We start from the raw sequence: 114,514 nt of genomic DNA on the forward strand, positions 1-114,514 counted from the left end.
CGTTGAACGCGGCCGCGAACACCACGGCCTGCTGGGGCTTCAGCACCCCGGTGGACACGACGGTGGCGATCGAGTTCGCCGCGTCGTGAAAACCGTTCATGAAGTCGAATACGAGTGCGACGAGCACGAGCGTCGCGACCATCCACAATGCGAGTTGGATCGAATGCATGTTCGTGATTCGCTCAGGCGTTTTCCAGCACGATGCCTTCGATGATGTTCGCGACATCCTCGAACTTGTCGGTAATGCGTTCGAGCAGGTCGTAGACGCCCTTCAGCTTGATGAGCGTCTTCACGTCGATGTCGTCGCGAAAGAGTTTCGATATCGCCGATCGCAGCACGCGGTCGGCGCGGGTTTCGAGCGTGTCGATCTCTTCGCATGCCTTGAGGATCTGCGGCGACTGCTTCATGTCGGACAGCCGGTTGACCGCGATCTGCGTCTGCAGCGCCGACTGCACGACGATGTCCGCGAGCTCGTTGGCTTCCCCGGTCACCGATTTCAGGTCGTAGACCACGACGGTGGTCGCGACGTCTTCCATCAGGTCGAGGATGTCGTCCATCGTCGTGATCAGCTTGTGGATCTCGTCGCGGTCGAGCGGCGTGATGAACGTCTTGTGCAGCAGGTCGATCGCTTCGTGCGCGAGCTTGTCGCCGGTTCGCTCGGTGGTCTGGACGTTGGCCATGGCCAGCTCGGCATCGTCGAGATTCTCGAGGAGCATCTGAAGCTCGCATGCCGCCAGGACGATGTGCTGCGCATGCGTATCGAAGAGGTCGAAAAACCGGGTTTCGACGGGGAGGAAGCGTCCAAGCATGGATTCTCCGGGGAAAGGGTGAGCGGGATGCGCCGGGTCAGGCCGTGCACGGGCGGCACAGCGTGCTGTTGCCGAACGCGACGTGCCGGCGCTCGGCGAGCGCGCGCAGGTCGAGCGGCCGCCGGTTGACGATCGAGCTGGCGGGCCCGGCCGACAGGTCGGGATTGACGAAGTACATCAGCGACAGGCGGCGCGCGCGGGTGCGCGGGCGTTCGACGGCATGCTGCATCGCCGGCACTTCGCCGTCGGTGAGCGCCTCGAGGAGCGAGCCGGCCAGCACGATCATTTCGTCGGGCCGCGGCAGCGCGGAAACCGGCGACGCGTCGGGCAGGAGCACCAGGCCGGGTGCGGTCGGCCGGATGAACGACAGCAGGTGGCCGTCTTCGTGCGGATCCTGCAGGTACGCTCGGTCGTGGCTGTCGTGCTGCTGCTCGTACGCGCAGAACTGCAGGTACGAGCTGTGCCGGACCGGCGGCTGCGCCGTGCCGCCGAGGTTGTCGCATACCGCATCGAGCAGGTCCTGCGCGATTGCGTTGATGCAGGCTTCGTAGGCTGCCATCTCGCGATAAAACGCGTGTCTGGTCAGCGCGAAGCCGTGATGCGCGTCGCGCCGTGCGACCCAGTAGCAGAACCGGTCGCATAGATCCGGCCGCTCGGGCGTATGCGAGTATTCGAGCCCGAACGGCAGGAAGCCGTCGGTCTGCTCCGGAAACGAGAAGGCATGCTTTTGCCGGCGATCCAGCTGGTCGTAGGCGGCCGCGAGCCGGTCGAAATGCATGAGCAGCGCGTACGGCATCTTGAAGTAGACGTAGCTGTCGCGGATCAGCCGGCTGGCATGGAGTTTCATACGGTTTTGCATGGTGTTCTCCCGGTACATCGTTCATGGCGTGGCGCCGAAAGGCGGGCGTTGCCGCGTTGCCGGCGCATGGGAAGGCGAGGCGTGGTGTGCGCGATCGGGCCTGTGTCACCGCGGCGCGCGTGACGGCGCCGCGGCGGCTCGATGCCAATGACGGGTGGGATGGCGGCGCGGGTGAGCGCCTTTGCGGCTGTCGTGGACGAGCCGGTGTTGCCGGTTCGGCTGAAGGGAAATGTCGAGTCGTGTCATGCGTGCTCCAGGCGCCGGACGGCACACGGCGGGAGCGTCATGACGTCAACGACGGACGAGCGCTTCCCGCCGAGTCGCGTCGGGCGCGATCGGCTGATAAGAGGCTGGGAATCGGGTGGCCGCCGGCATGGCGTGCGAACGCGCGCCGGCGCAGCTTAATCGGCTACTGTCGTCGTCCATTTCGAACTCCTTTTCATTTCGACGGCACGTGCGCGCCCCCGGGCCGTACACGCGCGGGCATGCGGCCGGACACACGCACGTGACGCGGGTCACGTACGGACGCCGCCCGGGTGTCGAGCGGCCACTGAATTGTCGAGTACGGGAACTTCGGATCGACGGCATGCCGATCCTGAAAGACACCGCATCCTGCTATCCCGGGATGCGGCAGAAGACAAGGCTCTGCGAAGCTTCCTCAGGCGGCAGTCAGGTTGGTGCAGGACCAACTACAACTCGCATCGGTAGGCACAGAAGCCTCCATGAATGAAAACGAGTGCGATGTTAAGAGGGAACCGCGCGGCGCGTCAATCGAAAACTTCGCGGGCGTTTCGTGCGGCGTTCGGGGGCACTTCGTTCCGGCGAGCGTGGGCAGGGTCGATAGCGGGATGTGCCCGGGGCGATCGTATCGGCGAACGCACGCGACCCGATTCGGTCAGTGTGCCGAAGCAAATTCGAGACAGGCGTGCGCAGCCCGATCGACGGGGCGGGTTGCGCGGTTGGCGACGCTCGCGGCGGCGGCGAATGCGATGCGTGCGTGGAACGTTGCCCGACCGCGCCGCAGCGACGGCTCAGCGCTTCGTGCGCGTATCGGACGGGCGTTCGCCGAACATGTGCCGGTAATCCGCGGCGAATTCGCCGAGATGGCCGAAGCCCCAGCGTGCCGCGATCTCGGTGATCGACGCGGTTTCGTCAGGCGCCTGCAGCGCCGCCCGGGCGCGCTGCAGGCGGATTTCCTTCAGGTAGCGCATCGTGCCGGTGTCGCGCCATTGCCTGAACGCGCGCTGCAGCGTGCGCACGCTGCAATGCGCGGCGGCCGCGATGTCGGACAGCGTCAGCGGCTCGCCGGCATGCTCGTCGATGTACGCGACGGCGCGCTTCACACACGCCGGCGCGACGTCGTCGCGGGCCGGCGCCGCGCTCGCAAGCTGCTCGCCGACCAGGCTCATGATCAGCAACTCTTCCACCAGCGGCAGTTGCATCGCCTTCAGCGCGGGCGGCGTGCCGGGGTCCAGCAATTGCCGCAACGTCTGCACCGACGCCAGCCAGCGGTTGCGGTGTGCGTCGGGCAGCGTGCACGACGGCAGCGAGGGCGGCGGCGCGCGTCCCGAGACACGACGCCAGAGATCGGCGATGCGCTGCGCGTCGATGCGCACGCCCATCTGCACGTTGTCCTCGCTGTAGCGGAATTGCGCGCGCTCGTTCGAGGTGACGAGCACGGTCGACCCGCGCCCACCGGCGTGCGCGACCCGGCCGCTGCGAATGTCCGACTCTCCGGCCAGCGTGGTGAGCACCAGGACGAAATTGCCGAAGACTTCCGGCCGGATGGCGATTTCCGTCCCGTAGGCGAACCACGACAGTGCGACATCGTCGCCGTCGAGCTTGAACATGGTGGCGGGCATCGCGCGGTGCCGGGCCGCGCTGAACGCATACGGACGATAGACCTTGCCGATTTCGCGCCGGGCGACTTCCAGATCGTCGGATTCGAACAGCATCGCGCCGCGCGGGATGTCGCCGTCGGACAGCGGCGGAGGGAACACCGGCAGCGACAGGCCGGACCGGGGAAGTCGATCGTTCATGGGGTCCCTTCCTGCGGGAGCGGGGGCGCCGCATCGAATAGTGGCGCGTTTCCGATGCCGGTGGCGTCGAAGCGATAGTCGCCCGCGTCCGCGCCGGGAATCATGGGGCCGTGTGGATGCTGAGCGGATCGCAACGGAACCATGGAGCATTCAATGAGCGGAAATTATACGGCGTACATCGACGGCGGGTTCGTCCGCCCGCGCGGCGGCGCGACCTTCGACGCCGTCAACCCGGCCACCGGCGATCATCTTGCGGAGATCGCGCGATGCGGCGCGGCCGACGTCGCCGCGGCGGTCGAGGCCGCACGGCGCGCGCTGCCGGCCTGGAAGGCGACGTCGTACGAGACCCGGGCCGCGCTGACGGCGCATCCGCACGTGGCGAAGCCGGCTCGACGCTCAAGCCGATCCTGCTCGTCGACGGCCATGCGTGAATTCGCGGGCGCGCGGCCTGCATCAATACACCGGCCGTCTGACCGCGCGCCGCACGGAGACTTCCTGTCTCGACAGACCCCTCTCATCGGAGCATGAGCATGACCTACCTTTATCGCGGCATGGATCGCATCGCACTCGACGCCGCGTACGACAACACCAGGGCCGTGCCGGATTTCCCGGCCGTGCTGGCCGATTGCCAGGCGCGCAGCGCGAAGTTTTACGACACGGCGTCGTGCCGGCGCGATCTCCGCTACGGCGATCGTCCCCGCACGCGCTATGACTGGATCGACTGCGGCCGGCACGACGCGCCGACGTTCGTGTTCATTCACGGCGGCTACTGGCAGAACTGCGCGAAGGAGGATTTCGCGTACGTCGCGCGCGGGCCGCTGGCCGCCGGGTTCAACGTCGCGCTGGCCGAATACACGCTGGCGCCCGATGCATCGATGACGCAGATCGTCGGCGAGATCGGCAGCCTGCTCGACCATCTGGCGAGCGATCGCGACCGGCTCGGGATCGCCGGCAGGCCGCTGGTGTTGAGCGGTCATTCGGCCGGCGGCCACCTGACTTTGCAGCATCGCTCGCACCCGGCAGTCACGGCCGCGTTGCCGATCTCCGCGCTCGTCGACCTGGAGCCGATCAGCCTGTCCTGGCTCGACAAGAAACTGAAGCTGTCGGCGCATGAGATCGACGCCTTCAGCCCGCTGCGGCATGTCGGCAGGGGCGTGCCGACGGTCGTCGCGGTGGGCGGCGCGGAGCTTGCGGAACTCGTGCGTCATTCGGACGATTACGCGGCCGCGTGCCGGGCGGCCGGCGAGACGGTCGAACTGATCCACCTGCCGGGCTGCACGCACTTCTCGGTGCTCGACACGCTGGCGAACCCGGACGGGCGCCTGGTGCAGGCGCTGTCCGGACTCGCGAACCGGTAACGCGTGAGCGGGCGTGCTGGCCGGCGCGTTGTGCTTACGCGTCCTGCGTCACGTGCACGGCGGTGCCGTAGCAGATTACTTCGGTCACGCCCGCGCCGATCTCGGTCGAGTCGTAACGCATCGCGACGATCGCGTTCGCGCCGAGCTTGCGCGCGTCGGCGAGCATCTTGTCGAACGCCTGCTGGCGCGCCTTCTCGCACAGCGACGTATAGAGCGTGATGTTGCCGCCGAAGATCGTCTGCAGCGCCGCGCCGAACGATCCGATGATCGAACGCGAACGCACGACGATCCCTTGCGCGACGCCGAGCGAGCGGACAGTCGTATGGCCGGGCAGGTCGAACGCGGTCGTGACGCGGGCGGGTGACAGGTCGTCGAAGGAGCGGGAGGTATCGGTCATGGCGGGACGCATCCGGCGAAGTGGTCGAACGGCGATTCTATCCGGATGCGTGCGGGCGCCCGGTTCGGCTGCCGGACGTCGTGCGGCCGGTGCGACGCGCGACGCCGGCCGCGCACCCTGCGCGGAGGCGGCGTGTGCGGACCGCACGCACACGCCGCCGGGGGTGACGGAACGGCGTTTCAAGCGAATGCCGTCAGCGTTTCGCGGGTGCGGAACCGTCCCCGCCGAGATCGACCGCATACGCCAGCGCCAGCTTGCCGAACTTCAGCGCGTGATTCGCCTGCCGGTCCGAATTCTCCAGCGTGTCGTTTACGGTATGGATGTACGGGTTGTCGTTCTTGTCCGCCTCGAAAGGGAACGAGGCCGGGTAGCCCTGCGCATTCCACGACGCGTGATCCGAGCATGCATACCCGCACTGCGACGTGCCGACCGCGAGTTCGGGCAGGTAAGTCTTCGCGAGGTTGGTCAGGTACGTGTTCTGCGCCGCGTTCGTGTAGTCGGTGATCAGGTAGATATCCTTCGGGTCGCCCTTGTAGTTCGTCATGTCGAGTTGCAGCACGCCGACCACGTTCGCATTCTGCGCGCGGAACTGTTTCGCGATCGCCTTCGAGCCGAGCAGGCCCGCTTCCTCGGCCGCGTACCCGACGAACTTGATCGTCCGTTTCGGCCGATAGTTGTTCGCGAGCAGCACGCGCAGCGCTTCGGTGAGGCTCGCGATGCCCGATGCGTCGTCGTCCGCGCCCGGCGAGCGCGTGTTCTCCGTCGTGCGGCCGACGGTCGAATCGAGGTGGCCGCCCAGCACGATCGTGCCCGCGGCGGGATCGCTTCCCTTGATCGTCAGGATGACCGATTTCTGCGGAAAGCCCGTGTGCGCGAATTGCTCGACGGCGACGTCGGCGCGCGAGCCCGCCAGTTGCTTCCATTGCAGCGCGAGCCAGTCCGACGCGGCGACGCCGTGCGACGTCGTGTAGTAGCGGTTCGTGAAGCCGGACAACGACGTGATCGTGCCGACGATGTTGCTGGCCTGAAGCTGCTGGATCCACGTGCCGATCTGCGGCGCGTTGGAAACCTTGTACGTGGCAGCCGCGGCCTGCTTCGCGAGCGTCGTCGGCAACGGCTGCAGTGCCTGGCGCGCTTCGTCGAACGAGTCGTGCACGACATAACCGGGCCCGTGGCCGCGCGTGTGGTGGACGGCGTGGGCCAGTTCGCCGAGCCGTGAATCGTCGATTTCGACGACGTGAACGGTGTCGCGGCCCGTGGCGCCGTCGGCCGTCTTGCCGGCGTCGAGGGTCGTACTGTATTGCGCGGTGGCGCTTGCGTCGATGCGTTGCAACTGGCGGAACGCCGCGTCGCCGAGCGTGATCCACACCGGTGTGGCGTGCGCGGCGGCGGTCAGCAGCATGCCGCCCAGCGCGGCGCTCAGGCGGGTGAGTTTCGGAATAGGCATGTTCGATCTCGTGAGGAGGGCGATGTCGAGGAAGAGGGCGTGCCGCGGGTCGTGCGGCGCGCCCCCGCCTGCTGCGGCATTACGACTTCTTCGGCACGGTCACGCCGTACGTGCAGCTCTGGTTGTACGCATTGCCGATCGCGGTGAGCTGCGCGCTGCTGTAGCCGAGCGCGGACGCCGCCGTCAGCACGGCCTGCGCGGCGGCCTTCTGGTTGGTCGAGCTGTTGGTCATCGACAACCCCTTCAGGAATGCCTTGTCCATCGCCTGCGCACCGATCGCATCGCGCGCGACGAGGTTGCACGACGCCCAGTACTGTCCGGCCGTGTGGATCTCCGCGCCGCGCGCCTGCGCGTAGGTGCGCCCGACGTTCCAGTTGGTCACGCGGCCGCCCCAGTACTCGTTGTGGCCGTCCCAGTTGTAGACCCAGTGGTACTGCGCGTCCGACGGGCTCCACTGGTTGAAGTCGCGGCTGTACGCGGCGGCGAGATAGTCGCCGGTGCCTTCGGAGAGCCCTTCCTGTTGCGACAGGCCGCCGTTCGTCACCCAGTCGTGGATGCCGTGGCCGAGCTCGTGGATCACGACGTCCGCATCTTCCGCATCGTCGACGCCGCCCTGGCCGAAGGTCAGCCGGCCGCTGCTCGACGAATACGACGAGTTGTCGTCGCCCGATTCGCCGTGCGGGTCGTACTGCACGCCGCCCTTGTACTGGTACGGCATCGCCTTGATGCCGAGCGTCTGGTTCACGTAACGCAGGAACGTGTCGATGTGGTAGTACGCGTTCACCGCCTCGAAGTACAGGTTGCCGCGCGTGAACTCGAACGTGGGCGTCGTCTGCGCGGGGCACGCCTTGTCGAGCGGCGCGTCGAAATCGATGCACGCCGCGTACGGGCCCGTCAGCGTATAGCTCCCGCCCGACTGCGCGAGATCCTTCAGCGTCACGCGCACGCGCGCGGCGGTGAGCTGCGGCGAATCGGCGTCGTTGTTGTCCTTGTAGCCCGTGCTGCCGTAGCTGCTTTTCGTCGACGACAGCGGGTCCGGCCGGAACACGAAGCCGGTGCCGTCGGTCGCGTAGAACGCCTTGTCCTCGGCACGCAGCACTTCGCCGCTGCCCGCGTCGATCAGCAGTTCCCAGTCGCCCTTCGGGCCGTCCTGCGGGCGGCCGCGCACTTTCCACGCGGTATGCGTGCCGGCCTTGTCGACGAAGGCGACCAGCTGTGCGTCCAGATTCGTGAAGCCGCTCACGCCGAGATAGGCGCGTGCGCGGTCGTACGCCTGCTGCTGGTCGACCGCCTGCGACTTGCGGGACGTCGCGACCGCGCCGTTGATCGTGTTGCTCGCGACGTACAGGATGCGGCCGTCCTTCGCGACCGTCACCGCGATGTCGCTGCCGTACACGGGCAGCCCGGCCGCCTGCTGCTGCAGGCGCACGACCGTGAAGTCGGCGTCGCTGCGCTCCGACGTGACGGCGAGGCTCGCGAGCGCGGCCTGGTCGAGCCCGAGCTGCGCGGCCTGCGACGCAACGAAGTCGCGCGCGGCGGCTGCGGGCGTCGCGGCGGCTTTCTTCGCGCGATACGCGGGGTTGTACAGCGTGACGGCGACGCCGTCCGCGCGGAACTGCCCGGCGGCCGTATCGGCTTTCGCGGCCGGCGGCGCGACGCCGCGCGTCAGGCTTTCGCGCAGGCTCGTGACTTGCGGGTTCGAGACTTTCGTATCGGCCGCGCTGCCGCCGACGATGCCGAAACCGAGCGCGAGACCCAGGGCGATCGGCAATGCTTTGCGTGATGTCTGCATGGGTGATCCTCATCTGAACGGTTGGACACGCCCTCGCGCTCGTGGCGCGCAGGCACGACACGGCCCGCGCGCCGGCTCGATCGAGCCGGCGCGGCGAAGCGGTGTTGGGAACCTCGACTGACTTAGTACACCTGAATGTCAGGTCGAAAAGAAACGGGCGGAGGAAAAGCGGGCAGGGAAGCAGGCGAAGAAGCGAACGGCAGGCAGGTGCAGCGATGGCGAATCGAGCATCGTCATGTCATACCCCTCGGATCGGTTCGGATATCGGTCGGCAGCCTGCGCAGCCCGATCGTCGTCGGCTGCGCGGCACACGCCTCGTTAGGCTGCCTATCTAATTTCGAGATATGTTACAGAATATTTTCAACGGGATTGCAATTTATTTTCGATGGCCGCTTCGGGCCGCCGATCAATCGCCGGCATTGTTCAACGAACAGCGGAAAACGCTGCCGGAACGTGCAATACCGCGCGGCATTGTGATTGAAACGCGGGACGATCAGCGCGTCGCACGCCGGTCGCTGCGCGGGCTCAAGCCGAATCGCGCGCGATACGTGCGAGAAAAATGAGATGGCGATTCGAACCCGCACGCGACGCAGACCGACGTGATGCTCATGTCGGTCTGCTGCAGCAGCTCGCGTGCCCGATCGAGACGCAGGTTCAGGTAGAAATGCGTCGGCGTGTCGTTCAGCGTCGCGCTGAACAGGCGTTCGAGCTGGCGGCGGGTGATCGAGACGTCCTGGGCGAGCGCGTCGGAGCCGAGCGGATTTTCCATGTGCCGCTGCATCGTGCCGATCACCTGGATCAGCTTGCGGTTGTGCACGCCGTAGCGGGCGGCGATCTCGAGCCGCTGGCTGTCCGAGCGCTGGCGGATGCGGCTGACGACGAACTGCTCGGAGATCGCCGCCGCGAGATCGGCGCCGTGCCGGCGGCCGATCAGGTCGAGCATCATGTCGATGGACGCGGTGCCGCCCGCGCACGTGATGCGCCGGTCGTCGATTTCGAACAGCTCCTGTGTCGCGTTCAGGCCCGGATAGCGTTCGCGGAACGCCGCCAGCGCTTCCCAGTGCAGCGTGAGCGGCTGCGACGCGTCGAACAGCCCGGCTTCCGCGAGCACGAAGCTGCCCGTGTCGATCCCGCCGAGCGTCGCACCATGACGGTGCTGGCGCCGCAGCCAGTCGCCGAGCGTGCGCGTGTAGCACACGAGCGGATCGAAGCCCGCGACGACGAAGACCGTATCGACCTTTCCGACCGCCTCGCAGGCGGCCTCGGCGGCGACCGGAATGCCGTTGCTCGCGGCGACGGGCGCGCCGTCGGCGCTGATCACGTGCCAGCGGTAGAGCTCGGTGCGAAAGCGGTTCGCGACGCGCAGCGGCTCGACCGCGGACATGAAGCCGAGCGCGGAGAAGCCGGGCAGCAGCAGGAAATGGAAATCCTCGGGCATCGGGGCGGGGGATGGAGTCCGGTGGTCGTCAGGCATCGCGCGGCCCGGCGAGCGTGCCGGGCATGCGCCGCGTCCGGCGCGCGCCGGGCGGTCAGCGGAACATTATCGCGGGTTTTGCGCGGCCTCAGCGCGTTTTCGCGCCGCGCATCGAGCGGCGCGCGGTGGCCGACGGCAATTCGCCGAATTGCGCCTTGTACGCATTCGCGAAGTGCCCGAGATGGATGAAGCCCCAGCGTGCGGCCGCATCGCTGATCGGCAGGTCGGCCTGCCGCGTGTCGAGCAGCATCCGCCGCACCTGCGACAGGCGCAGTGAGCGCACGTAGTGCAGCGGGCTCATCTGCACGACCGACTGGAAGCTGTTCTGCATCGTGCGCCGGCTCACGCGCAATTGCGCGCACAGGCTCAGCACGTCGACCGGCGCTTCCGGATGGCCGATCACGTAGTCGTGCACGCGGCGCACGATGTCGGCGCGGCACGCATGCGTGAGCCGGTTCGACGGCTCGGGCATCCGGTACGTGAGGAGATCGACGAGCACGTTGCCGATTTCGCCGCGCAACGCGCGTTGCGCGCGCACGTCGCGGTACATGTCGGGTGCGCCGAGCACGCGTTCGAGTTGCGTCGCGATCTGCACGCCCGCACGCATCAGCGCGGCAGTGGGCATGTCGACGACGCCGCGCCGCAACGTGGCTTCGTCGAGCCGGACATCGGCCGCATCCTCGACCTGCTGCAGCAGCGCGCGATCGGCGACGACGCCGATCAGCGACATGTCGTCGGGCGAATGCAGCTCGAACGGCGCACCGCCGCGCGCCATCACCATCGTGCCGCGTTCGATGCGCACGCCGCCGAATGCGAACGCCCCCGAGCCGGTGAGCGGCATGCCGAACACCGTATGGTCGTGCGGCAATCGTCCGCGCTGGATGATGCGGACGTTGGCGGTTTCCTGGAACAGTTGCAGGCCGTCCAGCAACGCGTGCTTGACGGTGCTGCGATACGCGCCGGGGCCGATCTGGTCGTAGCGCTGGTTCCAGCCGCGCAGCGCGTCGGCATGCCGGTCCGCGTCGTCGAACCTCTCGTGAAACACGAACACGGCGCCTCCGGGCGTATCGATCAGGATCGCGCAAGGTTAAACCGGCCGGGCGGTCGGCGCAATAAGGGGCCGCGCTATCCGGCAGGTCTTCGTTCGAGGGTCGGAAACCACCGGCCGGCGCGGCTTTCAGGCGGATTTCCAATATCCCGAATCGGCACGCACGCGGTGCCGGTCCGGGTGCTGGACGGTTTTTTTGTCGCACTACAGTCGCCCCACATTACGTGAATCCCCACTGGAGGCGACATGAGGACAAGGCGACGAACCGCGGCGCTCGCGGCGACGCTGGCGTTCGCGGCGGCATGGGCCGGCGGCGCGAACGCGACGGAAAAGCCCGAGGAACTGGTCGTGCAGAAGATGCCGCCGTGGCATCCGCACGAGGTCTATATCGTCGACATCTCGATGCCGTCGATGACCGACGGACGCATCTACGTGTACGACGCCGACGCGAAGCGGCTGCTCGGCCAGATCGACGGCGGCTTCGGCCCCGGCCTCGCGATTTCGCCCGACCGCAAGACCAGCTTCGTCGCGACGACCTACTTCTCGCGCGGCTCGCACGGCACGCGCACCGACGTCGTCGAGATCACCGACAACACGACGCTCGATCATGCGGGCGAGATCGAGATTCCGCCGAAGCACGCGCAGCACGTGCCGTCGCCGTACAACACCGCGTTCAGCGCGGACGGCCGGCGGCTGTACGTCGCGAACATCACGCCGGCGGCGTCGGTGACGGTGATCGACGCCGTGTCGAAGAAGGTGCTGTCGGAGATCGACACGGCGGCCTGCGTGCTCGCGTATCCGTCGGGCAACGACCGCTTTACCGCGCTGTGCGAAAGCGGCAAGGCGCTGACCGTGACGCTCGACGCGAACGGCAAGGAAACCGGGCGCGCGCTGTCGGACGCGTTCATCGACGTCGACAAGGATCCGGCGTTCGTGAACGCGTCGCGCTACGCGGGCGGCTATCTGTTCACGACTTACGGCGGCAACGTGCGAAGCGCGGATTTCGGCGGCGACAAGCCGGTGTTCGGCAAGCCGTGGCCGCTGCTGACGGACGCCGAGCGCGCCGAGGGCTGGCGCCCCGGCGGCATGCAGCAGACGGCCGTGCAGGCGCGGCAGAACCGCTACTACGTGCTGATGCACCGCGGCGGCGAGGGCTCGCACAAGGAGCCCGGCACGCAGGTGTGGGTGTACGACCTGAAGTCGAGGCAGCGCGTCGCGCGCTGGGATCTCGCGCAGCAGAAGGTCGATCCGCTCGTGTCGATCCAGGTCAGCGAGGACGACAGGCCGTTGTTCTACGGGCTGACGGCGACGTCCGACCTCGTCGTGATGGATGCGGGCACCGGCCGGCTGCAGCACGTCGAGAAGCAGATCGGCAATACGTCGTCGCTGCTCGTCAACCCGTGAGGCCGCGATGATCCTCGATCCCGTCCTTGCCACCGGCGCGCCGGCCGGCGCCGCCGTCGTCGTGCTGCTCGGAGCCTTCGCGAAGATGCGCCGGCCTGCCGCGTTCAGCCAGGCGCTCGCCGGCTATCGGTTGTTGCCCGACGCGCTGACCGCGCCCGTCGCGTTCGCGATTCCGCTCGCGGAACTCGCCGGCGCCGCCGCACTGCTGTTTCCCGACACGCGCACGGCCGGCGCGATCGGCCTGATCGCGTTGCTCCTCGCCTTTGCCGCCGCGATGGCGATCAACCTCCTGCGCGGCCGAACCGACATCGACTGCGGCTGTTCCGGCTTCTCCACTGCGCGGGCGGATGCCCCGCGCGGCATCGGCTGGCTGCATGTCGGACGCGCGCTGCTGCTCGTCGCACTGGTCGCGGCCGCGCTCGTCGAGCCGGGCGGCCGCGCCGTCGTGTGGTTCGACTACCTGACGCTGTGCTTTTCCGTGCTGCTGACCGTCTGCGCGCTGCTCACCGTCGACGTGCTGCTCGCCAACGTGCCGCGCCTTTCCCACCTGAGGAATTCATGATGCAAACCGCTCTCACCGTTTCCACCGCCCTGCTGTGGGTGGCCGTCCTCGCGCTCGGCGCGATCTGCCTCGCGCTCGTGCGCCAGATCGGCATCCTGTACGAACGCATCATGCCGGCCGGCGCGCTGATGATCGACAAGGGGCCGGCGGTCGGCGCGATCGCGCCGACGTTCGAACTGACCGACCTGCGCGGCTCGCACGTGAAGGTCGGCGGCATCGATGCATCGGGCAAGGCGACGCTGCTGTTCTTCCTGTCGCCGACGTGCCCCGTCTGCAAGAAGCTGTTGCCGCTGCTGCCGTCGCTGCAGGCGAGCGAAGCGACGCCGGTGAACATCGTGCTCGCGAGCGACGGCGATGCGGACGAACACACGCGCTTCGCGCGCAAGCACGACCTCGGGCGTTTCCCGTACGTGCTGTCGCAGGAGCTGGGTCTCGCGTACCAGATCGGCAAGCTGCCCTACGCGGTGCTGCTCGACGAAACCGGCACGGTGCGCGCGAAGGGGCTCGTCAATACGCGCGAGCATCTCGAAAGCCTGTTCGAAGCGAAGGAGCGCGGCGTCGCATCGCTGCAGCAGTTCGTGCACGGCGATCACAGCCACGACGCGCACGCGCAGCACGCATGACCGGCCGAACCTCTTTCAACGTCAAGGGAGAACAACGACATGGGCCTGTTTGATTCATGGTTCGAGCGGTCGGCGCGCGGCGTCGCCCAGCACAGTTCGCGGCGCAGTGCGATGGCGAAGCTCGGCAAGGTGCTGGTGGGATCGGCGATGCTGCCGCTGCTGCCCGTCGATCGCACCGCGTATGCGGCCGATGCGGCGTCGGGCACCGCGTCCGGCGCCGGCGCCGCATCGGGCGCGAGCGATGACCGGACGAGCTGCGACTACTGGAAATACTGCGCGATCGACGGCTGGCTGTGCAGCTGTTGCGGCGGCACGTCGAGCAGTTGCCCGCCGGGCACGACGCCTTCGCCGATCACGTGGATCGGCACCTGCCGCAATCCGCACGACGGTTCGGACTACATCGTGTCGTACAACGATTGCTGCGGCAAGACCTCATGCGGCAAGTGCTTCTGCAACCGCAACGAGCGCGAGAAGCCGCTGTACAAGCTGTCGTTGAACAACGACATCAACTGGTGCATGGCCAACGGTAATTCGAACTATCACTGTTCGGTTTCGGTTCTGCTGGGAGCGGCGAAGCAATGAAAGGGAAGCAAGCAGGAAGGATTGCGGTTGCGTGCATTGCGGCCGTGGCAGCCTTTGCATGGTCAGGCGCCGCCGATGCGCAGGAAGCCGTGCACTACCCGGCCGGCAAGAGCCTGTTCGATGCGCAGTGCGCGGTGTGCCACCAGGCGGGCGGCAAAGGGCAGGACGGGCTCGCGCCGCCGCTGACCGAGTATCCGGGCAAGTACGCGGCGGCCGAGCCGGGGCGGGCGCAACTGGTCGCGACGCTGCTGCACGGCATGTTCGGCGAGATCAAGGTGCACGACAAGCGTTACAACTTCAAGATGCCGTCGTTTGCGAGCGCGAGCGATGACGATATCGCGCACGTGCTCAACTATGTCGTGTTCGATCTCAACGCGCAGCACGGCGATGCGAAGCCGTTCACGGCGGCCGAGATCCGCGCGGCGCGCGCGAAGCAGATGGACGGCACGGCCGTGCATGCGCAACGCGATGTCGTGATCAAGGGGCTCGGCCTGTGAACGTTGCCCGCGCGTCTCGCGTTTGCGACGCCGCGCCGCGCACGCGGTGCGCGGCGGTATTGCGGCTCGGCAACCTGACGCGCCGCCTGTCGCCGCTGCTGATGCTGGCCGGGGCGGTCGTCAGCTTGATGACCGCGGCGCCCGCGCATGCCGAAGGCACGGCCGACGCGGCGCTCGCACGGCAGCACTGGGTGCTCAACTGCATGGGTTGCCACACGGCGACGGGCGGCGGCATTCCCGGCAAGGTGCCGCCGCTCGCCAAGTCGCTCGGTTATTTCACGCATCTGCCGGCCGGGCGCGAGTATGTGATGCGCGTGCCCGGCGCGTCGAACTCGGCGCTGTCGGACCAGGAATTGGCCGACGTGCTCAACTGGGTGCTCACGACCATGAACCGCGATGCGCTGCCGCGCGACTTCAAGCCCTATACGGCCGCCGAAGTCGCCGCGCAGCGCCGTCCCGCCTTTGCCGACGTCGCGACCGTGCGCGCCGGGCTGGTCCGCGCGTTGCAGGCGCGCGGGATCGACGGCGTCGCGGATCGCTACTGAGCGACTCATTCAAAAAATCAAGGGAACCTGATCAGGGAGACCTGGAGATCGCGAACGGCAACGCCGATATCGTGATCGTTCGTGTGCGGGCGCCGCGCCGCGATCCGCGCGTGCGCTTCGTCGAACTCGCGGCCGAGCGTTTATGCGCGGCCGTGCCGGCCGATCATCCGCTGGCGGGCGCAAGCGCACGGCGATCTCGCGGCAGCGGCGCGAGCCGTTCGTATCGGCCATGCATCGGGAGCGGGGCGGGCTGGCGCGCGTCGTGATCGACCTCTGCCTGAAGCGGGGATTCGTGCCCGCTACCGCCCGGATCGTGTCGCTGAAGACGTCGATGCTGAATCTCGTCGCGCCGGGCACGGCGTCGCGATCGTGCCGGAACGGATGGCGAGTCTCGGTAGCGACGGGGTCGTCTTCGTGCCGATTTCCGATGAAGACGCACGGTCGGGTTGCGCGCTGGTGTTGCCGGTCGAGCCGACGGTGCGGCGGACGCGTTCGTGCGGGTGGTCGCGGGACGCAGGCAGGCCGACGATTGACGGGCACGCCGCGAGCGATCTTGCCGGACAAGAAAACCGCGCCGCGTTAGCCGTTTGCATAGCCGATCGGCCTGCTTGCTCCCCGCGACCCTCCGCGCCTGTTCCTGGAAAAACGAAACCCCACGCTCCGGAAAACGTGGGGTTCGTCAGCAGTCTGAGCCAACCCGTAACGGGTTGGCTTTTTGCCTGGAGATGACCGGTATCAGAACTGGTTCATCGTGTTGTCCTTGCCTGCCGCCTTCAGCGCTGCGTCGCCGCTGAAGTATTCCTTGTGATCGTCACCGATGTCCGAGCCGGACATGTTCTGGTGCTTCACGCAGGCGATACCCTGGCGGATTTCCTTGCGCTGCACGCCGGCCACGTAGCCCAGCATGCCCTGGTCGCCGAAGTATTCCTTGGCCAGGTTGTCGGTCGACAGCGCGGCGGTGTGGTACGTCGGCAGCGTGATCAGGTGGTGGAAGATACCTGCTTCACGCGATGCGTCGGCCTGGAACGTGCGGATCTTCTCGTCGGCCAGCTTCGCCAGTTCCGTCTCGTCGTACTCCACGCTCATCAGTTGCGCACGGTCGTATGCCGACACGTCCTTGCCCTCGGCCTTCAGCGCGTCGTACGCCTGCTGGCGGAAGTTCAGCGTCCAGTTGAACGACGGGCTGTTGTTGTACACCAGCTTCGCGTTCGGGATGACCTTGCGGATCTCGCTGACCATGCCGCCGATCTGTGCGATGTGCGGCTTTTCGGTTTCGATCCACAGCAGGTCGGCGCCGTTCTGCAGCGACGTGATGCAGTCGAGCACGCAGCGCGCTTCGCCCGTGCCGGCGCGGAACTGGAACAGGTTGCTCGGCAGGCGCTTCGGACGCAGCAGCTTGCCGTCGCGCTTGATGACGACGTCACCGTTGCCCAGCTGGTCGGCCGACAGTTCTTCGCAGTCGAGGAACGCGTTGTACTGGTCGCCCAGGTCGCCCGGCGTGTTGGTCACGGCGATCTGCTTGGTCAGGCCGGCGCCCAGCGAGTCGGTACGGGCCACGATGATGCCGTCGTCCACGCCCAGTTCCAGGAACGCGTAGCGGATCGCGCGGATCTTCGCGAGGAAGTCCTCGTGCGGCACGGTGACCTTGCCGTCCTGGTGGCCGCACTGCTTCTCGTCGGACACCTGGTTTTCGATCTGGATGCAGCATGCGCCTGCTTCGATGAACTGCTTGGCCAGCAGGTAGGTGGCTTCCGCGTTGCCGAAACCGGCGTCGATGTCGGCGATGATCGGCACCACGTGCGTGACGTGGTTGTCGATCTTGTCCTGGATCGCGGCCTTTGCCGTTGCGTCCTTGGCGGCGTCCAGCTCGCGGAACAGGCCGCCCAGCTCACGGGCGTCGGCCTGGCGCAGGAACGTGTACAGCTCGCGAATCAGCGCGCTGACCGAGGTCTTTTCGTGCATCGACTGGTCCGGCAGCGGGCCGAACTCGGAGCGCAGCGCGGCCACCATCCAGCCGGACAGGTACAGGTAGCGGCGTTCGGTGCTGTTGAAGTGCTTCTTGATCGAGATCATCTTCTGCTGGCCGATGAAGCCGTGCCAGCAACCCAGCGACTGCGTGTACTTGGCCGGGTCGGCGTCGTAGGCGGCCATGTCGGCGCGCATGATCTTCGCGGTGTACTTGGCGATGTCCAGGCCCGTCTTGAACTTGTTCTGGGCACGCATGCGGGCGGCGTACTCGGGGCTGATCGCATTCCATGCGCTGCCGTTGTTTTCCTTCAAACCGGCAATTGCCTTGATGTCGTCTTGATACTGGGCCATGTCAATCTCCTGGGAGCAAATCGCGTTTGAGTAACTGGTTGAGCGTGCCCGCTACGTCTGTTGCAGCGAACGGCATGACTGAATAGTAACGCCAGCCGCCGGGAATTTGTCGATGTCTTATATAAGACATAAGACATTATTTTTTCTTGTTTTTCAATGAGATACGTTGCGATTTTTGCGATGTAAAACATGTTTTCAAGCGACGAAAAGGCGGCGGCGCAGGAATTCGGCCGAGATTCCGCAATACGAAATGCCCTTTCGGCTGCTGGAGGCGCGACCACTTTTACACGGGTCCGTGACACGCAGCCGTCAGCGCGACACGCGGGCAGCCGCGCGGGCCTGCCGGTTCGTCCCGGTCGAAGCGGACTGCGCGCGCCGCATGCGGACAAGCCGGCGTCGCCTGAAATGTGCGTGAAAGCCCCGTCCAGAAAGCCTCCTCGAAACCCTAATGGTTTCCACTCATAGTCGCAAACAGGCAAGAACAGGTCGCCGCCGGTCTTCTTGCGGCGAATATGGCTCGTTACTTTTACTCCCACGATGCAGGCCGGCGCACACCCCGCGCACCGGCTGCCGCGCGTCCAACCGGGAGGAACCGAACCATGAAGTCGACGAAGATCGCCGCGCTTGCCGCGGCCGTGCTGGCGAGCGGCGCGTTCACGCACGCGGCGTTTGCCGAAACGGATGCCGCGACCTGCCGCACCGTGCGTTTCGCGGATATCGGCTGGACCGACATCACGTCGACCACGGCGCTCGCGTCGACCGTGTTCGAGGCGCTCGGCTACAAGCCGACCACGACGATCGCGTCGGTGCCGATCTCGTTCGCCGGCCTGAAGAGCAAGCAGCTCGACGTGTCGCTCGGCTACTGGTGGCCCGTGCAGCAGAAGCAGCTCCAGCCGTTCCTCGACAGCAAGTCGATCAGCGTCGTCGAGCCGCCGAACCTGTCGGGCGCGAAGGCGACGCTCGCGGTGCCGAGCTACGAATACCAGGCCGGCCTGAAGAGCTTCGAGGACATCGCGAAACACCGCGCGGAGCTCGACGGCAAGATCTACGGGATCGAGCCGGGCAGCAGCGCGAACGCGACGATCCAGAAGATGATCGACACGAACCAGTACGGGCTCGGCGGCTTCAAGCTCGTCGAATCGAGCGAGGCCGGGATGCTGGTGACGGTCGAGCGCGCGATCCGCGACAAGAAGTGGGTGGTGTTCCTCGGTTGGGAGCCGCACCCGATGAACATCCAGTTCAGCATGAACTACCTGTCCGGCGGCGACGCGGCGTTCGGGCCGAACTACGGCGAGGCGCGCGTGTACACGCTGACGGCGCCCGACTTCATCGCGCGTTGCCCGAACGCCGGCAAGCTCGTCACGAACCTGCGCTTCTCGACGCAGCTCGAGAACCAGCTGATGCAGTCGGTGATGAACAAGACGAAGCCTTCCGACGCCGCGAAGGCCTACCTGAAGAAGAATCCGCAGGTGCTCGAACCGTGGCTCGCGGGCGTCAAGACGTTCGACGGCAAGGACGGGCTGCCGGCCGTGAAGGCGTATCTCGGCCTGTGACGGCCCGCGCCACCCCCGCAATGCGACACAACCCGAATCAAGCGAGGCATCCAGCATGAACCATGAAGTCATCATCACCTGCGCCGTCACCGGCGCGGGCGATACGGTCGGCAAGCATCCGGCGATTCCGGTCACGCCGAAGGAAATCGCGGCCGCCGCGATCGAGGCCGCGAAGGCCGGCGCGACGGTGGCGCACTGCCACGTGCGCGATCCGCAGACGGGGCGCGGCAGCCGCGACCCGAACCTGTACCGCGAAGTGGTCGACCGCATCCGCTCGGCCGACGTCGACGTGATCATCAACCTGACGGCCGGCATGGGCGGCGATCTCGAGATCGGCCCGGGCGAGGACCCGATGCGTTTCGGCAAGGGCACCGACCTGGTCGGCGGCCTCACGCGTCTCGCGCACGTCGAGGAGCTGCTGCCCGAGATCTGCACGCTCGACTGCGGCACGCTGAATTTCGGCGACGGCGACTACATCTACGTGTCGACGCCCGCGCAGTTGCGCGCCGGCGCGAAGCGCATCCAGGAACTCGGCGTGAAGCCGGAGCTGGAGATCTTCGACACGGGCCATCTGTGGTTCGCGAAGCAGTTGCTGAAGGAAGGGCTGCTCGACGATCCGCCGCTGTTCCAGCTGTGTCTCGGCATTCCGTGGGGCGCGCCGGCCGATACGGGCACGATGAAGGCGATGGTCGACAACCTGCCGCCGGGCGCGCACTGGGCCGGCTTCGGGATCGGCCGCATGCAGATGCCGATGGTCGCGCAGGCGATGCTGCTGGGCGGTCACGTGCGCGTCGGCCTGGAAGACAACATCTGGCTCGATCGCGGCGTGCATGCAACGAACGGCACGCTCGTCGAGCGCGCGAGAGAGATCGTCGAGCGGCTGGGCGGCCGCGTGCTGTCGCCCGCCGAAGGCCGTCGCAAGCTCGGCCTGCCGGCGCGCGGCGAACGTCCGCTCGAACGTCGCGCGATCGCCGAGTTCGCGTGAGTAGGCCGGTCGACCGGCCGATACGACCCGGCGGCGCGCACGAGCGCGACCGCCCACCGATTTCCCCTGATTCGAAGGATGCGTGGACATGGCAGTGATTACCGACATCAAGACGTTCGCCGCGATCGGCACCGGCGTGATCGGCAGCGGGTGGATTTCCCGCGCGCTCGCGCACGGTCTCGACGTGGTCGTGTGGGATCCCGCGCCGGGCGCGGAGGCGAGGCTGCGCGCGAACGTCGCGAACGCGTGGCCCGCGCTCGAGCGCGTCGGCCTCGCGCCGGGCGCCGATCCCGCGCGGCTGCGGTTCGTGTCGACGATCGAGGCGTGCGTCGCCGACGCGGATTTCATCCAGGAAAGCGCGCCGGAGCGCGAGGCGCTGAAGCTCGAACTGCACGAACAGATCAGCCGCGCGGCGAAGCCCGACGCGATCATCGCGTCGTCGACTTCGGGGCTGCTGCCGACGGATTTCTACGCGCGGGCGACGCATCCGCAGCGCTGCGTGGTCGGCCATCCGTTCAATCCCGTCTACCTGCTGCCGCTCGTCGAGGTGCTCGGCGGCGAGCATACGTCGCCGGAAGCGGTCGAGGCCGCGATGGCGATCTATCGCAAGCTCGGCATGCGGCCGCTGCACGTGCGCAAGGAAGTGCCGGGCTTCATCGCGGACCGGCTGCTCGAGGCGCTGTGGCGCGAGGCGCTGCACCTGGTCAACGAAGGCGTCGCGACGACCGGCGAGATCGACGACGCGATCCGTTTCGGCGCGGGCATCCGCTGGTCGTTCATGGGGACGTTCCTGACCTACACGCTCGCCGGCGGCGATGCGGGCATGCGACACTTCATGCAGCAGTTCGGCCCCGCGCTCGAATTGCCGTGGACGAAGCTGGTCGCGCCGACGCTCACCGACGCGCTGATCGACAGCGTCGTCGAGGGCACGACCGAACAGCAGGGCGCGCGCAGCATCAAGGAACTCGAACGCTATCGCGACGAGTGCATCACCGAGGTGCTGAAGGCGATCGCCGCGGTGAAGGCGCGGCACGGGATGCGATTCGAGGACTAGACGATGACGGGCGATACCCCGCTGACGATGTACCGCGACGTGGTGCGGCCGGAATGGGTCGACTACAACGGCCACCTGCGCGATGCGTTCTACCTGCTGATCTTCAGCTTCGCGACCGATGCATTGCTGGATCGCATCGGGCTCGACGACGCCGCGCGCCGCGAGCGGGGGCGCTCGGTCTATACGCTCGAGGCGCACGTGAACTACCTGCACGAGATCAAGGAAGGCACGCCCGTGCGCGTCGACGCGCGCGTGCTCGCGCACGACGCGAAACGGCTGCACCTGTATCTCGAACTGTTCGCACACGGGCATGACGACGCGGTAGCGGCGAGCGAGCAGATGCTGCTGCACGTCGATACGCGCGACGGCGCGAAGTCGGCGCCGTTCGACGACGATGTCGCCGCGCACGTGGCCGGGCTGCATGCGTTGCAGCGCGATTGCCCGGCGCCCGCGTACGCGGGCCGCGTGATCGGGCTGCCGCCGCGCCGCTAGCCGGCGTCAACTGTCCACCCTGGAGCGCACGATGCTCGAACCGGAAATCGCGGCATTCGTCGCAGCCGTCGACGCGTGGTACCCGGCCGGCGCGGCGGCGCGTTCGGCCGACGAGCAGCGCCGCCTGTACGACCGCTTCGCGGCGGCCTGGACGCCGGCTGCGCTGCCGGCCGGCATCGTGCAGCAGGACGCGGTGTGGCACGCGCCCGACGGCCGCGCGATCGCGCTGCGGCGCTACGCGGCCGCGCACGGCACGCCGCGCGGCACGGTGCTGTTCTTTCATGGCGGCGGCTTCGTCGTCGGCTCGCTCGACAGTCATGCGCTGATCACCGCGCGGCTGGCGGCCGATACGGGGCTCGACGTGATTGCCGTCGACTACCGGCTTGCGCCCGAACACCGTGCGCCGGCCGCGCTGGAGGATTGCCTGGACGTCGCGCGCGCGGCGCGCGATGCGGTGTTGCCGTTCGGGCCGTGCGCACGGCCGCTGACGCTCGCGGGCGACAGCGCGGGCGGCATGCTCGCGGCGGCCGTGGCCACCGCGCTGCGCGACGCGGGCGAAGACGGTATCGACGGCATCGCGCTCGTCTATCCGATGCTCGGGTTCGAGCCGCAGTCGCCCGCGCGCGAGACGGAAGCGCATGCGCCGATGCTGACGCTCGACGATGTCCATCGTTATCGCGCGCAGTACTGGGGTGCCGACCTGCCGGAAGCGCCGGCGGGCGGCACGCCGCTGCTGCGTGCATCGGTGCCGCTCGCGGCGGCGCGTTTCGACGGCCTGCCGCCCGTGCTCGCGATCGGCGCGGAACACGATCCGCTGCGCGACGACGCGCGCGCATACGTCGAACGGATTCGCGCGGCCGGCGGCGCCGCGCATTACTGGATGGGAGAGGGGCTGGTGCACGGCTGCTGGCGCGCGCTCGGAACGAGCCCGCAGGCGGCGCGGCTGCACCGCACGGTCGGCGGGTTTCTGCTCGCACCACTGGCGTAGCGGGCGTTTCCGGGAGGCAACGATGCAGGCAGCGCAACACCGTATCGAGGACTGGCGGACCTTTGCCGCGGACGCGGCCATCGCGACGGCGACGATCGGCGACGGAGCCGTGAACGTCGAGTGGAGCGACACGCGACGATCGCCGTTTCATTTCGACTGGCTGCGCGACAACTGCGCGTGTCCCGCATGCGTGCACGCGGTCACGCGCGAACAGGTATTCGAGATCGCGGATGCGCGCGAGGACCTGTGCGCGCTCGCCGTGCAGGTCGACGCCGACGGCGCATTGCAGGTCGCTTGGAACGACGGGCATCGCAGTGCGTGGTCGCCGGGGTGGCTGCGCGCGCATGCCTACGACGACGCGTCGCGCGCGGAGCGCGAGTCCGCGCACGGGCGGCACGTCTGGGCCGGCGGCGACGCGACGGCCATCGGCGTGTTTGCCTGGCGCGACGTGATGCACGACGACGGCGCATTGCTCGCATGGCTCGCCGCGTTGCAACGCACGGGGCTCACGCTCGTCGAAGGCGTGCCGGCCGAGCGCGGCCGCGTCGACGGAGTCGCGCGCCGGGTCGGCCTGATCCGCGAGAGCAATTTCGGCGTGCTGTTCGACGTCGAATCGAAGCCGCGCCCGGACAGCAATGCGTATACGTCGCTGAACCTGCCGCCGCATACCGATCTGCCGACGCGCGAACTGCAGCCGGGCGTGCAGTTCCTGCATTGCCTCGCGAACGACGCGACGGGCGGCGACAGCGTGTTCCTCGACGGCTTCGCGCTTGCCGACGCGCTGCGGCGCGAGCATCCGGCCGATTTCGAGCGGCTCGCGTCGACGCCGTTCGAGTTCTGGAACAAGAGTGCGAACAGCGACTACCGCTGTTCGGCGCCGGTCATCGGGCTCGATACGCGCGGCAACGTGACCGAGGTGCGCGTCGCGAATTTCCTGCGCGGGCCGCTCGATGCGCCGGCCGGCTCGGTCGCGGCGGTCTACCGCGCATACCGGCGGTTTCTCGCGCTCGCGCGCGAGCCGCGCTTTCGCGTGCAGCGACGGCTGCGGGCGGGCGACATGTGGGCGTTCGACAACCGGCGCGTCCTGCATGCGCGCACCGAGTTCGATCCGTCGACCGGCCGCCGGCACCTGCAGGGCTGCTACGTCGATCGCGACGAGCTGCTGTCGCGATGGCGCGTGCTGTCGCGCTCGGCGCCTGCCGCGGCCGCGTCGCGCTGAGCGTCACTCAGTCCGTCGCTCAGTCGGCGCTGGGGGGCATTCCTCCGCGGGTGAAAAAGCGCCCGGACGCCAGGCGCCCGGGCGAAGCCACCCGCTGCCGGGCGGCGGAGGTATGGGTTTCATAAAAAAGGACGAGCCCCGCAAGGGGGCTCGTCCGGATACGCTTCGATCGCGCGGCGCCCGTCACGGGCGCATCGGCTTACTGGCCGAAGAAGATCGAGTCGCGTGCTTTCGACGCTGCAGCCGGTGCGCCCGAGTGGACGGCCGGTGCCGGTTGCGCGCCGTAGCCGCTGGTGTCGGCACCATGAACACGCGCTTCGGCGCTCTGGATGTCGTTCGGGTAGTACGGGCTCGACAGGCCCGGCTTGTAGCCGGCTTGTTCGAGCTGCGCCAGTTCGTTCTTCACTTGTGCGCGGGTCACGGTGCTTTGAGCGAATGCGCCGAACGAAGCGGACAGGGCGGCAGCGGCAACGACTGCGGAAACGAGCGATTTCATGATGACCTCCGGTGTTTTATTGGGTTCGCTCTCGACACCATGTCTTGAGCGATTGACGAAATCTTAGTCATCGGAGGGTTCAGGGTAAACGCTGATTTTGACGATAGATTGTTTCCTGCGCCGTAACAGTAGCGGGTCGATCCAGTCTTGCAATCTGCTTTCTTTTCAGCCCTTGTAATAAGTATGAAGAATATTGCGGCAGGCGGGCGCGTTTCAGCGCGCCTCGGCCGTTGCGTCGAACGGCCGGCCTGGCGCACGTCCGGCCGGCGCGCCCGAACTGAGGAAGCGCACGCCCGTCGCGGCCTCCGATGCGTCCCACAGCAGCGCCGCCGCGGCGGCGTCGCGGGCCGCGCGCGGTACGCTCGCGGGCGCCGGCAGCCCGCGCGATTCGAACCAGCCGGACGGCCCGATGTACGCGCCGCCCGCGAGATCGGGCGCGGTCGCCGCATGAATCGCGGGCAGCGCACCCTGGTCGGCCGGCTGCGCGAGATAACGGTTCGCGGCGCGCATCAGCGCCGCGCGGGCGGGCGCGCTGTCCATCGCGGGGCCCGCGAACTGCAGGTTGGTCGCCGCGTAGCCCGGGTGCGCGGCCACGCTGATCCCCGCGAACGCCGCGCGCTCGAAGCGGCGCTGCAGTTCGATCGCGAACACGAGGTTCGCGAGCTTGCTGTCGCAATAGGCGAGATAGCGGTTGTAGCGCCGTTCGGCGCGCAGGTCGTCGACGCGAATCCGGCCGCCGCGGCCGAGGCCGCTCGACATCGTCACGACGCGCGCCCGGCGCGCGGCGCGAAGCGCGGGCAGCAGATGGCCGGTCAGCGCGAAATGGCCGAGGTGGTTGGTGCCGAACTGCATTTCGAAGCCGTCGCGGGTATGGCGCAGCGGCAGGAACATCACGCCGGCGTTGTTGCAGAGGATATCGACGCGGCCGTGGCGCTCGGCGACGTCGGCCGCGAAGCGCGCGATCGACGCGAGATCGGCGAGGTCGAGTGCATCGACTTCGACGCGGGCGTCGGGATGGAGCCGGCGGATCGCGTCGGCCGCCTGCGCGGCGCGGGCGGCGTCGCGGCAGCCCATCACGACCGTCGCGCCTTTCGCGGCCAGCGTTTCCGCGAGCTGCCAGCCGAGCCCGCTGTTGGCGCCGGTCACGACGGCGACCTTGCCGCCCTGCGCCGGGACGTGGCGCGCGCTCCATGCATGCATGTCTGCCTCCATCGGCGCGACCGGCCGGCCGCGGCGCTTCATCGTTACATTGATTGCTGTAACGATAGTGGTCGCAGACGTGGCAGACAAGCGGGGGAACTAGACCGGCGCTTCTAGGGCCGGCGCGTGGGGTGGCGCGACGTGCCGTGTCGCGCGGCGGGCGGGCGTTACCTGCTCCCGGCCAGCGCGAGCACTTCAGCGGCGGAAATCATCGCGGCCGCGTTCGCGGGCGCCGGGCGTTCGGCCGGACGGAAGACTTCGTCGCCGCGCTGGATGACCTGGCGCGACAGTGCGCAGGTGCCGGTACGTTGCGCGAAGCGGCGGCGCCAGCGCTGCTCACCGTAGTGACAGCGGCCGGGTTCGACCCAGCGGACAACGAGCAGCGTATCGGAACGTTCGAGGATTTCGACGTGGACGTCGGCGGGATCGAGCGCAGGCAGGGATTGGGATGCCTTCATTTTGCCGGTTCCTAAAGCTCGTGCGGTTTCGGCCGTGGCAGTGGATGTCACTGCCCGATGGCGAATCCGTAGCGGTTTCCATGAGTGGTCCGCTAAATGTAAGCGTCTGTGACCGGAAAAAACATCCTGTCTGGCTCAAATTACCTTTTTCTGAATTAGAAACAATCCACGCTTATTTTCTTGGAAACCACGGACAAAAGTGCCCCGGACGCGAAGTCCGGGGCGGAAAATCGGCCCGCGCACCGTGTCTGCTCGCCCAGTCACGGCGTCCATCGCCGGGGGACGGAGATGCCCGCGAGATCCTGAGCGGGCGGGAGGCGATGGTCCGGAAGCGCGGTCCGGCACGCCATGATGGCGCGCACATGCCGTTGAGATCCTGACGCGAACATGACTGTTTCGTCAGTTTGGCGCGGCGGGCCTGCCGGTTGCCTGCGAGGAACCGGCGGAAAGCCTCGCCGATACTGGGTTGACGCGATTCCCGATGCGCGCCGGCATCGCCGGCGGACGCCGGTTTTTTCTCCATCCGCCGGATTGGCGCGGCCGGGTAAATACTGAATCGCGATTTCGTGACAAACGCAGGATCCCTTCCTATGATTGGTTGGACCTTTAGTCCTTTGTGCCAATCGGCCTGCTGACGGCCGGCTTTTCCGGGAGAGGTGCTCATGAGATTGCAGGGCAAGCGCGCGCTGGTGACGGCGGCCGGGCAGGGCATCGGCCGCGCGACCGCGCTGCGGTTCGCGAGCGAGGGCGCCGACGTGCTGGCGACCGACATCAACGAAGCCGCGCTCGTGCGGCTCGAGGCCGACGCCCGGCGCGCGGGCGGGCGGCTGGCCACGCGGCGGCTCGACGTCACCGACGCGCAGGACGTCGCGGCGCTCGCCGCGGGCGAACGCGCGTTCGACGTGCTGTTCAACTGCGCGGGCTATGTGCATCACGGCTCGATTCTCGATTGCGACGAAGCCGCCTGGGCGTTCTCGCTGAACCTGAACGTCACGTCGATGTACCGGCTGATCCGTGCGTTGCTGCCTGCGATGCTCGACGCCGGCGGCGCGTCGATCGTGAACATGGCGTCGGCCGCGTCGAGCGTGAAGGGCGTGCCGAACCGCTTCGTGTACGGCACGACCAAGGCGGCGGTGATCGGGCTGACCAAGGCGGTGGCCGCCGATTTCGTCGAGCAGCGCATCCGCTGCAACGCGATCTGCCCGGGCACGATCGAGTCGCCGTCGCTGGAGCAGCGGATCGCGGAGCAGGCGCGCACGCGCCACGTGCCGGCCGACGAGGTGCGCCAGGCGTTCGTCGCGCGCCAGCCGATGGGCCGCATCGGCAGCGCGGACGAAGTGGCCGCGCTCGCGCTGTACCTGGCGTCCGACGAGGCGGCGTTTACGACCGGCGCGATTCACCTGATCGACGGCGGCTGGTCCAACTGAGCGCGTCGAGCCGACCGCCTCTTCCTGCCCCTTTCCATTTGGACAGACAACATGAAACTGCTCAGATTCGGCGACAAACATCATGAAAAACCGGGCCTGCTCGACGCGCAGGGCCAGCTTCGCGACCTGTCCGGCGTGATCGACGACATCGCCGGCGATGCGCTGACGCCGGCGTCGCTCGCGCGGCTGCGCGATATCCCGCCGTCGTCGCTGCCGCGCGTCGACGGCACGCCGCGGCTCGGCGCGTGCGTCGGCCGGGTCGGCAAGTTCATCTGCATCGGCCTGAACTATTCCGACCACGCGGCCGAATCGGGGATGGACGTGCCGAAGGAGCCCGTCGTGTTCGGCAAGTGGACGAGCGCGATCTCCGGGCCGAACGACGACGTCGAGATCCCGCGCGGCTCGGAGAAGACCGACTGGGAAGTCGAGCTCGGCGTCGTGATCGGCCAGGGCGGCCGGTACATCGACGAGGCCGACGCGCTGTCGCACGTCGCCGGCTACTGCGTCGTGAACGACGTGTCGGAGCGCGCGTTCCAGCTCGAACGCGGCGGCACGTGGGACAAGGGCAAGGGCAACGACACGTTCGGCCCGCTCGGCCCGTGGCTCGTGACCGCCGACGAAGTGCCCGATCCGCATGCGCTGCGGCTGTGGCTCGACGTCGACGGCCGCCGCTACCAGAACGGCACGACCGCGACGATGGTGTTTCGCGTGCCCTGCCTGATCAGCTACCTGAGCCGCTTCATGAGCCTGCAGCCGGGCGACGTGATCTCGACCGGCACGCCGCCGGGCGTCGGCCTCGGGCAGAAACCGCCCGTCTACCTGCGCGCCGGGCAGGTGATCACGCTCGGCATCGACGGGCTCGGCGAGCAGCGCCAGCGCACCGTGCAGGCCTGATTTCCCATAACGGACAGTCCATCATGCCCATCATTCGATCGATGCGCGTCCTCGACGTGCGCTTCCCGACCTCGCGCCAGCTCGACGGCTCCGACGCGATGAATCCGGACCCCGATTACTCGGCCGCGTACGTCGTGCTCGAAACCGACCGCGACGGGCTCGAAGGCCACGGGCTCACGTTCACGATCGGGCGCGGCAACGAGATCTGCTGCGCGGCGATCGACGCGATGCGCCACCTCGTCGTCGGCCTCGACCTCGACTGGATCCGCGAGGACATGGGCCGCTTCTGGCGGCGCGTGACGTCGGACAGCCAGTTGCGCTGGATTGGACCCGACAAGGGGGCGATCCACCTGGCGACGGGCGCCATCGTCAACGCGGTGTGGGACCTGTGGGCGAAGGCCGTCGGCCAGCCGCTATGGCGGCTCGTCGCCGACATGAGCCCCGAGGCGCTGGTGCGCGCGATCGATTTCCGCTACCTGACCGACTGCCTGGCGCCGGACGAGGCGCTCGACCTGCTGCGCCGCCAGGCGCCCGGCAAGGCCGCGCGGATCGCGACGCTGGAGCGCGACGGCTACCCGTGCTATACGACATCGGCGGGCTGGCTCGGCTACGGCGACGACAAGCTGCGCCGGCTGTGCCGCGAAGCCGTCGACGCGGGGTTCGACCACGTGAAGCTGAAGGTCGGCGCGAACCTGGAGGACGACATCCGCCGCGTGACGATCGCGCGCGAGGTGATCGGCCCCGGGCGCAAGCTGATGATCGACGCGAACCAGGTGTGGGAGGTCGACGAGGCGATCGACTGGGTGCGCGAGCTGGCGTTCGCGCGGCCGTGGTTCATCGAGGAGCCGACGAGCCCCGACGACGTCGAAGGGCATCGCAAGATCCGCGAGGCGATCGCGCCGGTGCAGGTCGCGACCGGCGAGATGTGCCAGAACCGCGTGTTGTTCAAGCAGTTCATCGCACGCGGCGCGATCGACGTCGTGCAGATCGACGCGTGCCGGCTCGGCGGCGTGAACGAGATTCTCGCGGTGATGCTGATGGCCGCGAAGTACGGGCTGCCGGTCTGCCCGCATGCGGGCGGCGTCGGGCTGTGCGAATACGTGCAGCACCTGTCGATGATCGACTACGTGTGCCTGTCCGGCACGAAGGAGGGGCGCGTGACCGAATACGTCGATCATCTGCACGAGCATTTCGTCGAGCCGTGCGTCGTGCGCGGCGCGGCTTACCTGCCGCCGACGGCGCCCGGCTTCTCGATCGAGATGAAGCCCGAATCGCTGGAGCAATACCGGTTCCGCGGCTGACGCACGGCAACGCACGCGGTACGACGCGCGTCGTGCGCGGCGACAACATGAACGACGGAGACGCGAAGTGGATTTGAACCTGCAGGACAAGGTCGTGATCGTGACCGGCGGCGCATCGGGCATCGGCGCCGCGATTTCGACGCGGCTGGCCGACGAAGGCGCGATTCCGGTGGTGTTCGCGCGCCACGCGCCCGACGATGCGTTCCGGCGCGAACTCGCGCGCCGGCAGCCGCGCGCCGTATTCCTGCCGGTCGAATTGCAGGACGACGCGCAATGCCGCGACGCGGTCGCGCAGACGGTCGCGCAATTCGGCCGCCTCGACGGCCTCGTCAACAACGCGGGCATCAACGACGGCGTGGGCCTCGACGCGGGCCGCGACGCGTTCGTCGCATCGCTCGAGCGCAACCTGATCCACTACTACGTGATGGCGCACTACTGCGTGCCGCACCTGAAGGCCGCGCGCGGCGCGATCGTCAACATCTCGTCGAAGACGGCCGTGACCGGGCAGGGCGACACGAGCGGCTATTGCGCATCGAAAGGCGCGCAGCTCGCGCTGACGCGCGAATGGGCGGTTGCGCTGCGCGACGACGGCGTGCGCGTGAACGCGGTGATTCCGGCCGAAGTGATGACGCCGCTGTACCGGCGCTGGCTCGCCGGCTTCGACGATCCCGATGCGAAGCTCGCCGGCATCGCCGGCAAGGTGCCGCTCGGCAAGCGCTTCACGATGGCCGACGAGATCGCCGACACGGCGGTGTTCCTGCTGTCGGCGCGCGCGTCGCACACGACGGGCCAGTGGCTGTTCGTCGACGGCGGCTATACGCATCTCGACCGTGCGATCGGCTGAATGCGGCGGAACCCCGAACCCATGCAACCCGATCCGAACCTGAACGCCGCGCCGCCGCTGGTGGCCATGCGCGGCATCGGCAAGCGCTTTCCGGGCGTGCAGGCGCTCGACGATTGCCGCTTCGAGCTGCGCGCCGGCGAAGTGCACGCGCTGATGGGCGAGAACGGCGCCGGCAAGTCGACGCTGATGAAGATCCTCGCGGGCGTGTACCCGCGCGACGACGGCGAGATCCGGATCGCGGGCCGCGCGGTGGAGATCGCCGATCCGCGCGCCGCGCAGGCGCTCGGGATCGGCATCATCCATCAGGAACTGAACCTGATGAACCACCTGAGCGTCGCGCAGAACATCTTCATCGGCCGCGAGCCGCGCGGCCGCTTCGGCGTGTTCGTCGACGAGGACCGGTTGAACCGCGACGCGGCCGCGATCTTTCGGCGGATGCGGCTCGATCTCGACCCGCGCACGCCGGTCGGCCGGCTGACGGTCGCGAAGCAGCAGATGGTCGAGATCGCGAAGGCGCTGTCGTTCGACTCGCGCGTGCTGATCATGGACGAGCCGACCGCCGCGCTCAACGACGCGGAGATCGCCGAGCTGTTCCGCATCATCGGCGACCTGCGCGCGCACGGCGTCGGCATCGTCTACATCTCGCACAAGATGGACGAGCTGCGCCGGATCGCCGACCGCGTGACCGTGATGCGCGACGGCAAGTACGTGGCGACCGTGCCGATGGCGGACACGTCGATGGACGCGATCATCGCGATGATGGTCGGCCGCCCGCTGGATACGGATGCGCGCACGCCGCCCGATACGTCCGCGAACGACGTCGCGCTCGAGGTGCGCGGGCTGTCGCGCGGCCGCGCGATCCGCGACGTCGGCTTCACGCTGCGGCGCGGCGAGATCCTCGGCTTCGCGGGGCTGATGGGGGCGGGCCGCACCGAGGTGGCGCGCGCGGTGTTCGGCGCGGACCCGGTCGACGCGGGCGAGATCCGCGTGCACGGCCGGCTCGTGACGATCCGCACGCCGGCCGACGCGGTGAGGCACGGGATCGGCTACCTGTCCGAGGATCGCAAGCACTTCGGGCTCGCGGTCGGCATGGACGTGCAGAACAACATCGCGCTGTCGAGCATGCGCCGCTTCGTGCGCCGCGGCCTCTTTCTCGACGCGCGCGCGCTGCGCGACGCCGCGCAGGGCTACGTCCGGCAGCTCGCGATCCGCACGCCGTCGGTGACGCAGCCGGCGCGCCTCCTGTCGGGCGGCAACCAGCAGAAGATCGTGATCGCGAAATGGCTGCTGCGCGACTGCGACATCCTGTTCTTCGACGAGCCGACGCGCGGCATCGACGTCGGCGCGAAAAGCGAGATCTACAAGCTGCTCGACGCGCTCGCCGCCGCGGGCAAGGCGATCGTGATGATCTCGTCGGAACTGCCCGAGGTGCTGCGCATGAGCCACCGCATCCTCGTGATGTGCGAAGGGCGCGTCACCGGCGAACTGCGCGCGGCCGACGCCACGCAGGAAAAGATCATGCAGCTCGCGACGCAGCGCGAGTCGACCGTATTGTCCTGATCCAGACGTCCATCCGACCATGTCCAACGATACGCATCCCGTCCCGCCCCTTGCACCCGGTGACACGCCGGCCGCGACCGCGAGCCTGAAAGCCCGCTTCTTCAACCCGGCCGCGCGGCAGAAGCTGCTCGCGTTCGCGAGCCTCGTGCTGCTGATCGTGTTCTTCAGCATCGCGTCGCCGAACTTCCTCGAGGTCGACAACCTCGTGTCGATCCTGCAGGCCACCGCGGTAAACGGCGTGCTGGCTGTCGCGTGCACCTACGTGATCATCACGTCGGGCATCGACCTGTCGGTCGGCACGCTGATGACGTTCTGCGCGGTGATGGCGGGCGTCGTGCTGACCAACTGGGGGATGCCGCTGCCGCTGGGCATTCTGGCCGCGCTGCTGTCCGGGGCGCTGTCGGGCTGCGTGTCGGGTTTCGTGATCGCGAAGATGAAGGTGCCGCCGTTCATCGCCACGCTCGGCATGATGATGCTGCTCAAGGGGCTGTCGCTCGTGATCTCGGGCACGCGGCCGATCTACTTCAACGACACGCCGGGCTTCACGTCGATCGCGCAGGATTCGCTGATCGGCAACCTGATCCCCGCGCTGCCGATTCCGAACGCGGTGCTGATCCTGTTCCTCGTCGCGATCGGCGCGTCGATCGTGCTGAACCGCACGATCTTCGGCCGCTACACGTTCGCGCTCGGCAGCAACGAGGAGGCGCTGCGGCTGTCGGGCGTGAACGTCGACGCGTGGAAGATCGCGGTCTACACGTTCAGCGGCGCGGTGTGCGGCATCGCCGGCCTGCTGATCGCGTCGCGGCTGAATTCCGCGCAGCCCGCGCTCGGACAGGGCTACGAGCTCGACGCGATCGCGGCCGTCGTGATCGGCGGCACGTCGCTGTCGGGCGGCGCGGGCAGCATTCTCGGCACCATCATCGGCGCGTTCATCATGAGCGTGCTGACCAACGGCCTGCGCATCATGTCGGTCGCGCAGGAATGGCAGACGGTCGTGACGGGCGTGATCATCATTCTCGCCGTCTACGTCGACATCCTGCGCCGGCGGCGCCGCTGACGCGCGCACCCGCGCGGGCATGCGCTTCACCGCCGGCTCCGGCCGGCGTTCCAGTCGTTCCAGTCGATACGAAGAAAGGAGACGCGAAGTGATCAGGAGCAAGGTGTTGAACGCGATCGTCGGGCTGACGTTCGCCGCGGGCGTCACGGCCGGCGCGCAGGCGCAGGAAACCTACATCCCGCTGATCTCGAAGGGCTTCCAGCATCAGTTCTGGCAGGCCGTGAAATCGGGCGCGATGCAGGCCGCGAAAGACTACAAGGTGAAGGTGACGTTCGAAGGGCCCGAGACCGAGGCGATGGTCGACAAGCAGATCGACATGCTGTCGGCCGCGATCGCGAAGAAGCCGGCCGCGCTCGGCTTCGCGGCGCTCGACAGCAAGGCCGCGCTGCCGCTCCTGAAGAAGGCGCAGGCCGAGAAGATTCCCGTGATCGCGTTCGACTCCGGTGTCGACAGCGACATCCCGGTCACGACGGCCGCGACCAACAACAAGGCCGCCGCGTCGCTCGCCGCCGACAAGCTCGCCGCGCTGATCGGCGACGAGGGCGAGGTGGCGGTGGTCGCGCACGACCAGACGAGCCGCACGGGCATCGATCGTCGCGACGGTTTTCTCGAACGGATGAAGTCGGCGCACCCGAAGGTGCAGGTCGTGACCGTGCAGTACGGCGAAGGCGACCAGCTGAAATCGACCGAGGTGACGAAGTCGATCCTGCAGGCGTATCCGAAGCTCAAGGGCCTGTTCGGCACCAACGAAGGCTCGGCGATCGGCGTGGTCAACGGCGTGCGCGAAATGAAGCGCAAGGTCGTGATCGTCGGGTACGATTCCGGCAAGCAGCAGAAGGACGCGATCCGCAGCGGGCTGATGGCCGGCGCGATCACGCAGAACCCGGTCGGGATCGGCTACAGGACGGTCGAGGCGGCCGTGAAGGCGATCAAGGGCGAGAAGCTGCCGAAGGTCATCGATACCGGCTTCTATTGGTACGACAAGACCAACATCGACGATCCGAAGGTGGCCGCCGCGCTATACGACTGAACGTCGCGGGCGGCAGCGCGTGTCGCGGCCGCCGCCGCGCGACGAACGGAGCACGAGGACGCCATGGGTGCAGTGCGTATCGATTCCCATCAGCATTTCTGGCGCTATCGCGCCGCCGACTATCCGTGGATCGGCGCCGGCATGGGCGTGCTCGCGCGCGACTACCTGCCCGACGCATCGTGGCCGCTGATGCACGCGCAGGCGCTCGGCGCGTCGATCGCGGTGCAGGCCCGCGCCGGGCGCGACGAGACGGCATTCCTGCTCGATCTCGCGCGAGACGACGCGCGCATCGCGGCGGTGGTCGGCTGGGAGGATCTCGCCGCGCCGCAGCTCGCGGAGCGCGTCGCTGAATGGGGCAGCCCGAAGCTGCGCGGCTTTCGTCACCAGATCCAGGACGAAGCCGAGGTCGGCGCATTCGTCGCCGATCCGGGCTTCGGTCGCGGTATCGCGTGGCTGCAGGCGCACGGCTACGTGTACGACGTGCTCGTGTTCGAGCGCCAGTTGCCGGACGTGCATGCGTTCTGCGCGCGGCACGACGCGCACTGGCTCGTGCTCGATCATGCGGGCAAGCCCGCGCTCGCCGATTTCGAGCGCGACGATACCGCGCTCGCGCGCTGGCGCGCGGCGTTGCGCGAGCTGGGCGCGCTGCCGCATGTCGTGTGCAAGCTGTCGGGGCTCGTGACCGAGGTGGACTGGACGCGCGGCCTGCGCGGGAAGGATCTCCGGCACATCGAGCAGTGTCTCGATGCGGCGCTCGACGCGTTCGGCCCGCAGCGGCTGATGTTCGGGTCGGACTGGCCCGTCTGCCTGCTGGCCGCGTCGTACGACGAAGTCGCGTCGATCGTCGAGCGCTGGGCCGAGTCGCGGCTGTCGGCGGCCGAGCGCAACGCGCTGTGGGGCGGCACCGCCGCGCGCTGCTACGCGGTTCCGGCCGTCGCGAAGCGCGGCATATAGAATAGGCGCGAACGGTCGGTGCGATTCGTCAGACCGTCCGCAACGAAACCGATCACCTGCATCAACGTATGTCCATCCAGCCGATTCAGAACCGCCGCCTCTACCAGCAGATCGCCGACAAGCTCGGCGCGATGATCGAGTCCGGCGATTTCCCGCCGGGCAGCTATCTGCCGCCCGAGCGCGAACTGGCCGAGCGGTTCGGCGTGTCGCGCACGTCGGTGCGCGAGGCGCTGATCGCGCTCGAAGTGAGCGGGCTCGTCAGCGTGCGCGTCGGCGACGGCGTGAAGGTGCGCCACCCCGAACCGGCCGCGGCGCCCCGGCCCGCGCCCGAAGCCGCCGCGAAGGCCGCGCCGTTCACGGGCGTCGAGATCGATCCGGAACTCGGCATCGCACTCGATCTCGATACCGAAATCCCGCCGTTCGCGCTGCTGCAGGCGCGCCGGCTGATCGAGCCGGAAGCCGCGTCGCTCGCGGCGAGGCACGGCTCGGACGAGCAGATCGAAGGGATACACGAAGCGTTCCTGCGCAACCAGGACGACAACCGCAGCGGTTCGCTCACGCATCCGGGCGACCGGCTGTTTCACATCCGCATCGCGGAAGCGAGCGACAACGCCGCGTATGCGCTGATGATCAAGCAGTTGCTCGCGCACAAGTACGACCTGATGTTCCAGCGGCTGCAGTCGCTGTACATGCCGAGCGACATGCCGCACCGGTCGGAACTGGAGCACCGCGCGATCCTCGACGCGATCCGCGCGCGCGACCCGGAGGCCGCGCGCCGCGCGATGGCCGACCATCTCGACGAAGTGATCCGCATCTTCGGGCGCGCGCTCGATTGAGTGCGCGCTGACGCATCGGGCAGTCAGAAGCGGTCGGCGCGATACGGTGCGGGATCGGTGAAGGGCGCGTCGCCCGTCATCATCTCGGCCAGCAGGCGGCCGGTGACGGGGCCGAGCGTCAGCCCGTGGTGGTTATGCCCGAACGCGAACCACAGCCCGCGATGCGCGGGCGCGGGGCCGATCACCGGCCGCATGTCGGGCGTGCACGGCCGGAAGCCGAGCCACGGCTGCGGGTCGAGCCGCTCGCCGAAGCCGAACACGGGCCGCGCGATGCGCTCCGCGCGCTCGAGCTGCACGCCGGTGGGCGGTACGCGGCGCCGCGCGATCTCGACCCCGGTCGTCAGCCGCAGCCCGCGCTTCATCGGCGCGATCACGTAACCGTATTCGCGATCGACGATCGGCGCCGACGGCACGCCGCGCGCCGACGGCGCGTAGTGCATGTGATAGCCGCGCTTCTCGCGCAAGGGGATCCTGTAGCCGAACTTGCCGAACACCGTGTCGGACCACGGGCCGAGCGCGACGACCACGGCCGGCGCGGCGGCCGGGCCGTCCTGTGTCCCGACCTGCCAGCCGGGCGACAGCGCGTCGAGGCTTGCGGCGTCGCCGGTCAGCAGCGTGCCGCCGCCCCGCACGAACAGTTGCGCGTACGCTTTGACGAGCGCGGACGGATCGACGACGCTCTTCGGGTCGAGCCAGTGCAGCGCACCGCAGAAGCCGGGGGCGAGGCTCGGTTCGTGCGCGAGCAGCGCGGCCGCATCGAGCGGCGTGATGCCGAGCCCGTGGCGGCGCGCGGTGAGGCCGGCTTCGGCCACGCCGCGTTCGAAGGCGGCCGGCGTGCGGAACGCTTCCAGCCAGCCGTTCGCGCGGACGAGTTCGCCGGCGCCGGCTCGCGCGATCAGCGCGTCGTGCTCGACGATGCAGCGCTCGATCAGCGGCAGCATGTCGCGCGAGGCCGCCGCGTGACGCAGCGGCGCCGATTCCCACCAGAAGCGCGCGAGCCACGGCGCGAATGCGGGCAGCGACGTGCTGTGCCAGTAGAGATCGGTCGAGCGGTTCAGCGCGTAGCGCATCAGCGTGAACGGGCTGCGCGGGAACGGATAGGGTTCGACCGACGAGCGCTCGATCAGCCCCGCGTTGCCGAAGCTCGTGCCTTCGCCGGGCGCGCCGCGATCGACGAGGGCGACCTTGCGCCCGCGATCCTGCAGGTGCAGCGCGACGGAGACGCCGACGATGCCGGCGCCGAGAACGATGACGTCGAAATCCATCGATGGTGGTGAGTGACGGTTAGCCGGGCAAGCGCGACATTGCGGCGGTTGCTTCGCCCGAATGGGACGTTGTTCGAACTGCAAGCATACTCGCGACGGCGCGGGCCGTGTTGGCGGCCGTCGGTCGCGGGCCGCCGGCCGCTCGGGCGTCAGATCTCGATTCCGTGTTCCAGGAGCCGGCTGCGCAGCGCCTCGCGATGATCGCGTGCAACCGTCGCCAGCAGGCGTGCCGCATCCGGCGTGCCGAGGATCGCCCGCTGCGCCGCGCCGGGGCGTGTCCACATCGCGACGGGATTGCGCAGCCACGCCTGCAGGTCGCGCGTCAGTGCGTCGTCCGGATCGTCCGACGGCTCGTTGCGCGCGGCAATCAGCACGATGCACACGAGACTGTCCCACTGATCCCGCGCGCAGATCGAACGTGCGGCATGGCGATCGCCGTACCGATCGAGCACCTGTTCGATCTGCGCGAGCGGGACGAATGCGCCTTGCTCGCACAGGCGCACGGCGGTCTTGCGAATCCTGCGGGCCGGGTCCAGCAGCGCGCGTGCGGCAACCTCGTCCCGGGTGGCCGGCGACAGCCGGGCAAGCAGCATGAGTGCGTGCGCGCGAACCGGGCTGCGGGCATCCGTCGAGAAGCGCTCGATCGTTGCCGTCGCGGCGGGCGCACGCAGTTCGGCGAGCAGCGACAGCGCCGCTCGAACCCGGGTGCCGGGCAATGTGCCCGTATCGAGCAGCGCAATGCAGCGGTCCGCCACCTGTCGGCCGAGTTCGGCGAGCAACCGGGCGGCGGTGGCGCGCACGCTGCCTTGCGAATCGAGCGTCGCTCGCCACAGAAACGGCTCGGTGCCGTCGTCGATGCCTGCGTCGATCATGTGACCGAGCGCGGCGCGACGGACCGGGCCGAACGGGCAGCCGGCCGCGAGATCGATGCAGCGCATGCGATCGCCTGCCGGCACGTCGTCGAGCATGGCCACCGCGCGTCGGGCGACCACGATGTCGCCCGAGGTCAGGCCGTACGTGACCAGTTCGGCCGCCGGCAGGAGCCGATGGGCGAATGCGACGACGCAGGCGGCGCGCCGGAGCCGGAAGTCCGGCGCATGCATCGCGTCGACGATCGTGGCGACGCCGCCCGCCTGCACCAGCCGCTGTTCGAAGGTATGCAGCCAGGGGCCGTGATCGTCGCGCGTGGCCGACGTGAGCCGACGCAACGCGGGAAGCAGCGCGACGAAGCATTCGGGCGGCACGGTCGCGAGCAGGGTGGAGAGTGCGTTCGTCGCGGCGCGCCGGACTTCGGGCACCCAGTCGTTGATGCGTGCGGCAATCGGTTCGAGCAGTGCGCTGTCGCCAAGCTCGACCGCGCGGGCGATCGCCGCTTCGCGTACATAGCCCGAGTAGTGATCGATGAACTGCGCGAGCAGCGCGACGTCGCGGCTCGCGGCGACCGACTGCAACGCGGCGGCGAGCGGCATCGGCTGGCCTTGCTGCAGGTAGACCGTATGCGCGGGCGCGACGGACAGCGGCCGCGCTCCGAAAATCTTGGGGATGAGGTTCATCGGAAGGCGATGCGGAAGAGTGTGCGGTTTCGTCGGAAGAATCGCGGGTGCCGGCCATTCTACGTGAGCGTCCTGCCCGGCAGCGATCGCTTCATCCGGCGCGACCGTCTGCATTCAGGCGAATGCCCGGTCGTGTGCGTCGGGTTGTCGCTATTCGGTTGCTAACGGCGTGCCGGACGTTCTCCCGTCGCGGCCAATCCGCCGATCAATGTCGCGGCGCCGGCGCTGAATCGAAGACGATTGCCGGATTCACGCGCGGCGTTGCGAGCCTGCCGGATTCGGCAGACTGTCTCCCGCTTCCCAGCGGGTGTTTCCCACTGGTGGATCACGCGGATTTTTACCTAAGATGAAGCAATCGTGCGCGTGATACGGTGCCTGCTCGCGCACGGAGGGGGGCGGGAGGCAGCGCCGGAGCGACGCCAGCGGATGTTGCCATCATGGATGCGAAAGTATGCGCGGCGGCTGCCGGTTTTGCGACGGTAACGACGCCAACGGGCGCGGCGGCGATCGCCGCGCGCAAGACGGGCCGGCCCGGCCGTACCGCTTCGCTGCGCCACGCTCTGCTGGCAATCGTTTGCGTTCTGGGTGCGGCGCCGGCCGTGCTCGCGGGGGTACCCGCGGATGCGGACGATCCGGCCGACACCATGCACATCGTCGCCGCCGCAAGCGCTGCCGATCCCGCGGCGGCTCCCGATCATGCCGTTTCGTCACACGATGCCGCCGTGCGTCAGGTCGTGCTCGGCATCGTCAGCTTCACGCGCTGGCCGACCACGCCCGTTCGCCTGCACCTGTGCGTCACGGGCCGGCCCGACTACGCGCGCGGCCTGACCGATACGCTGCAGGCCGGCTCGACGCTGGTCGACGTGCAGCGTGTCCGTTTCGACGATCCTTCGCTCGGCATCGCATGCGACGTCGTGTATCTCGGCACCTTGAACAACGACGAGAGAACGCGCGTGCGAACCGCGCTGGCCGGCCATCCGGTCCTGACGATCGCGGAACACGATCCGTCGTGCACCGCGGGCGGCATGTTCTGCCTCAATATCGACGGCGACCGGGTGTCGTTCGACATCAATCTCGATGCGGTGGCGCGCAGCGGCGTGCGCGTGCATCCGAACGTGCTCAATCTCGCGCGACGGCCGGGGGCACCATGATGCGGCCCTTGCTCCACGTGTCCCCGTCGCGCATGTCGCGCCCCACGCTGCAAAGCGTGTTGCGCCGCGCGCACCTGCGTCTCGCATTCGTCGCCATCGCGATGGCTGCCGTGTCGTTGATCGTCGTCGCCGTGATCGCGTTGCGCGCGTATGCCGGCAACAACCTGAACCTGCTCGCCCGCTCGCTCGGCTATACGGTCGAGGCGGCGCTCGTGTTCGGCGATCGCGTCGCGGCGAACGAGGCGATCGGGCTGATCGCGAGCGAGGAGGACGTCGCGCAGGTCGAGGTGACCGACAGCAAGGGCCAGTCGTTCGCGACGTGGCAACTGCCCGCCGGAAACGGGGTCGCGCGGCTCGAGCGCGTCGTTGCCGACCTCGCGCTGCCCGGGCCCGTGGCGGTGCCGGTCGTGCACGACGGCATCGTTGTCGGGCAGGTCGTCGTGCGCGGCCGCGGGCACCAGTTCTTCGGCTTCCTGCTGGGCGGCGTCGGCGGTATTCTCGGCTGTCTGGCCGTCAGCGTGTTCGGCGCCTATGTGAGCTCGAAGCGCCTGTTGCGCAACATCGTCGCGCCGCTGCGCGCGCTCGCCGGCGTCGCGCACGCGGTGCGGCGCGAGCGGGCGTTCGCGCGGCGCGTGGAGCCGGCGGCGATCGCCGAACTGAACGAGCTCGGCGATGACTTCAACGCGTTGCTCGACGAATTCGAAGACTGGCAGAACACGCTGCGCGACGAAAACGCGTCGCTCGAACACCAGGCGACGCACGATGCGCTCACGGGGCTGCCCAATCGTGTGCAGTTCGAGTCGCGCCTGACGCGCGCGCTCGGCGATGCGAGTGCGACGGGGCAGCGGGTCGCGATCCTGTATCTCGACTGCGACCGCTTCAAGGAGATCAACGATTGTCTCGGTCACGAGGCCGGCGACGCGGTGCTGGTCGGCGTCGCGTCGCGGCTGCGCAAGCAGGTGCGCGAGACCGATCTGGTCGCTCGCCTCGGCGGCGACGAATTTGCGGTGATGCTGGCGGCGGTGCGCGAAGCGGGCAGCGTGTGCCGGGTCGCCGACGAGATATTGTCAGGCATGGCGCCGTCGATCGAGCTGTCCGACGGCCGCATGGTGGCCACCATGATGAGTGCCGGCGTTGCGCTGTATCCCGACCACGCGTCGGACGCGAGCGGTTTGCTGCGCGCGGCGGATGCAGCGATGTACCGGGCCAAGCGCGCCCGGCCAGGCTCCTGGCAGCTGGCCGAAGGCGTCGCGGGACCGGTTTGACCGATTGCTTCGCGCTGCGGGCGAGGCCGCAGCCGTCGATGACAACAAGCGCGCCCGGCGCGGGCGCACTCGAAGGGGATGCGACATGAACCACTCGTTTCCTGTGGGCATCGGGCGTGCGTGCGTCTTGAGCACGCTGCTGCTGTGCATGCTGCTGGGCGGCTGCAAGACGCCGCCGCTTCATCGCGGACTGACGCAGACGCAGGTCACGGTGCTCAAGTCCGCCGGTTTCCAGGAAACCGAACAGGGTTTCGAGTTCGGCTCGACGGGGCCGATCCTGTTCGATTTCGACCGCTACAACCTCAAGCCCGATGTGCGCCGGATCGTCGAGCGGATCGGACGGACGCTCCACTCGGCCGGGATCAACGGGGTGCGGGTCTACGGCTATTCGGACGAAGAGGGCGCGGCCGACTACGACGTCGAGCTGTCGCGGCGGCGGGCGGAGGTGGTGGCGATCGAGCTGGTCGATATCGGACTGGATGCGAAACGGATCTCGGTCGTCGGGAAAGGGAAGCTCGACCCGGTGGGCGACAACCGGACGCCGGTGGGCCGGGCGCAGAACCGGCGGGCGGCGATCGTGGTGTCGCCGCGGTGAGTATCGCGCGGGGCGGCGCGCCGATTGCGGGCGCTCGGCTGCCGGCGGACAACACGGAACCCGGAACGTCGCGATGCAGTTCGTTGTAACGGTTCGCCATCGTTGCGATATCGATATCCGGAGGTCGGTTCGCAAGCAGCGGCCTCCTGCATTCATGGCGCGCGGGACGTAGTGTCGGCCGAAGCGGTCGATGACGAACGGGTACGGCACGCCGGATGCAAAAAGATTTTTTCAGTTATCCGAATAGAATCGTTCCGTCTGTTTATTTGAGCGCGGGCTCGCCATCGGGCGAGCGAAGCGGCGTCCGGAACGTGTATGGCCATCGAACCCCAGGATCTGCTCCCGTATTTCGAACGCGAGATGGCGCTGCTGCGTCGTTCGATGCAGGCATTCGCGGCGCGCTTTCCCCGAATCGCCGCGCGACTGGCGATCGCCGGCGAGCATTCCGACGATCCGCACGTCGAACGCCTGCTGCAGGCGTTCGCATTGATGGCGTCGTTGCACGATATCCGCCTCGACGACGATGTGCCCGCTTTTACGCACAGCCTGCTCGAGACGCTGCACGGCGCATTCCTGCGCCCGTTTCCTTCCTGTGCGATCGCGCAATTTCATGTCGACCTGACCGGCAATCAGACCGGGCCACGCGTCGTTTCCCGTGGCGAGCACCTGATCGCACCGGCTGGTCGTGAAGTATTCCGCATCACGGACGGAGTCACGATCGTGCCGCTTGCCGTTTCGGATGTGGGTTACACGACGTCGGCGACCGCGCCGCGCGATGCGGCGCTGCCGTCCGACGCGACCGGCCTGTTGACGATCACGTTCGAGCTGACCTCGCCGGACGCGACGTTCGCGATCGTGCCGGACAGGTTGCGCCTGCATTTCACCGGCGCGCGCGAAATCGTCGCGGCGCTCATGGACGCCGCCCTGCTTTTTGCCGTGCGCGGTTTCGCCGAGGCCGACGAATCCGGGTGCTGGAAGCGACTTCCCGGCACGCCATTCAAGGCGGTCGGCGTCGAGCCGGCCGATGCGCTGCTCGATATGCCGCGCGACGATGCGCTCGGGCCGTTTCACCTGCTGATGGAGTACTGCGCCGTCCCGGAGCGCTTCGATTTCGTCGAACTGGATATGCGAGCGCTCAAGCGGATCGCGGGCGGCAGCCGTCGCGTCGCGCTGCGCGTGGCGATCGCGGGCGTGCATCCGGATTCTCGTCGGGCGCAGCACCTGGCCGCCGCGATGGCCGAACATGTGCGCTTGTTCTGTACGCCCGCGATCAATCTTTTCCCGAGCGATGCCGAGCCGATCGAGACTTGTCCCGGTGGTTCTTGTTACACGGTGAAGGCGCTGGCACGGAAGGGCGGGTCGCAGACGAACATCTGGTCGGTCGACTCGGTTCGCGAGATGTCCGACGCCGGTGCGTCGATCCTGCCGCCGTTCGAGTCATTGCGGCACGGGACGGGAGCTGATCGAGGGCCATTCTGGACCGTGTTGCGCGACGAGGCCGGGCGGGCCGTGAAGAAGCCTGTCGATCCGGGCGACACAAAGGCGGCCATGACGCCGTCTCCGGACGACACGGCAGGGCGGCGCCGCGACATCGAACTGGCACTGATCGACCGCGACGGCCGGCCTGCCGATCCCGGGCGGCGCAAGCTGGCGATCCGGCTTTCCTGTACCCAGGGCGATCTGTCCGGGATGCAGGGGCGCGAGCTGGTCCTGCCCTCGGGCGGTTCGGCCGGGGCGATCGCGCTGGTGAACCGGCCGACCCTGAGCCGGCCGCCGGCTTTCCGCTACGGCGAGCTGTGGGATGTGCTGTCGCTGCTCGTGCCGCAGGCGATCCGGCTCGACGGCGGCGGCCTGACCCAGATCAGGCGGCTCGCCGCGCGCTGGGCTGCTGGCTCGGTCGATGCCGGGCGGCGCTTCGACGCGCTCGTCTCGCTGTCGACCACCCGCGTCCGGCGTTGGCTGCCCGGCAAGCCGGCGTCGGCGTTCGTGCCGGGGCTCGAAGTGCGGCTGGTGGTCGATGAGCAGCGTTTCGCCGGATTCAGTCTTGGCGTATTCGCGCACGTGATGGACCGGTTTTTCGCACCCTGTGTTCCGGCGACAAGCTTCGTGCAGGTCGTGCTGGTTTCAGCGCATACGGGTGCGCTGCTGCGACGCGGCGAACCGTGCCCCGGCGTCCAGCCGCCGGTCTAGTTTTTCGATTTTGGGGGCGCGAACGGAAACGTTTGCCGGTGGCTTCCGCGTTGTCGGAATTTGTCCTACATTATCGGGGCTTCGGGCCAGCCAGACGGCCCACGGAACCTGAGATCACACGCAAGGAACAAGAATGAGTTTCGCTCCGAACGGCGGTATTCCCACTGGTTTCGGCGGTGGCGGGCTGGGCTCGCTGAGCGCGCTCGGCGGCCTGGCTGGTACGGTTGCGTCGAGTGTGGCCGGTAGCATCGGTCCGCTCGCCGGCCTGGTCGGGCACGTCGACACCGTCCAGCGCGCGATGCAGCTTGCGCAGACCGGCTTTTCGCTGATGGACAAGACGCCCGGCGCGGTCGCCGAGGCGATCAACGGCGCTGCCACCCCCGCGCGCCTGACCCAGCTCAACCGCTACGTGACGCTCGATACGCCGCTCGGCCCGGATGTGCTGCTGGTCAGCGCGGCCGTCGTCGACGAGTACGTGAACCGCTTGCCGGAAATCCACCTCGACCTGCTGTCGCATCGCCACGACCTGCGCCCCGAGGACCTGATCGGCCAGCAGGTCAAGATCCGGCTCGACCAGCAGGCGCGCCTGTCGACGCTCGAACGCGTCGTTGCCTCCGGCACCGGCGACAACGACCGCTACTTCGACGGCTATGTCGCTTCGTTCGACCGGGCCGGCAACCCCGGCAACGTCACGCAGTACCACCTGACGGCCGTGCCGTGGTTCTGGTTCCTGACCCGCTCGACCGACTGCCGGATCTTCCAGAACAAGACCGCGCAGGACATCCTCACCGAGATTTTCCAGGAACACGGCTTTTCCGATTTCGTGTTCGACATCCGGACGAGCGAGAAGCCGCTCGAGTACGTCGTGATGTACCAGGAGAGCTACTACAACTTCTGCGCGCGGCTGATGGAGCAGGAGGGGCTCGTCTGGACGCACCGCTACGAGAAGGACAAGCACATCCTGGTGATCGGCGATACGAATCTGCTGTTCCGTCCGATCGACGGGCTGGCGACGGTGCCGTTCGCCGCGACCGAGGCGAGTGAGGACAGCGGCATCGACCAGTTGCACGAAGGCCGGCGCTTTGGCGTCGGCAAGGTCACGTTCCGCGACTTCAACCACCAGAACCCGTCGTCGCCGCTGATGCTGGTGGAGGCGGGGCCGCAGAACCTCAAGCACGCGCGGCTCGACGCGACCGAGCGCTTCGAGCACCAGTCGCTGTACGACCATGGCGACGACGGCAACCGCTACGCCCGCTTCGCGATGGAGGCCGAGGAGGCGCAGGCCCACCGTTATACCGGCGGCGGTTACGCGTGGCGCATGACCACGGCGGGCGCCGTCACCGTGGCGAATCATCCGGTGCTCGAGAACAACCAGGAATACGTGATCCTGCAAGTGCGTCACGAGGCGGTAAACGATTACACGCAGCACAGCGCGAAGCTGCCCTATCGCAACAGCTTCGCGCTGCTGCCGAAGAAGGTTCCGTATCGCGCGCCGCGCGGCACGCCGAAACCGGTGATTCACGGCACGCAGTCGGCGATGGTCGTCGGGCCGAAGGGCGAGGAAATCTATACCAACGGCAGCGCGGTGAAGGTGCATTTCCCGTGGGACCGGCGCGGCAAGAAGGACGGCTCCGATTCGATGTGGGTGCGCGTGTCGCAACCGTGGGCGGGCGACGGCTGGGGTGCGGCCGCGATTCCGCGGATCAAGCAGGAAGTGCTCGTCGCGTTCAACCAGGGCGACCCGGACAACCCGGTGATCGTCGGCCGCGTGTACAACGGCGAGCAAGGCAACCCGTACCACGGTACGGCCGGCCAGACGATGGGGATCAAGAGCCAGACGCACAAGGGGCAGGGGTCGAACGAGATCCGCATGACCGACACGAACGGCATGCAGGAATTCTTCATGCACGCGCAGAAGGACATGAACACCGTCGTCGAGAACAACGAGACGCACAAGGTGCTCGGGCCGCTGCGTACCGTGCTGGTGGCCACCGGCAGCGAAGAGAAGCAGATTCCGCAGGGCAACCTGACCGAGACGATCGCCGAGAAGCGCAGCACGACCGCGACCACCGTCGAGGTGCTGACGCCGGCCAAGGACGGCGGCGGCGGCACGCAGGTTCACGTCGCCGAGCGCGGCATCCTGCTGAAGGTGCAGGACAGCTCGATCTCGCTCGCGCCGGAAGGCATTCGCCTCGAGCACAAGGGCTCCGTGATCCTGATGACCGACGACGGCGTGATGATCAACGGCCAGCGCATCGATCTCAACAAATAAGCGAACAAGACGAACCATGCACTACGCAATCCACGAAGGCACCTTCGAACTGCCGGACGCGGCGCTCGACCGCACCGTCAACATTCTTGTGATGAACGCCGGCCCCGGCGGCCTCAACCTCGTGATTGCCCGTGGGCGGCTGCGCGACGGCGAGAATCTCGACGCGTTCGTCGCGCGCGAATGGGACGTGGCGTCGCGCGATGCAAAGATGCTTACGGAGAAGGCGCGCCGGCCCGTGACCGTCGCAGGGCGCGCGGGCGTCCAGATCGATTCCACGCACGAGCGGGACGGCCGGCTCTGGCATCAGGTCCAGACCATGTTCCCGTCGGACGACGCCGGCCGCGTGCTGGTGATGACGTTGACCAGCGCGGCGCCGCTGACCGACGAGCAGCAGGCGATCGCCGAGCGGATGCTCGCCAGTTTCCAGCCGCGCGTGGCGCGACCGACCCTGCTCGGGCCGGGTGATGCGTCGTGAGCGCGGAGAACTTCGCGGCCGCTCGCTGCAAAGATCCGATCCAGCACACGTCGCTCCTGGGTGAGCTGGTCGGCACGGTCGGGGCGGTAGTCGGCAGCGCCATCGTCGGCACGTTGGTGGCGGAGGCCATGGAGGGGCTCGTGTTCGCCGGCCTCGCCGTGCTCGAGATCGGCACGGCCGGGCTGGCGACGCCGCTCGTGATCGCGATCGGCGTGGGGGTGGCCGTCGGCTCGGGCGCGCTGATGGAAGCGAGCGGCATGAACGATGCCATCGACGACGGCGCGAAGGCACTGGCCAATTCGATGGTGCCGCCCGTGATCAAAGGCAGGATCGCGAGCGGATCGGGGAACGTCTACGTCAACAACGAGGCGGCGGCGCGGGCGGCGAAGCCGGGCGATCTCGATACCGTTGCGTGTACCGATCATCCCGGGCCGCAGATGATCGCCGACGGGTCGGGGAGCGTTTATATCAACGATCAGCCGGCCGCGCGGGTCGGGGACAAGACGACGTGCGACGGGACGATTGCCGAAGGGTCGGACAACGTCTTCATCGGCGGCGGTACGCAGCGGGTGCGGGACGTGAAGTCGGCTACCCGGCTCGGGTGGCTCGGAGCGGCGCTCGGTATCGCGCTCGCGGTGTGCGGGCGCGGGAAGATGGGCTGGGGGCAGTTCCTGAAGAGCAAGGTGCCGTGTCTCGCGATCAATTTTTTGGCGAGCGCGTTTGGTACCTGGCTCGGGAGTTCGAAGAAGCCGTCGGCGGGGCATCCGGTCAACGTCATTACCGGCAGCAAGGTTCTCGATGGAACGGACGATACCGACTTCGTACTGCCGGGGCCGTTGCCGATCGTGTGGCAGCGTTTCTATAGCAGCCTCGACGATCGCGCCGACAGCCTGTTCGGGACGGGATGGAGCGTGCCGATCAGCGTCGAGCTGCGGGTGGCGCGTGAGCATGGCGCGGTTACGTCGATCACGTATTGGGACGAGCAGGGGCGCGACATCGTGTTCCCGGCAGTGCCGCCCGGCGAGAGCCATTTCAGCGTTCCCGAAGGCATTTATCTGATCTGCACCGCGGGTGGCCACTATGTGGTCGAAACGGTCGATGGTGTGTATCGCGACTTCGGCCGTGCTCGTAGCGATGCGGACAGCGAGGCGCTCAAGCTGTGGCGTCTCGAGGATCGCAACGGCAACTGGATCGAGGTGGAGCAGGAAGCGGCCGATGAGGTTGTGCGGCCTGCGCGGCTGCATGACAGCGCGGGTCGCATGCTGACGCTCGTCTACGATAAATCGCACGCTCGACGCATTGCCGCGATCGAGTTGACCCGCGGTGTGGACGGTGAGCAACCCGATACGCTGGTGCGTTACGCGTACAACGATGCCGGCGAGTTGGTGGCCGTGACCGATCGCAGCGGCCATACCGCGCGACGCTTCGCGTACGAGCGTGGGCTGATGATTCAGCACACGTTGCGCGGCGGCTTGCAGTGTTTCTATGCGTGGGAGGGTGTCGGGCGCGACGCGCGTGTCGTGCGCCACTGGACCGACGACGGCGAAGCGTACACGTTCGATGCGGACCTCGCTGGGCGCACGGTGACGATCACCGACCAGATCGGCCGCGTGACGCAGTGGACGTGGAACGAGGATCAGCAGCCGACGAGTCATACGGATGCCGAAGGCCACGTGTGGCAGTTCGAATGGAACGCGATGCGGCAGTTGGTCAGTACGACCGACCCGGCAGGGAACACGACCCGCTTCGAATATGACGAGCGCGGGCGTCAGACGCAGCGCATCGATGCGCTGGGCCAGGTCGAGCGCACCGAGTGGAACGGGCACTACGATCTGCCTGTCGCGGAAACCGATCCGGCCAATGCGCGCTGGATCTACCGGTATGACGATCGCGGCAACCTGACGATGACGCGCGATCCGGCAGGCTTCGCGACCGAGTATTACCGGGACGAGCGCGGGTTGGTGCACACGATTCGCGACGCGCGTGGCGGTTACAAGTTCCTCGAATGGAACGGGCGCGCGCAACTGACCTCGTACACGGATTGTTCAGGCAAGGTCACGCGGTTTGCATACGATGCGCGGGGTACGCTCGCGCGCGTGACCGACGCGATGGGCCAGTCCACCGTTTATGAAACGGATGCGATGGGGCGGGTCACGGGGATCGGAACGGCTGACGGTGCGCGGCAGATGTTTCGATACGATGCGGCCGGGCGGCTCGTTGAAGTTGTTGATGCGAACCAGCGCAGCACGCGTTATGAACTCAATCCGCGTGGATTGCTGATAGCTCGCACGGATGCGGCTGATCGCGTCGTGCGGTTCGGGTACGACGACGCGTTCCGGTTGGCGAGTTTGACCAACGAGAATCGTGAGACGTATCGATTCCAGTATGACCGCCGCGATCTGGTTGCTGCGCAGATCGGCCTCGATGGCCATAAGCGTACGTACGAATATGACGTGTGCGGCCAAGGCACGAGCGTCCGGGACGGGCAGATCGAGACTCGATACGAGCGCGACGCGATCGGTCGACTGACGGCGAAGCAAGCTGCGCACGAGCGTTGTGAATATCTGTACGACAAGGCGAGCCGAATCGCATCTGCCGAGTTGTACACGCTGGCTGCTCGCGGCCCGTCGCTGAAGAATCGGGTCAGCTTGAAGTACGGCGCGCGTGGTGAGGTCGTCGAGGAATACACGCCGACCGGCTGGCTCGCGCATACCTACGATGAACTCGGCAATCGCGTCAGCACCACGATCTCCGGCGAGCGCACGATCGACTGGCTGCATTACGGGTCGGGACACGTGCACCAGATCCGCGTTGACGGCGCTGCGGTCGCGGACATCGAGCGCGACGATCTGCATCGCGAGGTGCTGCGAACGCAGGGCAAACTGACCAGTCATTTCGGATATGACGCGGTAGGTCGTCGTGCGCGGCACGCTGCGCAGCGTGGTCATGCGGCTGATGATCTGCTTGCTAAGCAGTGGCAATACGATGCAGCAGGCGATGTGATCCAGAAGCGCGATCAGCGTTATGGCACGACGAACTATCGGTATGACCCGACTGGTCGTATTGAACAGGCGGCGGGGCCGGGATTGCCGTCGGAAGTGTTTCGCTGGGATGCGGCGGCTAACTTGGTGTCGAGTGATCACCCGGGTGGCTACGTCGAGCACAACCGACTCAAGATGTTCGAGGACAAGCGCTTCGAGTACGACGTTTATGGTCGGCTGGTTCGCAAGGTGAGTGGGCATGGGCCTGCCAAGGAACTGGTTCTTGAATACGACGATTGGAACCAGTTGAAGACCGTCGTGACGAAGGATCGTCTGGGTATCGGGACGACGCATTTCGAATACGACGCGTTTGGTCGGCGGATTCGTAAGCTCAATGGCAGTTACGCGAGTACGGATTTCCTGTGGGACGGCATGCGGCTCGTGCAGGAGACGTATCACGACCGTCAGGGCGAGGAAGCGCTGACGTACTTGTACGAGTCCAACAGTTACGTTCCGCTCGCACGGATCGATCAGGGCAAGCCGGCGGCTAACGATGCCGATGCAAGGGATGCGGTCTACTATTTTCACAACGATGTGTCGGGGTTGCCGGAGGAACTGACTAGCGCGGACGGCGAGTTGATCTGGCAGGCCCGTTACAAGGTTTGGGGCAATGCGGTGCAGGAGGAGTGGGTTGCGCAGGTGCCGCAGCGGCCGACAGCCACTTGGGGCGAAGTATCGGTGGTTGCGCCGACGCCAACACACGTACCGCGACCACAGAATCTGCGTTTCCAGGGGCAGTATCTGGACCGCGAGACGGGATTGCACTACAACACGTTCCGATTCTACGATCCGGACATCGGGCGCTTTATCAATCCGGATCCAATCGGGTTGATGGGGGGGACGAACCTCTATCAATATGCGCTCAACCCGATCTCCTGGATTGATCCGTGGGGGCTGGCATGTGGTCCGACAGAAGAAGAGCCTACAACGCGGGTTCGGCACTACACAAACCGAAAGGGATCTAATGCTATTCGTGAAAGCGGTGTAATTAAGGCGCACGACAACAATCGCGTCTATGTTGAACCGGCCAACCGAAAGCCACTGAGTCAGCTTGATGCTGAGACAAAATACCAAATCAAGCAAGGCAGAGGGCGAGATTATGTTGAGATTGATGTGCCAAATAGTAAACTTGAGTGGGTAAAAAATCCACGCTACGGCACGGAAGAGCTTACCGTAAAGGGCGACGTCCCACTCTCAAATCCAGAGATAGTGCAGCGGAGATAATTATGTTGAAAAGCAACGAAAAAATTGAAATGTCAGGTGAGGAAGCCTTATCGATTCTTTGCGAGCTTGAATACTTGCTAATTTCTTTGAGAAATATCGGCATGTACTACCACGAACCTGATCGGATCTCTGGTAATGATAGTTTCGGATACTGCGTGGAAACAACGCGATTTATCGACGAGAACAAAGTAACGCAAAAGCTTGCAAAGCTGAGGGAGGTGATATCGGCGAAATTCGACAACTCGTTGGGGGTAGATGATATGGGTGATATTGAAAGGGCAGTGGAAAATATTAAGGTTTGGGAAAGACCTGGGGATTAGTGTAAATGTGATCTGAGTGGAATGAGTCTTTCATGTCGGCGTTGGCATTAATGCGTTGTATTCATATTTGACAAATGCGCACCCAGTAAAACACGTAAATAGAGAGGCGTTTAATATCGATCGGGAAGCGTATTTTCAACGACGTGTTGTCGTCGAGATGGAGCGAAGGAGGGTCAATAAAATTAAACGATTCCTATGTCGATAGGTCTATTTTGTGTGGTTATTTGTCGAGTAACTCTGTCTGCCCGAATGGGCGTCGAGGGGGGCTATGATTCCTGGGTTTTTAGATATGGAAAAATCCATTGATAGTGACTTGAGAAAGGCGCGTCATGAACTGGGGAAGGTTCCATTTAGCTTGGGAGTTTTCAAGAATCATGAGTTGGATGATCTCGCGAGACTTGGGAATAAGCAGGCTGAAATTGGAGATTGCTTTAAATGATTGATGCGCGTGCTAGGCGTCTGAGTGTGGTTCTTCTTGATGTGTATCGATACGTCTCAGAGGAACGGCGATGGTGAATCGCCCGTGGTACTGACTAGTCCTGTTGATGGAAGGAAAATTGGGGCGGTGGCAGCTAAGAGTTGGGGGGATTATTTGGTGAAGTATCTTTCGAGTTAGTGGGGCTCTTGAATTGGGGTGATGAATTCGAGGTCGCGGCAATCTGACGATGACGCGCGATACGGCGGGCTTCGCGACCGAGTATCACCGGGATGAGCGTGGGCTCGTTCATACGATCCGCGATGCGCGGGGAGGGTACAAGTTCCTCGAATGGAACGGCCGCGCGAAGTTGACCTCGTACACGGATTGTTCCGGCAAGGTCACGCGGTTTGCATACGATGCACGGGGTGCGCTGGCGCGCGTGACCGACGCGATGGGTCAGTCCACCGTTTATGAAACGGATGCAATGGGGCGGGTCACGGGGATCGGAACGGCTGACGGTGCGCGGCAGATGTCTCGATACGATGCGGCTGGGCGGCTCGTCGAAGTTGTCGATGCGAACCAGCGCAGCACGCGTTATGAACTCAATCCGCGTGGATTGCTGATAGCGCGCACGGACGCGGCTGATCGTGTTGTGCGCTTCGGCTACGACGATGCGTTCCGGCTCGCGAGCCTGACCAACGAGAGCCGCGAAACCTATCGCTTCCGCTACGATCGCCGCGACCTATTGGTCGAGGAAATTGGGCTCGACGGAAGCACGCGTGCATACGAATACGATGTTCGCGGGCTAGGCGTTGCGGTCCACGAAGGCAACCGCCAGACCACCTTCGAGCGCGACGCGATCGGTCAGCTCGCCGCCAAGCAAGGCACACGCGAGCGCTGTGAATACCGTTACGACAAGGCGGGTCGGATCGCAGCAGGCGAACTGTACGCGCTCACGAGTCGCAATCCGTCGCTGAAGAATCGCGTTACTCTGAAATACAGCGCATCCGTGGGGATGGGCACCGCGGGTGCCGAGCGTCGACTTCTCCAACAACGGGCTGTATCAGGCTGGTGAAGGGCAAAATGCTATCGTGAAGATCAAGATGCAGGGGTATCGATCTCTGGACGATACGCAGGCGTTCAATGCGTCGAAGATCCCTCGGGAAGCGGCGGGGGACTACACGTGGCACCATATGAGCGATTTCGATCCCAAGACCGGGGATGTCACGATGCAGCTGGTCAAGAGAGATAAGGTGCGGCGACAGCTCTATAACAAGGTCGTCAGAATGAGCAAGTTTCCCAATTTTAAGAGCTCGCAATTGCTTGCGCTGCTTCTCAACGTCATGGGGATACGGTACCAAAAGGCGACCTCCGACCGGCCAATCAGCCCACTTCATAAAGCTGTGTTGAGCTGGGTCAAACAAAACTACGTGCGTTTGGCGGAGCAAAGTCCAAGGGTCGCCGGTGACTGCCTTCCCGAAGGAATCACGTATGACCCTGATGGCCCACGATTAGTGATGACTGGAATTGCGATTCTGGATCGTGCACCTTCCCATATTATTCTGGATCTAAACCCTCGGATTCAGCAATAAAATGAACACCGCACATCACTATGCTCGAACGACGTGAAGGGCGCAGTGTAACGCCAGCCTGTTCAGTAAATGAGCCTATTTTATGACTATTACTGATCGGGCCGGAGTGCGAGATATGCGTCTCATACAGATTAGAAGTAGCCATTAGTTTGCCGTGAGCCCGAATGACCGTAGCGGGTCGATTGTGGTCTATAGGAGACGTCCAAAGCGGACGTTCCCTGCATGCAATTTACTTGCATCTGAACGATCACAAAGGTCGAGCAATAGTCACATTCGTATCGAAACGTCCTTATACAACTGAGTCCGATCCAATCGAACTGTTTCAAATCGTCAAGTTCTGTTTAATCGCTCACTGTGACAGATCGACGTTCGCCATCAGCTCTCGCAATGGTCGTGAGCATTGACCTCATTGTCTGCCTATAACTAACGGCTAACGTGTGCTCAAGCAACGAACACTGTCTAATAGGCAATGTCCAGCCGATGATGATCGCGCGCGCGGACGTGTACGTTGTACGTCCTGATCCACACGTCGAACCCCCGTCTCCACCGAGCCACCAACAAAGGAGGAATCCGAACCATCAAAATCACCGCAGTAAACGAGCGCGGGCCGCAAGTGCTACCAACACTCACGACCCGCTAACCACAGCCAACTGAACAGGAGTTGCCCATGGCTAAGCCGAATCATAAAGCACGACCACCAAAGACGGAACGTTTCGTCACGATCCAGGAAATGTGGGGTTCCCCGAAAAGAATGGAACCCAGACCGGAAAAGTTCTACCCGTACATGAAGATTGGTGGGATGTGGCTGGTCAACGATGCGTGTTTTGTCCCGGGCCGCAAGGCGCAGATCGTGATCGAGCCCGGCAGGCTGATCATCACGCAACTGTAAAAGGCAACGCCGCAAGATGCGGCCGCGCTGCGCGAAGTCGCGCAGCGCGCCGGGTAGGGCAACCTAAGCCACCCGCGCCGAGAGCATCACCAGGCGATATTGCAAGAAGACCGCGACGTCCCCGCCCCGCCGGTAGCCGTGCAATGCGTGCCCGCACCGTTGTCATAGAACGTCCGTGTCTCCGGCTGCGGCACCGACGGATCGAACGGATTCGGCGCACCATGCGGACCGCGCGGCGCATCGTACGGCCGCTGCGCCGCATATGATCCGCCACTACCAGCCGGCCGCGAGCCGTTAGCCCGCAGGTATTCATTCCAGTTCTGCTCGCGCTGCTCATACCCAGGCACCGCGCGGCCAAAACTATCGCTCCCACCCGCGCCGAGCGCAACGCGGTTCGCGGGCAATACCAAATCGGGTTCGTGCTCCGGCGAAGGCGGCGGAGCCATAAGCGCATCGCCCGTCACACGCAACGGCCGCGTATCCGGCGTATCGAACGGACTACGCTCCACGGGCGCGGCGTACTGCATGCGGCGGCGATTCATACGTGCCGTATGCCCATCATCGCGAATGGCAGCGCGCCGTTCGGAACGAAAGACATTGGCACCAGCCGACCGATCGGTCAGCGTATCGCGGCCAGCCGCATTGGCGGTAGAAACGGAAAGCGCGCAAGCGATCGCGGCGGCGGAAGAAAATCGAAACGAATGATTCATCAGCGATCCAAATCAGGTGATGTGCAATGAAAAAAACGGCAGATCACTGGCTGGCGGCTGTACGACGAAAGGGCGCGGAAGCGGCCCCGAGACGACTGCGAAGCGTGCTGGTCACGACGTGCAGGAAGGCTGGCTGGATTGCAGAGACGAATTCGTATTATTTCATATAAATAACGACGAGCTTTCCAATGTTCGAATCGGTAGGCAATCAGTAGGAATTGCCACCTCGGCCGAGCGCCCCGTTCTGGTGCCTGCCGGTGCAATCCTCAGGCGATTGATTTTTGACGGTCGGACCCTCTGCAAGCGCCGAACATCCCGCGCGCAACGGAAAACTTCCGAACGCCAATCCCGTCAAGGTACACCGCCCATCCACCCCTTGCGGCGCAACCCGATAGCACCGTCAGCAAACGTTCCACCTCTCGTCCGGTTGCGCCCCGGTCGCTGCCGCGCGTCTCCGTGTTTTCCCTCGGTCGACCGGCATTTTTGACAGACGATTTAAAAACGCTCATATAATTTCGACTGCCTTGCCAACGGCTGTCGGACCATCCCTCCGATCAAGCGGTTTGGCAAGCGGGGCAGGCGAAACGCTTGCGCAATGCAAGACGCATCACGATGTCTTTCCGAACCAGACGTCCCCTTCGGGGACTGCAAGAGCCGGGCCCCGCTACGCAACATTCCGCCGGAGTTCCGTCTTCTATGTGTCTCGGGCGTGTTCCATATCCTCGCCCCGGGTGCTGTTCGATTGCGCAAGTCATGCCGCCTTTGCCCGTATGACTAAACAACATCGAGGAGCTCCCAGATGACGCTGTCCCGTCTTACGTCCATTTCCGTCGCCGCCGTGCTGTTCGCCGCCGGCGCCGCCACCGCGCAAGCGGAAACCGTGAAGATCGCCATCGCTGGTCCGATGAGCGGCTCGGTCGCCCAGTACGGCGACATGGTGAAGGCCGGCGCGCTGACCGCGATCGAGCAGATCAACGCTGCAGGCGGTGCGGGCGGCAACAAGTTCGAAGTGGTGATGATGGACGACGCGTGCGAGCCGAAGCAGGCCGTCGCCGTCGCCAACAAGATCGTCAGCCAGAAGATCCAGTACGTGATCGGCCACGTGTGCTCGGGTTCGACGATCCCGGCCTCCGACATCTACGAGAACGAAGGCATCGTGATGGTCACGCCGTCGGCCACCGCGCCGCAGCTGACGGAAGGCAAGAAGCGTCACTTCATCTTCCGCACGATCGGTCGTGACGACCAGCAAGGCCCGGCAGCCGCTCACTTCATCATCAACAACGTGAAGCCGAAGAAGGTCGCGGTGCTGCACGACAAGCAGTCGTACGGCCAGGGCATCGCGTCGTCGGTGAAGAAGGACCTCGAAGCCGCGAAGATCCCGGTCGTGCTGTTCGAAGGCATCAACGCCGGCGATTCGGACTACTCGGCGATCATCACGAAGCTGAAGTCGCAAGGCGTCGACTTCGTCTACTTCGGCGGCTACCACCCGGAAATGGGCCTGCTGATGCGCCAGGCGCGCGAGCAGGGCGTGAAGGCCACCTTCATGGGGCCTGAAGGCGTGGGCAACAAGGACGTGACGGCGATCGCCGGCCCGGCTTCGGAAGGCATGCTCGTCACGCTGCCGGCCGACTTCTCGGCCGATCCGGCCAACGCGGCGCTCGTGAAGGCGTTCGCGGACAAGAAGCGCGATCCGAACGGCCCGTTCCAGATGCCTGCGTACGCAGCGGTGAAGATCATCGCCGACGCGATCGCCGGCGCGAAGACGACCGATCCGACCAAGGTCGCCGCGTACATGCACAAGACGACGTTCGACACGCCGATCGGCAAGGTCGCGTATGACGCGCAGGGCGACCTGAAGGCGTTCAAGTTCGTCGTGTACACGTGGCACAAGGACGCGACGAAGACCGCCGCCAAGTAATACGGAGTACCCGCCCACGCATCCGCCCCGTCCGAGACCCGGACGGGGCGGGTGTGCATTCGCGCCGCGCATGCCCCCAGTGCGCGGCCGGCGGGCGGCCCGAGACGACACCGTGCGTTGCGCGCGGCCGAACGCCGTGATCCGGCGCGGTACGCCACACAGCGCCAACGGGAGCTTCCCGCACATGACTGACTTCTTTCCGCAATTCGCCCAGCAGCTGGTCAACGGCCTGACGCTGGGTGCGATCTATGCGCTGATCGCCATCGGCTATTCGATGGTCTACGGCATCATCGGCATGATCAACTTCGCCCACGGCGAGATCTACATGATCGGCGCGTACGTGGGCCTCGTGACCCTCACGGCCATCGGCGTCTCCGCCGGCTATCCGCTGCCGCTCGTGCTCGGCGCCGCACTGATCGTGTCGGTGATCGTCACCGGGCTGTACGGCTTCGCGGTCGAGCGCGTCGCGTACCGGCCGCTGCGCGGCGGCCCGCGCCTCGTGCCGCTGATCTCCGCGATCGGCATGTCGATCTTCCTGCAGAACTACGTGCAGATCGGCCAGGGCGCGCGCGACGTGTCCGTGCCGGTGCTGATCTCCGGCGCATTCGACATCCATCTCGGCGGCGACTTCGACGTGACCGTTCCGTATTCGCGGCTGATGATCGTCTGCGTGACGGTCGTGCTGATGATCGCGCTCACGCTGTTCATCTCGCATTCGCGGATGGGCCGGGCGTGCCGCGCGTGCGCTGAGGACATGAAGATGGCGAACCTGCTCGGCATCGACACGAACCGCGTGATCTCGTTCACGTTCGTGCTCGGCGCGATGCTGGCCGCCGTCGGCGGCGTGCTGATCGGGCTGACGATCGGCAAGCTGAACCCGTATATCGGCTTCGTCGCGGGCATCAAGGCGTTTACCGCCGCGGTGCTCGGCGGGATCGGCAGCATCCCGGGCGCGATGCTCGGCGGCGTGCTGCTCGGCCTCGCGGAAACCTTCGCAGCGGGCTACATGCCGGCCGAGTACAAGGACGTCGTCGCGTTCGGCCTGCTCGTGCTGATCCTGCTCTTCCGCCCGACCGGCCTGCTCGGCAAGTCGGACATCGAAAAGGTTTGAGGGAGACGCAGATGAGTACAGTCATTTCCGTTCGCCGCCCGGCCGCCGACGCTTCGGTCGGCCAGGCGCTGAAAAATGCCGTGGCCGCCGCGTTCCTGACGGCGATCCTCACGATTCCGGTGCTCGGGTTGCAACTGAGGCTCGACGGTTATCAGGTGGTGCTCACGCCGCACTGGCGGCCGGTGTGGATCGCGGTCGCGGCCGTGTTCCTGTTCCAGCTGTTCAAGCCGTGGCTCGTGCGCGCGAAATCGGCGGTGAAGCTGCCGGCGATGCCCGCGATGGGCGCGCAGCAGCAGCGCGTGGTCGTCTGGGCGCTGCTCGCGGTCGGGCTCGTGTGGCCGTTCTTCGGCTCGCGCGGCGCGGTGGACGTCGCGACGCTCGCGCTAATCTACGTGATCCTCGGCCTCGGGCTGAACATCGTGGTCGGGTTCGCGGGGCTGCTGGATCTCGGTTATGTCGGGTTCTACGCGGTCGGCGGCTATACGTACGCGATGCTGAACCAGTACTTCGGGCTGTCGTTCTGGGAGTGCCTGCCGCTCGCCGCGATCGCGGCCGCGACGTTCGGCTTCCTGCTCGGCTTCCCGGTGCTGCGGCTGCGCGGCGACTATCTCGCGATCGTCACGCTCGGCTTCGGTGAAATCATCCGCCTGCTTGCGAACAACCTGACGAGCCTCACCGGCGGCCCGGACGGCATCTCGGGCATCCCGAAGCCGACCGTGTTCGGCTACGAGATGGCGCGCAGCGCGAGCGTCGAAGGCGCGAAGACGTTCCACGAACTGATCGGGCTGGAATACAGCGGCGACCACGTGGTGATCTTCCTGTACCTGATCGCGCTCGTGCTGGTCGGCTTCACGCTGTTCGTCACGAGCCGCCTGATCCGCATGCCGATGGGCCGTGCGTGGGAAGCGCTGCGCGACGACGAGATCGCGTGCCGTTCGCTGGGCCTGAACCCGACGCGCATCAAGCTGTCGGCGTTCACGCTCGGCGCGGCGTTCGCGGGCATCGGCGGCGCGTTCTTCGCGGCGCGCCAGGGCCTCGTGAATCCGGAATCGTTCACCTTCATCGAATCGGCGCTGATCCTCGCGATCGTCGTGCTCGGCGGGATGGGTTCGCAGCTCGGCGTGATTCTCGCGGCGATCCTGCTGACCGTGCTGCCGGAAGTCGCGCGCGGCTTCGCCGAGTACCGGATGCTGATCTTCGGTCTGGTGATGGTGTTGATGATGATGTGGCGTCCGCAGGGCCTGCTGCCCGCGAGCCGTCCCCACGTGGAGTTGCCGCAATGAGCGCGAATGCAGAACTGTTGAAGGTCGCCGGGCTGCAGATGCGCTTCGGCGGGTTGCTCGCGGTGGACGGGATCGATTTCGACGTGCGCCGTGATGAAGTGTTCGCGATCATCGGGCCGAACGGTGCGGGCAAGACCACCGTGTTCAACTGCGTCGGCGGTTTCTACAAGCCGACCGGCGGCGACGTCGTGCTCGACGGCCATGCGATTGGCGGGCTGCCGAGCCACAAGATCGCATTGAAGGGCCTCGTGCGGACGTTCCAGAACATCCGCCTGTTCAAGTCGCTGACGGTCGTCGAGAACCTGCTCGTCGCGCAGCACCGCAAGGTGAAGGCGGGACTGCTGCACGGCCTGTTCGCGACGCCCGCGTATCGTCACGCCGAGAAGGAAGCGCTCGAGCGCGCGGCGGTGTGGCTCGACCGGATGGGGCTGACGTCGGTCGCCAACCGGCCGGCGGGCACGCTGTCGTACGGGCACCAGCGGCGCCTGGAGATCGCGCGCTGCATGATCACCGAGCCGCGTCTGCTGATGCTCGACGAGCCGGCGGCCGGCCTCAACCCGCAGGAGAAGGTCGAACTGCAGCACCTGATCGACAAGCTGCGCCGCGAGTTCGGCGTATCGGTGCTGCTGATCGAACACGACATGAGCCTCGTGATGGGCGTATCGGACCGCATCCTCGTGATGGAGCACGGCCGGCCGATCGTGATCGGCACGCCGGAAGCGGTCCGCAACGACCCGCGCGTGATCAAGGCGTATCTGGGGGAAGAGTGATGCTGAAGCTGGAACAGGTCCATACGCACTACGGCGCGGTCGAGGCGCTCGCGGGCGTGTCGATCGAGGTGAACAAGGGCGAGATCGTCACGCTGATCGGCAGCAACGGCGCCGGCAAGACGACATTGATGATGACCGTGTGCGGCACGCCGCGCGCATCGTCGGGCCGCGTGCTGTTCGAGGGCAACGACATCACCGCGATGTCGACGCACCAGATCATGCGGCAGGGGATGGCGATCTCGCCGGAAGGGCGGCGCGTGTTCCCGAGCCTGACGGTGCTCGAGAACCTGAAGATGGGCGGCTTCTTCGCGAGCCGTCACGAGATCGACGACGGCATCGAGCACGTGTTCAAGCTGTTTCCGCGCCTGAAGGAGCGCGCGACGCAGCGGGCCGGCACGATGTCGGGCGGCGAGCAGCAGATGCTGGCGATCGGCCGCGCGCTGATGAGCAAGCCGCGCCTGCTGCTGCTCGACGAGCCGACGCTCGGCCTCGCGCCGCTCGTGATCGCGCAGATCTTCGACATCATCCGCACGATCCGCGAAGAAGGCGTCACGGTGTTCCTCGTCGAGCAGAACGCGAACAAGGCGCTCGGCGTGGCCGATCGCGGCTACGTGCTCGAAACGGGGCGCGTGGTGCTGGCCGATACGGGCGCGAACCTGCTCGCGAACGACCGGATCAAGCAGGCTTACCTCGGCGGCTGATGCCGGACGCCGCCGGCCCGCGACGGGCCGGCGGCGGCATCGCGATCGCCTTCTCATGCAGGGCCGGTTTCCGGCCCTGTCTTCCCTATCCGATCCTGAAGGTGCTTTTCAGCACGTCGCGCAGATGCAGCGCGGCGCGATTGCTGTCGTCCGTCAGGATGGTGATCAGGTGCGGCGGGAGATCGGGCAGCACGATGCCGGCGACATGGCTGGTCAGGTTGCCGGACACGCGATCGTGCTCGATCAGGCCGACCGCGAGGCCGTTCGCGATGCAGGCCTCGACCGCCGGCGAACTGGCGCTCTCGAGCAGCATCCGGTGCGCGATCTTCGCCTTCTTCAGCGCGTTCAGCGCGGTGTCGCGGTACGGGCAGCCCTGCAACTGCACGGCGATCGGCAGCGGGGCGTCGGGATTGAACTTGAAGGTGCGCGCGGCGACCCACACCGGATGGGTCTTGCTGAGCAGCTCGGCGCGCGGCGGCGCTTTCGGGACCACGGCGATCGTGATGTCGAGCTGGCCGCGCGCGAACAGTTGCTGCAACTCCTCGCTCGAGCGCGCCTCGACCGTCAGTTCGAGCAACGGCCGGTCGGCGGCGAAGCGCGGCAGGAATTCCGCCATGAAGTGCGCCGCGTAGGAATCGGGAATGCCGAGCCGCAACTTGCCGGTCAGCATCTGCGGCGACAGCGATTCGACGAGCCGGTCGTGGCTGAGCAGGAATTCCGTGGTGTCGCTCAGCAGCTTGTGGCCGAACTGCGTGAGTTCGACGGCCTGGTTGTTGCGCGTAAACAGGCGCTGCGCGACCATCTCCTCCAGCTTCTGGATCTGCGCGGTGACCGACGACGGGCTGCGATTCACATGGGCGGCCGCATCCTTGAAGCGGCCGAGCTTCGCGACGGCGTGGAAGGTACGCAGCAGGTCGACGTCCAGGGTGCGCGGCATGATTTTGAATTTCCGAATCAGTGATTCAGGTAATGTCGATTGACGGAATTATTGAGCATCCCATATTCTCGGGTCAACAGGCAGACAACGGCAGGCAGCCGGTCGGGCGTCGCACGTATCCGGGGAACGATTCATGTCGATCAATGATTTCGTTGTAGATGCGCTGGTGCGGGACAGGAAGCTGAAGGCGGATTCGGTATGGACGGTCGAGAATCACGAAAAGTATTCGACACTGGCGCGCACCGACGATGAGGCGCGGCGCAGGGAGGCGGGGCGCGAGGTGTTTTCGCTGATGCGCAACCTGAACGAGCTGGGGGTGCGGAGCCCGGCGCTGTGCGCGGACCGCGACGGCAACGGTTCGTTGCGCGAAGCGATCGGCGCATTGAGCGAGCGGCTCGCCACGCTGTCGCGCGGCCGCCATGTTCACTACATCGAGCTCGGGCCGGAGCCGGTCAAGACGACCGAACTCGTGAAGGCCGTCAGCGGCGGCGGCCCGAACCATCTGCGCTACACGGCCGTCGACATCAACGAGTCGTCGGAAGATGCGATGCGGCACGCGATCATGCCGTTCCTGAAGACGCCCGGCTGTTTCAACTACATCGCCGACGATTACCGCAACGTGCAGTGGGACCATATCGACCTCGGCCAGGACGTGACGTTCATCACGATGCTCGGGTTCCAGGAAGGCAACGAACTGCCGGTGACGATCGGCCGGCTGATCCGCACGCTCGGCGGCAAGTCGACCTACGTCGTGTCGGAAATGCAGCTGCTGGTCGAGGGGCGTGAAGAACCCATCTACGCGTTCTACAAGAACGAGAACATGGTGCGGTTCTCCGAAATCGTCAGCCGGCAGCAGGGCTTCGAGCCGCTCGGCGAACATCACGTGTCGATCGTGCGGCTCGACCTGCTCGGCGATCAGTTCCACGTGGCGGTAACGCTGCAGCCGGTATCGAAAGCCGGAGCCGACGGGCATCTGATCACCAATGTCTGCCTGAAATACACGCCGGAGCAGTTCCGCCACGTCCGCCACAGTCATGCCAATTGCCGCGTGATCGACGAACTGCGCAGCGGGGACGGCAGCGTCGTGTACCAGATCGCGCAGTTCAAGGGCTGAATGCCGATACGACCACAGCGAGGCACGCGATGAACAAGGGAAATGCTTTGCCGGTGTTTGCGCGAGGGTTCGACCGGGTGAGGCTCGCGCTGCAGACGTCGCTGTCCGGCGGCGCGAATGTCGACGGCGCGCTGGACGCGTCGACGGAGCCGATGCGCTGGAGCGGCGCGTGCCTGCGCGACGGCTACGAGGTGCGATACCGGCGCAATCTCGACGATCTCGGCTATCGCGACGTGCCGATGCGCGGCACGCGCTCCGATGCGCTCAACGCGGTGTGCCATCTGCGCGGGCTGTTCTCCGCCGAAGCGGTCGATGCGCTGCGCGAGATCGGCCGGGCGCTGGAGCGCAGCGCGTCGAGCAGCAACTGGATCATCTCGAAGCGCGTGCGCGCGGTGACGGAGCGCTCGCGGTTCATCGACGACATGATGCACGACCGCGCATTCCTGTTGCGGGTGTCGCGTCTGGCCGGTGTGCCGCTGATCCCGTATCCGATGGTCAATGCGCGGTCGCAGTTCAACTATTACTATCCGGCCGGCCCGCGCGACGGCAACGCGCAGTTGGGCATGTGGCACACCGACGGCACGAGCTTCGTGCTGAACGTCGTGCTGTCTGACCGCGACGATTATGAAGGCGGAAACTTTCTGTTCTACGAATCGAGGGCGGAGACGTTCGACCGCCACGATCGCGAGCGCCGGCATGTGAAGACCGCGAACCTGGATCGCGCGGGCGACGCGCTGCTCATCTACGGCAGCAAGCTGTTCCATGGCGTCGAGCCGGTCGAGGCGGGGCGGCGCATGTCGCTCGTGCTGTCGTTTCATTGCCCGTACACGCGCGAGGACGACAACGGGTTCTGGCATCTCGCATCGGACGACGGGATTCCGCGCACGATCGTCAACTGGCTGGCGCTGCGGCGCGCGCTCGGGGACGACGCAGAACTGCAGTACCGCCGGCTCGGGCTCGAACCGATTCGCCCCGAGGATCTCGCCGACCAGCGCCTGTTTCCGGCCACCTTCTGAGAGCCGTCGCCCCATGCCGCTCGTCCTGCTCCAGCTCGTCTTCGTGTTGTCGTGGAGTTCCGGTTTCATCGGCGCCAAGCTCGGCGCGGAGACGGCTGGCGCGTTCAACCTGCTGTTCTGGCGCTTCCTGCTCGTCACGCTGTGCCTGGCGATCGTTCTGAACCGGCGGCTCGGGCGCCTGACGTGGGAGAAACTCCGCTATCACGCGGTGATCGGCTTTCTGTCGCAGTTTCTCTATCTGGCCTGCGTCTATGTCGCGATTCAGCATGGCCTGCCGCCCGGCATCGCCGCGATCGTCGCCGCACTGCAGCCGCTCATCACGGCCGCGATGACGGCGCTGGAAGGCAGCGAGCGCAGCGGGGCGCGCCAGTGGGCGGGCCTCGTCGTCGGCTTCGTCGGCGTGGGCATCGTGATCGGCGGGCAATATGCGCTGCCGGCCGGGTCGGTCGGGCTCGTCATGTACCTGCTGCCGCTGGTGTCCGCGCTGGGGCTGTCGATCGCGACGATCTACCAGCGGCGCCGCGCGCTGACGGCCGCGCGCAGCAATGAGGACGGGCTGTTCCTGCCGCTGTTCGTGCAAGGCTGCGTGAGCCTGGTGCTGTTCGCGGCGTGCGGGATCGTCACGGGCGATCTGCACGTGCCCACTCAGCCGAATGTGTGGCTGTCCGTCGTGTGGTTGACGGTGTTCTCGACCTTCATCGCCTACCTGTCGTTGTGGGCGCTGCTCAAGCGTATGCCCGCGACGCGCGTGGCGACGCTCGTCTATCTCGAACCGCCCGTGACGCTGGCCTGGGCCGCGTGGATGTTCGGCGACAGCATCGCGGTGTCGACCTATCTCGGCATCGTCGTCGTCGCGATCGGCGTGTGGCTGGCCAGCAAGCACGACGAGCGGCCCGCGCGGGCACGGCGTGCGGACATGGAGACGGCCGGGCGCTGAGGCACGGGTTGCGCGCACGATTCCGGTGTAGCGTCGCGGTACTGTCCGGCCCGCGAAGGAAACCGATGAAAGTCAAACGTATCGTCGCCAATATCGACACGCGCTCGGTCGACGAAGCGAAGCGCTTCTACCAGCGGATCTTCGGCCTCGACCTGCTGATGGACCACGGCTGGATCGCGACCTACGGCAACGGCGAGCAGATGAATGTGCAGATCAGCTTCGCGTCGCAGGGCGGGGCGGGCACGCCGACGCCCGATCTGTCGATCGAGGTCGACGACGTCGATGAAGCGCTCGCGCGCGTGCATGCCGCGGGGATTCCCGTCGAATACGGCCCGGCTGACGAGCCTTGGGGTGTGCGGCGGTTTTACGTGCGCGATCCGTTCGGCAAGCTCGTCAACGTGCTCGCGCATCGCTGATCGGGCACGTTGGGCCGGCTGCGACGTTCACGCATGCAGCGCCAGCCCCTTCACCGCCTTGTCGACCGCCTTTTTCGGCCCGCGCAACGCCAGCCCGACGAGGTCGAGATGCTCCGCATCGCCGGCGCGAAAGACTTCGCGGTTGGCCGCGTCGTGCCCGGTCGAAAACATCGCGTGCACGTAGGGCACGATCGTGAGTTCGCGCGACAGCGCTTGCCGGTGCGCGGCCTGCAGGCCGTCGAGGTCGGACGCGAACACCAGCATCGGCTGGCCCAGCATGCGGCCGTAGCGACGCCCCGCCGCATCCTCGTAAGGCTCGCCGAGCGCGTCGGGCGCTTCGGCCGCGACACCCGTCGCGAGAAACGCGACCACGTTGAGTTTCTGCCACGCCGCGAGATCGTCGCGCACGATCAGCGCCACCTTGGTATCGAACATGATTGCTCCTCGTTGAAGCGCACATGATCGGATGCCGCGCGCGATCAGTCTGGAACGTTTGTGCACATTTGCCGGTACGCGGCCGGCGTGATCCGGTATGCGCGGCGGAACCAGCGACCCAGGTGGCTCTGGTCGGCGAAGCCGACGTCCGCGGCCGCCTGCGCGGGCGTGCGGCCTGCCGCCAGCAGCCGGCGCGCGGCGCGCAGCCGCAAGCGCACCAGGTATGCGTGCGGCGACGTGCCGTACGCGCGCTGGAACAGCCGCGTCAGCCGGAAGCGGTCGATCCCGGTGAGCTCGACGAGTGCGTCGAGGCCGATGTCGTCGCTCATGCGCGCATGCAGCAGATCGCGTGCGCGGGCAATCGCGGGCGCGACGGCCTTGCCGTCCGTCGCGAGCGGGGCGCGCAACTCGCCGCCGAGCCGCATCAGCAGGCGGTCGAGCGCCTGGTCGCGCGCGAGCTTGCCCTCGCTGCCGTGGAGCGCGACGAACGCCTGCCGGATCGTGTCGACGAGGCCGCGATCGTCGACCAGCGTATGGCCGAACGATGCCTCGATGCCGCCGAGGCCCGGCAGATCGAGCCGGCGCGCCGCGCGTTCGACCCATGCCTGCGGCAGGTACAGCATCCCGTAGGTGAAACCGCCTGCTTCGGGGGCATGCCCGTCGTGCAGCGCGCCCGGCTCGATCAGGATCGCGCGCCCCGGCACACTCGTATGCACCGACCGGTGGCACTGGAATTGCTGCACGCCCTGTTCGGTGAAGCCGACCAGCATGTCGTCGTGATCGTGCGCATCGTACGCATGGCCCTTGAAATGTGCGTGCAGGCTTTCGATGCAGGTGTCCGGATCGCGCCGCGCGACGAGCCAGTGGTCGGGGGCGCCGGCAGGTTGAATCGCTGTCGTCGTCATGGCTTGCCTCGCCTCGCTGGTCGTCGTTGCCCACCCGCCAGTGTACGCAGGTCGCGGGCTGCGCGCGGGCGGGCCGGTCGGCCACGCGGCTGCATCCTGCCGATCGTTCGTCCCACCCCGTGATAAGATCGCGCGCTTTCCGCGCCGGCGCCGTCTGCCCGACGGCCGCGGGCGGCCAACGAACCAGCGAGGATGGCATGGCCCAGATCGTCGTCGAAGGCCTGGCAAAGACCTACCGCGTCGCGGAGCGGCAGCCCGGCATGCTCGGCCTGCTGCGCCGCCGCTGGCGCGAGGTCGAAGCGCTCAAGGACGTCAGCTTCAGCCTGCGGCAAGGCGAACTGCTCGGGTTCATCGGCCCCAACGGGGCCGGCAAGTCGACCACCATCAAGATCCTGTCCGGCATCCTGCGCCCGACGTCCGGCAAGGTGATCATCGACGGCCGCGTGCCGTTCGACGACCGCATCGCGCACGTCGCGCGCATCGGCGCGGTGTTCGGGCAACGCAGCCAGCTGTGGTGGGACCTGCCCGTCATCGACGGCTTCGACCTGCTGCGCGACATCTATCGCGTCGATCCCGGCGCCTACCGCCGCACGCGCGACGCGCTCGTCGCGATGCTGCGCCTCGACAGCCTGCTCCATCAGCCGGTGCGCCAGTTGTCGCTGGGGCAACGGATGCGCGCCGAAATCGCCGCGGCGCTGCTGCACGAACCGCCGATCCTGTTTCTCGACGAACCGACCATCGGCCTCGATGCGCCGTCGAAGCTCGCGGTGCGCGACTTCGTCAGGACGCTGAACCGCGAGCGCGGCGTGACCGTGCTGCTGACGACGCACGACATGCACGACATCGAGGCGCTCGCGGAGCGCGTGATCGTCATCGGCCACGGCCGGGTGCTGGCCGACCAGCCGTTCGACGCGCTGCGCGCCGGGGTGCTGTCCGACCGCCGCATCCTGGTCGATTTCGCGGACGAAGCGCCGGCGCTCGACATCGCCGGCACGCAGTTGCTGCGGCGCGAGGGGCGCACGGTCGAACTGGCGTTCGATCCGGGCGTGATTAGCGCGCCGGCGCTCGTCGCGCGCATCGCGGCCGAGCATGCGGTCGAGGATATCCGCGTCGAGCAGCCGGCGATCGAGGAGGTCATCGCGCGCTTCTATCGCCTGCACGGCGCGACGGAAGCGTGAGCCGATGAACGTCCTGCGCCCGTACGCCGCGGCCTTCTCGGCACGCTTCAGGGTCCTGCTCCAGTATCGCGCGGCCGCGCTCGCGGGTTTCACGACGCAATGCTGGTGGGGGGCGCTCAAGGTGATGATCTACGCGGCGTTCTACCGTCACGCGACGCACGCGCAGGCGTCGATGACGCTCGAGCAGGTGACGACCTACACGTGGATCTCGCAGGCGCTGTTCGCGCTGCTGCCGTGGGCCGGCGACCCCGACGTCGCGGCGGCGGTGCGGACCGGCGCGGTCAGCTATGACCGGTTGCGCCCGGTCGACACCTACACGTGGTGGTATGTGCGGGCAATGGCGTGGATGAGCGCGCGGGCGCTGCCGCGCGTCGTGCTGATGTTCGTCGCGGCGGCGATCGTGCTGCCGCTCGCCGGCTTCGGCGAATGGGCGTGGCAGCCGCCGGCGGACGCCGCGCGGGCCGCGCTGTTCGTCGTGTCGGTGCTGCTGATGATCGGCCTTGCCGCCGCGTTCGTGATGCTGCTGAACCTGTGCATCGCGGCGACGCTGACCGATCGCGGGATCAACACGCTCGCGCCCGCGTTCGTGATCCTGTTCTCGGGCAACCTGATTCCGCTCGGCCTGTTTCCGGACCGGCTGCAGCCGCTGCTGATCGCCCAGCCGTTTGCCGGCATGCTCGACATTCCGTCGCGGATCTACATCGGCACGCTGAACGGCGCCGCCGCATGGGCCGGGCTCGCGCTGCAGGCGTTCTGGATCGTCGCGCTCGTCGGGCTGGGGCGCTTCGCGATGCGCCGCGTGATGGCGCGGCTTCACCTGCAGGGAGGCTGAACCGATGGATGCCGTGCGCCTGCTGTCGCGCTACTTCGCGACCTCGATCCGAGCGCAGCTCCAGTATCCGGCGTCGAGCCTGATGCTCTGCGCGGGCACCTTCCTGACGACCGTCATCGAGCTGGTCGGCATCTGGGCGCTGTTCGACCGGTTCGGCAACGTGCAGGGCTGGCGTTTCGGCGACATCTGCATGTTCTTCGGGATGGTCAGCGTCAGCTTCGCGATCGCCGATTTCATCAGCCGCGGGTTCGACGTGTTCGGCAGCGATTTCATCCGGACGGGCGACTTCGACCGCCTGCTGCTGCGCCCGCGCACGGCCACGCTGCAACTGATCGGCCATGACTTCCGGCTGCGCGTGATCGGGCGATTGCTGCAGGGGATCGTCGTGCTGGTCGTCGCGACGCGCGCGCTCGAATTCGACTGGAACGCCACGGCGATCGCGCTGGCCGTGTGGACGATCGCCGGCGGCGTCGCATTGTTCTTCGGGCTGATGGTGCTGCAGGCGACGCTCGCGTTCTGGACCGTCGAAAGCCTGGAAGTCGTCAACGTCGTCACGTACGGCGGCGTGCAGGCCGCGCAATTCCCGATCAGCCTCTATGCGGGCTGGCTGCGCCATTTCCTGACCTTCGTCGTGCCGATCGCGTGCATCGCGTATTTCCCGGTGCTGGCGATCCTCGGCAAGCCCGACCCGCTCGGCGCGCCGCGCTGGTTTCTGCCGCTCGCGCCGGCGGTCGCGTTCGTGTTCCTGGGCGCATGCTTCGTCGCGTGGCGGTTCGGCGTACGCAAATATACGTCGACGGGGACCTGAGACGCCGCCGCCGGCTCGTCCCGCGCCGGGCGCCGGGGCGGCCCGCGGCTTGCCGATCGATCGGCGTCCGGATGCCGGTTTTCGTCGCGCGGGTGCGTCGAAGCGGCGAGACGGGCCGGGCGGGGCGCGCAAAGGGGTTGCCGCGCACCGTTACAGCGCGCGTGCAATCGCCTGTTCCAGCAGCGACAGGCCGAGGTCGATCTCCGCCTCGCTGACGGTCAGCGGCGGCGCGATCCGGAACACGCCGCCCATCCCGGGCAACTGCACGATGTTCATGCTGAGCCCGAGGTTCATGCACTCGCGCGTGATTTTCGCGCCGAGCCCGTCCGCCGGCTCTTTGGTGCGACGATCCTTGACGATCTCGACGCCGAGCAGCAGCCCGCGTCCGCGCACGTCGCCGATGCAGTCGAACCGTTCCATCAGGTCGAGCAGGCCGCGCCGGAGCCGGTCGCCCATTGCGTTCGCCCGTGCGACGAGCCCGTCGCGCTGCACGACGTCCAGGACGCGCAGGCCGACGGCCGCGGGCAGCGGGTCGGATACGTGCGTCGTGTAGAACAGGTAGCCGAGCGCGTGCGCGCGTTCCTCGATCTGCGCGGACGTGACGACGGCCGCGAGCGGCAACCCGGCGCCCAGCGTCTTCGACAGCGTCAGGATGTCGGGCGTCACGCCGTCGCGCTCGCACGCGAACATCGTGCCGGTGCGCCCGACGCCGGTCTGCGCCTCGTCGAGGATCAGCAGCATGCCGCGGGCCTCGCACTTGCGCTTGAGCGCCGCCATGTAGCCTTCCGGCAGCTCGATGATCCCGCCCGAACTGAGGATCGGCTCCGCGATGAAGGCCGCGAGGCTGCCGCTCGACTGGCGATCGATCAGGTCGAACGCGTAGTCGAGTTCGGCGAGCGGATCGTACGCGCCGTTGTGCTCGAAGCGGGGCCGGTACGCGAACGGCGCGGGGATCGCGAACGAGCCGACGGCGGCCGGGCCGACGCCCTTGCGGCCGGCGCTGTAGGTGGCCGACGCGGCCGCGCCGGTCATGCCGTGCCAGGATTGCGCGAAGCCGACGATCTCGTACTTGCCGGTGACGAGCTTCGCCATCCGGATCGCGGCTTCGTTCGATTCCGCGCCGGTACTCAGCAGGAGCGCGCGATCGAGCCCGGCGGGCGTGATGTCGGCGAGGCGCGTCGCGAGATCGACGACCGGCCGCGACAGCATCCCGCTGAACAGGTGGTCGAGCTTGCCCGCGTATTCGCCGATGACGGACACGATCTCCGGATGGCTGTGGCCGAGCACCGCGCTCATCTGGCCCGACGTGAAATCGAGGATCGCGCGGCCGTCCGCGTCGTACACGAAGCTGCCTTGCGCGCGCTCGACGATGATCGGCTCGAACGTGCCGCCGTAGCGGACCAGGTGCTGCCTGGCGTGGCGCCAGAAGGTCGGGTCGTCGTTCAGGGACATCGGGCGTCTCCGGGCAGGGGGCAGGGTTCGCTTGCAGTCTAGGCGCGCGTCTGGTTTGATGGAAACGAATAGTTCTTATGCAAGGTAGAAAAGGAGCTGATACCTTGGGACGTTCGCTCGACATCGACCTGCTGCGCTCGTTCGTCGCGATCGCCGAGGCGCGGGCCCTCAGTCGCGCGGCCGCGCGCGTCGGGCGGACCCAGTCCGCGCTCAGCCAGCAGATGAAGCGGCTCGAGGAAGCCGTCGACCAGCCGCTGTTCCAGCGTACCGGCCGCGGCGTGGTGCTGACCCACCCGGGCGAGCGGCTGCTCGTGCACGCGCAGCGCATCCTGCGGCTGCACGACGAGGCGATGGCCGACCTGTGCGGTACGGGATTGTCGGGAACGATCCGGTTCGGGTGCCCGGACGATTACGCGGCGGCCTGGCTGCCGGCGCTGCTGCGGCAGTTTTCGAGCCTGCATCCGCAGGCGATCGTCGAAGTCGTGTGCGGGCCGACGCCACGGCTGCTCGAACAGCTCGAGAAGCGCGCGGTCGATCTGGCGATGATTTCGTTGCCCGACGACGCGGCGCACGACGACGTCATCCGCCGCGAGCAACTGGTCTGGATCGGCGCGCCGGGGCTGACGCCCGCGCATTTCGATCCGTTGCCGCTCGCGCTGTCCGACCGCGACACGCTCGATCACGTCGCGGCCCGCGACGCGCTGGATCGCGCCGGCCGCGATTACCGCATCGCGTATGCGAGCAGCAGTCTCGCCGGGCTGATCGCGCTGGTGCGCTCCGGGCAGGCGTTCGCGGTGATGACGCAGACGGCGGTGCCGGCCGACCTCGCGATCGTCAACGGCGATCCGCGCTTGCCGCCGTTGCCGGCCGTGGGCATTGCGCTGCGGTTCGATCGCAAGCGGCCGTCGCATCTGACGGCGGCGTTCGCCGAGCATATCCGGCTCACGCTGCCGCAGTTGTGATCGGCGTGGCCGTGGCGCTGCTGCGTCACTCGACCGTCGACGAAGCCGACACCCGCGAGCGGCCGTGCGGATCGACCGCCGCATCGCGCAGGCGGATCGCGGCCTGCATGCCCGACAGCTTGAGTTCGGTCTCCTGATATTCGTTGACCGGCTCGGAATCGGCGACGATGCCACAGCCTGCGAACAGCCGGCACGCGCCGCCGTCGACCAGCGCGGAGCGCAGCGCGACGATGAAATCGCCGTTGCCGTGCGTGTCGATCCAGCCGATCGGCGCCGCATACCAGCCGCGATCGAACCCTTCGTGCGCGCGGATGTGATCGAGCGCCGCGTCGCGCGGGTGGCCGGCCACCGCCGGCGTCGGATGCAGCGCCGCGACGACCTGCAGCAGCGTCGCGTCCGCCTTCAGCGTCGCGCGGATCGGCGTGCTCAGGTGCTGCAGCTTCGGCAGCCGGTGCAGCGAAGGTTGCCCGGGCACGTCGAGCGCGTGCGACAGCGGCGCCAGCGCCGCACGGATCGCATCGACGACGAGCGCGTGTTCGAGCCGCTCCTTCGCGGAGGCCATCAGCGCCGCGCCGAGCGCGCGATCGTCGTCGGGTGTGGCGCCGCGCCGGATCGTCCCGGCCAGCGCGTGCGTGCGCACGTCGCCGGCCGCGACGCGGGCGAGGCGCTCCGGCGTGGCGCCGGCGAAGCAGGCGCCGTCGCGGCGAACCGCGAACAGGTGCGCATGCGCGTCGCGCTGCCTGAGCCGGCGCAGCAGCGGCGCGATCGCGACGGGCCGCGCGTATTGTTCGAGCACGTCGCGCGCCAGCACGACCTTGCCGAACGCGCCGCCGTGGATCGCATCCACCGCGCGCCGGACTTCGTGCTGCCATTCGCTTGCCTGCAGCGCCTGCGTGTGCAGCAGATGCGGTGCGTCGTCGTCGCGGGCGGCGGCGAGCGCGCCGAGCGACTCGATGCGGTCGAGGCACGCATGCGCGAGCGCGGCCGGATCGTCGTGCGCGGCGACGACGTGCTGGCAGACGGCCCAGTGCGCATCGCCCTCGCGCACGATCAGCAGCTTCGCGACCGTCATGCTCGCGTCGGGAAACGGCGCCCAGTGCGTGCTGCGCGCGCCGCGCGAATCGAACCGGAAGCCGCCGACCAGGCGCGGCGGCTGCGGGCCGGCCGTCACCGCCTCGCGCGCCAGCGTGCGCCAGCGCGCGTCGATCTGCGCGAAGCGCGAGTCGCCGGCGGCGCTCAGTTCGAGCGCGCAGTCCCAGCCGAACAGCGCGACCGAGGCGTCGCCGGCTTCGTGGAAGAACCACGGCGTCGCGCCGTCGTCCCACGCGGCGATCAGGTCGAAGAAGTCGAGCGGCCGCAGCGGCACCGACACCGATGCGAGCGTCGGCTCGCCGGTGGCGGCGGCGCGGCGGGCCGCGCGTGCGAACGTGTCGTGCAGCAGCGGGAGGCCGGCGTTCATGCGAGCCCCCGTTGGCGGCGCCAGTGCTGGGTCTGCTGCGCGATGTACCACGCGATCAGGTTGGCGAACAGCGTCTCGACGTAGTCGGCGTCGAGGCCGGCCTGTTCGGCCCAGCGGCGCCGGTCGGGCAGCATCGCGGCCACCCGTTCCGGCGCGGCGATGCTCGCCTCGTCCGGCTTGAAGCGCGACGCGGCCTTCACGTACTGCATGCGCCGGCCGAGCGCTTCGATGATGTCGGCGTCCAGCCGATCGATGGCTTCGCGAACGTCGGGAAGGCCCGTGCAGGCGTCCGGTGTCTTCATGTGTACTCCTTTCCGTAACGAAGGGATTGGTCGATCCGTTCGACCAGATGTGCGATCACCGCCGGGTATTGGTGCCGCAGGTAGAAGTGGTCGCCGCTGAACGTCTCGATGCGGATCGGGCGCGCCGCGACGTCCTGCCACGCCCGCGCCTCGTCGTCGTCGAGCTCGGAATCGGCGAGCGGCAGCATCACGCCGAGCGGCGTGTCGAGCCGCGGCGGCCGGTTGCGTCGATAGGTCTCGATCGCGCGGTAGTCGTGGCGGATCATCGGCAGGTAGATCGCGCGCATTTCCGGATCGGCGAGCAGCGCGGCATGCTCGCCGGACAGCCGCGCGACGTCGCCCACGAGCGCGTCGTCGGACTGGAGGTGCAGATCCGACATGCGCTGACGATGCGGCGGCGGCAGCGCGGAGACGGCGACGTAGAGCGGCGCCGCGCCGCGCGCCTCGAGCCGCAGCGCCACCTCGTACGCGAGCGCCGCGCCGAGGCTGTGCCCGAACAGCACGAGCGGCGCGTGCGCATAGCGCGACAGCGCGTCGGCGGCGGGGCCGGCGAGCGCATCGATCGTCGCCAGGCACGACTCGCCGAAGCGTTCCTCGCGGCCCGGGTACTGCAGCGCGAGCAGGTCGATGTCCCACGGCAGCGCGCGGCTCCAGCCGCGAAAGAAGCTCGCGGTGCCGCCGGCGTGCGGGAAGCAGACGAGCTGCGCGCGCGGGCACGGCGACAGGCGCAACTCGCGGATCCAGTTCGAATCGGTCGGGCGCGCGGTCATGCGGCCGCCGCCTGGAACTGGCGGCGCAGCAGGTCGCGCAGCGATTTCTTGCTGGTCTTGCCGATGCCGGTTTCCGGAAAGCGCGGCATGAACTCGATCCGATCGGGAATCTTGAACGCCGCGAGCCCGCAGTCGCGCAGGTAGCGCTTCAGCGTCAACCGCGTCGGCGCGGGCGCACGCGCGACGACGAAGGCGCAGGTGCGCTCGCCGAGCATCGGGTCGGGCATCGCGACCACCGCCGCGTCGTGCACCTGCGGATGCGCGAGCAACAGGTTCTCCACCTCCTCGGCGGAGACCTTCTCGCCGCCGCGATTGATCTGGTCCTTGTCGCGCCCCTCGACGACGAGATCGCCGTCCGCGGTGCGCCGCACGCGATCGCCGCTGCGATAGAAGCCGTCGGCGGTGAACGCCGTCGCGTCATGGTCGGCGAGCCGGTAGTAGCCGCGTATCGTGTACGGGCCGCGCACCTGCAACTCGCCGATCTCGCCGGGCGGGACCGGCGCGCCGGTTTCGTCGACGACGCGCACTTCGTCGCCGTCCGACACGGGGCGGCCCTGCGTGTGCGCGATGCGTTCGGGCGAATCGTCGAGCCGCGTGCAGCAGATGAGCCCTTCGGCCATCCCGAACACCTGCTGCAGCCGGCAGCCGAGCACGGGCGTCACGCGCTCGGCCGCGTGGTCCATGAGCCGCGCGCCGCCGACCTGCAGCACCCGCAGGCTCGACAGGTCGGCCTGCCGTTGCGGCTGTTCGTCGAGCCACAGCAGCGCGAGCGGCGGCACGAGCGCGGTATGCGTGACGCGTTCCTGCGCGATCAGCGCGAAGCTTTGCTCGGGCTCGGGCCGCCCGGTCGTGACCACGCGCCCGCCCGCGAGCAACGCGCCGATCGTGCCGGGGCAGCACAGCGTGAAGTTGTGCGCCATCGGCAGCGCGGCGAGATAGACGGTGCCGGCGTCGACGCCGCTCGCGGCGCTGCAGGCGCGCACGTTGTACAGGTACTCGCGATGGCGGCGCGGAATCAGCTTCGGCGTGCCGGTCGTGCCGCCCGACAGCTGGAAGCAGGCGATGTCGTCGGCGCGGGCCGCGCATTCCTGCATCGGCGGCGCGTCGTACAGGGCGTCGAACGGCGTGAACGCGTGATCGTCGCCGTCCATCACGACGTGCTCGAGCGACGGGCAGTCGGCCTGCAGCGCGGCCGCGAGCGGCCGGCAGTCGAAGTCGCCGAGTTGCGACGCGCACAGATACGCGCGCGCGCCGGCGAAGCGGCAGAACGCGCCGATCTCGTAGTGCCGGTGAGCGGGCAGGGCGAGCACCGGCCGCACGCCGAGCTGGAACAGCGCGAAGCACGTCTCGATGAAACGCACGCCGTTCGGCAGATGCACGACGACCGCGTCGCCGCGCGTCAGGCCGAGGCGCGCGAGGCCGCCCGCGAGACGGCGGATGCGCGCCAGCAGGTCGCGATAGCCGAGCCGGCACGCGCCGTCGACGACGGCGAGCGCATCGGGATCGCGCCGCGCGCTCGCGTCGAGTGCATCGAAGAAAGTCGTGTCCTGCCAATAGCCGGCGTCGCGATAGCGGTGCGCGAAGTCGTCGGGCCAGTCGGGGGCATCGGCCGGGAAGGCCGGCGCCACGGAGGAAAGGGAGGATTGCATGCGCTGACCTTGGGTTCGGGCAAGTTGTCAGAAAATGTAAATGAGAGGTATTATCATTTGTAACAAGTGCCGCGATCGCGTCGTTTCTTTCGATATCGCGGCAATTTCATTCGATCGGGCGCCTGTCGCGCGGCGCCCGCCCGGCCCGGCCGGACAATCGGCCGGTTGTCGCCGGCGCGCGCCGGGCCGCGCGTGCCGCCTAACCAACGGACCTCCGATGAGCTCGACCACCTTCGCTTCGTCACGACGTCACCCGCCGGTGCTCGTGCCCGGCAACCATCCGGGCGTGGTGCACATCGACGCTGGCATGAAACTCATGAGCGGCACGCTGTGCTCGGACAGCCGCGACTGGTACGAGGAGCCGCTCGAAAAAGGGCTGAAGCTCGTCCTCGTGCAGAGCGGGCAGTTGCGCTGCCGCGTACCGGGCCAGCCCGAGCAGTGCATCAAGGGGCCGGGCCTGTGCGTGATCGCCAACGACGGCGAATTCACGACGCACCAGATCTACGATCGCGACGTCCCGTTGCGCTACACGATCGTGCAGCTCGGCCTCGACGCGCTCGACCGCAACCTGAGCCTGCTGCCGGAGAAGATGCTCGCGCCGACGGGCGGCGATCCGCGCATCGTCAGTTGCCCGGCGTCCAAGGCGCTGCAGGCGCTTGCCGTGCAGATCGCGACGTGTCCGTTCGAGGGCGCGGTGCGCGAGTACTACCTGAAGGCGAAGGCGTTCGAGCTGACCGCGCTGAGCGCGCAGTTGCTGGCGACGCAGCGGCAGTTCGCGCCGGCCGACGTGCGCGTCACGTCGTCGGACGTCGAGCGCGTGTACGCGGCGAGCGACATCCTGACGCGCGAGCTGCAGCAGCCGCCGACGCTCGATGCGCTCGCGGGCCGTGTCGGGATGAATTCGCGCAAGCTCACCGCCGGTTTCCGCAAGGTGTTCGGCACGAGCGTGTATGCGTACCTGCAGGAATACCGGCTGCGGACCGCGCACGCGATGCTGTGCGCGGAGGACGCGAACGTGTCGACCGTCGCGTACCGCGTCGGCTACAGCCCCGCGCATTTCTCGATCGCATTCCGCAAGCGCTACGGCATTTCGCCGAGCGACATCCGGGCGTCGTCGAACGCCATCGACGACGCCGAACTGGCGGGGGCGGCGATCTAAAACAACTGACCGGCTGCCTAAAGCAATCGACCGGGCTCATGGGTGTGAATGAGATAGATTCTCATTCACGGGTGGCCGCCGCCGCGCGGATCCGCCATCTAACGACCCATACAAGGCGTGCCCATGAGCCAGACCGCTGTCGATTCCAGGATCGACCATTCCGATCCTTCCCGTTCTTCTCCCATTGCCTTGCGCTCGCGGCTCGTCGCGCTGATCGCCGAGCTGCTCGACGAGCCCGTCGACGAAGTCGCGTTGCTCGACGACGACGAGGACCTGCTGAGCTGCGGCCTCGATTCGATCCGGCTGATGTACCTGCAGACGCGCGTGAACCGGCTCGGTTACGCGCTGACGTTCGATGCGTTCGCACGCTCGCCGACGCTCGGCGCGTGGGCCGCGCTGCTCGCGAACGCGCCGCGCGTCGCGCGCGCGACGCCTGACGCCGGCGCGGCCGACCTCGACGTCGACGTGCATGCGCCGTTCGACCTGTCGGCGGTGCAGCAGGCGTACTGGCTCGGCCGCGGCGACGGCGAAGTGCTCGGCAACGTGAGCTGCCATGCGTTCCTCGAGTTCCGCAGCCGCGCGATCGATCCCGTTCGTCTGGACGCGGCATGCCGGCTCGTGCGCGAGCGTCACCCGATGCTGCGGGCGCGTTTCGCCGGCGGCCGGCAGCAGATCGTCGCGACGCCGGATTCGCCGGTGTTCGAGCACGCGGACTGGCGCGACAGGACGCCCGCCGACGCGGAAAGCGGCTGGGCGTCGCTGCGCGCGTTCCGGTCGCACGAATGTCTCGACGTCGAGCGTGCGCAGGCCTTCATGACGGGGCTCGTGCAGATGCCCGGCGGCGAGGATCGCGTGTGGCTGAGCGTCGACCTGCTCGCGGCCGACGTGGACAGCGTGCGGCTGCTGATGCAGGAGATCGGCGCGGCGTATGCCGAGCCGTCGGCATTGCCCGACGCGCCGTCGACGTGGTTCCCGGCCTGGCTCGCGCGTCGCGCGGCCGATACGCGCGATGCGCGGGCCGCGGCGCGCGACGCCTGGCACGCGCGGCTCGCCGCGCTGCCGGAAGGGCCGGCGCTGCCGCTCGCCCGCGCGCCGGAAACGATCCGCGCGCCGCGCTTCAGCCGCGTCGCGCATACGCTCGGCACGGCCGAACTCGCGCGCCTGCAGGCGCGGGCCGCGCAGCACGGCGTCACGCTGTCGTCGGTGTTCGGCGCGGCATTCGCCGCGGTGCTCGCGCGCTGGAGCGACCGGCAGGCGTTCCTGCTCAACGTGCCTCTGTTCGACCGGCACGGCGATGCGCCCGATCTCGGCCGCGTGATCGCGGATTTCACGACGCTGCTGCTCGTCGAATGCGACGTGCGCGCCGACGCGAGCGCGGCCGACGCGGTGCGCGCCTTTCAGCAGCGGCTGCACGGCGCGATCGCGCAGGCCGCGTATCCGGCGCTCGACGTGCTGCGCGATGCGCGCCGGCAGGGTGCGCCGCGCGCGGCGCCCGTCGTGTTCTCGTGCAATCTCGGCGACGCGCCGTTCGTGCCCGACGCGTTCGCGCGCGTGTTCGGCGATCTGCACGACATGATTTCGCAGACGCCGCAGGTATGGCTCGATCACCAGCTCTATCGCGTGCCGGACGGCGCGCTGCTCGCGTGGGACAGCGTCGACGGCCTCTTTCCCGACGGAATGCTCGATGCGATGTTCGGCGCGTACGTCGCGCTCGTGCAGGCGTTGTGCGATCGCGACTGGCGGCTGCCGATCGCGGTCGAACTGCCGTCCGCGCAACGTCGCGTGCGCGATGCGCTCAACGCGGCGCTCGCACCGGGACGGCCGCGCACGTTGCACGACGATTTCTTCGCATTGGCCGCACGTGAGCCGGCGGCCGTTGCGCTGCGTTGCGGCGAGCGCGCCGTGACGCGCGGCGAACTGGCCGCGCAGGCGCTCGCGATCGCGGGCGGCCTGCGCGCGGCCGGCATCGGCCATGGCGATGCGGTCGAGATCAGCCTGCCGCGCGGGCCCGCGCAGGTGGCCGCGGTGTTCGGCGTACTGGCCGCCGGCGCGTGCTACGTGCCGCTCGACATCGCGCAGCCGGTGGCGCGCAAGGCGCTGATCGAGCGCGCGGCCGGCGTGAAGGCCGCGATCGGCGACGCGGCGCTCGCCGATGCGCCGCTGCCGCAGTTTTCCGTCGCGGCGCTGATGCGCCATGCGCCGCTGGCCGCTCCGGCGGCGGTGCCGCCGCAGGCCTCCGCGTACGTGATCTACACGTCCGGTTCGACGGGCGTGCCGAAGGGCGTCGAGATGACGCACGCGGCGGCGCTCAACACGATCGACGCGATCGGCGCGCTGCTCGGCGTGAACGCGGACGACCGGCTGCTCGCCGTGTCGGCGCTCGACTTCGACCTGTCGGTGTACGACCTGTTCGGTGCGCTGGGCGCCGGCGCCGAACTCGTGCTGCCGACCCAGGACGACGCGCGCGACGCGGCCCGCTGGATCGACCTGATCGCGCAGCATCGCGTGACGCTGTGGAATTCGGCGCCCGCGCTGCTGGAAATGGCGCTGGCGGTGCCGGCCGCGGCCGACGCGTGCCGCAGCGTGCGCGCGGCGCTGCTGTCCGGCGACTGGATCGCGCTCGACCTGCCGGCGCGCCTGCGCGAGCGCTGTGGCGCCGCGTGCGCGTTCCATGCGCTCGGCGGGGCGACCGAGGCCGGCATCTGGTCGAACGTGCAGACGGTGCATGACGTGCCGCCGCACTGGCGTTCGATTCCGTACGGCCGGCCGCTGCCGGGGCAGGCCTATCGCGTCGTCGATGCCGACGGCCGCGACGCGCCCGACTACGTGCCGGGCGAACTGCTGATCGGCGGCGACAGTCTCGCGCGCGGCTACCGGAACGATCCGGAGCTGACCGTGCAGCGTTTCGTGCAGCATGCGTCGGGCCGCTGGTATCGCACGGGCGACCGTGGCCGCTACTGGCCCGACGGCACGCTCGAATTCCTCGGGCGCGAGGATCGTCAGGTGAAGGTGCGCGGGCACCGGATCGAACTCGGCGAAATCGAGGCCGCGCTGGCCGCGCATCCGCAGATCGACGGTGCGTGCGCGAGCGTCGCCGGCGGCGAGGCTGCGCGCATCGTCGCGGCGTTCGTGCCGGCCGATTGCGCGCCGGGCGCGGACCCTTCGTCGCCCGCGCTCGCGGAAGCCGGCCATGCCGACACGGTGCACGCTGAAGCGGCCGTCGCGCGCGCGGTGGCCGACCGGCTGCTCGACGGCGATGCGGGCTTGCCGCCTGCGCTGCGCGGGCCGGGGCGCGCGAAGGGCGACGCCCCGGTCGCCATCGACGGCGCGCTCGACCTGCTCGACTGGTATGCGGCCGATCTCGACGATCTGACCGCTTCGCTGCGCGCGCTCGCCGCCGATCCGGAGGGCGCCGCGCAACGCGTGCCGCTCGACGCGCGGGTGGCGCCGCTCGCGTTCGCGACGCGGTTGCCCGACGGCGCTCGCGCGCTGCGTCAGTTCGGCGATGCGCTGCGGGCGCAGGCCGACGCGCAGGCGACGCCGCCGCGGGTCGCGGTGCTCGACGCCCGTGCCGGGCAGTGGCTCGATGCGGGGCTCGGCGTGCTCGACGATCCGCGTTTCGACGTGACGCTGTTCGACGCGTCGCCGGGCCTGCTGCGCAGTGCGCAGGCGCGCTTCGCGCAGACGACGCCGACGCTGCAGACGATGCAGGACGGCCTGCTGCCCGCACGCCATCTCGGCCGGTTCGATTGCGTGATCAGCTTCGCGGCGGCGCACCTGCGCGACGATCCGCGCGACACGTTCCGGATCGCGGCCGCGTTGCTGGCGCAGCATGGCCGCTTGCTGCTGGCCGACGTGCTGCGCGATTCGCCGCTGCGCGAACTCGTCGCGGGCGTGACGGGCGACGCGTCGGCGCCGCAGCCGTTCGGGCACGCCGCGCTGGCCGCGGCGGCGCACACCTGCGGCTTCGCGGTCGATGCCGGGAGCTGGCGCTCGAGCGCGTTCGCGTGCATCGACGCGCGCCGGGCCGGCGAGCCGGTCGCGCAGGCGGCGCTGGCCGACTGGCTGCGCGACCGGTTGCCCGACGCGATGCGTCCCGATGCGCTGTGGTGCGTGCCGCGCTGGCCGCTCAACGCGAACGGCAAGATCGACCGGCGGGCTGTGGGCGATGCGCTCGCGCGGGCGCTCGGCGACGCGCCGGCCGCGCACGAGGCGTTCGTGCCGGCAAACGAACGGCAGGCAACGCTGCTCGCGTGCTGGGAACACGCGCTCGGCCGTCCGGCGAACGCGCGCGAGGCGACGTTCTTCGCGCTCGGCGGCGACAGCCTGCTCGCGACGCGTCTGCTCGCGCAACTGCGCGAGCGGCTCGGCGTGCGGATCGGCATGGCGGCGTTCTACCGGCAGCCGACGCTCGCGGGGCTCGCCGCGCGGCTCGACGAGTCGGCGCCGTCCGCACCGGCCGACGGCGATACGCCGGTCGCCGCGATCGAGGAGGGCGTGCTGTGAGCTTCGACGACGTACTCGACCTCTGCCGCGAACGCCAGATCGAACTGTGGTGCGACGACGGCGGACAGTTGCGCTATCGCGCGCCGGCCGGCGCGCTCGACGCGGATCTGGCCGCGCGCATCAAGGCCGAACGCGACGCGTTCGTCCGTTTCCTGCAGGCCGGCGCGTGGCGCGGCGATCCGGCGGCCCGGCACGAGCGCTTCGCGCTGACGCCGGTGCAGGCGGCGTATGTGCTCGGCCGTCACGAATCGTTCGAGTTCGGCGGCCATGCGTGCCATCTGTACGTCGAATACGACGAACCCGCGAATCTCGACTGCGTGCGCTTCGAGGCGGCGTGGAACGCGTGCGTCGCGCGGCATCCGATGCTGCGCGCGATCGTCGAGGACAACGCGTGGCAGCGCGTGCTGCCCGACGTGCCGTGGCAGCCGCTCGCGGTGCACGACCTGCGCGACGCCGATGCGAACGCATTCGACGCACACCTGCGGCGCGTGCGCGAGCGTCTCGACCATGCGGTGCATGCGCTCGATCGCTGGCCGGTGCTGCAGCCGGAAGTGAGCCTCGGGCCGGACGGCGCGGTGCTGCACCTGTCGGTCGATTTCACGTTGATCGACTACGCGAGCCTGCAACTGCTGCTCGCCGAATGGCGGCGCCGTTACGATGCGCCGCACTGGCAGCCCGCGCCGCTCGACGCGACGTTCCGCGACTACGTCGTCAATGAAGCCCATGCCGGCACGCGCGCCGATCATGCGCGCGACAAGGCATGGTGGCTCGCGCGCATCGACGATCTGCCCGCACGGCCGGACCTGCCGGTGTTGCCCGCGCTGCGCGCCGACGCGCGGCCGCGCTTCACGCACCGGCATGCGCGGCTCGACCGCGCGCAATGGGCCGCGCTGAGCGCCCAGGCGAGCCGCTTCGGGCTGAGCGCGGCGAGCGTCGCGCTGGCCGCGTTCGCCGAGGTCGTCGGCCGCTGGAGCCAGTCGCCGGCGTTCTGCCTGAACCTGACGGTGCTGAACCGGCCGCCGGTGCATCCGCACATCGATGCGGTGCTCGGCGATTTCACCGCGCTGAGCCTGCTCTCGGTGGACGCGACGCACGGGCGCGATTTCGTCGAGCGTGCGCGCACGCTCGGCGCGCGGATGTTCGACGATCTCGACCATCGCGCGTTTACCGGCGTCGACGTGATGCGCGAACTCGCGCGGCGGCGCGGCAAGGAGGCGGCGCTGATGCCGGTGGTGTTCACGAGCGGCATCGGCAGCGTCGAGCGGCTGCTCGGCGAGCAACCGGCCCGCGCGGCGCCGCCGCGCTACATGATCAGCCAGACGCCGCAGGTCTGGCTCGACTGCCAGGTGACCGACCAGTTCGGCGGGCTGGAAATCGGCTGGGACGTGCGCGACGATCTGTTTCCGGACGGCATGCCCGCGGCGATGTTCGACGCATACGTCGCGTTGCTCGGGCGGCTCGCCGGCGACGCCGAATGGTGGTCGCGCGCGGGCGACATCGTGCTGCCGGCCGCCGCGCCGGCCGCCGACGCGCATCCGGATGCGGACATGCATATCGCGGCCGGCTTCGCCGCGCAGGCGTTGCGTACGCCCGATGCGCCGGTGGTGATCGATGCGCAGGGCGCACGCACCTACCGTGACGTCGCGCAACACGCGGCGGCGCTGCGGACCGCGCTCGAACAGGCCGGCGTCGGCGCGGGCGACACCGTCGCGGTGCTGATGCCGAAGTGCGCGCACCAGCTCGCGGCCGTGCTCGCGATCGTCCAGGCGGGGGCCGCGTACGTGCCGGTCGACAGCCGCCAGCCGGCGCTGCGGCAACAGGCGATCCTGCGCAATGCGCGGGTGCGCGCCGTCGTCAGCGTGCAGGCGCTCGACTTCGTGCACGACGGGTGCGTGCGCATCGATCTCGATGCGTTGCCGATCGATCCGCAATGGCCGCCGCGCGCCGCGCACGACATCGGCGGCGATGCGCTGGCGTACGTGATCTACACGTCGGGCTCCACCGGCGAACCGAAGGGCGTGATGCTGAGCCACGCGGCGGTGTGCAACACGCTCGCCGACATCAGCGCGCGCCACGCGGTCGGCGCCGGCGACGTGGTGCTCGGGCTTGCCGAGCTGAGCTTCGACCTGTCCGTCTACGACTTCTTCGGCGCGACCGCGCGCGGCGCGTGCATCGTGCTGCCCGATCCGGCGCGCGGCAACGATCCGTCGCATTGGGCCGAGCTGATGGCGCGTCATCGCGTGACGCTGTGGAATTCGGTGCCCGCGCAAGGGCAGATGCTGATCGACTACCTCGAAGGCGAGCCGGCGCTCGACGTGCCGGGCCCGCGCCGCGTGCTGTGGTCGGGCGACTGGATTCCGGTGACGCTGCCGGCGCGCTGGTGGCGGCGCTGGCCCGACAGTGCGCTGTTCAGCCTCGGCGGCGCGACCGAAGCGTCGATCTGGTCGATCGAGCATCCGATCCGGCCGGCGGACACGCAGCTCGCCAGCATTCCCTACGGCCGCGCGCTGACGGGCCAGACCATGGAAGTGCTCGACGCACTCGGCCGGCCGTGCCCGCCCGGCGTGCGCGGCGAAATCCATATCGGCGGCGTCGGGCTCGCGACGGGCTACGCGAACGATCCGGTGAGGACGGACGAACGCTTCATCCGTCATCGCGACGGGCGCAGGCTCTACCGCACCGGCGATCTCGGCCGCGTGCGCGCCGACGGTTCGCTCGAATTCCTCGGGCGTCAGGACGATCAGGTGAAGATCCGCGGCTACCGGATCGAGCTGGCCGAGATCGATGCGGCGCTGGCCGCGCATCCGCAGGTCGGCGCGGCCGCGACGATCGTGCTCGGCGAAGGGGCGGAGCGCCGGCTCGCGAGCTTCGTGTCGTTGCACGGCGCGGAGCCGGCTACGCCGCCGGAGCCGGCTCCGGCTCCGAGGGAAGACGCACTGCACGAGATCGCGACGCACGTGCGCGCGGCGTTCGACGCCGCACGCTGGCCCGCGCACGCGGACGTGTCGCGCTCGGTCGCCCGGCTCGAGGCGGCGTGCGTCGCGTCGCTGGCGGCCTGGATCGTGCCGGCCGGCGGGCTGGGCGACGAGGCGCCGACCGATTTCGACACGCTGTGCGAGCGGCTGCGCGTGCCGGCGGCGCGGCGGCATCTGCTGCGTCACTGGCTCGCGATGCTCGACGGGCACGGCGTGCTGGATGCGAGCGTCGAGGGCGGCTGGCGCGTGCGGCCCGACGCCGATCGCGCCGACGCGCACGCGTGCTGGGATGCGTTCGCGCAGGATGCGTCGCCCGATCTGTGGCCGCCCGTACTGGTCGACTACTTCCGAGACAGCGCGGGGTGCATCGACGTGCAGGTGGACGGCAGCGTGTCGCCGGCCGGCCTGATGTTCCCGGAAGGCGCGTCGCATATCGCCGATGCGATGTACAGCGACGGCGAACATGCGCGCGCGCTGCATCGCGGGATGGCGCAGGCTGTGCGTGCGATCGTCGCGCGCGAACCGCGGCGCCCGTGGCGGATGCTCGAGATCGGCGCGGGCACGGCCGCGGCGACGCGAGCGATCGTCGACGCGCTCGCGCCGCTGGTGGAGGCGGGCGCGCGGATCGACTACCTGTTCAGCGACGTGTCGAGCTACTTCCTCGCGGCGGCGCGCGAGCGTTTCGCCGCGTATCCGTGGATGCGCTTCGTGCGGTTCGACATGAACGCGCCGTTCGACGCGCAGGGCATCGCGCCGCATTCGATCGACGTCGCGATCAGCTCCGGCGCGCTGAACAATGCGCGCGACACGGTCGCGCTGATCGCCGGGTTGCGGACGCTGGCGGCGGCCGATGCGTGGTGGGTGATCCAGGAACTGACGGCCGAGCATCCGGAAATCAGCATCAGCCAGGGGCTGATGATGGAAACGCCGGACGACGCGCGCGCCGCCGACGCGCGCCTGTTCGTGCCGCGCGCGCGGTGGCTCGAATGGCTGCAGGCGGACGGCGGCGATCGCGCGCTCGGGTGCGTGGCGCCGGGCACGCCGCTCGACGCGCTCGGCTACGACATCCTGGTCGCGCACGTGAAGCGCGGCGCGCCGCGCATCGCGACCGACGCGCTGCTGGCGTTCGTCGCGGAGCGCGTGCCGGGCTACATGGTGCCGTCGCAATTGCGCGTGCTCGACCGGTTGCCCGTGACCGCGAACGGCAAGATCGACCGCCGTACGCTGGCCGGCATCGCCGAGATTCGCGAGCCGGAGCCGGCGGCCGCTCGGCCGGCCCGGGCGCAGGCCGACGCCGATCCGCTGCTGGCGCGGCTGATCGGCCTGTGGGAAGCGGTGCTCGATACGCGCGACGTCGCGCCGGACCAGGACTTCTTCGCCGCGGGCGGCGATTCGCTGCTGATCGCGCAACTCGTGTCGCGGCTGCGCGGCGAGGAGCCGCTCGCGCACGCGCATCCGTTCGACCGGCTGCTGCGCTGGGTGCTCGCGCAGCCGACGCCGGCCGCGTTCGCGCAATGCCTGCGCGACGCGCACGCGCAGCCGCCGGGCGCCGCATCGCCGGCGCCGGCCGTCGCGCGCGCGCCGCAGGCGTCGGCCGTCGTCCATGCGCCGGCGCCCCGCGTGCGCGCCGACGTGCGGCCGATTTCGCTGGCGCCGGGCGACGGTGTGCCGCGCGTGATCGTGCACGAGGGGCTCGGCACCGTGCATGCCTATCGTCCGGCGATGCCGGCGCTCGCGCGGCTCGGCCCGGTGCTCGGCTTCGCGGTGCGCGACGCGCAGGACTATCTCGACCTGCCGGCGCGCCACCTGAATGCGACGCTCGGCAGGCGTTACGCGGACGCGCTGTGGCGCGCCGGCGTGCGCGAGGTCGACGTGCTCGGCTACTGCTCGGGCGGGCTGGTCGCGCTCGAAATGGCGAAGTCGCTCGTGCAGCTCGGCGTTGACGTGCGCACGCTCGACATCGTGTCGAGTTACCGGATTCCGTACCTGATCGAGGATGAGCGGCTCGTGCTGTTCAACTTCGCGGCGACGCTCGGGCTGCCGCTCGACGCGCTGGGGTTCCCGGAAACGTATGTGCTGGCCGACGCGCTCGCCGATGCGCTGAAGGCCGACCCCGCGCGGCTCGCATCCGGCAGCCTGCAGGCGCAGCTGGAGATCTTCGGCGATCGCTGCGAGCCGCTCGATGCGCTGCGCGGCCGCGTGCTGCGCGCCGCCGCGGGATTGTCGATGCAGGACGCGGTCGCGCATCCGCTGCTCGACGAGCGCGAACGGCTGTACCGGCTCTTCACGCATTCGGTGCAGGCGAGCCATTGGGCCGGCGATGCGCCTTACGCGGGCGCGCTGCGGCTGTTCGTGCCGGAGCGCTGCAACCCGCTGATCCCGCAGCAGCGCGCGGCGCTCACCGACTACTGGACGGCGCAGGCGCTCGGCGGCATCACGTCCGTCGACATCCCCGGCGGTCATTTCGACTGCCTGAACGCCGCGTTCGTCGACACCCGCCTGAAGGAGGCGCAATGAAGGACCATCCGCTGCCGGTCGTCGTGGCCGGCTCCCGCTTCGGCCAGTTCTACGCGGCGGGCCTCGCCGCATCCGGCGCGTATCGTGTCGCCGGCATGCTCGGCCGGGGCAGCGCGCGCACGGCCGCACTCGCCGCGCGTGTCGGCGCGCCCGTGTTCGACAGCCCGGAAGCGCTGCCCGACGACGTGCGCGTGGCATGCGTGGCCGTCGGCGGCGCGGCGCGCGGCGAGCAAGGCGCGGCGCTCGCGTGCCGGCTGCTCGAACGCGGGATCGACGTCGTGATCGAGCATCCGCTGCTGCCCGACGAATGGGACACGGTGCTGCGCACCGCGTCGCGTCACGGCCGCCGCTGCCTGCTCAACAGCTTCTATCCGAACCTGCCGGTCGTCTCCCGCTTCATCGCGGTCGCGCGGCGGCTGCGCGAGACGTGCGCGCCCGTGCATGCGGATGTCGTGTGCTCGGTGCAGGCCAGCTACGCGGCGCTCGACGTGCTCGCGGCCGCGCTGCAGGGCGTGGGCCCGTGGTCGGTCGAGCCGGTCGGGCCGGCGCTGTCGTCGATGCGCGAATGCGCGATGGTGCTCGCGGAAACGCCGGTCTCGCTGCGCGTGCACAACGAGATGGCGGCGGCCGACGACGGCCGGATGAGCGTGCTGTTCGGCATCACGCTGACGACGGAAGCCGGCACCTGGACGCTCGCGTCGCCGCACGGCCCGCTGTGGTGGGCGCCCGCGCTGCGCGAACCGGCGGCGGACGAGGACGGGCTGTTCCCGATCTTCGGCGACACGGCCGGCGACGACCTGCCGAGCATCCAGCTGTGCGACGAGGCGCGCGATACGTGGGGGACGATCCACGCGCACAGCTGGCCGCAGGCGGCCGTGCGTGCGGTCGATCGCCTCGTGTCGGGCGACGGGTTGCAGGCGTGCAACCAGCGCAGCATCGACGTCACGCGCGTCTGGCAGCAACTGACCATGCAGCTCGGCTTTCCGGAACAGCCGCCGGGCGATGCTCGCACGGCGACCCTCGGCATGCTGCTGGAGCGTGCCGCATGAAGGGGCCGCTGCTTTCGATGTTGCGGCCGTTCGCGGCGCCGCTCGCGGCGGCGGTCGTGCTGCAGGCGCTGGCGGGTGTCGCGTCGCTCGTGCCGTGGCTCGCGCTCGGCCGCGTCGCCGACGCATGGCGCGCGACCGCGCAGCTCGACGCGACGGCGCGCGGCTGGCTCGTCGCGGCCGTGGTGGCCGGCGCGGGCTGGCTGGGCGGCCAGACGATCGCGCTGCACCTGACGCACCGCGTCGACGCGGCTCTTTCCGACCGCTTGCGCAAGCGCCTCGCCGATCATCTGCAACGCTTGCCGCTCGGCTGGTTCGCGCGCGCGGGCGGCGATCGCGTCGCGCGCCACGTCGACCAGGACGTGCGCGCGCTGCACCAGCTCGTCGCGCACGCGCCGGCCGACGTCACGCAGCTCATCGTCGTGCCGTGCGCGGCGCTCGCGTGTCTGCTGTACGTGAATCCCGTCCTGCTCGCGTTCGCGCTCGTGCCGCTCGTCGCGGGCGTCGCGCTGTTTCGCTGGATGCGCTCGGCGCGGTTCGCGCCGGCCGTCGCCGCGCGCAACGCGGCGCTCGAGCAATTGATGGGCGATTACGCGCAGCTCGCGCAGAATCCGGCGCTCGTGCGGCAGTATCCGGGCGCGGGCATCGAGGCGGCCGCGCTGGCGTCGACCGGGCGCTTCGGTCAGGCGTTCTTCGCGTGGGTCGGCCGCATCGGCGGGGCGGGGGCGTGCTCGCAGGTGCTGCTCGGCACACCGTTCCTGCTCGCGTGGGTCGTGTTCGGTGCGACGTGGCTCACGGCCGGCCGCCTGCCGGTCGGCGAATTGTGCGTGTTCGCGCTGCTGATCTGGGCGGTCGCGGCGCCGGTGCGCGCGCTCGGCCACGGCGCCGACGCGTTGCGCGAGGCGCGCGCGGCGGCTGCGCGCCTCGATGCGCTGCTCGCGCAGCCGGGCCTGCCCGAGCCCGCCGACGGCGCGGCGAAGGCGCCGCGCGATGCATCGGTCGAGCTGAAGGGCGTGAGCGTCGATATCGACGGCGTGCGGATCCTGCACGACATCGACGCGACGGTCGCGGCCGGCACGACGACCGCGATCGTCGGGCCGTCGGGCGCGGGCAAGAGCACGCTGTTGATGCTGCTCGCGCGCTTCATGGATCCGGATCGCGGCACGGTGGCGCTCGGCGGCGCCGACCTGCGCCTGCTCGCGTCGCACACGCGGCGCGAGCAGGTCGCGATGGTGTTCCAGCAGGCCGCCGCGCTCGACGTGTCGATTGCCGCGAACATCGCGCTTTACCGGCCCGACGCCGAGCGCGGCGAGATTCGCGCGGCCGCGCGCGCGGCCTGCCTCGACGAACGGATCGACGCGTTGCCGGGCGGCTACGACTGCGTGTGCGGACGCGACGTGCGCCTGTCCGGCGGCGAGCTGCAGCGCCTGGCGATCGCGCGGGCGCTGTTGTCCGCGGCGCCGCTGCTGCTGCTCGACGAGCCGGCGTCGGCGCTCGACCCGCAAACCGGGCGCGCGTTGCGCAACGCATTGCGCGGCGACCCGCGCACGCGCGTGATCGTCAGTCACGATCTCGATGCGATCCGGCATGCGGACCAGATTCTCGTGATGGATCGCGGCCGCATCGTCGAGCGCGGCACGCATGCGGCGCTGCTGGCCGCGCACGGGCTGTATGCGCGGCTATGGGCCGAACGCGGCGCGGCCGCCGGGGAGGGAGCACGATGATGCAATCGCTCAAACGTTTGCAATGCCTGCCGCGCGACACGCGCGGCGCGCTGTGGCGCGGGGTCGGCTGGGCGGTGGCCGCCGCGCTGCTCGACGGCGCATGCGGGCTGCTGCTCGTGCCGCTGATCCGCGCGTGGTTTGCCGGCGCGCACGCGGCCGCGCTGCACTGGACGATCGCGCTCGGCGCGCTGACGCTATGCCACGCGCTCGTGCTGTATGTCGCGCAACTCGGCGGCTATCGCGCGGGTGGCGCGCTGGCCGTCGGCCTCGTCGAGCGCCTCGTGCAGCATTTGCCGCGCATTGCGTCGTGGCAGGCCGTGCGCGACCGTCATCCGGCGGGGCTGCTGCGCGGGCCCGTCATGCAGGCGATGAGCATTCCCGCGCACCTGCTCGGGCCGCTGATCGGCGCGGTCGTCACGCCGCTCGCGGTTGTCGCTGGGCTCGCGTGGATCGACTGGCGCATCGCACTCTGCCTCGCGGCCGCGGCCGTGCTGCTGTTCGCGCTGCTCGAACGCGGCGGCGCACGCACGCTCGCATCCGAGCAGGCGCGCGCGGCCGGCGATCGCGAGATGGCCGTGCAGTTGCAGACCTTCGCCGCGCATCAGGGGCTGTTGCGCTTCGCGGGCCAGGAAGGCGACGCGCGCGCGGCGCTGCAGCGCGCGTTCGACGAGCAGCATCGCCGCACGCGCACGCTGATGCGGCGCTCGCTGCCGATCGAGCTCGGCTTCGCGGGGGCGGTGCAGGGCGTGTTCGTCGCGATGCTGGTCGGCGGCGCGTGGGCGGTCGCGGCGGGCCGGCTCGATGCCGCGACGGCCGTGGCGGTGCTGGTGCTGCTCGTGCGCTTCATCGAGCCGCTCGCGCAACTCACGCAGTTGGACCAGGCGCTGCGCGGCGGCTGGCGCGCGCTCGATACGGTGCTCGCCGTGCTGCATGCGCCGCGTTTCGACAGCCCCGAGCGCGGCACGCCGGTACACGATGCGAGCGTCGACGCGGTGCGGGTCGGCTATCGATCGGGCGCCGGCGCGACGCTGCTCGACGGCGTCGACCTGCAGTGTCCGGCGGGCGGCTTCGTCGCGATCGTCGGCCCCACGGGCGCCGGCAAGAGCACGCTGCTGGGGCTGCTCGCGCGGCTCGACGATCCGTGCGCCGGGCGCGTGCTGCTCGGCCGCTCCGACGTGCGGCACCTGAGCGAGGCGACGCTCGCGGCGACCCGCAACCTCGTGTTCCAGGACAACGGGCTGTTTCGCGGCAGCCTCGCCTGGAACGTCCGGATGGGGCGGCCGGACGCGACCGATGCCGAACTGCGCGACGCGCTGGACGCGGTCGGCCTGTTGCGCGACGTGGAGCGGATGCCCGACGGGCTCGAGTCCGACGTGGGGCCGGGCGGCCAGTTGCTGTCGGGCGGGCAGCGCCAGCGTGCGTGCCTCGCCCGCGCGCTGCTGGCGCGGGCGCCGGTGCTGATGTTCGACGAGCCGACCGCGAGCCTCGACGAGTTGAGCGCGCGGCGCGTGCGCGACAGCCTCGTCGCGCTGCGCGGGCAGCGTACGCGTATCGTCGTCACGCACCAGCCGGCGCTCGCGGCGGCCGCCGACACGATCGTCGTGCTCGACGCGGGCCGGGTGCGGGCGACCGGCACGCATGCGCGGCTTGTCGAAACCGATGCGTGGTATGCGACGTTCGCCCGGGCCGGGCGGCCGCCCGAAGGGCCGGCGCCCGCCCCGGCGGGCGCGGACGCCGATGTCCGGGCGGCCGAATCCGAACAATGACGTGAACAATGTATGCCGGCGTGCCCGGAATCGATAGGAAAAGGCCCTCGATCGAAAAATCCCCGGCCGGTTCTATTTGATAATGAGAATGATTATCAAATACGGGGGCGTGAATGCGGTACGAGGTACTGGAACCTGAGAGATCAAAGACGAAGGGCGCGCGAGTCGCCCGTTTCGGGCGGGCGCGCTGGCGTCCGTCGCTGTATCTCGGCCTGCTGATCGCCGCGCATCCGGCGGCGGCGTTCGCCGAGGCGGTGCCGGCGGCCGGCACGGAAGTCCGGAAGGAGGACGCGGTCGCCGTGAAGCCCGCCGCGGGCGAGCTGAAGGCGATTTCGGTGACCGCGGCGCGCGGCGCGACCGACGATCCGTCGGTGGCGACGGTCGGCAAGATGCCGCTTGCGTTGCGGGAGATTCCGCAGTCGGTCAGCGTGACGACGCGCGAACGGATCGACCAGCAGAACCTGTTCTCGCTCGACGAGGTGATGCAGCAGTCGGCGGGCGTGACCGTGCAGCCGTACGTGCTGCTCACCACCGCGTATTTCGTGCGGGGTTTCAAGGTCGATTCGTTCGAGCTCGACGGCGTGCCGGTCGTGATCGGCGACATGGCGAGCGCGCCGCAGGACATGTCGGTGTACGAGCGCGTGGAAATCCTGCGCGGCGCGAACGGCCTGCTGCACGGCTCGGGCAACCCGGCCGCGACGGTCAACCTCGTGCGCAAGCGGCCGCAGTACCAGTTCGCCGCGAACGCGAGCGTGAGCGTCGGCAGCTGGGACCGCTACCGCGCGGAGGCGGATATCGGCGGGCCGCTCAATGCAGCCGGCACGGTGCGCAGCCGGCTCGTGGCCGCGTACGAGGATCGCCATTTCTTCTACGACCATGCGAAGCAGGACACGCGTTCGATCTACGGCATCACGGAAGTCGACGTGACGCGCGACACGCTGCTCACGTTCGGCGCGCAGTACCAGACGACCTCGTCGATACCGGACATGTCCGGCGTGCCGATGGCGCGCGACGGGTCGAGCCTCGGCCTGCCGCGCTCGACGTTCCTCGACACCGCATGGGGCCGTTTCAACTGGGACACGACGCGCGCGTTCGCTTCGGTCGAGCAGAAGCTCGGCGCAGGCTGGAAGGCGAAGGTGAGCGGCGAGTACCAGGGCGTGCAGTCCGACCTGAAGTACGCGGGCTCGTTCGGCGCGATCGACCCGGCGACGGGCGCGGGCGGCGCGCTGACGGGCGGCGCGTACCGGTTCAGCAGCTATAGCCGCAGCATCGATGCGAACGTGCAGGGCCCGGTGCATGCGTTCGGGCTCACGCACGAACTGCTGTTCGGGATGACCTATGCGAACAGCAGCAGCGGGCAGATGTCCGCGCAGCCGCTCGGCAACCTGTCCGGCACGCCGGTGAACGTGTACCGCTGGAACCCGAGCAGCGTGCCCGATCCGGGCTTCGGGCCGTACCAGCAATCGCAGCAGAACGACATCGAGCAGAAAGGCGTCTACGGGCTCGGCCGCATCAAGCTCGCGGAACCCGTCACGCTCGTGCTCGGCGGCCGGATGAGCTGGTGGAACCAGGACAGCCTCGGCGCGCACTACAACACCGGTGGCCAGTTGACGCCGTATGGCGGGCTGATCTGGGATTTCGCGCGCGACTGGTCGTGGTACGCGAGCTATGCGGAAGTGTTCCAGCCGCAGACCAAGTCGATGTGGGGCGGCGGCATCCTGACGCCGGTCAAGGGGCGCACCTACGAGACGGGCGTGAAGGGCGAACTGGCGGGCGGCAAGCTCGACGTGTCGCTCGCGGCGTTCCGCATCGATCTCGACAACAACCCGCAGGTCGACATCGCGCATCCGTGCGCGGGGCCGAACTGCTATTACGTGAACGGCGGCAGCGTGCGCAGCCAGGGCTTCGAGTTCGAGGCGAACGGCCATATCACGCCGTGGTGGAGCGTGTGGGCGAGCTACACGTACGACACGATGCGCTATGCGGACAACCTCGCGAACTCGGGCTCGTTCGCGCCGCTGCTGAATCCGCGCCACCTGTTCCGGTTGTGGACCAACTACGACCTGCCGTGGCAGGAGCGGCGCTGGAGCGTCGGCGGCGGCTTGCAGGTGCAGAGCAGCTACTCGGCGCAGGCAAACGGCGTCACGCTCAACCAGGGCGGCTACGCGCTCGCGAGCGTGCGGCTCGGCTATCGCTACGACAAGCACTGGAGCGCGGCGGTCAACGTCAACAACCTGTTCGACCGCAAGTATTACCTGAGCCTCAGCCAGCCGGGCTGGAACAACCGTTACGGGGAGCCGCGCAACGTGATGCTGACCGTGCGCGGGCAGTTCTGATGGCAGGCGGCTGGGGCACGCGCACGGCGCTCGCGATCGGCGGCGTACTGCCGGGCGCGGTCGCGCTCGCGATCACGCTGGCGCGTCATTACCCGGCCGACGGCCTGAACCGGCTCTATGCGGCCGTGCTGCTGTCGCTGGTCGCGAGCGTCGCCGCGCTGCTGTGGGTGCTCGTCGCGCCCGGGCGGCGGCAGGCCGCGTGGCGCGCGCTCGCGTGGCTCGCGGTGCTCGTGCCGTGCGCGGCGTTGTGGGGAGGGCGCTGACATGGACACTGCATCGCGTTCGCGCTGGCGGGCGCTGCATCGCGGGGCCGGCGCGCTGTTCGGCGTGGTCCTGTTCGTCGTGCTGTTCAGCGGCACCTGGAGCCTCGCGACCGATTCGATGCAGGGCTGGTGGCGGCCGCCGCCGGTTGCCGTCGCGCGGCCGGCGCTGCCGCTCGACGCGCTCGTCGCGCGCGCGGCGGCGCTCGGCGTGTCGCTGCGCGACGTGCGCATCGTGCTGCCGCGGCCGGACGATCCGGCGATCCGTTTCTGCGACGCGCGCCAGACATGCACGCTGGCGCTCGATCCGGCAACCGGCGCGCCGCTGGCCGACGGCGGACGGGCGGCGGTGCTCGTCACGCTGCACAAGACGCTGTTCGCCGGCTTTCCCGGGCGCATCTTCGTGAGCCTGTGGGGCATCGTGCTGCTCGTGCTCATCGTCGCGGGCGTGATCGTGCATCGCCGGCGCTGGCCCGACGCGGCGCGCATCCGGCGCGGCAGCGGCCTGCGCGTCGCGCTGTTCGACCTGCACGCGTGGATCGGCCTGTGGGGGACGCCGTGGCTCGTGCTGTTCGCATTGACCGGCGCGTTGTCGGGGCTCGGCGCGCTCGGCACGGTGGCGCTCGCGGGCGTCGCCTATCCGGGGCAGCCGCAGCGCGCGTTCGCCGAACTGCTCGGCGGGCCGCCGCCCGCCGCGGCCGGCGGCGCGTGGCGCGGTCAGCCCGATCTCGACGCGCTGCTGCGGCGCGACGCGGCGCGCATGCCGGATTTCCGCCGCGAGGCCGTCACGCTGCATCGCTGGGGCGACGCGAACGCGCGCGTCGAGATCGCCGGCACGACCGCCGGCCTGCCGAGTACCGCCGTGTTCGAACGTCACCTGTATCGCGCGGCGGACGGGCAATGGCTCGCGGATGCCACCTCGCGTGGCCGTGGCTTCTGGCTGCGCACGTTCATCGCGGTGCAGCCGCTGCATTTCGCGCAATACGGCTGGGCCGGCGCGGGCGGCGGCGTGCTGCGCGTGCTGCACTTCCTGATGGGGCTGGCAGCGTGCGTGCTGTGCGCGACGGGGCTGCATCTGTGGATCGAGCGGCGGCGTGCACAACGCGATCGGGCGGCGGGCGTGCTGGCCGCCGTCGCGGTCGGCGCATGCGGCGGGCTCGTGCTCGCGGGCGGCGTGCTGCTGCTGGCCGGGCGCGCATTGCCCGACGGCGCGCGCGCCGATCACGCGGTCGCGATGCTGTTCTGGGCCGTGTGGGGCGGCACGCTCGTGCTGTCGGCCGGCTTGGCCGATCGCGCGGCGCTGGTGCGCACGCTGATGCGCGCGTCCGGCCTCGCCTACGCGCTCGCCGGCGCGGTGCATTGCGCGATCGCGCTGCTCGGCGCGCGCGAACCCGTGTACTGGCCGATCGACGCGGCGCTCGTCGCGTTCGGCGCCGTGCTGCTGCGTGCCGCGAGCCGTCCGCGCCGCGATGCGATGCGGCCCGCGCGCATGCCGGCCGGCGCCGAACCTTTTTAATGTCATGCAACTGGAGACTTCGATGCGCGATCTGCTCGAACATCGCCGCCTGGTCATCACGATCACGCTGCTTTACCTGTCACAAGGCATCCCCATCGGCATTGCGATGGACGCGATGCCGACGCTGCTGCGCCACGACGGCGCGCCGCTTCACGCGCTTGCGTTCCTGCCGCTCGTCGGGCTGCCGTGGGTCGTGAAATTCCTGTGGGCGCCTGTCGTCGACAACCGCTGGTCGCCGCGTATCGGCCGGCGCCGCAGCTGGATGCTGCCGATGCAGACGATCGTCGTGCTGTGCCTCGGCAGTCTCGCGCAGATCGGGATGACGGTCGCAACGGCCGGGTGGGCGGTCGGCCTGCTGGCCGTCGCCTCGCTCGCGAGCGCGACGCAGGACATCGCGAACGACGGGATGGCCGCCGAGCATTTCAGCGGCGATACGCTCGCAAAGATCAATGCGATTCAGATCGCCTGCGTGATGATCGGCTTCTTCGGCGGCGGCGCCGGCACGTTGACGCTGATCGGCCTGTTCGGCCAGCCAGCCGCGTTCCTCGCGCTGACCGCCGTGCCGCTCGCGAGCCTGGTGTGCGTGCTGTGGGTGCTGCCGCGCGACGCGGATCGTGGCCGCGCCCGGGCCGAACACCATGCGAGCCTCGTGCGCTTCGCGAAGCGGCCGCGCTCGTGGTCGCTGCTGTCGCTCGCGCTGCTGTCGGCGATGACGGCCGTCTCGGGCTTCGGCCTGTCGAAGCTGTTCCTCAACGACGCAGGCTGGACGCTCGACGCGATCGGCAAGCTCGGGATGGCCGGCGGCGTCGTGACGGTGGTGCTCGGGTGCGGCGGCGGCGCGTGGCTCGTCAGGCGGCTCGGTCTGTGGCGCGCGTTCACGGCCGGCGTGACGTTCGCGGGGGCGGGGGCGGCGCTGTGGTTTGCGCAGGCGAGCGGGTGGCTGCCGGTGTCGCCGTCGTGGGCCTGGCTGTGCACGGTGCTCGGTTCGCTCGCGACGGGGATCACGTCGGTGTCGATCATGACGGCCGGCATGCGTTTCGCGGGCGGCAGCGACCAGGCCGGCACCGACGTGACGGCCGTGCAGAGCACGCGCGATCTCGGCGAGCTGATCGCATCGTCGTCGATCCTGTCGTTGACCGCGAAGGTCGGTTATACGGGCGGGTTTCTCGCCGGTGTCGCGCTGGCGGTGTTCGCCGCGTCGATCGCGCTGCGGTTGCGGCGACGGGAGGCGGCGTATGCGGTGAAGGGCGACGACATGCTGGCGTCGTGACGGACGTGGCGCGTGCGATTCCGGCTGCCCGCGCGGCAGTCGGGCGCGCGCGAATCCGCCGTCCGGTGGCGCCGGGGCGAAGCCTGGATATCGGGGAATCGGAAACGGAGGTGCGCGATGGCGCAGGATGATCGTCGATCGTTGACGGCATGCGTGTGTCGCATGCGATGCAAGGACGCGAAGAGAGCGTCTGGTGCCGACGGCGAGACTCGAACTCGCACAGCTTTCGCCACTACCCCCTCAAGATAGCGTGTCTACCAATTTCACCACGTCGGCACTGCAAGGGGCGCAATTCTAGCGCGGCATCGCGCGTTTGTGAAGGGGGTGTGACACGGCGCGCGATGCACGCGAAGGCGATCCCGGTAGAATTCGGGCGATCGGCCCGACGATCATCGCAACCGCAACGCGCTTTCTTCCCGTGACACACACCCTCGAACAACTGCAGGCCGGACAATTGTCGGGCGCGCGGCAGCTCAAGCTTGCCGGCGGACTGACCGAATTCCCCCGCGAGATCTTCGATCTCGCCGACACGCTCGAAGTGCTCGACCTGACCGGCAACGCGCTGTCCGCGCTGCCGGACGACCTGCCGCGGCTGCACCGCCTGCGCATCCTGTTCGCGTCGGGCAACCGTTTCACCGCATTCCCCGACGTGCTCGGCGCGTGCGGCCAGCTCGACATGATCGGTTTCAAGGCGAACCGGATCCGCACGGTGCCGCGCGGTTCGCTGCCGCGCGCGCTGCGCTGGCTGATTCTCACCGACAACGCGATCGACGCGCTTCCCGCCGATATTGGCGACTGTTCGCGGCTGCAGAAGCTGATGCTCGCCGGCAACCAGCTGCGCGCGCTGCCCTCGGAAATGGCCGCATGCCGTGCGCTGGAACTGGTGCGCCTGTCGGCGAACCGGCTCGACGCATTGCCCGACTGGCTGCTGCGCCTGCCGCGCCTCGCGTGGCTTGCCGCGGCAGGCAACCCGTTCGGCGCCGCGACGGAGGCCGCGGCATCGGCCGGGCCGGAGGTCGCGGACATCGACTGGGCGTCGCTGGCATGCGGGCCGAAGCTGGGCGAGGGCGCGTCGGGCGTGATCTACCGCGCGCAATGGCAGGCGCACGGGCATGCGCCACGGGCGGTCGCGGTCAAGCTGTTCAAGGGCGCGGTGACGAGCGACGGCCTCCCCGATTGCGAAATGGCGGCGTGCCTGCACGCCGGCCGCCATCCGCACGTGATCCCGGTGATCGGCAAGGTGAGCAGGCATCCGGACGGCGCCCACGGACTCGTGATGGAGCTGGTCGATCCCGCGCTGACCAACCTCGCCGGGCCGCCGAGCTTCGCGTCCTGCACGCGCGACGTGTATGCGGCCGACGCGCGCTTCGAGCCGGCGGCGGCGGTGCGGATCGCTCACGGCATCGCGTCGGCCGCGGGCCATCTGCATGCGCGCGGCATCATGCACGGCGACCTGTACGCGCACAACATCCTGCACGATGGCAGCGGCGGCGCGCTGCTCGGGGATTTCGGCGCGGCGTCGCTCTACGATGTGAACGACCGCACGCGCGGCGCCAGGTTCGAGCGGATCGAGGTGCGGGCGTTCGGCCATCTGCTCGGTGAGTTGCTCGCGCGATGCGAACCGCCCGTCCGGGCGGATGGGGCGGCGCTCGATGCGCTGGCGGCGGCCTGCGTGAACGAGGAGGTCGACGCGCGGCCGTCGTTCGGCGAGATCGCGGCCGTGCTGGCCGCGCACAGGCACTGACGGGTTCGCGGCGGCTTATGCCTGCCGCGCGGTCAGCAGCTTGATTCCGAGCCCGACGAACAGCAGCCCGCTGGCGCGCTTGAGCGCCTGCACGGTGCGGCTCATGCCGAAGCCGCGATGGAACCGGCGCACGCCGGCCGAATAGACGCTGTGAACGACCACGACGGTGCACGCGATCGTCGCGTACATCACGACGAACTGCAGCGCGAGCGGGCGGTCGTGCGCGATGAACTGCGGCATGAACGCCGACAGGAAGATCATCGTCTTCGGGTTGCTGCCCGACACGAACAGCGCTTCGCGGAACAGCTTCCCGCGGTCGGGCACGGCGCCGGCCGTCGCGCCGGTGGACGCGGCGGGCTTGCGGCCGCCGCGCAGTTGCCGGACGCCCAGCCACATCAGGTAAGCGGCGCCGACCACCTTCATCGCGACGAACAGCGGCGGCATCGCGGCCAGCACCGCGCCGACGCCGAGCGCGACGAGCAGCACGACCACGCCTTGCGCGACGAGGTTGCCCGCGATCGTCGCGGCCGTGCCGCGCGAACCGTAGCGCACCGTGTTGCGGATCACGAGCAGCACGTTCGGCCCCGGCGACAGCGTCGTGGCGAGATAGGCTGCGGCAAACAGCATCCAGGTCTGAATGGACATGCGGGGTTCGGGGGGCGGTTCCGGCGGTCGGGATGACACGATGGTGCCACGCCAAAAAAGAGCGGCGTGGCCCGGAACCGCGCCGTCGCGGCGCGTCAGCGCGCGTCGCGCACGCAGTACGCGGGGCTCGACGGCGACGTGTCGATCGCGGCAGGCCGCGTCATCCACGCGATCCACCCGGCCCAGATCCCGCAGACGATCAGCACCGCGACATTCAACGGCGTCCGGTAGCGGACGATCAGGTCGGCCAGCGGCAGGCGGTCTTTCATGTGAGTCTCCTTCGACGAGGGGCGGGTGGCGTTACTGGCCGGCGTAGGTCGGCGCCTTGGCGTCGCAGGTCACGGACACCGTCGAGCCGTCCGCGAAATGCAGCCGGAACGGCACCTTCGCGCCGGGCGCGACGGCCTGGCGCGGTTGCTCCAGCATCACGTGATAGCTTTTCGGCTTGAACGTCACCGTGCCGTGCGCGGGCACCTCGACCGCGTCGACGTGAACCATCTTCGCGGTGCTGCCGTTCGTCTGCGTTTCATGCAGCATCGCCATGCCGTACGCGGGCGTGTCGATGCCCGTCAGCGTGACGGGCGCGTCGCCGTCGTTCTTCAGCGTGAAATAGCCGGACGACGGCACCGTCGCCGGCATCGCGCGGATCCAGCAGGCGTCGGCCTGCACGGCCGGCGCGGCGAATGTGGCGGGCGCCTGCAGCGCCAGCAGTGCGAACAGCAGGCAGGTCGGAATCGGGCGTTTCATGGTGGGTTCTCCTGATGAGGGTGCAGCGGGTATCGGTGACGATGCGGCCGGCGCGACCTGCCGCGCGCATCGCGGACACGGTTTCAGCGCGCCGCGCGCGATGCGACGGCGGTTGATCGTCCTTCGAAACGTGGCAGGTCGCGCCCGCAGACGGCGTGCGCGGGCCGCGCGATGCGTAGCGGCATCGCGCGGAACGGCGGGTCAGGACGCGAGCGGAGGCGCGCGCGGTTGCGCGGCCGTCAGCGGCAGCGCGCGGCGCAGGCTGTCGAAGCGCGCGGCTTCGCGATGCGGGAGTGCGTGCGGGTCGGCCGCGAACGTCAGTTCGGGCGCGGGCAGGGCGGGGGAATGGGCCAGCAGGCTGCAATAGCCGCACGCGTGGAGGTGCGCTTGCAGGCTCTTCGACGGCGCATCGGCAGAGTGGCCGGCGGCCGGCGCGGCCGAGCAGTAGCCGGCCAGCAGCGCATCGACGCGCTGCTGCGTCGTCAGCGCCTGCGAGATCGTCGGCGCGAGCGCCGTCAGCAGGATGGCGAGCATCCCGATCAGACTGCCGATCTTCCGGAGGCGACGACTCAGCATGCGATGCGTGGCGGCGTGTGGACGACGATGGAGCGGATTATGCCACGCACGTCGTTGCGCAAGGCGTGCAGGACGTGCGACGTGGCGGCGCGCTATGCGTGCTGCGCCAGGTATTTCGCGATCAGCGTCATCTGGGCGGCCCAGCCCCGATCGTTCATCTCGTGCGCCTGTGCGCGGCGCGCCTCGATCAACCGGTCGAAGCCCGTTTCGGTGACGGTGAGCAGCGTGCCGCCGGCCTGGGCGGCGAGCGCGAACGTGACGAGCGTCATCGGCTCGGACGTGTAATCGATATTCGGATCGATGGCGAACGGATGCCAGCGGAACGAGAACAGCTGCTTCGGCTCGACGCGATCGACGACGATTTCGAACACGGTGCCTGCGTAGGGCTCCTGCGTTTTCGCGACGTCGTCGTCGACGCGTGTCGGCGTGATGCGGCCGAACAACGGCTGGCCGGCCGCGAACGGCCCGTCGAACGTGACGCCGAACCACTGGCCGAATTCGCCGGCGTTGCTGACGGCTTCCCACACGCGGTCGGGCGATGCGGCGAGCAGGGCCTGCTTTTCGATGCGGCCGGTTTGCCGGGGCATGACCATGACGTTCTCCTCGCAGGATCGACCGTTGCCGTTCATGGCGCGCGAGTGCGCGCGCCATGAACGGCCGCTAGTCGAGCATGACCGCGTCGGGCACGTCGAGCACGAGGTCCGACGTCGCGACGGCCACGCACGGCAGCGTATAGCCGTCGGCCTTTTCCTCGCGGCTCAACCCGGGCCATTCGATCGTGTAGCGTACGCTGCCGCTGACGATTCGGCAAAGGCAGCTTCGGCACGTGCCGTTGCGGCACGAGCGCGGCAGCGACACGCGTGCGAAGGCGGCGGCTTCGAGCAGCGTCAGCGAATCGGGCGCATCGAAGGTCGCGCCGAGCGGCTCGATGCGCACGAGGGGAGGGTGTTCCGGATCGGTCATGACGGAGGCGGGCGGCGGTTCGGCGGGACAACGCGCCAAGCATACCCGAACGCGCCGGCGGCCGGCGTCGGCCGGCCGCGAGCGTCAATGCCGGCGCAGGTGCCGATAGACGGTGTTGCGCGCGAGACCCAGCTCGCGCGCGGCCGCCGACACGTTGCCGCGATGGCGCGCGAGCGCGGCGTCGATCACCGCGGCCTGGTGGCTTTGCAGCGTCGTTCCGTCGTGCGTGCCGGCCGACGCGGCGGGCGTTGCGGCGGGCAATGCGGCCGGTGCGCCGCCACGGTCGCCGTCGCAGTCGAGCCAGAAATCGTCGGGCAAATGCGCGAGCGTGATCTCGGCTTCGTCTTCGGCGAGCATGCCGGCCGTGCGCAGCACGTTGGTCATCTGTCGCAGGTTGCCGGGCCAGCGGTGGCGCGTGAACGCGTCGAGCACGTCGGCCGCGATGCGGCGCGGCATCGGTTCGCTGCGGGCGAGCCGCGCGAGGATCCGCTCGACGAGCGCGGGCAGGTCGGTGCGCGCGGCGAGCGCCGGCAGCGTGACCGCGAGCCCGTTGATCCGGTAGAACAGGTCTTCGCGGAACGTGCCTTCCGCGATCATCGCGCGCAGGTCGCGATGGGTCGCGCAGACCACGCGCACGTCGACCGGCACCGCGCGGGCGCTGCCGAGCGGCATCACCGCGCGTTCCTGCAGCACGCGCATCAGCCTGACCTGCTGGGCGAGCGGCATGTCGCCGATTTCGTCGAGAAACAGCGTGCCGCCGTCGGCCTGCACGATCTTGCCGGGGCTGCCGCGCTTGCGTGCGCCGGTGAACGCGCCGTCCTCGTAGCCGAACAGTTCCGCCTCGATCAGCGAATCGGGCAGCGCCGCGCAGTTGACCGCGACGAACGGGCCGTCCGCGCGCGGCGACGCCTGGTGCAGCGCGCGGGCGAGCCATTCCTTGCCGGTGCCGGTCTGGCCGAGGATCAGGAGCGGCAGGTCGCGCCCGCGGATCTTCGCGACGCGTTCGAGCACGGCGGCCATGCGCGCGTCGCCGGTATCGAGCGTCGCGAACGTGATCGCATCGGGGTCGGGCGCGCGCATGCGCGCCGCCGGCGCGGGCGGCGTGACGGCGACGGTCGCCTTCTGCGCTTCCGGGAATTCGCAGCGGGCGAGCACCCGCACGCCGGTCGACAGCGTGAGGCGGAACGTGGCTCCCGGCGAGCGGGCGGCCTGCTGCGCGAGCTGGCCGAAGCGCATCCCGAACAGGGCGTCGCTCGCCTGATGCCGCAGTGCGTCGAACGATGCGCCGAGCTGGAATTGCGCGCTGCGGTTCGCGGCGATCAATCCGCCGTCGGGGCCGAACGCGACGAGCCCGGCGAACAGCGAATCGACGCAATCCTCGTGCGCGTGAAAGCGCAGCCGCAGTGCTTCGCCGCACTGGTTCGCGAACAGGTGGTTCTCGATCAGTTGCGCGGACATGCGCACGAGCGCGAGCGTATGCGGGCTGGAGCCGCGCGGGTCGCCGCTGACATCGAGCGTGCCGAGCGTGCGGCCGAACGGATCGACGATCGGTGCGCACGCGCAGGTGAGGATGTGGTTGGCGCGCAGGAAATGTTCGGAGCCGTGCACGACGACGGCCTGGCCCGCCGCGAGCGCGGTGCCGATCGCGTTGGTGCCGCGCGCGCCTTCGGCCCACGACACGCCGGTGCACAGCGCGACGCGGTTGGCTTTTTCGATGAAGTCGGCGTCGCCGATGCTGTGCAGGATCACGCCGTCGGCGTCGGTCAGCAGCACGAGGCTTTGCGTATCGGCGATTTGCGCGTGGAGATCTTCCATCACCGGGCGCGCGTGCGAGAACAGCGTGTGATTCGTGTCGAGCAGCTCGCGCAGCGCGATGTGCGACAGCGGAGCGAAATCCGGGCGTTCGTGCGCGCGCAGGCCGACCGCGGTCGAACGGGCATGCGCCTGCGCGAGCAGGTCGGTGCGACCCGCGGTGGCGGGCAGCACGAAGGGTTGCGGCATGACTTGTCTCCTGTCGGCCCCAGTTAGCGCTTCAGCGCTTACTGGGGCCCCATGCTTCGCGGTCGGCCCCGGTCAGTGCATTAGCGCTTGCTGGGCCCCACGCTTCACGGTCGGCCCCGGCTGGCACCCTGGCGCTTGCCGGAATCCCATGCGTCTCGATCGGCACAGTTCGTGCCCCGGTGTGTTCGACGCCGCTTTGCCGAAACCGTCTGCGGATTCGATGCGCCGCTTGCGACGTGGCGTCGACGTGCGAAATTCCACCCTCCGGGTACGCATCATCATACAAGCGCCGCGCCCGGCGCGCGACCGCGTACAAAATCCCCTTGCTTTTAAATACCCGCCTGCAATGATGGAAATGGAGCACGCACGCGCCGTGTTCCGCATTGCAACATGCATGCGACGCGACATGCATCCGTTCGGGAGACGCATCATGGTTCGGACGGAACTGAGAGTCGTGCTGGCGGCCATCGCCACCTTCATCATGCTGGGCGGCATCGCCGTGGCGATCCACGGGCTGCTGTTCGATCTGACCGACGCGGTGCGATACGGGGCGGCCGCGATCGCGGTAGGCGCCACGACGGCTGCGATCGCGCTCAACGTCTGGCCGACCGATCCGCACTGACGCCGCTTTCCGAATCGGTGCCGGATGCCGCGCTGATCTGACGAAATGCGCGTCGGAACGCCGCACGCCGGAAATTTTGTCTCCTGCGCGAAACCGTCTAAAGTGGAAATCAACCGGCATGCACGTCCCGCGCCATCACCCCGCGGGCCGGGCCTCCGCCGGCGAGCCCGCGTACGTTTCGTCCGGCCGGCAGCGGACGACGGACGCGGTCATTCGTTTTCCACCGGTCGAGGCGGCTCCCATGCAGATCCATTTCACGAACGAGAAGCCCGAGTATTCGGGGCGCGACCTGATGCTCGGATTCACGGCATTGGTCAATGGCGAGCGCGTTCAATGTCAGATCACCGCCGAGGCGCTGGAAGACCACTTCGGTGCGGCGTCGCCGCGCTTCGAGGACATGGTCGGCGCATTCGACCAGCACCGCGAGCGCATCGAGGCGGCCGCACGGCGCTTGCTGTCCGAGACGCGCGCGCAATGCGTGACGCTGCGCAGCGGCTACGTCCGCTTCTACGAGGCGAACTGGCGCTGACGACGGCACGACGTCCGTCTTCCGGCGCGCCGCCGGGCGCCGCGCCTGCGAAGACCCTGGCTTGCACGCGATGCCGTTCGGCGGGGCCGGGCGGCATTTTCACATGCGCGCCGTGCGGGCGCGCGGCATGACCGACGCCGCCGGCTCGCGAGGAGCGCACGCAACGGACATCGTCCGGAAACGACGACGCCACCCGAAGGTGGCGTCGTTTCATCGTGGGTTGCGCGACGCGCAGCCGTCACTCGCTGCCGAGATAGAAGAAGCGGAACAGGAACACGGCCGCGATGATCCACACGATCGGCTTGACCGTGCGAGCCTGGCCCGTCAGCAGCTTGAGGCCGCCGTACGAGATGAAGCCGAACGCGACGCCGTTCGCGATCGAGTACGTGAACGGCATCAGCAGCGCGGTGAGCGCGGCCGGCACGGCTTCGGTCGCATCGTCCCAGGGCACGTCGACCATCTCGCGCAGCATCAGGCACGACACGTACAGCAGTGCCGGCGCGGTTGCGTAGGCCGGCACGACGCCGGCGAGCGGCGCGATGAACAGGCACGCGAGGAACAGCACCGCGACGGTGACGGCCGTCATGCCGGTGCGGCCGCCGGCCTGCACGCCGGATGCGCTTTCGATGTACGCGGTGGTCGACGACGTGCCGAGCACCGAGCCCGCGACGATCGCCGTGCTGTCGGCGAGCAGCGCCTTGTTCAGGCGGTTCATCTTGCCTTCGACGAGCAGGCCCGCGCGGTTCGCGACGCCCATCAGCGTGCCGGTCGCATCGAACAGCTCGACCAGGAAGAACACGAGGATCACGTTGATGATGCCGGTCGACAGCGCGGCGCCGATGTCGAGCTTGAACAGCGTCGCGTCGATCGACGGCGGCGCGGAGAACACGCCGTGGAACTGGTTGTCGCCGAAGAAGAACGACAGGACGGTGACGCCGATGATGCCGATCAGGATCGCGCCGCGCACGCGCAGGTGGTCGAGCGTGACGATCGTGAAGAAGCCGACGATCGCGAGGATCGTATCGTGCTTGTGCAGGTTGCCGAGCGTGACGAGCGTGGCCGGGTTGCCGACGATCACGCCCGACGTCTTCAGCGAGATGATGCCGAGGAACAGGCCGATCCCCGCGGTGATGGAGATCCGCAGCGATTTCGGAATGCCGTTGACGATCGCCTCGCGCACGCGGAACAGCGTGACGAGCAGGAACAGGCAGCCGGAGATGAACACCGCGCCCAGCGCGGCCTGCCACGTGAAGCCCATGCCCTTGACGACCGTGTACGCGAAATACGCGTTCAGGCCCATGCCGGGCGCGCAGGCGATCGGGTAGTTCGCGTACAGCCCCATGATGATCGACGCCAGCGCCGCGACGAGGCAGGTCGCGACGAACACGGATTCCTTCGGCATGCCGGCGTCGCCGAGGATCGCGGGGTTGACGAAGATGATGTAGGCCATCGTCAGGAACGTGGTGACGCCCGCGAGTATTTCGGTGCGGAAGTCGGTGCCGGCTTCAGCGAAGCCGAAATACCGCTTGATGGATTCCATGAAGGCGTTTCTCCGGTCGGGTTGTCGTGTTGCTTGTTGTGCCGAATTGTTGTAAAGGCAGTGCGCGGCCGGCCTACTGTAACCAGCCACTATTGCCCGGCTATCGGCGGATTGTAATAGCGCGGATAGCTCGGACGATATAGTTGAAGGGTACGATCGCGCAGCCCGGCTGCCTGCGCGCGAACGGTCTGGCAGCCCGGCCGCGCGGCGAAGGCGCGCATTTTACCGGTTCGGGCGAAGCGGGCCGGAGGAAATGGCGGAATCGATGAAAAGGCGCGGCACGCGAACGCAACGTGCCGATGCGTGCGCAACGGCACGCCGGCCGCGGTGCGCGTGACGGATGCGCGATGACATCCGGGTGAAACGGAGCGACCTCAAGCTGAACGGGCACGGTGCGCGCCGTGCGCGTGCGGCGCACCTGTGCATGGCCGCGGCGGGCGCGGCCATTCGTCAGTCCAGACGGTTGCAGGCATCGGGCTATCCTGCTCCGAAGCCGTTCCGTCCGCAACTGTCATGTTGCGATACGGGAGCGACTGTGGTTTCTGTGTAAAAGATTGCAAGACCCCATCGCATAAACCGGCAAGTCTTTCTAGGATAGATACACCGCACATGCACACGCCGGCCGGTCATTGCCGACGCGGGGGAGTCGCAGTCCGTGCAGGCAGGCGGTGAAGTGCGGTCAAGGCCGTTGCGCGTTCGGGCAGGCACGGCCGATTGCGATTGCCCGATGCGGGTTCGTCCGTAATCACGGAGGTCAGCATGTTGAACTGGATCAGCCGTTGGGCGATGCGACACGCCCCCACGCCGGAAAAAACCGCTGCATCGATGCTCGTGACGGCGCGCATGGAACTGTTCGCAGCCGAACAGCGCGTCATCGATGCGAAATTACAGGCGGATTACTGGCGCACACGTGTGTCATTCCTCGAAGAGGTGCAGAAACAGGGCATCGATCCGTGGGTGACCTCGCAGGCCGCGCAGCGCCCCGACCTCGAATCCACTCCCCGAAGCACGGGCCCGCGTCTCGCCGCCAGCACCTGATGCACCTGCTGCATCCGGTCGCTGCGCACGGCGCGCGATCGCTCGCGGCACGCAGGCGCGTGCCGCGTCATTCGATGCGCACCTGCGGCGCGTAACGCCGCGGGTGCGTCCGTTTCCTGTCGCGGCCGTTCCGCGCGAGACGTGCCTGACGGCGCGTCGTTCATCCGCTGTTTCTCCCTGCGCCGAAAAGCAAACGTTGCACTTGCGCGAGCGTGCGTCTGAACCGCTCGCCGCGCGTCACCCACGCCGTCGTGATCGACGCTTCGGCGGCGACGTCGCCCTCCGTGCCGAGCCAGATGCGTTCGCCGCGCGCGATGCGCAGCACGTCGCCTGGCCGCACCCGGTAATCGTCGACGGCGGGCGGGCGCGTGATCCACAGCGCCGCGCCGTGCGCGCGGATCTCCGCGTCGCGCGGGGCGCGCCACGTCATCGTCGTGCGCGGCGCGACCGCGAAACGGATCACGACGGTCGGTAATGCGATCGCGCCGGCGCGGCGCCGGTCGGGACGGTCAAACAGCGGGCTTGCGTGGTCCATCGTCTTCTCCATTCAGTGAGCCGGATGGACGACGGGCACGACAACAAAAAGGCCTCGTCCGTTTCCGGCGAGGCCTCGTGTGACATGCGGTACTGCTCGATCGCTAACGCACAAGCGCCTCCCGTGAACCATTCTTTCGAATGTTCATCGAGCAATGAATCGCGATCGCGACGGGCTTGAACGTAGGCATGCGAACGAGTTTCTCCGGATGGTGCGGCGTTGTCAACGACAATTTTAGAGATAAGCTGAGGGCGTCGTCGCGCTTCACGTGCTTCACGTGGCGGCCGCACACCCGGGCGGCGATGCGTTCGTCATTCGCGACTTCGCCATCGGTCGCGCAGCAGGCCGTGCATCCGGGCGAGGGCGCGCGCCGGCCACCCGCCGCGTTTCATCGGGTACGCGGTCGTGATCGATGCCGCGGCCGGGCGGTCGTCGTCGGTGCCTATCCAGATGCGGTCGCCACGTCGCACGCGCAGCATGTCGCCGGGGCGCAACCGGAAATCGTCGACGCAGCTCAGCCGTGTGATCCACAGCGTCGCACCGTGCACGCGGATCTCCGCGTCGTGCCGCGCGCGCCATGTCAGCGTCGTGCGCGGCGCGACCGTGAAATGCATCTCGATCTTGGGCAACGCGATCGCGTCGGTGCGGCACCGGTCGCGGCACACCATCAGCCGGCTTGCATGGTTCATCGTCATCTCCGTTCGTTGAGCCGGGCGGGACGACGCGCTCCATGAAAAAAAGGCCTCGTCCGTTTCCGGCGAGGCCTTGTGACATGCGTAACTGAATCTCGATGCTAACGCACAAGCGCCCCCCGTGATCGCCGCGTATGGGCGTTCACCGGTTTTGTAGTCGCGATGGCGTTGGGCTTGAGCATGGGCATGCGGAGCAGTGTGTCTTGGCAGCGCCGCAATGTCAACGGCGTTTATGAGATAAGACGGGTTATGCGTCGCGTTGCGCGAGCCCGTTCACGAGCAGTTCGGACAGCAGGCCCGTCATCCCTTCCGGGTGCGTGGCCGCGCGCGCCTTGAGCTGTTCGACGAGCTCGGCGTTGAGCTTGCACGCGAACGGCACGAGGCCCTGTTCCTGGTCGAGCTTGCGTTGTGCGCGACGGTCGAGCTTGGCCGCATCGTCGGCGCTTTTGCCGAAACGCGCGGAGCCCGACTGCTTCATCGCGTGCGTCAGCTTGAGCGCCTTGTTCTTTTCGAGATCGGTTTTCTTCATGGCCATCGCGGCACCTCCGGGAAATGAAGCCGCGATTGTACGCATTTCGGCGGACGACGCCCGCCGGGCCGGCAGAAAATCCGGTCAGGCGCCCTTCGTCGTGCCCCAGTTGCCGCCGTGCGCGGCCGCCTGCGCCGCCGGCGAGCGGGCGAGGTAGGCGAGCGCCTGCTCGGTCGAGCCTTCGTGGTGCGGCGTATAGCCCGGTTTGAAATAGCGCAGCGCCGCGCCGATCACCTTCCAGAACGACGGCAGGTGCCCGCGCCGCGAACCTTGCCACCACGCGAGCACGAAGCCCGGATAGCGGCCGGCGCCGGGGTCGCGCCGGTACATGAACTTCGCGCCCGTCGTGATGTAGTAGAGCAGCAGCACGATCACGAACGTCATGTGCAGGCAGCGCTCCGGATAGGTGCCGCCCATGTGCCGGTAGATGTCGAACGCGACGGTGCGGTGCTCGACTTCCTCGGCGCCGTGCCAGCGCAGCAGGTCGACCATCGTCGGGTCGGCGTTGCCTGCGTCGAGCCCGTGCGCGTTGAGCACCCAGTTGCCGAGATAGCCGAAGAAATGTTCGAGCGACGCGATCACGGCCAGCTGCTGCCGCAGCCAGAAACGCGTATGGCCGATCTTCAGCCCGAGCGGCTGTTCGCCGAGCACGCGCGTGAACAGCCGGTTCAGCTTTTGCGTGAACGGCTTCGTGTCGATTCCGTGCCGGTCGTAGTAGTGCTTGAGCACGCCGCCGTGCGAACGCGAATGCACGGCTTCCTGCCGCAGGAAGCCTTCGGCCTCGTCGCGCAGGCGCGCGTCGGTGATCAGCGGCAGCGCCTTGTTGTACACGCGGCAGAACCACAGCTCGCCTTCCGGGAACAGCAGGTTCAGCGTGTTGATGATGTGGGTGCTGCCCGGGTCGTTCGGCACCCAGGTGACCGGCGTGTCGCTGAAGTCGAACTTCACGTGCCGGGCCTTGATCTTGTGATAGTCGGCGGTATCGGTCATTCGTGTCTCCCTGTGCGGCGGCGTGCGCCGTCAATGCGATGCCATGCTGACGCGGGCGATCATCCGGCCCAGCCACGGCATGAAGCGGCCGACGAAGCGCAGCGCGTGCGCCTCGCCGCCGACCGCGACGACGGGGCGGTTGCGCAGCACGCCGTCGACCATCGCCTGCGCCACGGTTTCGGGTTTCAGTCCGCGCATCTGGTACAGCTTCGTCGCGCGCTTGCGCAGCCGCGCCTCGTCGCGTGCGTCGGCGCCCGCGTACTGCGTCGACGCCATGATTCCGGTTTCCGCGAAGCCGGGGCATACGGCCGTCACGCCGATGCCTTTCTCCGCGAGTTCCGCGCGCATGCATTCGCTGAGCATCAGCACGGCGGCCTTCGTCGTCGCATAGGCGGGCAGGTCGCGCGACGGCCCGAACGCGGCGGCCGACGCGGTGTTGACGATGTGGCCGCCAGTGCCGCGCGCGGCCATCTGCCGCGCAAACAGCCGCGAGCCGTGAATCACGCCCCACAGGTTCACGTGCAGGATGCGTTCCCAGTGCCGCGTGCTCGTGTCGAGGATGCCGCCGGCCATGCCGATGCCCGCGTTGTTGATCACGACGTCCGCGCCGCCGAGTTCGCTGCCGACCCACGCCGCAAGCGCTTCCATCTCGTCGGCGGACCCGACGTCGACGCGTTTCGCGATCGCTTGCGCACCGGTCAGCCCGATCAGCAGCGCGGTGCGTTCGGCGCTCGCGGCATCGATGTCGCACGCGACGACCGTCGCGCCTTCGCGGGCGAACGCGAGCGCCGCGCAGCGGCCGATGCCGCTGCCCGCGCCGGTCACCACCGCGACCTTGCCGCTGAACGGGCCGCTCGTCGGGCGGCGGCGCGCGTTCGCGAGCGCGGGCGGTTCGTTGCCCGATTCGACCGCGTCGATCAGTTCTCCGGCGAGGCCCGCGAAGCGGGCCGGGTCGGAGAGCGGCAGCCAGTGGCCGGCCGCGACTTCGCGGCGGTAGTACTGCGGCACCCAGCGCGACAGGTTCTCGGACAACGCGGGGCTCACGTACTTGTCGCCGAGCGGCACGATCGTCTGCACCGGCGCATGCGCGTGGCGCTCGCGCGGCGCGAACAGGCAGCGGATGAAGTTCGCGCGATAGAGGCGCACGCCGCGCGCACCGTCGTCGGCCTGCGTCGGGCGCGGCGCGGCGGGCGTCTTCTCGAGCCGGCGCAGCAGGCGCGGCCACGCGCGGCCGAGCCACAGCCGCCAGCCGAGCTCGGGGATGAACGGCAGGTGAAACAGGTACACGTACCACGACCGCACGAGCTGGCCGCCGAGCCTCGCGAGCGACGCGGGCGTCGGGCGCAGCAGGCGTTCGCGCAGCCAGAAGCCGACATGGTCGAGGCACGGCCCCGAGCACGACGTGTACGACGCGATGCGGCCGGCGAGGCGCGGATCGGTGACGAATTCCCAGCCCTGGATCGAGCCCCAGTCGTGCGCGACCAGATGGACGGCCCGGCCGGGGCAGAGCGCGTCGATCACCGCGACGAAATCGTCGGTCAGCTTCGCGAGGTGGTAGTCGGCCGTGCGCTTCGGGGCGCCGGACAGGCCCGCGCCGCGCACGTCGTACGCGATCACGTAGTGCTTGCGCGCGAGCAGCGGCGCGACGTGCTGCCAGACGCTGCTGTCGTCGGGGTAGCCGTGCACCAGCACGACCGGCGGGCGGGCCGGGTCGCCCCAGGTCCTGACCGCGAGCGTCAGGTCGCCGGAGGCGACCGCCGTCTCGCTGTGTACCGATTCGAACAGGGCCAGCGGCGCTTCGTCGGAGAGAGGCTGCATCGTGAGTCCGTCGTTCAGGGAGTCGGGAGGAAGAAGGGCGCGCGTCAGGCGGCGGCCGGCACGGTCGCCGCGGCCTGCGTGCGTTCGGCCAGGCGGTGCTGCCAGCGGCGCACGTGCGGCAGGTCGTCGTCGAGCCAGTACGCGTCGTCTTCCGTGATCACGAGCAGCTCCTCGAACTTCGCGCCGACACCGGCGAAGCCCAGGTGCGGCTCGACGGCCCACAGGCCCGGGACGGGCGCATGCTCGGAGCGGCGGTCGATCGACCACAGCGGCGACCAGCCCTGCTGCTTCGCCGCGCGGCCCTGGTCGAGCAGCAGGTTGCGCGTCGCGTTCAGCCCGAAGCGCGCGACGAAGCGCGGCTTCGACAGCGTGTGGATCTTCGCGACGCGATGCGCGAGCACCTTGAACGGATAGGCCTTGTGGCGCGGCTCGACGCCCTGGCGGCGGCACAGCGCGTCGACTTCCTGCGCGACCTCGGCCATCGGGCGGCGCGCCTTCACGAGCCGCACGATCAGGTCGCGATGGTCCATCAGGTCGTCCTGCAGTTGTTCGAGGATCGGGTTGTGGCCGAGGCAGTGCGCGTAGCCGACATCCGCGACGATGCCGTCGAGCACGGGCGCGACGTCGAGGATCACCGGCATGTCGGTTTCGAGCTGGCGATTGCCCGGGAAGAACGCGAGATTGAAGCCGCCCATGTGCCTGAGGCCCGAGAAGCCGGCGAACGCGGTGCGGTCGCCGAACCAGGCGAACGGCTTGTGCAGCCAGTCGCGCACGCCGTTGTCCTGCAGCCATTCGGTCAGCAGGCGCGCGGCTTCCTTCTCGGTGATGCCCGGGTAGAGCATCGCGCCGACGGTTTCGACACAGCGGTAAGCCAGCTGCTGGACCGCGCGGAACTGCGGCAATTCGTCGAGGTGGACTTCCGGCAGCGAATGGCGGTCGGCCATGATGCGTCTCCATGTGTTGGCCCGCGCCTGCGCGTCGGCGCGGCTCGGGTCCGGTTCAAGGCGGGGTGCCGATCCGGAATGCATCCGCGCCGTTGTGTCGCGAATTATTCAGTCAGCATTTAATGTGCCATTGATCAATGTAATTATCATAGCCGGTTCACCGTGGCGCGCCAGCCCCCGAAGGTGAGGATTTCTCCTAATGGAAGGGGGAAATGGAGGGGACGCTCTAGGTTTCCGTCGCTCGGGGAGGGGGTGTGGCGCCGCATGCGCGTGCGGGCCGGCGGGATCGGCCGGAGGACGGCGCGGGCGGCTCCGGCGCCGGGCCGGCAGGTCGCGCCGGATCAACTTCGCGTCGTATCGCGGTGGGACGCTGTCAAATTGCCGAAATAATTTCGTCACATCATTCGCCCCCTGTTCCAGGCCGCCCGGCCGGGCGGTGCCGGTGCATCGCGCGCGGGGCGGCCCCGAAGCCGATTCGACATTTCACGGAGAGAGACCATGCAACGCCGCCAGTTCATGAACACCCTTGCCGCGGCGACCGCCGCGACGTCGCTGATGCTCAACGCCGGCACGGCCGACGCGGCAAGCGCATCCGCGCCGGACGCGCTGGACCCGGGCCGCTGGTCGCCGTTCAACGCCGCGCGTCTGCAGGCGGTGCTCGACGCGCATGGCGTCGCGAGCGCTCGCTACGACGGCAAGCGCCGCCCGTACGCGGTGTTCGACTGGGACAACACGTGCATCATGAACGACTGCGAAGAGGCGTTGCTGATGTACCAGATCAATCATCTGCAGTACCGGCTGACCCCGGACGAATTCGTCGGCGTGATGTGGAAGGACGTGCCGAAGGGCGCGTTCATGAAGGATTACACGACCGTGGACGGCAAGCCGGTGACGATGGAGGATCTCGCCGCCGACGTCGAATCCGACTACCGCTGGATTTACGCGAACTACAAGGGCTTCGGCGGCGACAAGAGTCTCGACGAGATTCGCGAGACCGACCAGTTCAAGGATTTCCGCGCGAAGCTGTACTTCATGTACGACGCGATCTGCGACACGCATCCGCTCGAAATCGGCTACAAGTGGATCCTCTACTTCTACAAGAACATGACGACCGCCGAGTTGCAGGCGATGGCGGAAGCGTCGAACAACTACGGGATCGGCGACGCGCTGCGCAAGGTCCGCTACGAGAGCCCGAAGGCGCTGCCGGGCAAGGCCGGCGTGGTGGCCGACACGCATTTTCACGGCATCCGCATTCACGAGGAAATCCGCGCGGTGATGCATACGCTGCGCGCGAACGGCATCGACGTGTACGTGAGCACGGCGTCGCTCGACGACGTCGTGCGCGTATTCGCCGGCAATCCCAACTACGGCTACGGCGTGCCGCCGGAAAACGTGATCGGCCTGCGTCTCGACATGCAGGACGACAAGTACACGAGCACCTATCCGGCCGGCTGGCATTTCAACTGGGGGCCCGGCAAGACCGTGGGCATCCGCAACGTCCTCGCGTC

General features: G+C 68.3%; 100 protein-coding genes and 1 tRNA gene (1 of these 101 cut by a window edge). 62 read left to right on the top strand and 39 right to left on the bottom strand.

The features are described from left to right. The 4 genes from GQ57_RS41875 to GQ57_RS38230 all read right to left on the bottom strand — a co-directional run. Positions 1-169: inorganic phosphate transporter (locus tag GQ57_RS41875; protein WP_200880664.1), on the bottom strand; the 169-nt coding region annotated here is incomplete at its 3' end. Positions 170-182: 13 nt separating this feature from the next. Beyond that, on the bottom strand, positions 183-809 hold the full coding sequence (locus tag GQ57_RS18790) for a DUF47 domain-containing protein (RefSeq protein WP_031402783.1): 627 nt from the start codon (positions 807-809) through the stop codon (positions 183-185). A gap of 37 nt (positions 810-846) precedes the next feature. After that, entirely contained in the window at positions 847-1,656 is an 810-nt protein-coding gene (locus GQ57_RS18795; RefSeq protein ID WP_052001389.1) for a 2OG-Fe(II) oxygenase family protein, read from the bottom strand. Positions 1,657-2,699: 1,043 nt separating this feature from the next. Then, the gene (locus tag GQ57_RS38230) at positions 2,700-3,707 is read right to left on the bottom strand and encodes an AraC family transcriptional regulator (protein ID WP_031402785.1); all 1,008 of its coding nucleotides are present in this window, start codon (positions 3,705-3,707) and stop codon (positions 2,700-2,702) included. A 153-nt stretch (positions 3,708-3,860) separates the two neighbouring features. Here GQ57_RS38230 and GQ57_RS41880 point away from each other — a divergent pair, with 153 nt between their 5' ends. Beyond that, on the top strand, positions 3,861-4,235 hold the full coding sequence (locus tag GQ57_RS41880) for an aldehyde dehydrogenase family protein (protein WP_235215093.1): 375 nt from the start codon (positions 3,861-3,863) through the stop codon (positions 4,233-4,235). Further along, entirely contained in the window at positions 4,232-5,065 is an 834-nt protein-coding gene (locus GQ57_RS18810; RefSeq protein ID WP_031402787.1) for an alpha/beta hydrolase, read from the top strand. The genes GQ57_RS41880 and GQ57_RS18810 overlap by 4 nt, the downstream gene beginning before the upstream one ends. Before the next feature lie 34 nt (positions 5,066-5,099). On the opposite strand, the gene GQ57_RS18815 is transcribed toward GQ57_RS18810, so the two are convergent. The 5 genes from GQ57_RS18815 to GQ57_RS18835 all read right to left on the bottom strand — a co-directional run bounded on the left by GQ57_RS18815 (position 5,100) and on the right by GQ57_RS18835 (position 11,226). Then, on the bottom strand, positions 5,100-5,462 hold the full coding sequence (locus tag GQ57_RS18815; protein WP_031402788.1) for a YbjQ family protein: 363 nt from the start codon (positions 5,460-5,462) through the stop codon (positions 5,100-5,102). Positions 5,463-5,655: 193 nt separating this feature from the next. Next, on the bottom strand, positions 5,656-6,909 hold the full coding sequence (locus GQ57_RS18820; protein WP_034198697.1) for a M20/M25/M40 family metallo-hydrolase: 1,254 nt from the start codon (positions 6,907-6,909) through the stop codon (positions 5,656-5,658). Between the two features lie 79 nt (positions 6,910-6,988). Beyond that, complete coding sequence (locus GQ57_RS18825; RefSeq protein WP_034198698.1) at positions 6,989-8,701, bottom strand: M36 family metallopeptidase; 1,713 nt, start codon at positions 8,699-8,701, stop codon at positions 6,989-6,991. A 493-nt stretch (positions 8,702-9,194) separates the two neighbouring features. Next, positions 9,195-10,139, bottom strand: coding sequence for a GlxA family transcriptional regulator (locus tag GQ57_RS18830; RefSeq protein ID WP_031402791.1), 945 nt, complete (start codon positions 10,137-10,139; stop codon positions 9,195-9,197). Positions 10,140-10,263: 124 nt separating this feature from the next. Beyond that, positions 10,264-11,226: a helix-turn-helix domain-containing protein gene (locus GQ57_RS18835; protein ID WP_034198699.1), complete on the bottom strand. Its 963-nt coding sequence runs from the start codon at positions 11,224-11,226 to the stop codon at positions 10,264-10,266. A 243-nt stretch (positions 11,227-11,469) separates the two neighbouring features. Between GQ57_RS18835 and GQ57_RS18840 the strand changes: the two genes are divergently transcribed. The 6 genes from GQ57_RS18840 to GQ57_RS18865 all read left to right on the top strand — a co-directional run bounded on the left by GQ57_RS18840 (position 11,470) and on the right by GQ57_RS18865 (position 15,436). Beyond that, positions 11,470-12,627, top strand: coding sequence for an amine dehydrogenase large subunit (locus GQ57_RS18840; RefSeq protein WP_031402793.1), 1,158 nt, complete (start codon positions 11,470-11,472; stop codon positions 12,625-12,627). A 7-nt stretch (positions 12,628-12,634) separates the two neighbouring features. After that, on the top strand, positions 12,635-13,189 hold the full coding sequence (locus GQ57_RS18845; RefSeq protein WP_034198700.1) for a MauE/DoxX family redox-associated membrane protein: 555 nt from the start codon (positions 12,635-12,637) through the stop codon (positions 13,187-13,189). Then, entirely contained in the window at positions 13,186-13,812 is a 627-nt protein-coding gene (mauD, locus tag GQ57_RS18850) for a methylamine dehydrogenase accessory protein MauD (RefSeq protein ID WP_031402795.1), read from the top strand. Before GQ57_RS18845 ends, mauD begins: the two co-directional genes overlap by 4 nt. Positions 13,813-13,851: 39 nt before the next feature. Continuing rightward, the gene (locus tag GQ57_RS18855) at positions 13,852-14,394 is read left to right on the top strand and encodes a methylamine dehydrogenase light chain (protein ID WP_034198701.1); all 543 of its coding nucleotides are present in this window, start codon (positions 13,852-13,854) and stop codon (positions 14,392-14,394) included. After that, positions 14,391-14,891, top strand: a complete 501-nt coding sequence (locus GQ57_RS18860) for a c-type cytochrome (RefSeq protein WP_034198702.1) — start codon at positions 14,391-14,393, stop codon at positions 14,889-14,891. The genes GQ57_RS18855 and GQ57_RS18860 overlap by 4 nt, the downstream gene beginning before the upstream one ends. 101 nt (positions 14,892-14,992) lie before the next feature. Next, positions 14,993-15,436 carry a c-type cytochrome gene (locus GQ57_RS18865; RefSeq protein ID WP_235215096.1) on the top strand — a complete coding sequence of 148 codons (444 nt, stop codon included), beginning with the start codon at positions 14,993-14,995 and terminating at the stop codon, positions 15,434-15,436. A 735-nt stretch (positions 15,437-16,171) separates the two neighbouring features. Here GQ57_RS18865 and GQ57_RS18875 read toward each other — a convergent pair. Next, positions 16,172-17,755, bottom strand: coding sequence for an isocitrate lyase (locus GQ57_RS18875; RefSeq protein ID WP_031402799.1), 1,584 nt, complete (start codon positions 17,753-17,755; stop codon positions 16,172-16,174). A 599-nt stretch (positions 17,756-18,354) separates the two neighbouring features. On the opposite strand from GQ57_RS18875, the gene GQ57_RS18880 reads away from it, so the two are divergent. From GQ57_RS18880 to GQ57_RS18905, 6 genes are all read left to right on the top strand, one after another. Continuing rightward, positions 18,355-19,308, top strand: a complete 954-nt coding sequence (locus tag GQ57_RS18880) for a choline ABC transporter substrate-binding protein (protein ID WP_034198704.1) — start codon at positions 18,355-18,357, stop codon at positions 19,306-19,308. 55 nt (positions 19,309-19,363) lie between these two features. After that, positions 19,364-20,293, top strand: a complete 930-nt coding sequence (locus GQ57_RS18885) for a 3-keto-5-aminohexanoate cleavage protein (protein ID WP_031402801.1) — start codon at positions 19,364-19,366, stop codon at positions 20,291-20,293. A gap of 88 nt (positions 20,294-20,381) precedes the next feature. After that, positions 20,382-21,347, top strand: a complete 966-nt coding sequence (locus GQ57_RS18890) for an L-carnitine dehydrogenase (RefSeq protein ID WP_031402802.1) — start codon at positions 20,382-20,384, stop codon at positions 21,345-21,347. Positions 21,348-21,350: 3 nt separating this feature from the next. Next, positions 21,351-21,839, top strand: a complete 489-nt coding sequence (locus GQ57_RS18895; RefSeq protein WP_031402803.1) for a thioesterase family protein — start codon at positions 21,351-21,353, stop codon at positions 21,837-21,839. A 31-nt stretch (positions 21,840-21,870) separates the two neighbouring features. Further along, positions 21,871-22,827 (top strand): alpha/beta hydrolase, encoded by a 957-nt coding sequence (locus tag GQ57_RS18900; protein WP_034198705.1) that lies wholly within the window; start codon positions 21,871-21,873, stop codon positions 22,825-22,827. A 22-nt stretch (positions 22,828-22,849) separates the two neighbouring features. Beyond that, a complete protein-coding gene (locus tag GQ57_RS18905; RefSeq protein WP_031402805.1) occupies positions 22,850-24,046 on the top strand; it encodes a TauD/TfdA family dioxygenase in 1,197 nt (398 codons plus the stop codon). A gap of 199 nt (positions 24,047-24,245) precedes the next feature. Here GQ57_RS18905 and GQ57_RS18910 read toward each other — a convergent pair whose 3' ends face one another. The 3 genes from GQ57_RS18910 to GQ57_RS18920 all read right to left on the bottom strand — a co-directional run bounded on the left by GQ57_RS18910 (position 24,246) and on the right by GQ57_RS18920 (position 26,200). Then, the gene (locus GQ57_RS18910) at positions 24,246-24,542 is read right to left on the bottom strand and encodes a DUF4148 domain-containing protein (RefSeq protein ID WP_031402806.1); all 297 of its coding nucleotides are present in this window, start codon (positions 24,540-24,542) and stop codon (positions 24,246-24,248) included. Between the two features lie 213 nt (positions 24,543-24,755). Next, on the bottom strand, positions 24,756-25,742 hold the full coding sequence (locus GQ57_RS18915) for an oxidoreductase (protein ID WP_031402807.1): 987 nt from the start codon (positions 25,740-25,742) through the stop codon (positions 24,756-24,758). Positions 25,743-25,909: 167 nt separating this feature from the next. Further along, the gene (locus tag GQ57_RS18920) at positions 25,910-26,200 is read right to left on the bottom strand and encodes a DUF3331 domain-containing protein (RefSeq protein WP_031402808.1); all 291 of its coding nucleotides are present in this window, start codon (positions 26,198-26,200) and stop codon (positions 25,910-25,912) included. A gap of 662 nt (positions 26,201-26,862) precedes the next feature. Here GQ57_RS18920 and GQ57_RS18925 point away from each other — a divergent pair. The 9 genes from GQ57_RS18925 to GQ57_RS18965 all read left to right on the top strand — a co-directional run bounded on the left by GQ57_RS18925 (position 26,863) and on the right by GQ57_RS18965 (position 36,103). Then, positions 26,863-27,627, top strand: coding sequence for an SDR family oxidoreductase (locus GQ57_RS18925; RefSeq protein WP_034198706.1), 765 nt, complete (start codon positions 26,863-26,865; stop codon positions 27,625-27,627). Positions 27,628-27,678: 51 nt separating this feature from the next. Then, the gene (locus tag GQ57_RS18930) at positions 27,679-28,521 is read left to right on the top strand and encodes a fumarylacetoacetate hydrolase family protein (protein ID WP_034198707.1); all 843 of its coding nucleotides are present in this window, start codon (positions 27,679-27,681) and stop codon (positions 28,519-28,521) included. A gap of 23 nt (positions 28,522-28,544) precedes the next feature. After that, complete coding sequence (locus tag GQ57_RS18935) at positions 28,545-29,822, top strand: L-fuconate dehydratase (RefSeq protein ID WP_031402811.1); 1,278 nt, start codon at positions 28,545-28,547, stop codon at positions 29,820-29,822. Between the two features lie 67 nt (positions 29,823-29,889). Further along, entirely contained in the window at positions 29,890-30,666 is a 777-nt protein-coding gene (locus GQ57_RS18940; protein ID WP_031402812.1) for an SDR family oxidoreductase, read from the top strand. 21 nt (positions 30,667-30,687) lie between these two features. Next, entirely contained in the window at positions 30,688-32,226 is a 1,539-nt protein-coding gene (locus GQ57_RS18945) for a sugar ABC transporter ATP-binding protein (protein ID WP_034198708.1), read from the top strand. A 19-nt stretch (positions 32,227-32,245) separates the two neighbouring features. Next, positions 32,246-33,283 carry an ABC transporter permease gene (locus tag GQ57_RS18950; RefSeq protein WP_034198709.1) on the top strand — a complete coding sequence of 346 codons (1,038 nt, stop codon included), beginning with the start codon at positions 32,246-32,248 and terminating at the stop codon, positions 33,281-33,283. Positions 33,284-33,371: 88 nt separating this feature from the next. Next, entirely contained in the window at positions 33,372-34,313 is a 942-nt protein-coding gene (locus GQ57_RS18955) for an ABC transporter substrate-binding protein (RefSeq protein ID WP_034198710.1), read from the top strand. A 63-nt stretch (positions 34,314-34,376) separates the two neighbouring features. Next, positions 34,377-35,267, top strand: coding sequence for an amidohydrolase family protein (locus GQ57_RS18960; RefSeq protein ID WP_031402816.1), 891 nt, complete (start codon positions 34,377-34,379; stop codon positions 35,265-35,267). Positions 35,268-35,335: 68 nt separating this feature from the next. Then, a complete protein-coding gene (locus GQ57_RS18965) occupies positions 35,336-36,103 on the top strand; it encodes a FadR/GntR family transcriptional regulator (protein ID WP_034198711.1) in 768 nt (255 codons plus the stop codon). Between the two features lie 23 nt (positions 36,104-36,126). Here GQ57_RS18965 and GQ57_RS18970 read toward each other — a convergent pair whose 3' ends face one another. Both GQ57_RS18970 and GQ57_RS18975 read right to left on the bottom strand, forming a co-directional pair. Next, positions 36,127-37,368, bottom strand: a complete 1,242-nt coding sequence (locus GQ57_RS18970) for an NAD(P)/FAD-dependent oxidoreductase (protein WP_034198712.1) — start codon at positions 37,366-37,368, stop codon at positions 36,127-36,129. A 149-nt stretch (positions 37,369-37,517) separates the two neighbouring features. Beyond that, positions 37,518-38,921, bottom strand: a complete 1,404-nt coding sequence (locus GQ57_RS18975) for a hypothetical protein (protein ID WP_034198779.1) — start codon at positions 38,919-38,921, stop codon at positions 37,518-37,520. A 437-nt stretch (positions 38,922-39,358) separates the two neighbouring features. Here GQ57_RS18975 and GQ57_RS18980 point away from each other — a divergent pair, with 437 nt between their 5' ends. The 11 genes from GQ57_RS18980 to GQ57_RS19025 all read left to right on the top strand — a co-directional run bounded on the left by GQ57_RS18980 (position 39,359) and on the right by GQ57_RS19025 (position 54,353). Next, positions 39,359-40,072 (top strand): YfiR family protein, encoded by a 714-nt coding sequence (locus tag GQ57_RS18980; protein WP_034198713.1) that lies wholly within the window; start codon positions 39,359-39,361, stop codon positions 40,070-40,072. After that, complete coding sequence (locus GQ57_RS18985) at positions 40,072-41,337, top strand: diguanylate cyclase domain-containing protein (protein ID WP_442856740.1); 1,266 nt, start codon at positions 40,072-40,074, stop codon at positions 41,335-41,337. The genes GQ57_RS18980 and GQ57_RS18985 overlap by 1 nt, the downstream gene beginning before the upstream one ends. Positions 41,338-41,422: 85 nt before the next feature. Continuing rightward, complete coding sequence (locus GQ57_RS18990) at positions 41,423-41,932, top strand: OmpA family protein (protein WP_034198714.1); 510 nt, start codon at positions 41,423-41,425, stop codon at positions 41,930-41,932. Between the two features lie 381 nt (positions 41,933-42,313). Continuing rightward, positions 42,314-44,122 (top strand): type VI secretion system baseplate subunit TssF, encoded by a 1,809-nt coding sequence (gene tssF / locus GQ57_RS18995; protein ID WP_235215098.1) that lies wholly within the window; start codon positions 42,314-42,316, stop codon positions 44,120-44,122. Between the two features lie 133 nt (positions 44,123-44,255). Further along, positions 44,256-46,394, top strand: a complete 2,139-nt coding sequence (locus GQ57_RS19000; protein ID WP_031402824.1) for a type VI secretion system Vgr family protein — start codon at positions 44,256-44,258, stop codon at positions 46,392-46,394. A 16-nt stretch (positions 46,395-46,410) separates the two neighbouring features. Continuing rightward, positions 46,411-46,869, top strand: coding sequence for a DcrB-related protein (locus tag GQ57_RS19005; protein ID WP_034198716.1), 459 nt, complete (start codon positions 46,411-46,413; stop codon positions 46,867-46,869). Beyond that, positions 46,866-51,134: an RHS repeat-associated core domain-containing protein gene (locus tag GQ57_RS19010; RefSeq protein WP_081896706.1), complete on the top strand. Its 4,269-nt coding sequence runs from the start codon at positions 46,866-46,868 to the stop codon at positions 51,132-51,134. Before GQ57_RS19005 ends, GQ57_RS19010 begins: the two co-directional genes overlap by 4 nt. 2 nt (positions 51,135-51,136) lie before the next feature. Further along, entirely contained in the window at positions 51,137-51,454 is a 318-nt protein-coding gene (locus GQ57_RS39680) for a hypothetical protein (RefSeq protein ID WP_081896707.1), read from the top strand. A gap of 665 nt (positions 51,455-52,119) precedes the next feature. Then, positions 52,120-52,947, top strand: a complete 828-nt coding sequence (locus tag GQ57_RS19015) for an RHS repeat protein (protein WP_081896708.1) — start codon at positions 52,120-52,122, stop codon at positions 52,945-52,947. Positions 52,948-52,963: 16 nt separating this feature from the next. Next, positions 52,964-53,464 carry an HNH endonuclease gene (locus tag GQ57_RS19020; protein ID WP_152603299.1) on the top strand — a complete coding sequence of 167 codons (501 nt, stop codon included), beginning with the start codon at positions 52,964-52,966 and terminating at the stop codon, positions 53,462-53,464. A gap of 667 nt (positions 53,465-54,131) precedes the next feature. After that, on the top strand, positions 54,132-54,353 hold the full coding sequence (locus GQ57_RS19025) for a hypothetical protein (protein WP_034198718.1): 222 nt from the start codon (positions 54,132-54,134) through the stop codon (positions 54,351-54,353). 86 nt (positions 54,354-54,439) lie between these two features. Here GQ57_RS19025 and GQ57_RS39685 read toward each other — a convergent pair whose 3' ends face one another. Then, entirely contained in the window at positions 54,440-55,063 is a 624-nt protein-coding gene (locus GQ57_RS39685; protein WP_075122917.1) for a hypothetical protein, read from the bottom strand. A 799-nt stretch (positions 55,064-55,862) separates the two neighbouring features. Here GQ57_RS39685 and GQ57_RS19030 point away from each other — a divergent pair. The 5 genes from GQ57_RS19030 (at position 55,863) to GQ57_RS19050 (ending at position 60,846) form a co-directional block, all read left to right on the top strand. Continuing rightward, complete coding sequence (locus tag GQ57_RS19030; protein ID WP_031398709.1) at positions 55,863-56,981, top strand: branched-chain amino acid ABC transporter substrate-binding protein; 1,119 nt, start codon at positions 55,863-55,865, stop codon at positions 56,979-56,981. 184 nt (positions 56,982-57,165) lie between these two features. Beyond that, positions 57,166-58,092, top strand: coding sequence for a high-affinity branched-chain amino acid ABC transporter permease LivH (gene livH / locus GQ57_RS19035; protein ID WP_031398710.1), 927 nt, complete (start codon positions 57,166-57,168; stop codon positions 58,090-58,092). Positions 58,093-58,103: 11 nt separating this feature from the next. Further along, positions 58,104-59,375 carry a high-affinity branched-chain amino acid ABC transporter permease LivM gene (locus GQ57_RS19040; RefSeq protein ID WP_031398711.1) on the top strand — a complete coding sequence of 424 codons (1,272 nt, stop codon included), beginning with the start codon at positions 58,104-58,106 and terminating at the stop codon, positions 59,373-59,375. Continuing rightward, entirely contained in the window at positions 59,372-60,145 is a 774-nt protein-coding gene (gene livG, locus GQ57_RS19045) for a high-affinity branched-chain amino acid ABC transporter ATP-binding protein LivG (protein WP_031398712.1), read from the top strand. Before GQ57_RS19040 ends, livG begins: the two co-directional genes overlap by 4 nt. After that, the gene (locus GQ57_RS19050) at positions 60,145-60,846 is read left to right on the top strand and encodes an ABC transporter ATP-binding protein (protein WP_031398713.1); all 702 of its coding nucleotides are present in this window, start codon (positions 60,145-60,147) and stop codon (positions 60,844-60,846) included. Before livG ends, GQ57_RS19050 begins: the two co-directional genes overlap by 1 nt. 85 nt (positions 60,847-60,931) lie before the next feature. Here the strand turns inward: GQ57_RS19050 and GQ57_RS19055 are convergent, their stop codons facing one another. Next, positions 60,932-61,783, bottom strand: coding sequence for a LysR family transcriptional regulator (locus GQ57_RS19055; RefSeq protein ID WP_031398714.1), 852 nt, complete (start codon positions 61,781-61,783; stop codon positions 60,932-60,934). 133 nt (positions 61,784-61,916) lie between these two features. Between GQ57_RS19055 and GQ57_RS19060 the strand changes: the two genes are divergently transcribed. The 4 genes from GQ57_RS19060 to GQ57_RS19075 all read left to right on the top strand — a co-directional run bounded on the left by GQ57_RS19060 (position 61,917) and on the right by GQ57_RS19075 (position 65,266). Continuing rightward, entirely contained in the window at positions 61,917-62,897 is a 981-nt protein-coding gene (locus tag GQ57_RS19060) for a hypothetical protein (RefSeq protein ID WP_031398715.1), read from the top strand. A gap of 29 nt (positions 62,898-62,926) precedes the next feature. Next, positions 62,927-63,913: a 2OG-Fe(II) oxygenase gene (locus GQ57_RS19065; RefSeq protein ID WP_031398716.1), complete on the top strand. Its 987-nt coding sequence runs from the start codon at positions 62,927-62,929 to the stop codon at positions 63,911-63,913. A gap of 13 nt (positions 63,914-63,926) precedes the next feature. Next, positions 63,927-64,850 (top strand): DMT family transporter, encoded by a 924-nt coding sequence (locus tag GQ57_RS19070; RefSeq protein ID WP_031398717.1) that lies wholly within the window; start codon positions 63,927-63,929, stop codon positions 64,848-64,850. Positions 64,851-64,915: 65 nt separating this feature from the next. Then, on the top strand, positions 64,916-65,266 hold the full coding sequence (locus tag GQ57_RS19075; RefSeq protein WP_034198719.1) for a VOC family protein: 351 nt from the start codon (positions 64,916-64,918) through the stop codon (positions 65,264-65,266). A 27-nt stretch (positions 65,267-65,293) separates the two neighbouring features. Here the strand turns inward: GQ57_RS19075 and GQ57_RS19080 are convergent, their stop codons facing one another. After that, complete coding sequence (locus tag GQ57_RS19080) at positions 65,294-65,701, bottom strand: DUF2000 family protein (protein ID WP_031398719.1); 408 nt, start codon at positions 65,699-65,701, stop codon at positions 65,294-65,296. Positions 65,702-65,745: 44 nt separating this feature from the next. Next, the gene (locus tag GQ57_RS19085; RefSeq protein ID WP_031398720.1) at positions 65,746-66,606 is read right to left on the bottom strand and encodes an AraC family transcriptional regulator; all 861 of its coding nucleotides are present in this window, start codon (positions 66,604-66,606) and stop codon (positions 65,746-65,748) included. A gap of 197 nt (positions 66,607-66,803) precedes the next feature. Here GQ57_RS19085 and GQ57_RS19090 point away from each other — a divergent pair, with 197 nt between their 5' ends. The 3 genes from GQ57_RS19090 to GQ57_RS19100 are packed head-to-tail and all read left to right on the top strand — an operon-like array spanning position 66,804 to position 69,424. Then, on the top strand, positions 66,804-67,784 hold the full coding sequence (locus tag GQ57_RS19090) for an ABC transporter ATP-binding protein (protein WP_034198720.1): 981 nt from the start codon (positions 66,804-66,806) through the stop codon (positions 67,782-67,784). A 4-nt stretch (positions 67,785-67,788) separates the two neighbouring features. Beyond that, positions 67,789-68,616, top strand: coding sequence for an ABC transporter permease (locus tag GQ57_RS19095; RefSeq protein ID WP_034198721.1), 828 nt, complete (start codon positions 67,789-67,791; stop codon positions 68,614-68,616). 4 nt (positions 68,617-68,620) lie between these two features. Beyond that, positions 68,621-69,424 carry an ABC transporter permease gene (locus GQ57_RS19100; protein ID WP_031398723.1) on the top strand — a complete coding sequence of 268 codons (804 nt, stop codon included), beginning with the start codon at positions 68,621-68,623 and terminating at the stop codon, positions 69,422-69,424. A 150-nt stretch (positions 69,425-69,574) separates the two neighbouring features. On the opposite strand, the gene GQ57_RS19105 is transcribed toward GQ57_RS19100, so the two are convergent. Then, positions 69,575-70,876 (bottom strand): aspartate aminotransferase family protein, encoded by a 1,302-nt coding sequence (locus tag GQ57_RS19105; protein WP_034198722.1) that lies wholly within the window; start codon positions 70,874-70,876, stop codon positions 69,575-69,577. A 77-nt stretch (positions 70,877-70,953) separates the two neighbouring features. Here GQ57_RS19105 and GQ57_RS19110 point away from each other — a divergent pair, with 77 nt between their 5' ends. Beyond that, the gene (locus tag GQ57_RS19110) at positions 70,954-71,838 is read left to right on the top strand and encodes a LysR substrate-binding domain-containing protein (protein WP_052001391.1); all 885 of its coding nucleotides are present in this window, start codon (positions 70,954-70,956) and stop codon (positions 71,836-71,838) included. A 25-nt stretch (positions 71,839-71,863) separates the two neighbouring features. Here GQ57_RS19110 and GQ57_RS19115 read toward each other — a convergent pair whose 3' ends face one another. From GQ57_RS19115 to GQ57_RS19130, 4 genes are read right to left on the bottom strand one after another with little or no spacing between them, the layout of a single operon-like run. Further along, positions 71,864-73,297, bottom strand: a complete 1,434-nt coding sequence (locus GQ57_RS19115; protein WP_034198724.1) for an isochorismate synthase — start codon at positions 73,295-73,297, stop codon at positions 71,864-71,866. Continuing rightward, entirely contained in the window at positions 73,294-73,599 is a 306-nt protein-coding gene (locus GQ57_RS19120) for an isochorismate lyase (RefSeq protein ID WP_031398727.1), read from the bottom strand. Before GQ57_RS19120 ends, GQ57_RS19115 begins: the two co-directional genes overlap by 4 nt. Continuing rightward, on the bottom strand, positions 73,596-74,369 hold the full coding sequence (locus tag GQ57_RS19125) for a thioesterase II family protein (protein WP_031398728.1): 774 nt from the start codon (positions 74,367-74,369) through the stop codon (positions 73,596-73,598). The genes GQ57_RS19120 and GQ57_RS19125 overlap by 4 nt, the downstream gene beginning before the upstream one ends. Further along, entirely contained in the window at positions 74,366-76,018 is a 1,653-nt protein-coding gene (locus tag GQ57_RS19130; RefSeq protein WP_034198725.1) for a (2,3-dihydroxybenzoyl)adenylate synthase, read from the bottom strand. Before GQ57_RS19130 ends, GQ57_RS19125 begins: the two co-directional genes overlap by 4 nt. Before the next feature lie 217 nt (positions 76,019-76,235). On the opposite strand from GQ57_RS19130, the gene GQ57_RS19135 reads away from it, so the two are divergent. From GQ57_RS19135 to GQ57_RS19180, 10 genes are all read left to right on the top strand, one after another. Next, entirely contained in the window at positions 76,236-77,177 is a 942-nt protein-coding gene (locus tag GQ57_RS19135) for a helix-turn-helix transcriptional regulator (RefSeq protein WP_052001392.1), read from the top strand. Between the two features lie 123 nt (positions 77,178-77,300). Further along, complete coding sequence (locus GQ57_RS19140; protein ID WP_034198726.1) at positions 77,301-81,683, top strand: non-ribosomal peptide synthetase; 4,383 nt, start codon at positions 77,301-77,303, stop codon at positions 81,681-81,683. After that, positions 81,680-87,175, top strand: a complete 5,496-nt coding sequence (locus tag GQ57_RS19145; RefSeq protein WP_034198727.1) for a non-ribosomal peptide synthetase — start codon at positions 81,680-81,682, stop codon at positions 87,173-87,175. Before GQ57_RS19140 ends, GQ57_RS19145 begins: the two co-directional genes overlap by 4 nt. Continuing rightward, positions 87,172-88,224 carry a Gfo/Idh/MocA family oxidoreductase gene (locus GQ57_RS19150; protein ID WP_034198728.1) on the top strand — a complete coding sequence of 351 codons (1,053 nt, stop codon included), beginning with the start codon at positions 87,172-87,174 and terminating at the stop codon, positions 88,222-88,224. The genes GQ57_RS19145 and GQ57_RS19150 overlap by 4 nt, the downstream gene beginning before the upstream one ends. Beyond that, a complete protein-coding gene (locus tag GQ57_RS19155; protein WP_034198729.1) occupies positions 88,221-89,945 on the top strand; it encodes an ABC transporter ATP-binding protein in 1,725 nt (574 codons plus the stop codon). Before GQ57_RS19150 ends, GQ57_RS19155 begins: the two co-directional genes overlap by 4 nt. Beyond that, a complete protein-coding gene (locus GQ57_RS19160; protein WP_034198730.1) occupies positions 89,942-91,711 on the top strand; it encodes an ABC transporter ATP-binding protein in 1,770 nt (589 codons plus the stop codon). The genes GQ57_RS19155 and GQ57_RS19160 overlap by 4 nt, the downstream gene beginning before the upstream one ends. Positions 91,712-91,824: 113 nt before the next feature. After that, the gene (locus GQ57_RS19165) at positions 91,825-94,047 is read left to right on the top strand and encodes a TonB-dependent siderophore receptor (protein ID WP_034198731.1); all 2,223 of its coding nucleotides are present in this window, start codon (positions 91,825-91,827) and stop codon (positions 94,045-94,047) included. Continuing rightward, positions 94,047-94,310, top strand: a complete 264-nt coding sequence (locus GQ57_RS19170) for a hypothetical protein (RefSeq protein WP_034198732.1) — start codon at positions 94,047-94,049, stop codon at positions 94,308-94,310. The genes GQ57_RS19165 and GQ57_RS19170 overlap by 1 nt, the downstream gene beginning before the upstream one ends. A gap of 1 nt (position 94,311) precedes the next feature. Then, a complete protein-coding gene (locus GQ57_RS19175; protein WP_034198733.1) occupies positions 94,312-95,823 on the top strand; it encodes a PepSY-associated TM helix domain-containing protein in 1,512 nt (503 codons plus the stop codon). A 22-nt stretch (positions 95,824-95,845) separates the two neighbouring features. Then, on the top strand, positions 95,846-97,093 hold the full coding sequence (locus GQ57_RS19180; RefSeq protein ID WP_034198782.1) for a RhtX/FptX family siderophore transporter: 1,248 nt from the start codon (positions 95,846-95,848) through the stop codon (positions 97,091-97,093). A gap of 191 nt (positions 97,094-97,284) precedes the next feature. On the opposite strand, the gene GQ57_RS19185 is transcribed toward GQ57_RS19180, so the two are convergent. Beyond that, positions 97,285-97,369: transfer RNA gene (locus tag GQ57_RS19185), tRNA-Leu, on the bottom strand. Between the two features lie 142 nt (positions 97,370-97,511). Here GQ57_RS19185 and GQ57_RS19190 point away from each other — a divergent pair. Next, positions 97,512-98,837 (top strand): leucine-rich repeat-containing protein kinase family protein, encoded by a 1,326-nt coding sequence (locus GQ57_RS19190; protein ID WP_034198734.1) that lies wholly within the window; start codon positions 97,512-97,514, stop codon positions 98,835-98,837. Positions 98,838-98,852: 15 nt separating this feature from the next. On the opposite strand, the gene GQ57_RS19195 is transcribed toward GQ57_RS19190, so the two are convergent. The 7 genes from GQ57_RS19195 to GQ57_RS19220 all read right to left on the bottom strand — a co-directional run bounded on the left by GQ57_RS19195 (position 98,853) and on the right by GQ57_RS19220 (position 103,769). Next, positions 98,853-99,482, bottom strand: coding sequence for a LysE family translocator (locus tag GQ57_RS19195; RefSeq protein ID WP_034198735.1), 630 nt, complete (start codon positions 99,480-99,482; stop codon positions 98,853-98,855). Between the two features lie 95 nt (positions 99,483-99,577). Beyond that, complete coding sequence (locus tag GQ57_RS43405) at positions 99,578-99,751, bottom strand: hypothetical protein (protein ID WP_162836101.1); 174 nt, start codon at positions 99,749-99,751, stop codon at positions 99,578-99,580. A gap of 31 nt (positions 99,752-99,782) precedes the next feature. Further along, entirely contained in the window at positions 99,783-100,229 is a 447-nt protein-coding gene (locus tag GQ57_RS19200) for a copper chaperone PCu(A)C (RefSeq protein WP_031398742.1), read from the bottom strand. A 201-nt stretch (positions 100,230-100,430) separates the two neighbouring features. After that, positions 100,431-100,805, bottom strand: a complete 375-nt coding sequence (locus GQ57_RS19205) for a DUF2946 domain-containing protein (RefSeq protein WP_031398743.1) — start codon at positions 100,803-100,805, stop codon at positions 100,431-100,433. A gap of 92 nt (positions 100,806-100,897) precedes the next feature. Continuing rightward, the gene (locus tag GQ57_RS19210; protein ID WP_034198783.1) at positions 100,898-101,392 is read right to left on the bottom strand and encodes an SRPBCC family protein; all 495 of its coding nucleotides are present in this window, start codon (positions 101,390-101,392) and stop codon (positions 100,898-100,900) included. 73 nt (positions 101,393-101,465) lie between these two features. Next, positions 101,466-101,768: a 2Fe-2S iron-sulfur cluster-binding protein gene (locus GQ57_RS19215; protein ID WP_031398745.1), complete on the bottom strand. Its 303-nt coding sequence runs from the start codon at positions 101,766-101,768 to the stop codon at positions 101,466-101,468. A gap of 84 nt (positions 101,769-101,852) precedes the next feature. Further along, positions 101,853-103,769 (bottom strand): sigma-54-dependent Fis family transcriptional regulator, encoded by a 1,917-nt coding sequence (locus GQ57_RS19220; protein WP_034198736.1) that lies wholly within the window; start codon positions 103,767-103,769, stop codon positions 101,853-101,855. Positions 103,770-104,115: 346 nt separating this feature from the next. Here GQ57_RS19220 and GQ57_RS44270 point away from each other — a divergent pair, with 346 nt between their 5' ends. Next, positions 104,116-104,391 (top strand): DUF2964 family protein, encoded by a 276-nt coding sequence (locus GQ57_RS44270; protein WP_240674446.1) that lies wholly within the window; start codon positions 104,116-104,118, stop codon positions 104,389-104,391. 241 nt (positions 104,392-104,632) lie between these two features. Continuing rightward, positions 104,633-104,920, top strand: a complete 288-nt coding sequence (locus GQ57_RS19230; RefSeq protein WP_006486743.1) for a DUF1488 domain-containing protein — start codon at positions 104,633-104,635, stop codon at positions 104,918-104,920. 238 nt (positions 104,921-105,158) lie between these two features. Here GQ57_RS19230 and GQ57_RS19235 read toward each other — a convergent pair whose 3' ends face one another. Then, positions 105,159-106,460 carry an NCS2 family permease gene (locus GQ57_RS19235; RefSeq protein ID WP_031398748.1) on the bottom strand — a complete coding sequence of 434 codons (1,302 nt, stop codon included), beginning with the start codon at positions 106,458-106,460 and terminating at the stop codon, positions 105,159-105,161. Positions 106,461-107,219: 759 nt separating this feature from the next. Between GQ57_RS19235 and GQ57_RS19240 the strand changes: the two genes are divergently transcribed. Then, positions 107,220-107,498, top strand: a complete 279-nt coding sequence (locus GQ57_RS19240; RefSeq protein ID WP_011354312.1) for a hypothetical protein — start codon at positions 107,220-107,222, stop codon at positions 107,496-107,498. A gap of 160 nt (positions 107,499-107,658) precedes the next feature. On the opposite strand, the gene GQ57_RS19245 is transcribed toward GQ57_RS19240, so the two are convergent. From GQ57_RS19245 to GQ57_RS19270, 6 genes are all read right to left on the bottom strand, one after another. Beyond that, entirely contained in the window at positions 107,659-108,033 is a 375-nt protein-coding gene (locus tag GQ57_RS19245; RefSeq protein ID WP_031398749.1) for a DUF2917 domain-containing protein, read from the bottom strand. A 311-nt stretch (positions 108,034-108,344) separates the two neighbouring features. Next, complete coding sequence (locus GQ57_RS19250) at positions 108,345-108,722, bottom strand: DUF2917 domain-containing protein (RefSeq protein WP_034198784.1); 378 nt, start codon at positions 108,720-108,722, stop codon at positions 108,345-108,347. 250 nt (positions 108,723-108,972) lie between these two features. Further along, entirely contained in the window at positions 108,973-109,260 is a 288-nt protein-coding gene (locus GQ57_RS19255) for a hypothetical protein (protein ID WP_031398751.1), read from the bottom strand. Positions 109,261-109,338: 78 nt separating this feature from the next. Beyond that, positions 109,339-110,244 carry a metal-dependent hydrolase gene (locus GQ57_RS19260; RefSeq protein ID WP_031398752.1) on the bottom strand — a complete coding sequence of 302 codons (906 nt, stop codon included), beginning with the start codon at positions 110,242-110,244 and terminating at the stop codon, positions 109,339-109,341. Positions 110,245-110,274: 30 nt separating this feature from the next. Further along, positions 110,275-112,062: an SDR family oxidoreductase gene (locus GQ57_RS19265; protein ID WP_034198737.1), complete on the bottom strand. Its 1,788-nt coding sequence runs from the start codon at positions 112,060-112,062 to the stop codon at positions 110,275-110,277. 44 nt (positions 112,063-112,106) lie between these two features. After that, positions 112,107-113,006, bottom strand: coding sequence for a M24 family metallopeptidase (locus tag GQ57_RS19270; RefSeq protein ID WP_031398754.1), 900 nt, complete (start codon positions 113,004-113,006; stop codon positions 112,107-112,109). Between the two features lie 498 nt (positions 113,007-113,504). Here GQ57_RS19270 and GQ57_RS19275 point away from each other — a divergent pair, with 498 nt between their 5' ends. Further along, positions 113,505-114,514: the 5' portion of an HAD family hydrolase gene (locus tag GQ57_RS19275; RefSeq protein WP_034198738.1), read on the top strand. It continues 268 nt past the right edge of the window; only the first 1,010 of its 1,278 coding nucleotides appear in the window; its start codon is at positions 113,505-113,507; its stop codon lies beyond the right edge, outside the window.

The organism is Burkholderia sp. MSh2, from assembly GCF_000731655.1.
GTDB lineage: Bacteria > Pseudomonadota > Gammaproteobacteria > Burkholderiales > Burkholderiaceae > Burkholderia > Burkholderia paludis.

Excerpts from the sequence above, each read along its gene's own strand:
- GQ57_RS18895 (WP_031402803.1), top strand. The coding sequence starts at position 21,351 with ATGACGGGCGATACCCCGCTGACGATGTACCGCGACGTGGTGCGGCCG.
- GQ57_RS19195 (WP_034198735.1), bottom strand. The coding sequence starts at position 99,482 with ATGTCCATTCAGACCTGGATGCTGTTTGCCGCAGCCTATCTCGCCACG.
- GQ57_RS19205 (WP_031398743.1), bottom strand. The coding sequence starts at position 100,805 with ATGCTGAGTCGTCGCCTCCGGAAGATCGGCAGTCTGATCGGGATGCTC.
- GQ57_RS18985 (WP_442856740.1), top strand. The coding sequence starts at position 40,072 with ATGCGGCCCTTGCTCCACGTGTCCCCGTCGCGCATGTCGCGCCCCACG.
- GQ57_RS18965 (WP_034198711.1), top strand. The coding sequence starts at position 35,336 with ATGTCCATCCAGCCGATTCAGAACCGCCGCCTCTACCAGCAGATCGCC.
- GQ57_RS19270 (WP_031398754.1), bottom strand. The coding sequence starts at position 113,006 with ATGGCCGACCGCCATTCGCTGCCGGAAGTCCACCTCGACGAATTGCCG.
- mauD (WP_031402795.1), top strand. The coding sequence starts at position 13,186 with ATGATGCAAACCGCTCTCACCGTTTCCACCGCCCTGCTGTGGGTGGCC.
- GQ57_RS43405 (WP_162836101.1), bottom strand. The coding sequence starts at position 99,751 with ATGAAAGACCGCCTGCCGCTGGCCGACCTGATCGTCCGCTACCGGACG.
- GQ57_RS19200 (WP_031398742.1), bottom strand. The coding sequence starts at position 100,229 with ATGAAACGCCCGATTCCGACCTGCCTGCTGTTCGCACTGCTGGCGCTG.
- GQ57_RS19075 (WP_034198719.1), top strand. The coding sequence starts at position 64,916 with ATGAAAGTCAAACGTATCGTCGCCAATATCGACACGCGCTCGGTCGAC.
- GQ57_RS18790 (WP_031402783.1), bottom strand. The coding sequence starts at position 809 with ATGCTTGGACGCTTCCTCCCCGTCGAAACCCGGTTTTTCGACCTCTTC.
- GQ57_RS19025 (WP_034198718.1), top strand. The coding sequence starts at position 54,132 with ATGGCTAAGCCGAATCATAAAGCACGACCACCAAAGACGGAACGTTTC.
- GQ57_RS18885 (WP_031402801.1), top strand. The coding sequence starts at position 19,364 with ATGAACCATGAAGTCATCATCACCTGCGCCGTCACCGGCGCGGGCGAT.
- GQ57_RS18980 (WP_034198713.1), top strand. The coding sequence starts at position 39,359 with ATGGATGCGAAAGTATGCGCGGCGGCTGCCGGTTTTGCGACGGTAACG.
- GQ57_RS18910 (WP_031402806.1), bottom strand. The coding sequence starts at position 24,542 with ATGAAATCGCTCGTTTCCGCAGTCGTTGCCGCTGCCGCCCTGTCCGCT.
- GQ57_RS18990 (WP_034198714.1), top strand. The coding sequence starts at position 41,423 with ATGAACCACTCGTTTCCTGTGGGCATCGGGCGTGCGTGCGTCTTGAGC.
- GQ57_RS19260 (WP_031398752.1), bottom strand. The coding sequence starts at position 110,244 with ATGACCGATACCGCCGACTATCACAAGATCAAGGCCCGGCACGTGAAG.
- GQ57_RS19210 (WP_034198783.1), bottom strand. The coding sequence starts at position 101,392 with ATGCCCCGGCAAACCGGCCGCATCGAAAAGCAGGCCCTGCTCGCCGCA.
- GQ57_RS18815 (WP_031402788.1), bottom strand. The coding sequence starts at position 5,462 with ATGACCGATACCTCCCGCTCCTTCGACGACCTGTCACCCGCCCGCGTC.
- GQ57_RS18960 (WP_031402816.1), top strand. The coding sequence starts at position 34,377 with ATGGGTGCAGTGCGTATCGATTCCCATCAGCATTTCTGGCGCTATCGC.
- GQ57_RS19235 (WP_031398748.1), bottom strand. The coding sequence starts at position 106,460 with ATGGAATCCATCAAGCGGTATTTCGGCTTCGCTGAAGCCGGCACCGAC.
- GQ57_RS19230 (WP_006486743.1), top strand. The coding sequence starts at position 104,633 with ATGCAGATCCATTTCACGAACGAGAAGCCCGAGTATTCGGGGCGCGAC.
- GQ57_RS19155 (WP_034198729.1), top strand. The coding sequence starts at position 88,221 with ATGAAGGGGCCGCTGCTTTCGATGTTGCGGCCGTTCGCGGCGCCGCTC.
- GQ57_RS19265 (WP_034198737.1), bottom strand. The coding sequence starts at position 112,062 with ATGCAGCCTCTCTCCGACGAAGCGCCGCTGGCCCTGTTCGAATCGGTA.
- GQ57_RS19085 (WP_031398720.1), bottom strand. The coding sequence starts at position 66,606 with ATGACGACGACAGCGATTCAACCTGCCGGCGCCCCCGACCACTGGCTC.
- GQ57_RS18875 (WP_031402799.1), bottom strand. The coding sequence starts at position 17,755 with ATGGCCCAGTATCAAGACGACATCAAGGCAATTGCCGGTTTGAAGGAA.
- GQ57_RS41880 (WP_235215093.1), top strand. The coding sequence starts at position 3,861 with ATGAGCGGAAATTATACGGCGTACATCGACGGCGGGTTCGTCCGCCCG.
- GQ57_RS18795 (WP_052001389.1), bottom strand. The coding sequence starts at position 1,656 with ATGAAACTCCATGCCAGCCGGCTGATCCGCGACAGCTACGTCTACTTC.
- GQ57_RS18900 (WP_034198705.1), top strand. The coding sequence starts at position 21,871 with ATGCTCGAACCGGAAATCGCGGCATTCGTCGCAGCCGTCGACGCGTGG.
- GQ57_RS18810 (WP_031402787.1), top strand. The coding sequence starts at position 4,232 with ATGAGCATGACCTACCTTTATCGCGGCATGGATCGCATCGCACTCGAC.
- GQ57_RS19245 (WP_031398749.1), bottom strand. The coding sequence starts at position 108,033 with ATGGACCACGCAAGCCCGCTGTTTGACCGTCCCGACCGGCGCCGCGCC.
- GQ57_RS19090 (WP_034198720.1), top strand. The coding sequence starts at position 66,804 with ATGGCCCAGATCGTCGTCGAAGGCCTGGCAAAGACCTACCGCGTCGCG.
- GQ57_RS19065 (WP_031398716.1), top strand. The coding sequence starts at position 62,927 with ATGAACAAGGGAAATGCTTTGCCGGTGTTTGCGCGAGGGTTCGACCGG.
- GQ57_RS19165 (WP_034198731.1), top strand. The coding sequence starts at position 91,825 with ATGCGGTACGAGGTACTGGAACCTGAGAGATCAAAGACGAAGGGCGCG.
- GQ57_RS19095 (WP_034198721.1), top strand. The coding sequence starts at position 67,789 with ATGAACGTCCTGCGCCCGTACGCCGCGGCCTTCTCGGCACGCTTCAGG.
- GQ57_RS18925 (WP_034198706.1), top strand. The coding sequence starts at position 26,863 with ATGAGATTGCAGGGCAAGCGCGCGCTGGTGACGGCGGCCGGGCAGGGC.
- GQ57_RS19005 (WP_034198716.1), top strand. The coding sequence starts at position 46,411 with ATGCACTACGCAATCCACGAAGGCACCTTCGAACTGCCGGACGCGGCG.
- GQ57_RS19250 (WP_034198784.1), bottom strand. The coding sequence starts at position 108,722 with ATGAACCATGCAAGCCGGCTGATGGTGTGCCGCGACCGGTGCCGCACC.
- GQ57_RS18855 (WP_034198701.1), top strand. The coding sequence starts at position 13,852 with ATGGGCCTGTTTGATTCATGGTTCGAGCGGTCGGCGCGCGGCGTCGCC.
- GQ57_RS18890 (WP_031402802.1), top strand. The coding sequence starts at position 20,382 with ATGGCAGTGATTACCGACATCAAGACGTTCGCCGCGATCGGCACCGGC.
- GQ57_RS19050 (WP_031398713.1), top strand. The coding sequence starts at position 60,145 with ATGCTGAAGCTGGAACAGGTCCATACGCACTACGGCGCGGTCGAGGCG.
- GQ57_RS18915 (WP_031402807.1), bottom strand. The coding sequence starts at position 25,742 with ATGCATGCATGGAGCGCGCGCCACGTCCCGGCGCAGGGCGGCAAGGTC.
- GQ57_RS19255 (WP_031398751.1), bottom strand. The coding sequence starts at position 109,260 with ATGGCCATGAAGAAAACCGATCTCGAAAAGAACAAGGCGCTCAAGCTG.
- GQ57_RS18905 (WP_031402805.1), top strand. The coding sequence starts at position 22,850 with ATGCAGGCAGCGCAACACCGTATCGAGGACTGGCGGACCTTTGCCGCG.
- GQ57_RS39680 (WP_081896707.1), top strand. The coding sequence starts at position 51,137 with ATGTTGAAAAGCAACGAAAAAATTGAAATGTCAGGTGAGGAAGCCTTA.
- GQ57_RS18930 (WP_034198707.1), top strand. The coding sequence starts at position 27,679 with ATGAAACTGCTCAGATTCGGCGACAAACATCATGAAAAACCGGGCCTG.
- GQ57_RS19180 (WP_034198782.1), top strand. The coding sequence starts at position 95,846 with ATGCGCGATCTGCTCGAACATCGCCGCCTGGTCATCACGATCACGCTG.
- GQ57_RS19040 (WP_031398711.1), top strand. The coding sequence starts at position 58,104 with ATGAGTACAGTCATTTCCGTTCGCCGCCCGGCCGCCGACGCTTCGGTC.
- GQ57_RS19105 (WP_034198722.1), bottom strand. The coding sequence starts at position 70,876 with ATGTCCCTGAACGACGACCCGACCTTCTGGCGCCACGCCAGGCAGCAC.
- livH (WP_031398710.1), top strand. The coding sequence starts at position 57,166 with ATGACTGACTTCTTTCCGCAATTCGCCCAGCAGCTGGTCAACGGCCTG.
- GQ57_RS18845 (WP_034198700.1), top strand. The coding sequence starts at position 12,635 with ATGATCCTCGATCCCGTCCTTGCCACCGGCGCGCCGGCCGGCGCCGCC.
- livG (WP_031398712.1), top strand. The coding sequence starts at position 59,372 with ATGAGCGCGAATGCAGAACTGTTGAAGGTCGCCGGGCTGCAGATGCGC.
- GQ57_RS19115 (WP_034198724.1), bottom strand. The coding sequence starts at position 73,297 with ATGAACGCCGGCCTCCCGCTGCTGCACGACACGTTCGCACGCGCGGCC.
- GQ57_RS18880 (WP_034198704.1), top strand. The coding sequence starts at position 18,355 with ATGAAGTCGACGAAGATCGCCGCGCTTGCCGCGGCCGTGCTGGCGAGC.
- GQ57_RS18950 (WP_034198709.1), top strand. The coding sequence starts at position 32,246 with ATGTCCAACGATACGCATCCCGTCCCGCCCCTTGCACCCGGTGACACG.
- GQ57_RS19015 (WP_081896708.1), top strand. The coding sequence starts at position 52,120 with ATGACGCGCGATACGGCGGGCTTCGCGACCGAGTATCACCGGGATGAG.
- tssF (WP_235215098.1), top strand. The coding sequence starts at position 42,314 with ATGCAGGCATTCGCGGCGCGCTTTCCCCGAATCGCCGCGCGACTGGCG.
- GQ57_RS18820 (WP_034198697.1), bottom strand. The coding sequence starts at position 6,909 with ATGCCTATTCCGAAACTCACCCGCCTGAGCGCCGCGCTGGGCGGCATG.
- GQ57_RS19170 (WP_034198732.1), top strand. The coding sequence starts at position 94,047 with ATGGCAGGCGGCTGGGGCACGCGCACGGCGCTCGCGATCGGCGGCGTA.
- GQ57_RS18945 (WP_034198708.1), top strand. The coding sequence starts at position 30,688 with ATGCAACCCGATCCGAACCTGAACGCCGCGCCGCCGCTGGTGGCCATG.
- GQ57_RS39685 (WP_075122917.1), bottom strand. The coding sequence starts at position 55,063 with ATGAATCATTCGTTTCGATTTTCTTCCGCCGCCGCGATCGCTTGCGCG.
- GQ57_RS38230 (WP_031402785.1), bottom strand. The coding sequence starts at position 3,707 with ATGAACGATCGACTTCCCCGGTCCGGCCTGTCGCTGCCGGTGTTCCCT.
- GQ57_RS19000 (WP_031402824.1), top strand. The coding sequence starts at position 44,256 with ATGAGTTTCGCTCCGAACGGCGGTATTCCCACTGGTTTCGGCGGTGGC.
- GQ57_RS44270 (WP_240674446.1), top strand. The coding sequence starts at position 104,116 with ATGATGGAAATGGAGCACGCACGCGCCGTGTTCCGCATTGCAACATGC.
- GQ57_RS19125 (WP_031398728.1), bottom strand. The coding sequence starts at position 74,369 with ATGACCGCGCGCCCGACCGATTCGAACTGGATCCGCGAGTTGCGCCTG.
- GQ57_RS18825 (WP_034198698.1), bottom strand. The coding sequence starts at position 8,701 with ATGCAGACATCACGCAAAGCATTGCCGATCGCCCTGGGTCTCGCGCTC.
- GQ57_RS18975 (WP_034198779.1), bottom strand. The coding sequence starts at position 38,921 with ATGAACCTCATCCCCAAGATTTTCGGAGCGCGGCCGCTGTCCGTCGCG.
- GQ57_RS19240 (WP_011354312.1), top strand. The coding sequence starts at position 107,220 with ATGTTGAACTGGATCAGCCGTTGGGCGATGCGACACGCCCCCACGCCG.
- GQ57_RS19110 (WP_052001391.1), top strand. The coding sequence starts at position 70,954 with ATGCAAGGTAGAAAAGGAGCTGATACCTTGGGACGTTCGCTCGACATC.
- GQ57_RS19100 (WP_031398723.1), top strand. The coding sequence starts at position 68,621 with ATGGATGCCGTGCGCCTGCTGTCGCGCTACTTCGCGACCTCGATCCGA.
- GQ57_RS18860 (WP_034198702.1), top strand. The coding sequence starts at position 14,391 with ATGAAAGGGAAGCAAGCAGGAAGGATTGCGGTTGCGTGCATTGCGGCC.
- GQ57_RS18830 (WP_031402791.1), bottom strand. The coding sequence starts at position 10,139 with ATGCCCGAGGATTTCCATTTCCTGCTGCTGCCCGGCTTCTCCGCGCTC.
- GQ57_RS18840 (WP_031402793.1), top strand. The coding sequence starts at position 11,470 with ATGAGGACAAGGCGACGAACCGCGGCGCTCGCGGCGACGCTGGCGTTC.
- GQ57_RS19055 (WP_031398714.1), bottom strand. The coding sequence starts at position 61,783 with ATGCCGCGCACCCTGGACGTCGACCTGCTGCGTACCTTCCACGCCGTC.
- GQ57_RS19220 (WP_034198736.1), bottom strand. The coding sequence starts at position 103,769 with ATGCCGCAACCCTTCGTGCTGCCCGCCACCGCGGGTCGCACCGACCTG.
- GQ57_RS19120 (WP_031398727.1), bottom strand. The coding sequence starts at position 73,599 with ATGAAGACACCGGACGCCTGCACGGGCCTTCCCGACGTTCGCGAAGCC.
- GQ57_RS18865 (WP_235215096.1), top strand. The coding sequence starts at position 14,993 with ATGCTGGCCGGGGCGGTCGTCAGCTTGATGACCGCGGCGCCCGCGCAT.
- GQ57_RS19150 (WP_034198728.1), top strand. The coding sequence starts at position 87,172 with ATGAAGGACCATCCGCTGCCGGTCGTCGTGGCCGGCTCCCGCTTCGGC.
- GQ57_RS19030 (WP_031398709.1), top strand. The coding sequence starts at position 55,863 with ATGACGCTGTCCCGTCTTACGTCCATTTCCGTCGCCGCCGTGCTGTTC.
- GQ57_RS19060 (WP_031398715.1), top strand. The coding sequence starts at position 61,917 with ATGTCGATCAATGATTTCGTTGTAGATGCGCTGGTGCGGGACAGGAAG.
- GQ57_RS18935 (WP_031402811.1), top strand. The coding sequence starts at position 28,545 with ATGCCCATCATTCGATCGATGCGCGTCCTCGACGTGCGCTTCCCGACC.
- GQ57_RS19160 (WP_034198730.1), top strand. The coding sequence starts at position 89,942 with ATGATGCAATCGCTCAAACGTTTGCAATGCCTGCCGCGCGACACGCGC.
- GQ57_RS19215 (WP_031398745.1), bottom strand. The coding sequence starts at position 101,768 with ATGACCGATCCGGAACACCCTCCCCTCGTGCGCATCGAGCCGCTCGGC.
- GQ57_RS19080 (WP_031398719.1), bottom strand. The coding sequence starts at position 65,701 with ATGTTCGATACCAAGGTGGCGCTGATCGTGCGCGACGATCTCGCGGCG.
- GQ57_RS19070 (WP_031398717.1), top strand. The coding sequence starts at position 63,927 with ATGCCGCTCGTCCTGCTCCAGCTCGTCTTCGTGTTGTCGTGGAGTTCC.
- GQ57_RS18920 (WP_031402808.1), bottom strand. The coding sequence starts at position 26,200 with ATGAAGGCATCCCAATCCCTGCCTGCGCTCGATCCCGCCGACGTCCAC.
- GQ57_RS19140 (WP_034198726.1), top strand. The coding sequence starts at position 77,301 with ATGAGCCAGACCGCTGTCGATTCCAGGATCGACCATTCCGATCCTTCC.
- GQ57_RS18970 (WP_034198712.1), bottom strand. The coding sequence starts at position 37,368 with ATGGATTTCGACGTCATCGTTCTCGGCGCCGGCATCGTCGGCGTCTCC.
- GQ57_RS19135 (WP_052001392.1), top strand. The coding sequence starts at position 76,236 with ATGAGCTCGACCACCTTCGCTTCGTCACGACGTCACCCGCCGGTGCTC.
- GQ57_RS19130 (WP_034198725.1), bottom strand. The coding sequence starts at position 76,018 with ATGCAATCCTCCCTTTCCTCCGTGGCGCCGGCCTTCCCGGCCGATGCC.
- GQ57_RS19175 (WP_034198733.1), top strand. The coding sequence starts at position 94,312 with ATGGACACTGCATCGCGTTCGCGCTGGCGGGCGCTGCATCGCGGGGCC.